79 protein-coding genes and 1 riboswitch (1 of these 80 running past the window's edge) are annotated in these 115,343 nt (G+C 41.4%); of the genes, 65 read left to right on the top strand and 14 right to left on the bottom strand.

Annotated features, from left to right (window positions below; all coding sequences use genetic code 11):
• The 10 genes from GHD25_RS04775 to GHD25_RS04730 form a co-directional block, all read left to right on the top strand.
• Positions 1–472, top strand: partial view of a MarR family winged helix-turn-helix transcriptional regulator gene (locus GHD25_RS04775; RefSeq protein WP_164215235.1) — the 3' portion only. 5 nt of this gene lie to the left of the window's left edge; only the last 472 of its 477 coding nucleotides appear in the window; its start codon lies beyond the left edge, outside the window; the stop codon is at positions 470–472.
• Between the two features lie 14 nt (positions 473–486).
• Positions 487–2,031 (top strand): ABC transporter substrate-binding protein, encoded by a 1,545-nt coding sequence (locus GHD25_RS04770; protein WP_164215234.1) that lies wholly within the window; start codon positions 487–489, stop codon positions 2,029–2,031.
• 72 nt (positions 2,032–2,103) lie between these two features.
• Positions 2,104–3,021: an ABC transporter permease gene (locus GHD25_RS04765; RefSeq protein ID WP_164215233.1), complete on the top strand. Its 918-nt coding sequence runs from the start codon at positions 2,104–2,106 to the stop codon at positions 3,019–3,021.
• Between the two features lie 13 nt (positions 3,022–3,034).
• Positions 3,035–3,922 carry an ABC transporter permease gene (locus tag GHD25_RS04760; protein ID WP_205601324.1) on the top strand — a complete coding sequence of 296 codons (888 nt, stop codon included), beginning with the start codon at positions 3,035–3,037 and terminating at the stop codon, positions 3,920–3,922.
• Positions 3,923–3,935: 13 nt separating this feature from the next.
• The gene (locus tag GHD25_RS04755; protein WP_164215232.1) at positions 3,936–4,913 is read left to right on the top strand and encodes an ABC transporter ATP-binding protein; all 978 of its coding nucleotides are present in this window, start codon (positions 3,936–3,938) and stop codon (positions 4,911–4,913) included.
• Positions 4,914–4,918: 5 nt separating this feature from the next.
• Positions 4,919–5,926, top strand: coding sequence for an ABC transporter ATP-binding protein (locus GHD25_RS04750; protein WP_164215231.1), 1,008 nt, complete (start codon positions 4,919–4,921; stop codon positions 5,924–5,926).
• The gene (locus tag GHD25_RS04745) at positions 5,907–7,088 is read left to right on the top strand and encodes a M24 family metallopeptidase (RefSeq protein ID WP_164215230.1); all 1,182 of its coding nucleotides are present in this window, start codon (positions 5,907–5,909) and stop codon (positions 7,086–7,088) included. Before GHD25_RS04750 ends, GHD25_RS04745 begins: the two co-directional genes overlap by 20 nt.
• Before the next feature lie 85 nt (positions 7,089–7,173).
• Positions 7,174–8,022 (top strand): M55 family metallopeptidase, encoded by an 849-nt coding sequence (locus GHD25_RS04740; protein ID WP_164215229.1) that lies wholly within the window; start codon positions 7,174–7,176, stop codon positions 8,020–8,022.
• Between the two features lie 78 nt (positions 8,023–8,100).
• A complete protein-coding gene (locus tag GHD25_RS04735) occupies positions 8,101–9,393 on the top strand; it encodes a M20 family metallo-hydrolase (protein ID WP_164215228.1) in 1,293 nt (430 codons plus the stop codon).
• Positions 9,394–9,538: 145 nt separating this feature from the next.
• Positions 9,539–10,681 (top strand): M20 family metallopeptidase, encoded by a 1,143-nt coding sequence (locus tag GHD25_RS04730; RefSeq protein WP_164215227.1) that lies wholly within the window; start codon positions 9,539–9,541, stop codon positions 10,679–10,681.
• A gap of 389 nt (positions 10,682–11,070) precedes the next feature.
• Here GHD25_RS04730 and GHD25_RS04725 read toward each other — a convergent pair whose 3' ends face one another.
• Positions 11,071–13,827, bottom strand: a complete 2,757-nt coding sequence (locus tag GHD25_RS04725) for a S9 family peptidase (protein ID WP_164215226.1) — start codon at positions 13,825–13,827, stop codon at positions 11,071–11,073.
• A 695-nt stretch (positions 13,828–14,522) separates the two neighbouring features.
• On the opposite strand from GHD25_RS04725, the gene GHD25_RS04720 reads away from it, so the two are divergent.
• The 11 genes from GHD25_RS04720 to GHD25_RS04670 all read left to right on the top strand — a co-directional run bounded on the left by GHD25_RS04720 (position 14,523) and on the right by GHD25_RS04670 (position 29,195).
• Entirely contained in the window at positions 14,523–15,839 is a 1,317-nt protein-coding gene (locus tag GHD25_RS04720; RefSeq protein WP_164215225.1) for a YdcF family protein, read from the top strand.
• A gap of 792 nt (positions 15,840–16,631) precedes the next feature.
• Positions 16,632–17,831, top strand: coding sequence for a metal-dependent hydrolase family protein (locus GHD25_RS04715; RefSeq protein WP_164215224.1), 1,200 nt, complete (start codon positions 16,632–16,634; stop codon positions 17,829–17,831).
• A 19-nt stretch (positions 17,832–17,850) separates the two neighbouring features.
• Positions 17,851–18,873 (top strand): TAXI family TRAP transporter solute-binding subunit, encoded by a 1,023-nt coding sequence (locus GHD25_RS04710; protein WP_164215223.1) that lies wholly within the window; start codon positions 17,851–17,853, stop codon positions 18,871–18,873.
• Between the two features lie 46 nt (positions 18,874–18,919).
• On the top strand, positions 18,920–20,830 hold the full coding sequence (locus GHD25_RS04705) for a TRAP transporter permease (protein WP_164215222.1): 1,911 nt from the start codon (positions 18,920–18,922) through the stop codon (positions 20,828–20,830).
• 753 nt (positions 20,831–21,583) lie between these two features.
• Positions 21,584–22,339, top strand: coding sequence for an aspartate/glutamate racemase family protein (locus GHD25_RS04700; RefSeq protein ID WP_164215221.1), 756 nt, complete (start codon positions 21,584–21,586; stop codon positions 22,337–22,339).
• A 14-nt stretch (positions 22,340–22,353) separates the two neighbouring features.
• The gene (locus GHD25_RS04695; RefSeq protein WP_164215220.1) at positions 22,354–23,085 is read left to right on the top strand and encodes a hypothetical protein; all 732 of its coding nucleotides are present in this window, start codon (positions 22,354–22,356) and stop codon (positions 23,083–23,085) included.
• A 106-nt stretch (positions 23,086–23,191) separates the two neighbouring features.
• On the top strand, positions 23,192–24,628 hold the full coding sequence (locus GHD25_RS04690) for a sodium/proline symporter (protein WP_164215219.1): 1,437 nt from the start codon (positions 23,192–23,194) through the stop codon (positions 24,626–24,628).
• Between the two features lie 20 nt (positions 24,629–24,648).
• A complete protein-coding gene (locus GHD25_RS04685) occupies positions 24,649–25,818 on the top strand; it encodes a metal-dependent hydrolase family protein (protein WP_164215218.1) in 1,170 nt (389 codons plus the stop codon).
• Between the two features lie 143 nt (positions 25,819–25,961).
• The gene (locus GHD25_RS04680; RefSeq protein ID WP_164215217.1) at positions 25,962–27,041 is read left to right on the top strand and encodes a zinc-binding dehydrogenase; all 1,080 of its coding nucleotides are present in this window, start codon (positions 25,962–25,964) and stop codon (positions 27,039–27,041) included.
• Between the two features lie 25 nt (positions 27,042–27,066).
• Positions 27,067–28,266, top strand: a complete 1,200-nt coding sequence (locus GHD25_RS04675) for a dipeptidase (RefSeq protein ID WP_164215216.1) — start codon at positions 27,067–27,069, stop codon at positions 28,264–28,266.
• 185 nt (positions 28,267–28,451) lie between these two features.
• The gene (locus GHD25_RS04670) at positions 28,452–29,195 is read left to right on the top strand and encodes an IclR family transcriptional regulator (protein WP_164215215.1); all 744 of its coding nucleotides are present in this window, start codon (positions 28,452–28,454) and stop codon (positions 29,193–29,195) included.
• A gap of 256 nt (positions 29,196–29,451) precedes the next feature.
• On the opposite strand, the gene GHD25_RS04665 is transcribed toward GHD25_RS04670, so the two are convergent.
• Positions 29,452–30,174, bottom strand: coding sequence for an Ltp family lipoprotein (locus tag GHD25_RS04665; RefSeq protein ID WP_240452218.1), 723 nt, complete (start codon positions 30,172–30,174; stop codon positions 29,452–29,454).
• A gap of 249 nt (positions 30,175–30,423) precedes the next feature.
• The gene (locus GHD25_RS04660; RefSeq protein ID WP_164215213.1) at positions 30,424–31,350 is read right to left on the bottom strand and encodes an alpha/beta hydrolase; all 927 of its coding nucleotides are present in this window, start codon (positions 31,348–31,350) and stop codon (positions 30,424–30,426) included.
• 213 nt (positions 31,351–31,563) lie between these two features.
• On the opposite strand from GHD25_RS04660, the gene GHD25_RS04655 reads away from it, so the two are divergent.
• A complete protein-coding gene (locus GHD25_RS04655; RefSeq protein WP_164215212.1) occupies positions 31,564–32,829 on the top strand; it encodes an alcohol acetyltransferase in 1,266 nt (421 codons plus the stop codon).
• Positions 32,830–32,831: 2 nt separating this feature from the next.
• Positions 32,832–33,551 carry a DUF6320 domain-containing protein gene (locus tag GHD25_RS04650; RefSeq protein WP_164215211.1) on the top strand — a complete coding sequence of 240 codons (720 nt, stop codon included), beginning with the start codon at positions 32,832–32,834 and terminating at the stop codon, positions 33,549–33,551.
• A gap of 184 nt (positions 33,552–33,735) precedes the next feature.
• Here the strand turns inward: GHD25_RS04650 and GHD25_RS04645 are convergent, their stop codons facing one another.
• The 4 genes from GHD25_RS04645 to GHD25_RS04630 form a co-directional block, all read right to left on the bottom strand.
• Positions 33,736–34,350 (bottom strand): sce7726 family protein, encoded by a 615-nt coding sequence (locus tag GHD25_RS04645; RefSeq protein ID WP_164215210.1) that lies wholly within the window; start codon positions 34,348–34,350, stop codon positions 33,736–33,738.
• 383 nt (positions 34,351–34,733) lie between these two features.
• Entirely contained in the window at positions 34,734–35,618 is an 885-nt protein-coding gene (gene hag / locus GHD25_RS04640) for a flagellin Hag (protein WP_164215209.1), read from the bottom strand.
• 81 nt (positions 35,619–35,699) lie between these two features.
• Positions 35,700–35,885 carry a carbon storage regulator gene (locus GHD25_RS04635; RefSeq protein ID WP_164215208.1) on the bottom strand — a complete coding sequence of 62 codons (186 nt, stop codon included), beginning with the start codon at positions 35,883–35,885 and terminating at the stop codon, positions 35,700–35,702.
• A 241-nt stretch (positions 35,886–36,126) separates the two neighbouring features.
• Positions 36,127–36,834, bottom strand: coding sequence for a sunset domain-containing protein (locus GHD25_RS04630; protein ID WP_164215207.1), 708 nt, complete (start codon positions 36,832–36,834; stop codon positions 36,127–36,129).
• A 663-nt stretch (positions 36,835–37,497) separates the two neighbouring features.
• Between GHD25_RS04630 and sftI the strand changes: the two genes are divergently transcribed.
• The 12 genes from sftI to GHD25_RS04570 all read left to right on the top strand — a co-directional run bounded on the left by sftI (position 37,498) and on the right by GHD25_RS04570 (position 51,619).
• The gene (gene sftI, locus GHD25_RS04625) at positions 37,498–38,841 is read left to right on the top strand and encodes a sulfoquinovose isomerase (protein WP_164215206.1); all 1,344 of its coding nucleotides are present in this window, start codon (positions 37,498–37,500) and stop codon (positions 38,839–38,841) included.
• A 107-nt stretch (positions 38,842–38,948) separates the two neighbouring features.
• On the top strand, positions 38,949–40,127 hold the full coding sequence (locus GHD25_RS04620) for a diphosphate--fructose-6-phosphate 1-phosphotransferase (RefSeq protein WP_164215205.1): 1,179 nt from the start codon (positions 38,949–38,951) through the stop codon (positions 40,125–40,127).
• A gap of 53 nt (positions 40,128–40,180) precedes the next feature.
• On the top strand, positions 40,181–41,062 hold the full coding sequence (locus tag GHD25_RS04615; RefSeq protein ID WP_164215204.1) for a class II fructose-bisphosphate aldolase: 882 nt from the start codon (positions 40,181–40,183) through the stop codon (positions 41,060–41,062).
• A gap of 261 nt (positions 41,063–41,323) precedes the next feature.
• The gene (locus tag GHD25_RS04610; RefSeq protein WP_346426771.1) at positions 41,324–42,676 is read left to right on the top strand and encodes an ABC transporter substrate-binding protein; all 1,353 of its coding nucleotides are present in this window, start codon (positions 41,324–41,326) and stop codon (positions 42,674–42,676) included.
• A 221-nt stretch (positions 42,677–42,897) separates the two neighbouring features.
• A complete protein-coding gene (locus GHD25_RS04605; protein WP_164215203.1) occupies positions 42,898–43,773 on the top strand; it encodes a carbohydrate ABC transporter permease in 876 nt (291 codons plus the stop codon).
• Positions 43,774–43,805: 32 nt separating this feature from the next.
• On the top strand, positions 43,806–44,621 hold the full coding sequence (locus GHD25_RS04600) for a carbohydrate ABC transporter permease (RefSeq protein WP_164215202.1): 816 nt from the start codon (positions 43,806–43,808) through the stop codon (positions 44,619–44,621).
• Between the two features lie 173 nt (positions 44,622–44,794).
• Positions 44,795–46,018, top strand: a complete 1,224-nt coding sequence (locus GHD25_RS04595) for a Gfo/Idh/MocA family protein (RefSeq protein WP_164215201.1) — start codon at positions 44,795–44,797, stop codon at positions 46,016–46,018.
• 28 nt (positions 46,019–46,046) lie between these two features.
• Positions 46,047–46,781, top strand: coding sequence for a GntR family transcriptional regulator (locus tag GHD25_RS04590; protein WP_164215200.1), 735 nt, complete (start codon positions 46,047–46,049; stop codon positions 46,779–46,781).
• Positions 46,782–46,996: 215 nt separating this feature from the next.
• Positions 46,997–48,223 carry a threonine synthase gene (locus tag GHD25_RS04585; RefSeq protein ID WP_164215199.1) on the top strand — a complete coding sequence of 409 codons (1,227 nt, stop codon included), beginning with the start codon at positions 46,997–46,999 and terminating at the stop codon, positions 48,221–48,223.
• Positions 48,224–48,773: 550 nt separating this feature from the next.
• Positions 48,774–49,610, top strand: coding sequence for a hypothetical protein (locus tag GHD25_RS04580; protein ID WP_164215198.1), 837 nt, complete (start codon positions 48,774–48,776; stop codon positions 49,608–49,610).
• A gap of 130 nt (positions 49,611–49,740) precedes the next feature.
• On the top strand, positions 49,741–49,929 hold the full coding sequence (locus GHD25_RS04575; RefSeq protein WP_164215197.1) for a hypothetical protein: 189 nt from the start codon (positions 49,741–49,743) through the stop codon (positions 49,927–49,929).
• Positions 49,930–50,011: 82 nt separating this feature from the next.
• Positions 50,012–51,619 (top strand): glutathione ABC transporter substrate-binding protein, encoded by a 1,608-nt coding sequence (locus GHD25_RS04570; protein WP_164215196.1) that lies wholly within the window; start codon positions 50,012–50,014, stop codon positions 51,617–51,619.
• A gap of 46 nt (positions 51,620–51,665) precedes the next feature.
• Here the strand turns inward: GHD25_RS04570 and GHD25_RS04565 are convergent, their stop codons facing one another.
• The gene (locus tag GHD25_RS04565) at positions 51,666–52,580 is read right to left on the bottom strand and encodes a response regulator (RefSeq protein WP_164215195.1); all 915 of its coding nucleotides are present in this window, start codon (positions 52,578–52,580) and stop codon (positions 51,666–51,668) included.
• 4 nt (positions 52,581–52,584) lie between these two features.
• On the bottom strand, positions 52,585–53,724 hold the full coding sequence (locus tag GHD25_RS04560) for a sensor histidine kinase (RefSeq protein ID WP_164215194.1): 1,140 nt from the start codon (positions 53,722–53,724) through the stop codon (positions 52,585–52,587).
• A gap of 395 nt (positions 53,725–54,119) precedes the next feature.
• Here GHD25_RS04560 and GHD25_RS04555 point away from each other — a divergent pair, with 395 nt between their 5' ends.
• The 3 genes from GHD25_RS04555 to GHD25_RS04545 all read left to right on the top strand — a co-directional run bounded on the left by GHD25_RS04555 (position 54,120) and on the right by GHD25_RS04545 (position 60,565).
• A complete protein-coding gene (locus GHD25_RS04555) occupies positions 54,120–55,370 on the top strand; it encodes a dicarboxylate/amino acid:cation symporter (RefSeq protein ID WP_164215193.1) in 1,251 nt (416 codons plus the stop codon).
• A gap of 196 nt (positions 55,371–55,566) precedes the next feature.
• Positions 55,567–57,021 (top strand): M14 family zinc carboxypeptidase, encoded by a 1,455-nt coding sequence (locus tag GHD25_RS04550; protein ID WP_164215192.1) that lies wholly within the window; start codon positions 55,567–55,569, stop codon positions 57,019–57,021.
• 565 nt (positions 57,022–57,586) lie between these two features.
• The gene (locus GHD25_RS04545; RefSeq protein WP_164215191.1) at positions 57,587–60,565 is read left to right on the top strand and encodes a M14 family metallopeptidase; all 2,979 of its coding nucleotides are present in this window, start codon (positions 57,587–57,589) and stop codon (positions 60,563–60,565) included.
• 293 nt (positions 60,566–60,858) lie between these two features.
• Here GHD25_RS04545 and GHD25_RS04540 read toward each other — a convergent pair whose 3' ends face one another.
• Positions 60,859–61,338 carry a DinB family protein gene (locus GHD25_RS04540; RefSeq protein ID WP_164215190.1) on the bottom strand — a complete coding sequence of 160 codons (480 nt, stop codon included), beginning with the start codon at positions 61,336–61,338 and terminating at the stop codon, positions 60,859–60,861.
• 274 nt (positions 61,339–61,612) lie between these two features.
• Here GHD25_RS04540 and GHD25_RS04535 point away from each other — a divergent pair, with 274 nt between their 5' ends.
• The 3 genes from GHD25_RS04535 (at position 61,613) to GHD25_RS04525 (ending at position 66,101) form a co-directional block, all read left to right on the top strand.
• A complete protein-coding gene (locus tag GHD25_RS04535) occupies positions 61,613–62,413 on the top strand; it encodes an HAD family hydrolase (protein WP_164215189.1) in 801 nt (266 codons plus the stop codon).
• Between the two features lie 887 nt (positions 62,414–63,300).
• On the top strand, positions 63,301–65,313 hold the full coding sequence (locus GHD25_RS04530; protein ID WP_164215188.1) for an amidase family protein: 2,013 nt from the start codon (positions 63,301–63,303) through the stop codon (positions 65,311–65,313).
• Positions 65,314–65,570: 257 nt separating this feature from the next.
• A complete protein-coding gene (locus GHD25_RS04525; protein ID WP_164215187.1) occupies positions 65,571–66,101 on the top strand; it encodes a hypothetical protein in 531 nt (176 codons plus the stop codon).
• Positions 66,102–66,357: 256 nt separating this feature from the next.
• Here the strand turns inward: GHD25_RS04525 and GHD25_RS04520 are convergent, their stop codons facing one another.
• Both GHD25_RS04520 and fdhF read right to left on the bottom strand, forming a co-directional pair.
• Positions 66,358–66,960, bottom strand: a complete 603-nt coding sequence (locus GHD25_RS04520) for a helical membrane plugin domain-containing protein (protein WP_164215186.1) — start codon at positions 66,958–66,960, stop codon at positions 66,358–66,360.
• Entirely contained in the window at positions 66,953–69,982 is a 3,030-nt protein-coding gene (gene fdhF / locus GHD25_RS04515) for a formate dehydrogenase subunit alpha (RefSeq protein ID WP_164215185.1), read from the bottom strand. The genes GHD25_RS04520 and fdhF overlap by 8 nt, the downstream gene beginning before the upstream one ends.
• A 558-nt stretch (positions 69,983–70,540) precedes the next feature.
• On the opposite strand from fdhF, the gene rraA reads away from it, so the two are divergent.
• The 8 genes from rraA to GHD25_RS04475 all read left to right on the top strand — a co-directional run bounded on the left by rraA (position 70,541) and on the right by GHD25_RS04475 (position 78,507).
• On the top strand, positions 70,541–71,023 hold the full coding sequence (gene rraA, locus GHD25_RS04510; protein WP_164215184.1) for a ribonuclease E activity regulator RraA: 483 nt from the start codon (positions 70,541–70,543) through the stop codon (positions 71,021–71,023).
• A 531-nt stretch (positions 71,024–71,554) separates the two neighbouring features.
• Positions 71,555–71,647, top strand: a riboswitch (cyclic di-GMP riboswitch).
• Positions 71,648–71,891: 244 nt separating this feature from the next.
• Complete coding sequence (gene motA, locus GHD25_RS04505; protein WP_164215183.1) at positions 71,892–72,692, top strand: flagellar motor stator protein MotA; 801 nt, start codon at positions 71,892–71,894, stop codon at positions 72,690–72,692.
• Entirely contained in the window at positions 72,670–73,440 is a 771-nt protein-coding gene (locus tag GHD25_RS04500) for a flagellar motor protein MotB (protein ID WP_164215182.1), read from the top strand. The genes motA and GHD25_RS04500 overlap by 23 nt, the downstream gene beginning before the upstream one ends.
• Positions 73,440–73,901, top strand: a complete 462-nt coding sequence (locus GHD25_RS04495; protein WP_164215181.1) for a chemotaxis protein CheX — start codon at positions 73,440–73,442, stop codon at positions 73,899–73,901. The genes GHD25_RS04500 and GHD25_RS04495 overlap by 1 nt, the downstream gene beginning before the upstream one ends.
• 22 nt (positions 73,902–73,923) lie before the next feature.
• On the top strand, positions 73,924–75,921 hold the full coding sequence (locus GHD25_RS04490) for a chemotaxis protein CheA (protein WP_164215180.1): 1,998 nt from the start codon (positions 73,924–73,926) through the stop codon (positions 75,919–75,921).
• A 16-nt stretch (positions 75,922–75,937) separates the two neighbouring features.
• Positions 75,938–76,387 (top strand): chemotaxis protein CheW, encoded by a 450-nt coding sequence (locus tag GHD25_RS04485; RefSeq protein WP_164215179.1) that lies wholly within the window; start codon positions 75,938–75,940, stop codon positions 76,385–76,387.
• A 21-nt stretch (positions 76,388–76,408) separates the two neighbouring features.
• Positions 76,409–76,765, top strand: coding sequence for a response regulator (locus tag GHD25_RS04480; protein WP_164215178.1), 357 nt, complete (start codon positions 76,409–76,411; stop codon positions 76,763–76,765).
• Between the two features lie 47 nt (positions 76,766–76,812).
• Complete coding sequence (locus GHD25_RS04475) at positions 76,813–78,507, top strand: methyl-accepting chemotaxis protein (RefSeq protein WP_164215177.1); 1,695 nt, start codon at positions 76,813–76,815, stop codon at positions 78,505–78,507.
• A gap of 447 nt (positions 78,508–78,954) precedes the next feature.
• Here GHD25_RS04475 and GHD25_RS04470 read toward each other — a convergent pair whose 3' ends face one another.
• Positions 78,955–79,695, bottom strand: coding sequence for an SDR family NAD(P)-dependent oxidoreductase (locus GHD25_RS04470; protein WP_164215176.1), 741 nt, complete (start codon positions 79,693–79,695; stop codon positions 78,955–78,957).
• Positions 79,696–80,057: 362 nt separating this feature from the next.
• Here GHD25_RS04470 and GHD25_RS04465 point away from each other — a divergent pair, with 362 nt between their 5' ends.
• From GHD25_RS04465 to GHD25_RS04445, 5 genes are all read left to right on the top strand, one after another.
• Complete coding sequence (locus tag GHD25_RS04465; RefSeq protein ID WP_164215175.1) at positions 80,058–81,707, top strand: M20/M25/M40 family metallo-hydrolase; 1,650 nt, start codon at positions 80,058–80,060, stop codon at positions 81,705–81,707.
• A 69-nt stretch (positions 81,708–81,776) separates the two neighbouring features.
• Positions 81,777–82,358, top strand: a complete 582-nt coding sequence (locus GHD25_RS04460) for a hypothetical protein (RefSeq protein ID WP_164215174.1) — start codon at positions 81,777–81,779, stop codon at positions 82,356–82,358.
• A 63-nt stretch (positions 82,359–82,421) separates the two neighbouring features.
• Entirely contained in the window at positions 82,422–83,357 is a 936-nt protein-coding gene (locus GHD25_RS04455; protein WP_164215173.1) for an alpha/beta fold hydrolase, read from the top strand.
• Positions 83,358–83,762: 405 nt separating this feature from the next.
• Positions 83,763–84,668, top strand: coding sequence for a serine hydrolase (locus GHD25_RS04450; RefSeq protein ID WP_164215172.1), 906 nt, complete (start codon positions 83,763–83,765; stop codon positions 84,666–84,668).
• An 85-nt stretch (positions 84,669–84,753) separates the two neighbouring features.
• The gene (locus GHD25_RS04445) at positions 84,754–86,736 is read left to right on the top strand and encodes an FIMAH domain-containing protein (RefSeq protein ID WP_164215171.1); all 1,983 of its coding nucleotides are present in this window, start codon (positions 84,754–84,756) and stop codon (positions 86,734–86,736) included.
• 324 nt (positions 86,737–87,060) lie between these two features.
• On the opposite strand, the gene GHD25_RS04440 is transcribed toward GHD25_RS04445, so the two are convergent.
• Complete coding sequence (locus GHD25_RS04440) at positions 87,061–88,647, bottom strand: ABC transporter substrate-binding protein (protein ID WP_164215170.1); 1,587 nt, start codon at positions 88,645–88,647, stop codon at positions 87,061–87,063.
• A 680-nt stretch (positions 88,648–89,327) separates the two neighbouring features.
• Between GHD25_RS04440 and GHD25_RS04435 the strand changes: the two genes are divergently transcribed.
• From GHD25_RS04435 to GHD25_RS04385, 11 genes are all read left to right on the top strand, one after another.
• On the top strand, positions 89,328–90,914 hold the full coding sequence (locus GHD25_RS04435) for an ABC transporter substrate-binding protein (RefSeq protein WP_164215169.1): 1,587 nt from the start codon (positions 89,328–89,330) through the stop codon (positions 90,912–90,914).
• Between the two features lie 83 nt (positions 90,915–90,997).
• A complete protein-coding gene (locus GHD25_RS04430) occupies positions 90,998–91,948 on the top strand; it encodes an ABC transporter permease (RefSeq protein WP_164215168.1) in 951 nt (316 codons plus the stop codon).
• A 12-nt stretch (positions 91,949–91,960) separates the two neighbouring features.
• Positions 91,961–92,890: an ABC transporter permease gene (locus tag GHD25_RS04425; RefSeq protein WP_164215167.1), complete on the top strand. Its 930-nt coding sequence runs from the start codon at positions 91,961–91,963 to the stop codon at positions 92,888–92,890.
• The gene (locus GHD25_RS04420; RefSeq protein ID WP_164215166.1) at positions 92,880–93,902 is read left to right on the top strand and encodes an ABC transporter ATP-binding protein; all 1,023 of its coding nucleotides are present in this window, start codon (positions 92,880–92,882) and stop codon (positions 93,900–93,902) included. The genes GHD25_RS04425 and GHD25_RS04420 overlap by 11 nt, the downstream gene beginning before the upstream one ends.
• On the top strand, positions 93,886–94,878 hold the full coding sequence (locus tag GHD25_RS04415; protein WP_164215165.1) for an ABC transporter ATP-binding protein: 993 nt from the start codon (positions 93,886–93,888) through the stop codon (positions 94,876–94,878). The genes GHD25_RS04420 and GHD25_RS04415 overlap by 17 nt, the downstream gene beginning before the upstream one ends.
• Positions 94,879–94,903: 25 nt before the next feature.
• Positions 94,904–95,725: a M55 family metallopeptidase gene (locus GHD25_RS04410; RefSeq protein ID WP_164215164.1), complete on the top strand. Its 822-nt coding sequence runs from the start codon at positions 94,904–94,906 to the stop codon at positions 95,723–95,725.
• Positions 95,726–95,999: 274 nt separating this feature from the next.
• Positions 96,000–100,889, top strand: a complete 4,890-nt coding sequence (locus GHD25_RS04405) for an FIMAH domain-containing protein (RefSeq protein ID WP_164215163.1) — start codon at positions 96,000–96,002, stop codon at positions 100,887–100,889.
• Between the two features lie 310 nt (positions 100,890–101,199).
• A complete protein-coding gene (locus tag GHD25_RS04400; RefSeq protein ID WP_164215162.1) occupies positions 101,200–105,270 on the top strand; it encodes a M14 family zinc carboxypeptidase in 4,071 nt (1,356 codons plus the stop codon).
• Positions 105,271–105,598: 328 nt separating this feature from the next.
• Positions 105,599–108,871, top strand: a complete 3,273-nt coding sequence (locus GHD25_RS04395) for an FIMAH domain-containing protein (protein ID WP_164215161.1) — start codon at positions 105,599–105,601, stop codon at positions 108,869–108,871.
• A 385-nt stretch (positions 108,872–109,256) separates the two neighbouring features.
• Entirely contained in the window at positions 109,257–111,641 is a 2,385-nt protein-coding gene (locus tag GHD25_RS04390) for an FIVAR domain-containing protein (protein ID WP_164215160.1), read from the top strand.
• An 860-nt stretch (positions 111,642–112,501) separates the two neighbouring features.
• Entirely contained in the window at positions 112,502–114,886 is a 2,385-nt protein-coding gene (locus tag GHD25_RS04385; protein WP_164215159.1) for an FIMAH domain-containing protein, read from the top strand.
• Positions 114,887–115,343: the final 457 nt, after the last annotated feature.

Raw genomic sequence — 115,343 nt, 5'->3', positions numbered from 1 at the left:
CGAGTCGATCGTATCTAACTTAAAAATGGCAGGAACTGGGTCTTCTAATCATGTGGAAAAAATTAAGAAGTTCAACCGATTCTATACAAACATGATAGGTATATATACTCAATATACTGATGGAAGTCCTTACTCGATGTCAGAAGCAATGATCATGTTTGAAATTGATCAAATGGACAAATGTACTGCGACTCATTTGTCAGAATATTTTTCATTTGATAAAGGGTATGTGAGCAGAATAATTAACAAGCTTATTAAGGAAAAGGTGATTGAAAGAGTATCAGCAGACTTTGATAGGAGAATTAAATACTTGCATATCACAGAGCGTGGCAAAAAGGAGTTGAAAATATTAGCGGATAGAGCAAGTGAGAATGTAAGGAGGATGATTGAGGACATTGACAATACAGAGATGGAGACGCTCATTCAATCCATGGAAAAAATAGAGGAAATATTATCAAAAAATCATTCATAAGGAGATGACCAATCTTGTTTAAAAAGAACATAGCAGCAGTTTTCTTGTTATCTTTTTTATTTTTGGCAGCATGTACAGATGGAACAAATGTAGACAGCCAGGATGGAGGCACGGAATCATCTGAAAATGGTGGGCAACAGGACTCTATTGTAATTGGATTTGAAGGTGATGCCGCCACCATGATGGCCAACCATGATGTAAACTATACAACCGATACGTTAATCCGCAACATTTATGACCCGCTTATTGACCGGGACGGACAGACTGGTGAATTCAGACCTGTGCTGGCGGAGGAATGGGAAAACATTGATGAAACAACCTGGTACTTTAAGCTTAAAGAAGGTGTAGAATTTCATAATGGTGCAGAATTTAACGCGGAATCCGTGAAATACAGCATTGATTATATTCTGGATGAAAGCAATGGATCCTATTATCGTTCAAGATGGACTGATGTTGAAGAAGTAGTGGTAGTTTCCGACTATGAAGTGGAAATACATACCTCACGTCCTTTCCCAAGCATGATAGAACGTATTACGGAAGATCTGCTTATTATGGAGCCAGGCTATGTGGAAGAAGTTGGTGTAGATCAGGCTTCCAATGAACCGGTAGGAACCGGTGCTTATAAGTTTGTGGAGTGGTCCAGGGATAACCATTTAAAACTGGAGGCATTTGATAATTACTGGCGGGGAGAGCCTTCTATTAAACAGGCAGAATTCAGAATCATCCCAGAGTTCAGTGCAAGGATGTCAGCTTTCATGAGTGGTGAAATTCATTTGTTCAAAAATATCCCGGTGGACTCTGTAGAAGAAATAGGGACAGATCAAGTAGGAGAAGTTCCTTCTTCCAGAATTAATTATTTAGCACTTTCCAACTTAGTTGACGGACCATTACAAGATGAAAAGGTAAGAAAAGCGATTAATCACGCCATTGATGCAGACGAACTTTTAGAAGCTGTATTAAACGGTTATGGCACAAGAATTACCGGGCCGCTTTCCCAGCTTAACTCCAATTACGTGGAGACAGAAGATTATCCTTACGATCCTGATTTAGCTATTGAATTAATTGAAGAAGCAGGTTATAGTCCTGAAGATTTAACATTAACTCTTGATACGCCAAGTGGACGTTATCCGATGGATTCGCATATTGCCCAGGCAATTGCTTCTCAATTGCAAAATATTGGGATTGAGGTAGAGGTGCAAGTGAATGAATGGGGCAATCACTTGGAAAAGGTTCAGAATAGAGAAACAGGAGATATGTTTATCTTAGGATGGGGACCGGCATTTGAACCTCAATCCACCATTGAAAACCTGTTTACGCAAGAGGCACCATACAGCAGTTTCTATGATGAAGAATTGGAAGAAAAGATTTTTGAGACCAATGCACTGTTTGATGAAGAAGCGCGATTTGATGGCTATGCAGAATTGCAGCACGAACTAGTAGAAAAAGCAGCATGGGTACCGTTATGGCAGCAGGCCGACCTTTATGCCATTGATGAATCTCTGGATTTCACACCACGTGTGGATGAAAAGATAAATGTGTTTGAAATGACCTGGGAATAAAACTAATTTTACTTAAAGTAAGTGTTTTATTTTTACCCATTAAATTAAGAAGAGATATAAGGGAGGGATCGCATGCTGGATTTTATAGTAAAGAGATTGTTACAAGTTATTATCGTCGTATTCTTGGCCCTTACAGTTGTATTCTTTTTAATTCGTCTTTCTGGCGATCCGACGACACTTTTTCTGCCACCTGATGCACCAAGGGAACAAATTGAAGAATACCGCGAGCAACTTGGATTTAATCGGCCGTTATATGTGCAATATGGTGAATTCATGATCAATGCAGTACAGGGTGATTTTGGCCAGTCTTTAAGAAGCGGGGAGGATGCGCTTGGCCTTGTAATGCAAAGGATGCCTGCAACATTTCAGTTAGCATTTGCAGCATTAATTGTTTCAATGTTAATTGCAATTCCTTTAGGTGTTCTTTCGGCGTATAAGCGAAATACGCTATTTGACAGAGTCGGCGTTGGTCTGTCTGTTGTGGGACAGGCCATCCCCAACTTCTGGTTTGGGCTGATCCTGATTTTTATATTTGCAGCACAGCTTCAGATCCTGCCATCAAGCGGTGGTGGTTCCATCAGTCACATGATTTTGCCTGTAATCACTTTAGCATTGTACAGTATATCAAGGTTTGTAAGGTTTACAAGGTCAGCCATGCTTGATGTGCTTAATCAGGATTACATCCGTACATCCAAAGCAGCAGGAGCGACCACCTCCAGTTTAATCATGAAATATGCCCTGAAAAATTCACTCATTCCCATTATTACGCTGGTAGCACTTGATCTTGGCGTGTTATTGGGTGGAGCGGTTGTCACGGAAGTTGTTTTCTCCTGGCCGGGTGTAGGCAGGCTTTTGCACCAGTCTTTATTAAACAGGGATTTTCCGATTGTACTGGCAGGCGTGTTTATTATAGCCATTATCTATGCGGTAATTAACTTTATCGCGGATGTTTTATATGCATATGTAAATCCTCAAATTAGAGTGAAGTAGGTGAAGTCGCGATATGAATGCAACTGAGGTAATGGACGATCAGATAAATAAAAAAACTTCGAAGGTAAAAAACTTCTTCCGAAAGTTATCACGAAGCTGGACGGGGATGCTTGGATTCGGCATCATTGTTTTATTACTGTTTCTCAGTATATTCGGGGAATGGATTGCACCGTATGACCCGATGGATGCCCCCTTATCAAAAGGTTTGCTGCCGCCGATGACAGATGGACATATTTTGGGGACAGACCAGCTGGGCAGGGATATATTATCGAGGATTATTGTTGGTGCCAGGGTTTCCGTCATAATTGGAGTTGCAACGGCAGTACTGGCTGGCTTAATAGGAACAATTGTCGGCGTCATTGCGGGCTACTTTAGAGGCTGGGTTGACGTAGTGCTGATGAGAATTGTTGATGTGACGCTTAGTTTTCCTTTTATTCTATTGGTACTTGTCATTAACGCTATCATCGGAACCGGGCTTACAAATATTATTATTTCCTTGGCCGTTGCAGGCTGGGTAATTTTTGCAAGAGTGATCCGCAGTGAGGTATTGGCTTTACGGGAAAAAGAATTTATTACTGCAGCGATTGCTACAGGTGTCTCGAAATTCGAGATTTTAGTGCGGCACATTTTGCCAAATATATTTACACCGATTATCATTTTGGCTTCATTGCAAATTGGCACGTATATCATTGCGGAGGCATCAGTAAGTTTCCTTGGTTTTGGCGTGCAGCCTCCGGAACCGGCTTGGGGAAACATGCTTAATGAGGGGAAAGATTATATTTTCAGTTCATGGTGGCTGATTACCTTCCCTGGTATAGCTATTATCATCACAGCGCTTGGCGTGAATTTTTTCGGGGACTGGTTACGGGATACACTTGACCCTGATCTTAAAGGGGAATGATAGGAGAGATAACATGACTGATGTACTTCTTGAAATCAAAAATCTAGGAATTGAGTTTAAAACAGGAGAAGGAACCGTCCAACCAATACGTGGTGTTGATTTCTTTTTGAAAAAAGGCGAAACATTGGGTGTTGTAGGGGAATCCGGAAGTGGAAAAAGTGTTACGTCCTTAACAGTATTGGGCCTTCTCCCAGAGAAAACAAGTAAAATAGTTTCCGGCAGTATTCATTTTGAAGATGAAGAAATTACCCACTATAGTGACCGGCAGTACAGAAAACTGCGCGGAAATGATATATCGATGATCTTTCAGGAACCCATGACTTCTCTTAACCCTGTTTTTACAATTGGTGAGCAATTAAGCGAGCCATTAAAACGGCATAAAAAAATGTCTAAGAAACAAAGGGAGAAGGCAATTGTTGATGTTTTAAAACAGGTTGGAATCCCAAGAGCGGAACAGATTATTGATGAATACCCGCATCAACTGTCCGGTGGGATGAGGCAGCGAGTGATGATTTCCTTGGCCCTCTTATGTGAGCCTAAATTGCTCATTTGTGACGAGCCAACCACTGCATTGGATGTAACGATACAAGCCCAAATACTAAAACTGATGAAACAGGTCAAGCAGGATAAAGACATGAGCATGCTTTTTATCACTCATGATTTAGGTGTCGTTGCGGAAATGTGTGATCGGGTGGTTGTCATGTATGCTGGGGAAATTGTCGAGGTAGCCGAAATAAATGAACTTTTCGATAACCCGCTTCATCCTTATACGAAAGGTCTGCTTGCTTCATTGCCAACAAATAATGACAGGAAAAGCAAGCTTTATTCCATTAAAGGCCAAGTGCCCCGTCCTAATGAAATAGGGGAAGGCTGCGCCTTTGCCAATCGCTGCCCTTTCGCATTTGATAAATGTTATGCAAAAACACCGCCGGCTTTTTCAGAAGGGGATCACTTAAGCAAATGCTGGCTGCAGCAGCCAGAAGGGAGGTAATTGCCATGGAGGATAACAATCTGGTTGAAATTAAAAATTTAAAAAAATACTATGAGATATCCCGGGGTCTTTTTAAGTCCAAGCTGATCGTAAAAGCAGTGGATGACATCAGTTTTTCCATCAGGACAGGGGAGACATTTGCTTTAGTAGGCGAGTCTGGTTGCGGAAAATCTACTACGGGAAAAACGCTGCTGCGTTTAACGGACGCAACAGCGGGTGAAGTGAAATATAAAGGAGAAAACATTTTATCATTGCCTTACGATAAGGTGCGTTCGTTAAGAAGTGAACTGCAAATGGTTTTTCAGGATCCGTATGCTTCACTTAATCCTAAGATGACTATCAAGCAAATCCTCATGGAGCCATTGCGCGTGCATAATAAATTTACTCCAGAGGAACGGATGCAGAAGATTGTGGATATTCTGGAAATTGTTGGTCTTTCCAAAGCACATTTAAACAGATACCCCAGTGAATTTTCCGGTGGACAGCGGCAACGGATAGGGATTGCCCGGGCAGTTATTTTAAACCCGGACTTTATTGTGGCTGATGAACCAGTATCCGCACTTGATGTATCCGTTCAATCACAGGTTATCAATCTATTATTACGGCTGCAAAAGGAATTTGGGCTGACATATCTATTTATCTCCCACGATTTGAGCGTGGTGGAACATATGACAGATCGGGTGGCGGTAATGTATCTCGGAAAGATTGTAGAAACGGCTGCGACAGAAGAATTATTTGCTGATCCAAAGCATCCTTATACGCAAGCACTAATTTCAGCCGTGCCTGTTTCCCATCCAAGTGAGGAGAGGGAACGCATCGTGTTGACTGGAGATGTGCCGAACCCGGCCAATCCTCCATCAGGATGCTCCTTTCATACAAGATGTCCATTTGCAATGGATATATGTAAAACAATTGAACCAAAATTAAAACAAGTTGGAAACGACCATATTGCAAGTTGTCATTTATATACAGAACACAAGGAGGAAAAAGAAGATGCTATTATCCATTCCTAAGCATGAATTTAAAGAAAGGCAGCAGAAATTTATAAGCACATATAAAGAAAAAGGTTGTGAGGCTGCGGTTCTTTTCTCTGTAACTGATATCTTTTATTTAACTGGGTTCCACTTTCATTCTACAGAGAGACCGATCGGAATTATGATTGATCCCGCTGATAAAGTTCACTTATTTGTTCCGGAATTGGAGCATGAACACGCAGAAGAATACAGTGTGATCGACTACGTTCATTCCTATCCTGAATATCCGGGAATTAAGCATCCGATGGAATATTTTAAAGAAGTGCTGGTGAAGTATAGCTTTGAAAATAAGGTGATAGGTTATGATTCATTGGGTTATGGTTCTCCGATGGGCTATAGAGGGGCATCGATAGACAAGTTGATTCATGTAAAGAAATTCATTTCTCTCTATGGTGTGGTGGAAGAAATGCGATTTATTAAAAGCCCTAACGAAATTGAATTAATCAAAGAATCCTGCAGATGGGGTAATTTGGCACATCGCTTGATGCAGAAATATACAAAAGTGGGATTCAGTGAAATTGAGATTACCAGCAAAGCCTCAATGGAAGCTACGAAGGCAATGATCGATACGTTAGGACCGGATTATAAGCCTCATGGTCAAACAGCATACGCGATTTTCCGCGGTCAGGTTGGGCCTGAATCAGCATTTCCTCATGCAGTGACACAAAACATTGTCATGCAAATGGGATATACATTAGTTACTGCAGCAGCATCCAGCGTGTTTGGCTATACAAGTGAACTGGAGCGTGTGATGTTTGTAGAGGAAGCTTCAAAGGAGCAGGAGAAATATTTTAACTATATGTATGAAGCACAGGAAGTGGCGTTTCAGTCAATCAGACCGGGAAGAAAGTATTCGGATGTAGAAAAAGATGTGCAAAATTATTTTAAGGAAAATAATATAACAGAACTTACGAAACACCATACTGGTCATAACATTGGTTTATTGGGTCATGAGGCACCATTTTTCGACTTAGGCGATCATACAACCATTGAGCCGGGCATGGTTGTTACTGTGGAACCGGGAATCTATGTAGAAGGACTGGGAGGGTTCAGGCATTCAGATACCGTGCTTGTCACTGAAGACGGAATTGAAATGTTGACCTACTATCCTAGAGATTTGGAATCGCTCATTTGTTATTAATCTATCTAATTTTAAATTCAGGCACTTGATGATCATGATCAAGTGCCTGAATTTACACTTATCTTATTATATGAGGTGAAAATTTATGAAACTATTTATTTCTGCAGATATGGAAGGAATTGCTGGTGTAAGTACAATTCGGCAAATGATAAAAGAAGGGGAGTATCAGCGTTTTAGAAAGTTAATGACCGAAGAGGTCAATGCTGGAATTCGTGGTGCTTTCAATGCAGGGGCTAAGGAAGTAGTTGTTGCTGATGGACATGGGAATATATCAAATATAATTATTGAGGATCTTGATCCCCGTGCCCGTCTGGTGTCCGGAAACAACCGAGTAATGTGTCAACTGGAAGGGTTGGATGAAACCTTTGATGGTATCATTTTTATTGGCCATCACGGTCGGGAAGGCGGATCAAAAGCTGTCATTTCTCATACCCTTGCCGGCGTCTGTGTTAACGAAATGAAGATTAACGGAAAAGTTGTTGGTGAAACCGAGATGAATGCCATGGTGGCGGGAGCCTTTGAAGTACCGGCCATTTTTATTAGTGGAGATAACCTATATGTCTCAGAAGTAAAAGAGACATTGCCAAGGGCAGAAAGTGTGATAACCAAGTATGCCAAAGACCGTTTATCTGCTGAATTACTCCATCCGGAGATCGTAAATGAAATGGTGGAAGAAGGGGTAGCAAAAGCAGTAAGGAATATTACCAGCTTTAAAGCCCTGGATACCAAAGATATGGAAACCACATTTGAAATTCAATTCAAAGGACCGCAACAGGCCCAAATGACTACAACCATTCCATCCGTGGAAATGATGTCACCGACAAGCATTAAGTTCACATGCAGTGACATCGTGACAGCGTATAAACATATGTGGGCATGTGTGATTATTGCGACAGCGGCAACCGATGGTATAGGGGGAAGTGCCAATAAATAAAGGATATTGGCAAAGGCTGTGACAAGGATCTATTAACCCGTAAATCATATATTTTTAAGAAAGTCAGGTGAATACATAATGCATAATGACGGACCTATTTTTCAACGATTGATGGATGATTATAATGTTACATACGATGGTAACGGAATAAATGGAGAGAGACTGGCTCATCGTCTTGATGAACTCGCAAAAATCGGTTTGACAGAAGAAAACGGAAGTAACCGTCCGGGATTCTCCAAAGAAGAATCAGCGGCAAAAAGCCTAGTTGCAGCATGGATGGAAGAAGCCGGGCTTAAGGTTCACCATGACGGTGCAGGAAATGTGATTGGCAGATTGGAAGGAAACGACCCCAATGTTCCCGGGATTATGTCGGGCTCCCATGTGGATAGTGTTCCTAATGGCGGTCATTTTGATGGTCCGCTGGGCGTTCTATTGGCATTGGAAGTAGCAGAGGCATGGAAAGCTACCGGATATCGGCCCCAGAAAAATTATGAAGTCGTTATTTTTACCGATGAGGAAGGGGCGACTTTTAATGGCGGTCTGCATGGCAGCCAGGCGCTGACAGGAAATTATCATATTGAGGACTTGAAAAAACTTGTTTCCGTGGATGGGGATTCGTTTAAGGAAGTCTTAAATCGAGTAGACTTATCACTTGAGAGTTATCAGAAAGCTGTAAGAGATTTTTCAGAGGTGGAGTTGTTTGTAGAAGTTCACATTGAACAGGGTAAACGGTTGGAGAAATCAGGACTTCCCTGTGGAATTGTCAGTGGTATCGCCGGACCCTGCTGGCTGGAGTTTACTTTCTCGGGGGAAGCGGGACATGCTGGAAACACGCCAATGGATGACCGGAACGATGCCCTGGTTGCGGCAAGTTCATTTGTCACAAAGGTAGCCGAGCTGCCGAGAAAAGTCAATGACACTTGTGTTGCCACCGTTGGAAAAATGCATATTTCTCCGAATGGCGTAAACGTCATTCCAGGCGAAGTAAAATTGTATGTGGATATTAGAGATATTTATGAAAATACCCGAAACACCCTCGTAGATGAGGTGATCCGTGAGGCAAAAAATATTGCTGAAAATCATGGTATTTCGCTTTCTTTTGAAAAGAAAATGGAAACGCCGCCTGTTCCAATTAAGGAAGAAAATCAGAAAACACTTGAAAATATATTGAGAGAGCAGTCTATTGAACCAATACGGATACCAAGCGGTGCTGGCCATGACGCCATGATTATCGGTGAAAAAACGGATATTGCCATGTTATTTGTAAAAAGCATTGAAGGCATCAGCCATAATCCTCTGGAATGGTCAAACTTAAATGATTGTGTCCAGGCTGCACATGTGCTTAAGGCGTTTATCGAAAAGCGGAATTAATGTTTGGAGGATAAGGAATGGAGTTTCAAACCAATGGCTGAAGCTTATGTATTGATGTAATAACGAATCGTTTACCAAAATTATCTCATAGAAATGAAGACTAATTGGCTGAAAACCTTAAATAATGTTAGTAAAGGAAGATAACATGAGGAATATTTATCCATATCTGGAAAAGCAAAAAGAGGACATGTATGCGTATCTGGAAGAAATCGTAACAAAGGAATCCCCTTCTCATGATAAAGAATTGGTGGATGAACTGGGAAAATGGCTTGCAAAGACATTTGAAAAACTTACCGGCGGCACGACGACAACGATTCCGGAAGCCACTTACGGAGATCATATTAGGGGAGAATGGGGCAGCGGTGAAAGTCAGATTCTCATATTAGGTCACTTTGATACTGTCTGGCCTAAAGGCACGATAAAAACTATGCCTTTTAAAATGGAAAACGGCAAAGCTGCCGGACCGGGGGCTTTTGATATGAAAGGCGGCATCATACAAGGGTTATTTGCCTTAAAAGCCCTCAAAGAATTGGATATCCCAATGAATAAGAAGGTCGTATTTTTCTTTGATTCAGATGAAGAGATAGGCAATCCCTCTTCCAGGGAGTTGATTGAAAAGGAAGCGGAAAAAAGTGATGTTGTTTTTGTACTTGAACCCGGGATGAGTGAGAAGGGAAGCCTGAAAACGTCAAGAAAAGGTGTGGGGATTTTTAATGTGGAAGCAACCGGTGTTCCCGCGCATGCCGGGATCGATCCGGATAAAGGCGTAAGTGCTATTCAAGAACTTGCACTGCAAACATTGGATATAGAAGCCATGAATGATTTTGATACAGGAACTACCTTTAATGTCGGCAAAGTTACCGGCGGAACCGGAAGCAATGTGATACCGGAAAAAGCATCCGCCGAGGTGGACTTAAGGGCCAAGACGCAGGCAGCGTTTGACAGGGCAATTGAAACAATGCTGGGTTTGAAGCCAAAGTTGGAAGGAGCAGCGTTACATGTGACAGGGGGAGCCAACCGGGCACCGCTGGAACGCACGGATCAAGTCGTAAGTTTATTTACAACGGCAAAACAATTGGCCAAAACCTATATCGGTATGGAATTAACCGAACAGGAAACAGGGGGAGGAAGTGATGGCAATCTTACCGCCCCGCTTGCACCAACGCTTGACGGCCTGGGTGCTGTAGGTGACGGCGCGCATGCCAATCATGAACATTTAATTTTAAGTGAAATGCCAAAGAGAAGTGCGCTGCTGGCGATGTTATTGGCTATGTATGGGGGAGAGTAGCAGGGAGTTGTAGTGAAATTTAAGGGTAAGATAATAACTGGGTTATTCACATTATTTCATAAAATAACCGATAAAAGCCGTTGAAAAGAATATCAACGAATTCTTAAGATAGCAAGTTGTTTATCAATGGCCCTTTGGTTCTATAGACATTCAATTTACTAGAATATACCTTAACACTTAACATAGGTGTAGCTGCTTGGACTGGAATGACTATTTATGGTGGATAAAAATGAACAGTTTGGGCGGTATTGGAATTGGTTTTTCCCATTAGAAAACATTTCTGGTACTTTGTTTATACTCCTAATAATAAACTAAACTGCGTAAGAAAGAGTTGTACACCCTAACTTACGCAGTCTGGTTTATTTTACTTTGACCAACAATTTAATCTCCTACTCCCACTCCTCTAATAAATCATCACTAAATTCTACTAGAATATCATACACCTTCTCTGAAACAGAATTGTCAGCCAGTTGATGATCCAGTAAATCCTGAAATCCGTGCATATGTCTGACAGCTTTGTTCATTTGATCAGTGTCCTGGTAGTGTCCCACTGCTGTCAAATGTGTCGATAATAATCGGGGCGCTGCATTATTAGCAAATTCTCCTTCATCTTTAAAATATTCAATTAACGTCTTCATATTTGAAACACTTGGGGCTGCAGCAAGATGGTCAAGAAGGAACTCACTGCCTCCCCCATAAACATCAACCAAATGTTCAAATCTTAGTTCCATTTCGTGTGCTTCATCCGGGAAGACATGCTCTTTCATTTCCACGTTTCTGGCTTTTAAAGCTTCGTTTAGAAATACCGACTGACTGAAAGTAACGGCACGATCTCTGTCACCATGCGCGACATATACAGGAGATGTCCAATCATTAATATTTGCCATTGGTGAATATGGACGTTGTTCACCAAAGAATTCATGCACCCCGGCCAAGTCGAATCCTACCTTAAAGATATCGGAATCACGGGCGAGCGCAAGTGCTGTAATGTATCCTCCCCATGAGAGACCGTGAATTCCAATACGATCCGGATCAACTGTTTCGTGATTTTGCAGAAATTCCGCAGCACCAAGAATATCCTTATACTCACTGGCCCCCCGTCTGCCTGCATTTTCAGCGTTTCGGAAATCATAACCGAACATGACTCCGCTCCGGTATTCTACGGAAAGTACGGTACATCCCTGACTTGCCAGGTATTGGTTCAGTCCATAGAGATTAGAATACGTTTCAATATAGTGATACCCCTGTAACATGGACCTTCTGGGACCGCCATGCGCAAAGATGATGCCGCAGCCTTTTGCGTCTTCCATAGAGGGAACAAATAGTTGTCCATAGGCGGTTTGACCGTCAGTGCCAGGAAATTCCACAAATTCCGGATTCACCATTTCCTCTTCCGGAAAGGCTTCAGGCACTTCCGGCAGACTTGCCTGCATTGTATCGCCTGATTCATTCATTACTTTTACAGAAGTTGGGTCGGCCCATCCTCCTTCAATATAAGCAAGCTTTCCATCAGCGATAGGGGTGGGTGCCCATTGGCTGGCCGTCCCACTGGTTATAGATGCTGGTTCTTTTCCGCTGAAGTCCACTTCCCAAAGATGTCGTCTTCCGGGATCATCCATGTTGGCAGAATAAATTAATTTGGTATGATCATGTGAAACTGCAGCGTTTTCCACTTCTCCTTCACCAGGGGTTAATAAAGTTGCGTTTTCTGCTCCCGAGGAAGGAACGGAATAAAGATGACGCCAGCCATCTCCTTCCCAAACAAACGCGATGTGATCATCGTCAGACCAGAAAAGCTGCTCATCCTGGTGGGCAAGTCCAAAAAAGCTCGAGCCTTTTCCTTCTGAAGCCTGCCAGACTTCTCTTGTTTCCAGAGTGGATACATCTGCCAATCCTATTCCCCAAGGCTCGCCTGAAGCAGTTTGCCTAAAGGCAATCTGATCACCATCAGGAGACCAGGATAAATCACTTAGTCTCACATCCGGTATGCTGATTCTTGATATGTTTTTGGTTTCAAAGTCGTATAAGTCGATCCCTGAAGCACGATGATAAGCAATTTGCTCTCCATCGGGAGAGAAACGAAGCGTCTGTATGGAACCTTCAAAGGTGAAAAGTTCTTCAGCTTCTCCAATCTGCAAATCACCATCCTGCCAGGAGAGCGGTGCACTCATGAAACGCTGATCATCTGTCCAGACGATACGTTCATTATCAGGGGAAAAATACGGATTGCTCCCTGTTCCGAGCAAATGCAGATCCCCGTCCGGCAAATCCTTCACCCATACTTCCTGCTCCGGCGGGGTCGGAAGGCTTTCCGGATTGTATCCATCCCCGCGCACGTAAGCAAGCGCATCACCATGCTGTGAAAGAGAGATTTGTGAGAGTGCCTGACCGTCATCATCAGAATAATGGACGACAAGTTCAGCATCTTCTCTATCAGGCATAAAATAGATGTTGCGTTCTGTCCCTTCGCGCGCAGTATAAGCGATGGACTTGCCATCACCAGCGCTTGTCAGCTCCGATACATGCGGTACATCGAGCATCGATTCAAGCAGACTCGGAGGATTGTCATCTACGGATTCTGATATGGGGACTGTTTTGTATTCATCCGGCATTCCGTTTACCTGTCTGATGAAAGATATGTGCTCTCCATCTTCAGACCATTCTGGTTCAATGTCGATACCAAAAGAGGGATCCGGAAAAGTAATTTCATCATTTTCCAGACTATAAATGGCAATGAAACCATGATCTGCATAACCCTGTAAGGAGGAACCAGAACTGCGGTGATTCTCAAAGGCAATGTTTTTGCTATCAGGCGAAAAAACCAGATTTTTTACTGTACCGTGAATCGTTAAGAGACGTTCGGGTGAACCCCATTCCGGTGCATCATCAGGTTCTGTAATCCGTTGTGCGCTCCATACGCTCTGTTCATCCTCGGATATCCAGGCAATCCGTTCCCCATCCGGGGACACCACACCATCCTCCGGCACATCATTTTCATCGGCAGAGACTAAAACGGCCGGGGTAATCACCAGCAAAATAGCTAAAAATACGTACAAACCATACCAGTGCCATCGATAAGTCCCTTTGCCGTCAGCTGCAGATAGAGCTGACTGATGAGGCGTTTCCTTTAGTGCATGTCTTCTCATACTACTGTCATCCTCCTTAAAATATATTTGTAGATTCATAGAGTGGAACACTCTGTTGAAACCGCTGTAAAGGGTATTCATTAACTGTACTGGCCGCCGCCAAAGCGATAGTTCCTGCTGCAGAAATGTTGTTCGTGGTTTCGCTTACACTAATAGATTCACTTTTTGGTCACGATCACCAACAAGAGTTCATTACGACAGAAATGGAGGGTAATTGCAGTTATTTTAAGATAATTTAAAACTTATTAATAGACTATCAAGTCACACGGACACAGTCTATATAACTTTAGTTTTGATTTTAAAAATCTACTATTATTATCCAGTCGAATTGCCTAGTTCTTTTTTCGTTTTTTTCCATTAATGTCGCTTTCCATTTAACGATACAGCTGGAGGGTTTTTGGCCAGTCGCTGTAAAGAAAACGAATGCGGTATGAACATAAAAGTAGATTCGTTTTTGTAAATCTCATTCGGCTAATTGCAAATTTTGTCGAAGGGTAGTGGTCTATAAGCGTCTAAGATTATGATAGAATACATATTGACAAAATATTAGCTGGATATTTTGTTTTCCAACTTTTTTCTATATGAGGAGGGAGGGAATAATATTAAACCCGGAGAGAAAGTGAAGGAATAAGAAAGACGAAGAAAACTGATGACGCGGTATTTACGAAATATAATATAGAAGGAGCATGATAAAATTGAAAAAAACCTGCAAAATTTTTATCAGTATACTGTTGATTATGAGTCTGTTGCCTTTCACTCATGTCTCGGCAGCAACTCCCGACACTGTAAAAGATGCAGATACATTGGTAAGCGAATTAATATATTACTATGGAGAAGAGGCCCGGACGGATATACTTAGAACGCTGGAATTAATGGAAGAGGAATATCCGGAAGATTATGAGTTATGGAATGCAGTTATTGATCAATGGGATTTTATTGAAAATGACATGGTGGAAAATTTACAAGTGGCACCTGATGGTCTGCCGGATGATGACACCCATGCGTTTATTGTGTTGGGTTTTGCTTTAAAAGAGGACGGTACCATGGAAGACGAATTAATCAACAGGTTGGAAGTTGCACTGAATAGTGCAGAAAAATACCCCGACTCTTATGTCCTGGTAACCGGCGGCGTAGAGAAAAACGGGTGGACTGAAGGCGATCGGATGCGTGACTGGTTAGTGGATCAAGGACTTTCCGAAGATAGAATTATCGTGGAAAATCAAAGTTCAAATACCGTCGAAAATGCATCCTTCAGTTTTGATTATCTATACAATGATTATGATATAGATACGGTTTCTATTATAACGAGCCAATATCATTTAAAAAGAGCAAGTATTTTTTACTACACGATGTCCTTATTAAAAGCCCAGGAATATGGAGTTGCGCCAATTGAATTTTTGGCAGAAGGGAATGCCGGCTGGCTTCGCGAGGATTTAACGGAAGAACCGATGGATTTAAAGGTAAGGGGAATGTATTCCATAGCCGGGGTGGAAGCATCCGAGGATTTGCCGATTTCCCAGCTGGAAGAATTGGTGATTATAGGTGATCTGGAATATGACTTATATGAAAGGCTGAATGTCAAGGTGTATGCAAGATACGACAGCGATTTCATGCGTGACATCACCGGACTGGCCGATATGACGGAATTTGATGCAAGCGAACCCGGCGATCAGGAAATTGCTGTACGATATGAAGAAAATGGCATCAGATTAAATCAAAATATTACAGTACATGTGCATGATGAAGAAATAAGTGCAAATCTCATGAACCGGGCAGTATCCTATTTGGCAGAAAACGGGGAATTTGCGAGTGAGGAGGCAGTTCGTGCTTTAGGGATGCATTTGACTGCAGTTGGCCAATTTGAAGATCAGGAGGAAGCAGCAAAAGTTATCAGACATATGGAGGCTTTTCAAGGTTTACTGAACTATCAATTTAATCATGATTTAATCTCTGAAACGGCATATAATACACTCCTGAATCAATCTGATGCATTAATAGAGAAGTGGGGATAGATTTAAGAAACCCTCTGTGACAGTATGGCACAGAGGGTTTAGTATTTTTAAACCCAAGAAAGTTATCTTAAAAATTATCATGATTCTTCCTTTCGAAATTTCCTCTCCGATTCTTTTCGATCTAATCTTCTTAGTAAAAAACACAAATTAACTTCTTTTACAGCCACTCATCCTCATATCGCCAGACCACATACATGAAAACCCAGGTACAAAATCCTCCGGAATGCTAGTTGAAACCAGTCTGCCTGCTCCAGCCCAAACAAATCCCGATTCCATGAAAGATTAAAAAAATAACTGCTGCCACTTTATAACTTAATGTCAGAAAGTATCGTAAGTTATTGGAAAGGTGCTCTAGAAATGTGTTTGCCAAAGCAGAGCATGCTCCAGGTTAAAGGAGCTGCCACACGTACCAGTATGGTTTGGGAGATAAGAGAAATGTTTAGCAAGAGCATGCTCGGAAGCCAGTTTTGCCCCAATAATGCGGACGATGAAACCATAGCATGTTGGTGTCTTTAGGATAGAGGGTTTCATCAAAAGTATAGTTTCAATAGAATGAAAAGATAGTTTTTGGAAAAGTACACCAATAATTAAGGAGAATTCTTTCAATTCCTTATATGTGAAAGAATAATCAATAATTATTTACATTTTGTAATGTTTAGTATTGACATCAAGGAGTTAATTTGCTAAGTTATAAAAAAGCTTCGAAACTTTTCAAAATGGCAGGTGAAATAAAAATTATATTTAAATATGAAAGCGATTTAATCAAATTATAGTACAGGAGGTTTAACAGAAGTGATAAAAGCTTTTTATAATGCAAATATTATTACTGGAGAGAATAAAGAGGTAATAAATTCTGGAAAAGGCTATATTCTGTTTAACAATGATAATGGAAAAATCATTGATATAGGTGAGAATTTTGAAGAGAAAGCCAGCAGTCTGGTATACGATGAAACTTTTAATTTAAAAGGAAATTGGATTTTGCCGGGTTTAATAAATGGTCACGTTCATATTATGCGGAATGGGAGTGCCCATCCTGATGCTCTAATAAAAAATGAAAGCATGGAAATGATTACGCTGCACGCACTAAAAAATGCCAAAGAACATTTAGATATAGGTGTAACTTCAGTTAGAGACCTTGGCTCTACAGGTCTCACAACATTGGCAGTAAGGGATGCGGTTAAAACAGGTTTATTTGATGCTCCAAGTATTTCCAGCTGCGGCACACCGCTTATTATGACTGGCGGACACTTTAGGACGGGCAAGGAAGTTGACGGGGAAGATGAAGTTCGAAAAGGAACACGTCAATTATTAAAACAAGGTGTAGATGTGGTGAAACTATTTGCTACAGGCGGAATTTACTCTGAAGGTGAAGAACCCGGCTCTCCTCAATTAACGAAGGAAGAGATTCAAGTAGCGGTAGAAGAAGCGCATAAGAAAAATATTCCGGTTGCTTGCCACGCACAGGGGTTGACTGGAATTTATAATTGTTTGCATGCCGGAGTAGACACTATTGAGCATGCTATCTATGCAGATGAAAAGGCATTAGAGCTGTTTGTAACGCAGGGCACTTTTATGGTCCCTACTATGGTAGCAATGGTGCGTATAGCAGAAGGTAAAGAATATGGAATACCGGAGTATGCAGTAGAAAAGGCAAAAGTGGTCGTGGAAACCCACTTTAGCATGCTGGAAAAAGCGGTGGAATATGGAGTTAAAATTGCGACTGGAACGGATGCGGGATCTCCGTGCAATCCGCCTGAAGACTTATTTAAAGAATTGGAAATAATGAAACAGGCCGGAATGTCCGAGCTGGATGTGATAGAAGCTTCCACTTCCGTAGCAGCAGAGGCTATAAATTTTAAAGATCGCGGTGTACTAAGAAAAGGTGCCTATGCTGATATGTTAGTTGTTAACTCAAATCCACTGGATGACATTAAACATTTAAAGGAACAAAACATGGTGATAAAAAATGGAGAAATTATTAAAAATAACTAATTTAAAAGGGAGAATCAAAATGAGAATTTCAAAGTTCAGTATACTTTTTCTTGTCCTAATTATGTTGTTGGGTGCGTGCAACCAGGAAACAAATGGTGGTGGGGAAGAAAGCAGCGGCGGAGGAAATGACACCCTAACATGGGGATCGGCATCATTGGGTTCACAGGGTTATGTCATTATTGAAGCTTTGGCGTCTACTGCAAATAACTATGTCGATGATTTTAGAAATTCAACTATTTCTACTGCAGGGGGAGCAGAGAATATCGTATTGCTTGATCAGGGAGAAATTCAAATGGGACAGGCTACGAGTGATGTATTATATGCGGCCACAAACGGAATAGAACCTTTTCAGCAGGAAACGGAATTCAGCCAGGTTTTTGCCTATGGCTATTGGTCGCTGCCAATATTAGTGCCTATGGATTCAGATATTCAAACGATTGAGGACCTTAAAGGAAAGAGATTAAATGTAGGTACAACCGGCGGCTCCTCATCTATTATCGCCAATGCGGTACTGGGTGAAGAAGGATACGATATTATCGATGAGATAACGTTGGAACACTTAAACTATCAGGAAGCTGCAGATGCTTTAAATGCTGGACAAATTGACGCTTCTGTTTTGTTCCATATGGCCGGGAATTTAGTTGCAGCACCTTTTCAGGAATTAGCGCAGTCCATGGAGCTTAGACCATTGGAGTTTGATCAGGACATTTTGGAAACAGTGACCGAGAATAACCAGGGATTAAGTATTGAAACTGCTTTAGCCGATACGTTTGATTTTTATACAGAGGATGTGCAGGCGCCAGGTATGACAGGTATGCTTGTCACAAGGCCGGACACGGATGAAGATATTGTTTATGAACTGGTAAAAGTATTATATGAAAATGAGGAAGAAGTTCGCAACATCAGTCCTGAATTAAATATATTTGAATTGGATTATGCGGTGGAAGGTTTAGTTAAAGACTATCCTGTTCATCCCGGGGCAGCAAAATATTTCCAGGAACAGGGCATATGGGAAGACGACATGATCATTAGTGGGCAGTAAAGAACAAGGAGGAGATCTCCTCCTTGTTTTAGAAAGGAGAATTTAGGTGCGTAAATATAAATTCAACTTAGGATTAATTATCACCATCATTGCTGTTTTTGCCAGTTTGTACCATATGATTTCCACTCAATGGCTTGTTCTTTCACTTGATGAGCATAAGGTGCTCCACATTACTTTTGGGTTAGTGATTGTCTACCTGCTCTCGCTGCAAAAGGTTGAAGGAAAAGCCATTTTATTCAAAAAAATTTTAAGAGCGGTATTATTGGTGGCCGCCATAGCAGCTTCTGCTTTTATCCTTATAAACTATGAGTCTATATCTACTAATATCGGTCTTCCAAGTACCTCGGACACGATCGTAGGTTTCATACTTGTCGTCATAGTTTTAGAAGCAACACGCAGAGCATGGGGTTTCATTATTCCTTCTATTGTATTGGTCGCTATGTTATACGGGTATTTCGGTCAATATATGCCTGGCATACTTTATCATTCCGGTCTTTCATTTGAACGTTTAATAGCATATGCGAGTACAAATTTCCAAGGTATATATGGATCATTTACAGGGATCGGGGCAAGGGAAGTCTTTATGTTTGTTTTATTGGGAACTACGCTGCAGGCAGCAGGAGCCACTAATTTCTTTATGAAAATAGCCCAAGGTGTTGGTGGACGTTTCCGTTCAGGCCCTGCACAAGCTGCCGTGATTTCCAGTGCATTTATGGGATCGGTTTCCGGAAATATTTCTACCAATGTGGCTACAACCGGATCGATTACCATTCCGATGATGCATAAGAAAGGATTGAGCAGGGAATATGCAGGTGCAGTGGAAGCAGTAGCATCGACAGGTGGTCAAATCATGCCTCCTGTTATGGGAGCGGCGGCTTTTCTGATGGCCACTAATTTGGGTGTTTCCTATGCCGAAATTCTGATTGCAGCATTACTGCCGGCTCTAACGTATTACCTATATCTGGCGGTAAGTATACAAATCAGGGCAGTGAAGGTAAACCTTTCCATGAAAACGGATGAGAAGGTCAATACCCTGCAGGCATTAAAAGAAGATGGATATTTAATGATATCTTTAATTGTTTTGATACTAGCATTGTATGTAAGAGTGCCAGTAACCTTAGCGGCGTTATATGCAATCTTATCTTTGTTTATCTTAGTAGGAATTAAAAAATTTATTGTTCATAAAAACGTAAAAGTATTTTTGAAAGAAATGGGAGCATTCCTGGTGGAATCTTTAAAATCAGGTGCGATAAATGGGACAAAACTGGGCCTGATGATGGCCAGTCTTGGAATAATGATCGAGTTATTTGTGGTCACAGGTTTTGCTCAGCGAATGTCTTTCCAAATGATTGACTTAGCAGGAGGGTATCTGCCTCTGTTGCTGATTTTAGTGGCAATTACCTGTTTAATATTCGGTTTGGGAATGCCTACTACCGGAGCCTATCTCACGGTTGCATTATTAGCTGCACCAGCCATGATAAACTTTGGTGTTCCGGCAATGGTTGCCCATTTTTATGTATTTTACTTTGCGTTGATGGCTGCTGTAACTCCTCCAGTCGGAATCGGAGCTATCGTTGCTACAGGTATCTCCGGAGGTAACTATTTAAAAACAGCATTACATGCTACAAAGCTGGCACTGCCAGGCTTTTTGTTACCGATCTTTTTTGTCTATAGGCCTGACTTATTATTTGTTGACGCAAATTTATTTGAAGCCGTTTTTGCATTTGTTTCCACTTTAACCGGCTTAATAGCAATTAGTGCCTTGATTGAATGGTATTTTGTCGATAAATTAAAGATTTGGCAGGCATTACTCCTGCTGATTTCCTCCGCATTACTATTAATGCCGGAAGTAATCACATCTGTTGCTGGTTTAGTACTGTTTGGAGCAGTGATATTCATTCAGTATAAACTTAAACAGAGCAGTGTCGGTTTAAGTACAATTAACCAGAGTGGCTGATAAGACAAGTAGATTAAGGCAGCCCCCAAGAGGTGTGATGCTTTAGGGGGGAGCCTTTTTCTGGAAAATGGATGAGAGAGGCTGGACTTGAAGTGCAACAGATCGTTGGTAGATTTGTTTGTTGAAGTTCCCATTGAACAGGGAAAGCAACTGGAATAAACCAGGATTTACCCGTGGAAAGTGAGTGGTATTGCCGGACTTGCTGGCTGGAGTTTACTTTCCGGGGAGAAACTGGACATGCAGGAAATACACCATTGGATGACTGGAACGATACCTTAGTTGCATGCGTGTATTTTACTGGTAAAAAACAGAGGTTGCCGTGTTACCTGTAAAAAGAAAGAATCACCACAATCCGCTGGATTGGTCGGAAATTAGTGGTTGTGTACAAGCAGCGAACATTCTGAAGAAGTTTGTGATAAAACAAATGGAGTTTCAATTTCTTTAAAGAATAGGATAATTAACAGATTAATTTAATTACTGTTTTATTTAAATTTTTACTATACAAACAATAAAAACTATAGTAATATGTTGCATAATACCTAAAAACCCGAGAAATCGAATAACTTTTACTACTACTATTTTAGAGATGTTGTTGCATCTTCATTTTTTTACCTAAATTAAGAAACGGTGGTTCTAATATAGATACAAAAAGCTCGGGATTATTACGAAAGAGGTGATGTTAGTTAAATTGGCTGGAAGTATATTGATATTTTTGTGAGTTAAAATTCCGAAAATTGAAAAGGAGAATGTGATATGAAATTGCAATACATTATCCCCGGACCAATGCATAAAACCTCGGTGGGAATGGAAGAAGTGAACAGAAGACTGGCAAAATTGCAGGGATGGGCAAGTGCAGAAACAGAAGTTACTATCTCTACTGTTTCATCGGGGCCAGCGTCTATTGAATCCATGTATGAGGAATATTTAAGTGTCCCTGGGACAGCAAAGAATATAATAAAGGCTGAATCTGAAGGCCATGACGCTACGATCGTAGGGTGTTTCGGAGATCCGGGACTGGATGGGTTAAGAGAAGTATCCGATAAATTGGTCGTTGGGCCTGCTGGGGCATCAATGGGGACGGCTGTTACACTTGGCCAGAAATTTTCTGTTGTTACTGTTACTGACAGTATAATTAATGGTTTGGAAAAATTAGCCTGGGAAACTGGCGTATACCAAAAGCTCCAGTCTGTGCGCGCAATAAATTTACCGGTCATGGAAATCAATAAGAATCATGATCTGGCAGTGGAGCTGCTTATAAAAGAAGGGAAAAAGGCTATTGATAAAGATAAAGCTGAAGTTTTGATACTGGGTTGTATGAGTATGGGCTTTCTTGATGTTGCTGACAAAATGATGGAAGAGTTAGGTGTTCCGGTAATTAACCCTTCTAAAGTAAGCCTTAAGTTTGCAGAGGCACTTGTTTCGTCAAATTTGGAACATAGTAAGAAAGGCTATATGAAACCACCAAAAATGGAAAATAACAAGCGTATTGAAGACTTGTTTATTAAATGAGTGGGGTGAATTCAATGAAAGCTAAATTGACTGTTCTTATTCCGATGGGATTTGTTATGGGGTTATTTATGACTATAACGGCTTTTGCCGATAGCTATCCTGCCAAAGCGGAATTGGAATCGGAAATAATTGACGATACAGCGGCACTCGTAAAAATGGATTACTCGTTCAATGTTGATGAAGAAACAGAAAGTCTCCCATTTGAAGCAATTCTTTTTTTCAACAGTGGTATTGAGGATATTAGTGTCACAGTTAATGGCGAGCCGGGTAATTTCAGTTTTGAGGAACAAGATGAGAATTTAATAAGCGGGGAAATCATTTTGGACACAGAGTTATCTGATTCTTCAGAGGTTGATGTTCAAATAGATTACCGTGTAACAAATGCTGTCATGAATGATGGGAATAATTTTGAAGTGAATATACCGGTTATTGCAAGTACATTATTACCGTTAGAAGCGGCACCTGGTTTCTTTGAATTTAATGTGGACATTCCGGAAGGATCAACTGTCACAGGTGGCTTTCCATCTGCATATACAGCGGACGGCTCCAATGGCGTATCTTCTGATTTGCAGGTAATGTCTTCTCTGCTTTCGTTTGATGGAAGTATAAATGAGGTACCATTCTTTACTTTTAATAGAATTGTAGATTTTTCAGTTGTATTATTACTGATTGCTGCTATTGCAGCTGCCTGGATGTTAAATCGAAAAAAACCTACTAAGTTAGAGGGGGAGAAAGAATGGGGTTAGGTTTTATATATTGGGGTGTGTTTGTTGTCTACGGTGTAATCACTTTAGGATATATCATTTGGATGTATCTGGCTAATAAATCTGAATCGGAAAGGAGTGAATAACATTGGATATCCAAATCATTGTTTTTGTTGGTTATTTTATACTTCTGCTTGTCATTGGAATTGTTTCTTATAAAAATACGGAAAATGCCCAGGACTATTGGATTGCAGGTGGTAATTTAGGCTGGGCGGTCGGTGGCGCCAGTATTGCATCAACCCAAATGAGTTCAGGGCTTTTTATCGGGACAATAGGAACAATGTACGCAGTCGGATGGTCTTTTGGCTGGATTGTATTGGTTTTTCCTTTTGCTTATTGGTTTATGGTTGCTTTTATTGCTCCACGGTTTACAAGAGTAAAAAGAAATTCTTTGCCCGATTTTATTGAAACACGTTATTACAGTAAAAACGCCAGAATAATAGCGGCTATCATCATCCTTGTTACGATGGTTGTTTATATTCAGGCACAAATAGTTGCAGGCGGACTCATTGCCAATATCATTTTCGGCATTCCAACCGAGCAAGGAATGCTTTTGTTTACTGCTATCTTAATCATTTACTCTGTTATTGGCGGGATGATGGCAGTTATGTATACAGATTTTGTTCAAATGATGGTAATGGTTTTGGGTGCGATTATCTCTGTGCCACTGGCTATCCGCCATATGGGAGGAACGGATAATTTATTATCTTATGTTCAGTCGGTAAGTCCTATTACGTTTACCTGGGAAGGAATGCCGCCGGCAGTACTGTTCACCATGGGCTTGGCATTTCTATTGGGAGCTGTTGCAAGACCTGAGCAATTGGTTCGCTTTTACGCAATGAAAGATATGAAGACAATTCGTAAAGGGATTTTATTTACTATTATTCTCGTAGGGGTTGCTCATTTCTTTGTCTACTATTTAGCTCTGTCCAGTACAGTTCTATTTCCTGCATTGCCTACAGGAGACCTGGCCATGCCTATGATTGCAACTAGTGTATTGCCACCATTAATTGGCGGAATTTTGCTGGCTGCAGTTACATCTGCCATGATGTCTACCGTTGATTCACTATTAATTGTAGCCGGCTCAGCATTATCAAATGATATTTATCAGCCGATATTCGATCCAAAAGCCTCAGAGAAACGTAAAATATGGGTTGGCCGGATCGGTGTTGTTATAGCAGGGACAGTACCTGTTGTATTATTACTGTTTGGTATCGGTCAAGGGGAATTAGTTCAAATTATGGTTGCTTTGTTTAGTGCGCTTATGGCTTCCAGCTTTCTCATGCCTGTAGTTTTAGGTGTTTTATGGAAGAGAACGACAAAAGAAGGAGCTATCAGTGCCATGATTGGTGGATTATTAGCTTGCTTTGGCTGGCGTTTGCTTGGCTTCCATAGTTTTCTGGATCCAGTGGTTGCCGGATTTATTGTCTCCACTATCTTGATCGTTGTCGTTAGCTTAATGACGCCGGCACCGCCTAAGTACGCAACAGATCCATTTTTTAAAGGTGAGAAGAAAGTTGCTTAAACGTAAAAGGAGGTATGTACGTGTATCAGTTAATCAAGTCAAAAGCTATTTTGGATGGAACAGGCAGTGCACCTATTCCTGAAGGTTGCTTGCTTATTCAAAACGATAGAATTGCTGGTATAGGAAAAGAGGAGGAGTTTGCAGGATTAGATGGCATAGTGGAGATGGTGGACTGCACTTCTCATTATATCCTTCCGGGACTGATCGATAGTCATAATCATTTGTCTATCGTTCCTGCGTTGGGAGATCAACTCGGCCAAATGGCTTTACCTCCGGGCCGGAATATACTGAGAAGCCTGCCGAATATTCAAAAAAGCTTACAATCGGGTGTTACCACCATGCGGATTGTCGGAGAAGAGAATTTTATTGATATTGACATAAAAAAAGCAATTGAAGAAGAGTTGATTCCGGGTCCCAGGCTGCTTGTTAGCGGCCGGGGGCTAGTGGCAAGCAATGGGCATGGCGCAGCTTTAACGGTTTCGGATGGGGAAGAGGAAATTCGCAGGCATGCTAGAGAAAATTTTGCCAAAGGTGCTGATTTAATCAAATTGTTTGTAACCGGAGGGATTAGCAGCAGCAAAACAGGCATTGATTTTTGCAGCTACAGCAGCAAGGAAGTCAGAATGGCAGTAGAGGAAGCGGATAGGTACGGTTCCTATGTGGCTGCACATGCACATGGGGGACCAGGACTGGATTTATGTATAGAGGAAGGTGTCCGGACTATCGAGCACGCTGCCCTGATAAATGAATCTCAACTTGAAGGTGTTGTGAATAAAGACCTGTGGATCATCGGGACGTTTTCCATCCTTTTTCATGAGACAGGTATAGAACAAACTGACTTCAATGATCCAGTTATAAAGGATAAAGTATTGCGGACCAGGGAAATTGTTTCCGAGAATTTTCACCGTGTCATCCATTCAGGTGCGAACCTGGCACTAGGCACAGACAGTATGCACGGATTGCTTGCGTATGAAATGGAATGTTTAGTCCGGTTTGGCGCTACGAATATACAGGCGATTTCAGCTGTAACTAAGCATGCTGCAGAGGCTCTGCGGATTGAAGACCGGCTTGGCACACTTGAAAAAGGAAAGATTGCAGATTTTATAGGATTGCCAGCTAATCCACTGGATGATATTAAAAACATGTCACAGGTTGAATTTGTTTATAAGAATGGAAAACAGATTACTTGATTTGGTGAAGGTGCAGCGTATGGCCCAGAAGAATAGAAACCATTAATAAAAGTTTTTTATATTTTTTCAAATGAAACTAGACTCGAATTGGAGCATGATTATTTGATGTTAAAGCACAATTAATGGAAGGAGGATTAAATTTAGTGAATAATTTTCCAAAAGAAATGAAAGCTGCGGTTATACGGGAACATGGCGGGCCTGAAGTAATACGTATGGAAACAGTTCCGGTTCCCCAACTTCAGCCAAACGAAGCGTTAATTAAGGTGAAATATACAGCTTTAAATCATTTGGATATATTTGCAAGAGAGGGGTTGAAGGGGCCGGGTGTCCCTAAGATTACGTTGCCGCATGTTTCCGGAGTAGACATTGTAGGTGAGGTTATCGCCTACGGATCTGCGAAAGGGGGTGGAAGAGAAGATCTGCCGGAACTAAATACCCGTGTTCTGGTAAATTCTGCTTTCGGCTGTGGAACCTGCCGGTATTGTCGTAACGCGGAACCCAGTATGTGTAAAAATTATAAAATAGTAGGAGAGCATTTGTGGGGAGGTTTGGCGGAATATGTTAAAGTACCCGCTCAAAATATTATAGAAATACCGGAGCATGTCAGTTCTGTTAAAGCTGCTGCAGTGCCTGCTGTATACACCACTGCCTGGAGGGGTGCCGTAACTGTTGGTCGGATTAAGCCGTCCGACACAGTATTGGTTGTAGGTGCTTCAGGTGGTTTAGGTTCAGCTCAGATGCAAATTGCCGTCTTAATGGGTGCCGAGGTCATCGCTATTGTAGGAAATGAAGAAAAACGACAAAAAGCGCTGGCTATGGGTGCATCCGAAGCTTTCTATTCACATGAAAATTGGCTGGAGAAAGTGATGGATTGGACTAACGGTTATGGTGTTCAATTAGCGTTGGATTGCGTGGGTGTCAAAACGATCAGGAATAGCCTGAATGCCCTTGATCAAGGTGGAAAGTTAATCTTATCCGGCGCAACATCAGGTGACTTTCCTGATATAAGTATTCGTGAGATTTATCAGCACCATCGAAAAATACTCGGAGCACCAATGGGCAACTGGGAAGACTTTTTGCAGGTAACCTCTTTGGTTTTCCGGGGAAAATTGGATCCTGTTATTCATAAAGTCTATCCATTAAATGAACTTGGTGACGCACAGGAAGCCTTAGCAAAACGAAGTCATTTCGGGAAAATTGTGATAGAAATAGACCCATCTTAGTATATACAGAAAGGTGAGAAATTAAATGAAGAAAAAGAATTATAATGGATATAAATCTTATCAGTATTTGGAACCGGGAGTTGATTACAAGGAATTTAAGTTAGCAAAAGAAATCGACCGTGTTCCCGAGTATAAAGTACCTGTAACAGAGCAAGAAGAGAAACGTGTTCAAAAGTTATTTGAGGAAAATATTACAATCTCGCTGCATGATCATATGTTTATTACTCCTGAAAATTTGGATGAATTTATGGAGTTTCGAAGGTGGGGAAGAGATTTTACCGGCTACGAGGGATTAAGTAAATCCGGTTTAGATGCTTTTTTTGATAATATGATGGATGGAACTGCGATGATAACCTCCCGTGCAGGCTGGAAATGGGAAGATGTCATTTTTGACTTAGGCATGCGGTTAAGTGATATCGCTCATCAGGATATGGTAATCGTAGGGAAAACGGTAGATGACATCGTTCAAGCAAAAGAAAACGGTCAAATTGCATTTATACCTTCTCTTGAAGCCTCCACCATGATTGAAAATGAATTGGATCGTTTAGACGTTTTATATGGCCTCGGTGTCAGGTCAATTGGAATTGCTTATAGTGAGGGAAATAGTTTAGGTGCAGGACTAAAGGAACCGGGTGATGGAGGATTAACGGAGTTTGGTCGCCTGGCAGTAAAACGCATGAATAAATTAGGGTTGGCAATAGATATTTCGCACTCGGGAGACAAAACTTCCATGGACACTATAGAAGTAAGTGATAAACCTATTTTTATCACTCACTCCGGTGCCCGTGCCTTGTGGGACAGTAAAAGATTGAAGCCGGATGATATTATTAAAGCCTGTGCAGAAAAGGGTGGAGTAATCGGGATTGAAGCTGCTCCCCATACTACGATAACCAGGGATCAAAGAGTCCATACAATCGATTCATTTATGGAGCATTTCGAGTATTGTGCAAACCTGGTAGGTATTGAACATGTTGCATTTGGGCCTGATGTGCTTTTTGGTGACCATGTAGGGCTGCATAACGCACTAGCAGGGGCTCTGTCAATTTCAGCAGCACATGGAAAAAATGAATTTGAAAAAGTGGAATATGTTAAGGGGATAGAAAACCCGGTAGAAGCATTTCCGAATATCGTTCGCTGGTTAGTGAAGCATGGTTACTCGGATGAAGATATTTCAAAGGTTATTGGCGGAAATATTTTACGTGTACTTGATGAAGTATGGTACTAATCTATTATTGAGAGAGCGAAGTATCTAAAATAATAGTGATAGCTGAATAAGGAGAATTTTAGTTTGACTTGGGGTATGATGGTTAATGTCATGCCCCTTTTCACGGAGAAGTAATGACAGGCTCCAATAGATTTGTCATAATAGATTGTAATGTACATATTTAGTATGAATGAAGGGGTAATGATATGGCAAAGTTAAAAACATTGGAAAATGCACTCAAAACATTAAATTGTTTCACGTATAAAAATCCGTCATGGGGAGTTCGCGAGTTAGGCAGGGAAACAGGCTTGAACCATTCGGTGGTGTATCGTATTCTATCAACATTTGAGGAATTCGGGTATTTAAGAAAAAGCAGATTTAATGATAAATATGAATTAGGATTCAAACATTTGGAGTTTGCCGGGTTATTACAAGATAACTTAAATATACCCGAAGTCATGCAGCCTAAAATGAAGGAATTAACCGATCAAATAGGGGAGTCGACAGTGTTAACCTGGTTGGATGGTGATGAAGGTGTATATATCAATATAATTGAAAGCGCTCAAAAGGTAAAATTTCATGAATCTCTCGGAGCAAGAGCGCCCCTTGTATACGGCGCATCTCACAAAATTATTCTTGCATATCTTTCAGAAGCAGACCAGGATAGAATAATCAGTTTCCATTTAGGTGAGGAAGAAAAGGCTCAGAACCTAAAAGAAGAGCTTGATGCCTTACAAACTCAAGGGTGGGCATATTCCAGCGGAGAATATTTGGATGGAGTGACAGCGATTGCAGTCCCCTTATATAATCGTAACGAAGATATTATTGGTTCTCTATCAATCGCAGGTCCAAGTTTCAGAATTCCGTATGAAAAAAGCATGGAATACTTAGTTTTATTACAAAAAACGCAAGAAGACTTACAGCATTCATTAAATAGAATACTTTTTTGAAAAATAATAAATATATACCATCCTAGAAGCTTCAATATAGTGCACAGAAGGCCTTTTGTTTTGCGGTCGCCATAAATCTCCTGGCATCAGCAGCTAATCTAATATATCATGGGTTCCTTAAGTTCGGCCTGCAGGCTCTGCTGATCATCTATCCAGACGGATCATTCATTCCAATCTGCTTTCTCCTGCCAAAAAGCCAAACCACCGGTTCACACCTGAGGTTTGGCTTATTATAATTGGTAAATAATTCCGAAATTTAAAGTCCTATTTCATTTACAGCATGTGTTGCATCTTCATTGCTAAATCCTTCATATTCAAGCTGTTCAATTAAGCCGCTTCTGGAGAAACTCGTATAGTCTAAGTAATTTTCAGCCATTTTGACAGCCTGCTCTTTCCAACTTACACTTAATTGATCTACTGCATAAGCAGCGTCTGCATCATTGAATCCTTCATATTTTAATTGTTCTATCAATCCGCTTTTTGAGAAAGCCGTATAATCCAAATAACTTTTAGCCATATTCACTGCATTTTTTTGTGAGGGTGTTTCATCCTCGGACTTTTCTTTCGTTCCCGAAGCTGAATCCTCTGCTTCCTTCTCTGGCGATTCTTTAGTGTCTTTTTCCGATTCGGCTTCTGCTGCTGTGGCGACTTCATCTTCTGTTTTACTGATTTCATCTTGAAGTGATGCTAAAGTGTCCTCTGCATCTTCTACTTCTTTTATAATATCATCTTTATTATTGGCTAGTTCTTCTAAACCCTCATATTTTTCCTTGTTTTCTTCAAGTTCACTTTCAACATCGGTTAATTCGTCTTGCTTTTCTGCCAATTCCTCATTAACGGATGCTAATTCGTCTTCAGCTTCTTCAATTTCCGCCTGCAGTTCTTCGTAATTGAGCGCTTCCCCTGCTATATCTACAGTTTCTTCGGAACAAGCTGCCAACAATAAAACAGAAAACAGCAGCACTAGGTATTTCCTCACCTTATCCATCCCCTCCCGCCCTTTAATGTAGTTCAATTATCCTACAATGGGTAGTTTTTCGCAATAACGAATGATTGGAGACAGACAGGTGAGGGGATTTGCTGGCTTGGCAAGCTCCCGGGGGAGCAGCCTGCCCTGAAACACAGTGGTGGGATGTCTTCCATAAACTCACTAGAATCGATGCGGCTATTGTATCGGCCGGATTCAGTAATAGGGGGGACGCTTTCCATGGACCTGCTGCATCACACCCTACCCTTTAACCCTCTCCACAATCTCCCTCAAGGCAATCCTCGACTCAGGAAAATTGTAAATCGGATAAATATGGACCATTTTAGGAGCTTCCATATAATTCACTGAAACACCCTGTTCTTTTGCGGCAGCCACAAACCTCCTGGCATCAGCAGCCAATATATCATGGGTTCCCATAAATATGGTGATAGCTGCCAGTCCATGAAAATTCCCATATAGCGGGCTTACTTTTGGATGTTTTGTGTCCGTTGTGCCGGCATACATTTTACCTGCTTCCATTAATCCCTGCCTGACAAGAAAGGGATCATTTTTTTCTATTGCGGCAATTTCAGGGTTTGTTAAAGATAGATCCAGCCAGGGAGAGATGAGAATAATCTGTTCCGGCTGTTCCAGTTGTTTTTCCTTTAATAATTGTGCCAGTACGAGGGCAAGTCCGCCGCCTGCTGAATCCCCCATAATAATCAAGTTTTCCGGATTTTTCATTGAATTTATTTTTTCCAAATACAAATCATGGATAAACGTAAGCGTCTCCTGATAGGTGTGCTCCGGGGCAAGCGGATACAGTGGAAGGATAATGGTACAATTTAATTCATCGACCAGTTTGGCCAGGAAATTCCAGTGAAGTCTTGATATCCGGTATACATATGCGCCGCCGTGCACATAGAAAATAGATTTATCGCTGGCATGTGCCTGTCTCGGCTGCAACTCATAATAAACATTGCCGTTCATTTCTCCCTTTTTAATCTTTATTTTTTTATACAATTTTTTAGGCGGTTCGTCACTCAGCATTCTTCTCTTGTTAATGGCTTTGATCAAATCTTCGCCGGACTTCTCCCAGAACTTCCTGCTTCTGCTCAATTTCAGCAGCAGTTTGAATCCCCTGCTTTTTACACTTTCCTTTGTATATGTTTCCCCTGTGTCCATCATTTTTTCTCCCGCCCGTTTTTATTAAAATCCATATTCTCATTTTACCACTAATATCACTGGATAACGAGTTCTCTTGCTTTAAGCGAAAAGGCTGGCGTAACTTTTCTTTTTCGGCTTTTTTCGTGAAAATCTCCGGCCGTTCTGCTGTTTCTGTCTTTGCTCTCTTCCATGTGGTACAATAACCTGGAACTCACTTGAAGGGACTGAAAATGGATGGGGGACAATACGTGGTATCGATTGGATAATGCCGGAAAATTATATTCATCTATTATATCTTCACGTGCGACCACCTTGTTTCGACTTTCTGCGACACTCACTTCTCCTGTTCATCCGGAATATTTGCAGCGTGCCCTGGAAGCCACATTGGAGCGCTTCCCCTTTTTCAAGGTGCAATTAAAACAAGGGTTCTTCTGGCATTATTTTGAAAAAACAGACCGAACGCCTGAAGTGGAAAAGGAAAAATATCATCCGTGTATCAGTTTATCAATTAAAAAACGCGGTTCTTTTCCGTACCGGGTGTATTATTATAATAACCGGATTGCACTGGAGCTTTCCCATAGTTTAACCGATGGAACGGGGGGACTTCGGTTTTTAAGTGAGCTTGTCCGTCAATACTTGTATTTGAAGGAATCCATCCCGGTCAAACAGGAAACGGTAAGTGAGGAACAGCTATTATCAGAAACAGAGAATGCTTTCCGAAAGTACTATAATAAGGATATTCCCGCACCAAGAACGCGTCTGGGAAAATCATTTAAATTGCCGCTTCCATTGGATGAAAAGGGATATTATCATATTGTTACAGGGATTATTGATGTCAGAAAGCTAAAGGAAAAGGCCAGTGCCTATCAAGCCTCCATCAACCTCTTCCTTACAGCCGTTTATATTGAAAGTCTGTTAAAAATACAGGAAAAAGTCGCTATTAAAAAACGTCCGATTGTCATAAATGTTCCAGTAAATATGCGCGCCTTCTTTGAAAGTGATACGATGCGTAACTTCTTTGTAAGTATTACCCCATCAATTGATGCAAGACTTGGTGAGTATACATTTGAAGAAATTATCCAGGAGCTGAAAATTGAGTTCAGCCGCCTGCTTACACCAAAAAAGCTAAGTCAATATATCAAGCGCAGTGTAATGGGGGAAAAATTTCTCGCACTGCGATTAATGCCGTCGCCAATAAAAGATATCGTTGCACCTTCGATTTACTCTTTTTTCGGGGAAGGGCAATATACAAGCGGCCTGTCGAACCTCGGTATGATCCGGATGCCGGAAGAAACGGAAGATTATATTGAAAGAGTGGAGTGTTATCCGCCTCCCAGTATTGGTAATAAGGTGAAGGCGATGATTACCAGTTACCGGAACCATATGTATATTTCATTTGGAAATTTATCAAGGGACCGGATGCTGGAGCGGGAGTTTTTCAGGAGAATCCGAAGCCTGGGTGTGGAAGTGACGATCGAAACCAATGATGAGGAGATGTAAGGATGGCTTATTGTCCTAAATGCGGGATACGGGTGGAAGGCGATAATCGGCCATGTCCTCTTTGCAGCTTTCCCATTCCAAAAGTGAATGAAGACGATACGGAAGGCTTGAGGGCCAGAAAGTTTCCCAAAGCAGCAAACCCGTACCCTGATTATACGAGAAGAGTGCTGAACCGGATTTTTATTTTTACCACTTTAGCAGTGTTTGTAGCTGTCAGCCTCATGTTTTATATAGATTATTTCCTGAATGACAGGTTCACCTGGTCCAGATACAGCAACTTAAGTGTTTTTGCCGGCTGGGTTTTGTTGTTCTTTTCATTCGGTTATGTTCAAAGTTATTACAAGGTGATTATTGGAATTGGGCTGAATGCGCTTGTTTTATTATTTGGATTGGACCGCTTTGATGGCACGCTGGACTGGTTTATGCCGCTCGCTTTTCCGATTGTGACCGGGGTTACGGTGATCTGTATCGGATATTGGAGTGTCATCCGGGCGTTATCGGTGCGGGGCTTTAATGTAATCGGCTCCCTTTTCATAGCGCTTGTCATTCTGGCCATGTGGGTGAACTTTTTCATTCAAAGCTATCAGAGTGAAACCAATCTATGGAGCTGGATCATCGTGACAGTGCTGCAGCTTATTCCAGTGCTCTTGATCATGCTCGCTGTAAAATATGTCATGCCTGAGCGAATGAAGCAGAAGATTGCAAGGAAGTTTCATTTGTGAGAGAAAGATCATCTTCATAACGAAGCTGTATTTTTATTGGGAATGCAGCTGTTGTGATGGGCATTTTTTTAATTTTATAGGTTATGGGAAGTTCCGCTGTTTTTTGGCGGGACTTTTTGGTTTATATTGTGACTTGCTTTTGATTTTTGAAGGAGGAGTTTACATACAATGTAATACAAACAAGTTACGATTGCTGCAAATCATCACATAGCTGCGGTAACTGAAGAGCTTTCCAATCATCACGAGTCTTAAGTTTATTCCTCACGAATTCAAATAGATGTTCTTCAGAAACTTTTTTCGTTACCATTCTTCCTAATTGTATACGTGTTTTACTTTTAATCCCTTTAATCACATTACTTTGTTCCAATAACTCTAATAACTCATTTTTCCATAAAAATTGCGTTAAATGAAGCGGTTCAATTTTATTATTAATTGAGGCTTCTCTAATTGTTTCCACTGTTAGAGAGCCTTCTTTTTTTCGTACACATAATACTCCCCACCATTCAGGTATCATTTTCATTGCTCTGGGATAATGGTTTTCTGAAACAACCAGGGTTAATGTATCAAATACTTTATTATATATTTCAATTTGGGCGGGAAGTCTGGCAAGCGTATCTTTTTCGCTCTTTATTTCATACCCGTGAAGTTGCCCGTTTACTACAGCCAAATCAATTCTCGCTGCACCAAAACATACATCTAACTCATTAACAACTACGGTTGAGGTATCCGACATATACGCTTGAATACCAGTAAAGTTTTTAATAAGTATTTTTCTAATATCTTTATCATAAACGTCCACTTATTTCATCCCCCATTTAATATTCATGGTCAATTGATTATATCGGACTGTTATCTAATTTTATTGATAGAAGACAAAATAGATACCTTTAACCGGAAAGTGGTGAATTCAGCTTAATTTAAGCAGGCAGGACTCAATCCTCAATATAGCTTTGGCATCTAGCTAATAGAAGTATTTGTAATTTACAGCTCCTCATTTGTCCCATAGGTGATAGATTAATTCCATTAAGTGGGCTTGGGCGTACAATTTCATTTAGAATAAAAAAACTTTACTATTATGAGCACTAATTTTATCCAACTGTATTATGTGTTTTTTAACATAGTTATAATATATCATAAAAAAAGACTCTACCCATAAGGCAGAGCCCTTTTCATATTCTTCTATTAACGAAGTAACTGAAGTACTCCCTGCGGTTGTTGGTTGGCTTGAGCTAACATTGACTGTGCCGCTTGTGAAAGGATGTTGTTCTTAGTGAACTCCATCATTTCTTTCGCCATGTCGACGTCTCGGATACGTGATTCTGCAGCAGTTAGGTTTTCTGCAGAAGTTCCAAGGTTGTTGATTGTGTGCTCTAAACGGTTTTGATGTGCACCAAGTTTTGAACGTTCAGCTGAAACGTCATCAATTGCGCTTTGAATTGTACCTATTGCTGAATCTGCCGCAGTTTGAGAAGAAATATCGATGCCACCATTAACTACAGCATCTGTTACAGTTGGAGTATCTCCGGATTCGTCTACTGACATAGCGGAACCTGTACCGTCATCTACACCTAAGGAGTTTGCATCCATTGCACCAATTGTAAGGCTAAGAGATTGTCCCTCATTAGCACCAATATGGAATGTTCCATCAAATTCTCCACCAACTAGATTCTGTGTATTAAATTCAGTATTGTTAGAAATCCTTGTTATTTCTTCTGCCAACTGGTCTACTTCTTTTTGTAATTCTGCACGATCAGAATCAGTGTTAGTATCGTTAGCACTTTGTACGGCTAACTCACGCATTCTTTGAAGAATTGAATGTGTTTCATTCAATGCTCCTTCAGCGGTTTGTATTAAAGAAATACCGTCTTGAGCATTTGTAGATGCTTGCTCTAATCCACGAATCTGTCCACGCATTTTCTCAGAAATTGCTAAACCTGCTGCGTCGTCCCCAGCCTTGTTAATTCCAAGACCTGAAGAAAGCTTCTCCAATGAATTCTGTACTGCACCTTGGTTTGCTCCTAATTGCCTATGTGCATTAAGAGCTGAAATGTTGTGATTGATAATCATTTTACCTTACCTCCGTGTTTTTTATTTTACTAGCAAGACCTATCCTTTTGAAATGCTAGTCTATATAATAATCTCCCGTGTTTAGGAGTTATTACCTTCATAAATCTCTCCACGCACAATCCTAAACTCTGGTGGAGCTGTGATTCTGAGTTTGAGCGCACTTTTTGCGCTGGCCTCAGTCTTCACCACTTTAATTTCAATTTCCCTGCCCTGATCATCCAGGACAACTACTTTTTCCCCGGGTTTTCTACCCAACATCAATGCCATGGCTCATCATCCTCCCTGATGACTTATTACTTATATCGGCAGTATTAGGGAATGTTTAATTATTTTATAAAAATATTTTTGCTGCAGAAGTTATTGCATTTGCTTAGGGAACAGTAAACAGTCTATACAAAAAACAAAGTGGATGAAAACGAGGCAGAATTTAAGCTAATCGTAACCCGAAGTCATTCTCTAAACTATAAAGCGGTACCCGCAAATAGGGGCACCGCTGCAATCAATAGTTTTATTCGTTTTTCGGTGCCCGGTAACCGGCATTTTCTGCTTCTTCTGTTGAACAGAACCACTGTACCACATTGGTAGTTCGATCATAGTATGTGCTGCCGGGAACATGATAAATACCACTTTCGCTTCCTTTTATATCACATTCACCACTGGAAGTTGAGGAATTGTCACTTGAAACGGATTCACTGGCAACTTCCTGTTCTGAAGAAGATGAAGTGCCTGAGCTGTTACTGTCATTATTACTGCCGTTTGAAGAAGCAGTACTGCTGGATATGGCCTTTTCTTTTTCCTTTAACTGCTCCTCTAATTCATCAATCTCTGCCTCTAAATCACTTATTTCTTCCGGATATGTTCCGATGTCTTCCGAGAGTGCATCATAGTCCTTCTGTAAATTTTCTTTCTCTTCTTCAATACTGGATAGCTCCTCGGTAAGCGTTTCCATTTCTGTTTCAAGATTGTCCAGTTTTTCTTCAAGATCTGTATTGGATGCAGTGAGTTCCTCATTTTCCTTTGCCAGCACCTGGTTCTTTTCCAATTCCGCTTCCAGACTTGCTGCTTTATCTGATTCCCCTACACCAGCCAGTATAACCGATGCTGCAATAATTGCTGAAACGGAATAGATTATCTTTTTCTTTTGACTGATGTCTTTTGTCCGAAACCATAAAAAACCAAGTCCTGCAAGTAAGAGCAAAATCACGATTCCTTCCATTTATATTCCCTCCCTTCTAATAGGTAGAAACTATTTTATTGCAAATCCAATCAATTGGATTTATGCCAAAGTACAGATTTTGCTTTATTATGTATGTTTTTGTCTTTTGCTGTTACTTATTATTTTAAAGTAACTTCCATGTTTTACTAAGGTAGGAAAGTACTGTTTTTCAGTTTATTTATAAAATTAAATAAACATAAATACCTATTTATACAAATTCAGCAAAACCCTGGCAGTTTTTCTGTAAATAATTGACTTTATTGTGCCAGTTAATAAGTTAACTATTAGATGTCTCAAGTGGAAATAGGGAGGGGGCTCACTATTATTCAAAAAAAGCAGTTTTTTTATTTCAGGGATTTAACGCAGTAAGAAATTTTTCTGTTTTAAATAGTGTAATGAGTGGGCGGCTGTCTTATAAAATTCCATTAACCATAAACAAAAAAATAAAATAATACTTGCAATTCTATATATTTATATTTATAATGCAAATTAAGGTAATGATGTTTAACTTAAAGGTAATTATTACTTACAGTAATAATGTAAACACATTCAATAAGTAAACTTAAAATGTAAGCGATTTCCCGATTGTGGACTGAGCGGATGAGGAGTGATTTCAGCTCTCTGTCCGCCTCATTGACATCACATTAGCAAAGGAGGATCTTTTTGCGAAAGAAAATCTTATACATACCAATTGGAAGAAAAACATTTGATTTGGAGGCAGCAGAAGTTCAGAGGGAAAAATCTTTACGATACCTGCATCAAATTCATAAGGATGTTATTCAGCCGGAAGGAATTATTACTTCACCGGAGGAATTGGAAGCGTTTTTAAGCAAGGTGGATCGTGAAGCTGTGATGGCAACTATATATCAAAGTGTTACTTTTGCTGATGCTGCATTCATACAAAACATCATTAAAAAGGTGAGCGCACCGGTTATTGTCTGGTCTGTGCGTGAACCGAGTATTGGCGGGAGGCTGCGCCTGAATTCTTTAACAGGGGGCAACAGCACATGTCATTTCCTTCGTTCGGAGGGGCATCCATACAGCTTTGTATATGGGAATGCAGATGAATCACAGGTGCAGGAAAAATTACGGAAACAGCTGTCTGTATTAAAGGTCATTCAGCGGCTGCAAAAGCTGAAAATAGGTGTTGTTGGCGAATATCCGCCGGGTTTTTTCTTTTCCGATACAGATGAACAGCTGTTGGAAAAGGAAATTGGGCCTGTCGTAGAAACCTTTGATCTGCATAAAGCTTTTAAGGAAAGCCTGGAAATCCCCAAAAATGAATACGAAAACATGATTAGCCGGGCAGAGAAACAAGTGATTGGTTTAAATAAAAACGAAGAAACCGTGAAACGTTTTGCTCAATTTTCAACGTATGTAGAAAAGGAAATTCAAAAGAAAGCGATTTCTGCACTTGCTATTAGATGCTGGCCGGATTTCTTTAATGAACTGGGAGCTGCTGCATGTTCCACTCTGTCCCAATTTACGGAAGAAGGGGTTGTTTCGGCCTGTGAATCAGACATTCATGGATCAATCTCCATGTTTATTTTACGGGAGCTTGCCAATGGTGAAGCGCCTTACCTTGGTGATATGGTTCATATTAATGAGGCCAGTAATGGGGCGGTATTCTGGCACTGCGGTGCGGGGGCTTATTCGCTGGCTCATCCTGCCCAGGGGGCGCAGGCTGGTGTTCATCCAAACAGAAAATTGGGTTTCGCATTGGATTTTGGCCTGAAACCGGGAACCGTAACATTGATGAGATTAAGCTATACGAAGGCCGATGGATTTCGTATTCTTGTCATGCGCGGGAAAGCTCTTGATACACCACAGCCTTTTCATGGCACTTCTGTCGAGGTGGAGCTGGAGACAAATATAAATGAAACATTGTACAGCTTAATGGATGAGGGTTTTGAACCCCACTATGCCCTGGTTTATGCTGATGTAGTGGATGAACTCATCGAACTGGGGCGTCAGCTGGGTGTGGAAACAAAAGTATATGTCAGATAATCTCCTTACTGTAAAAAGGCAGGTCCATCCTTCATTATTTAATCAAGGTAATAGAATCAGCAGATTAATCGTATACCATATATTTGGTGAAAGGAGGGATACTTAAAATGAAAAAAGTGGCTATTGGGCAGGCTGGTGGTCCTACATCGGTTATTAATGCAACGCTGGTTGGCCTGGTTAAGGAATTAATGCATGATGTCCAATTATCTTTTATATGCAATGGATATGATGGGCTGGTTCATGAAAACATGAGAAAAGGCAATAATCCATTTTTAAACTGGATATTTCAGCAGGAAAACAAGCCGGGTGCCTGTCTGGGGTCAGGAAGATACCCTATGTCACATGAAGAAGTAGTTCATGCAGTAGAATTCCTGAAAAATGAAAAAGTAAACACCCTTATTTTTATAGGCGGAAATGGAACAATGGAAGCCTTGCATCGTATTGATCTTGAGGCCATGAAGCAGGGATATGAATTGCAGGTGATCGGGATTCCCAAAACAGTGGATAATGATATTAATTACACAGACCATGCACCCGGGTTTGGGAGTGCGGCAAACTATGTGGCACATGCAACAAGGAATTTGAGCTATGATCTGCAATCGATGAAAAATTTTGAGCAAGTAAGAATCATAGAAACGATGGGCAGGAATGCAGGCTGGCTTGCTGCTGCTTCCGGTTATTTTAAAAAATCTGAAGAAGAAGGTCCGCACATTATAGCATTGCCTGAACGCAGGATGCGTAAAGAAAGCCTGATGAGTGCGATAGAATCTGCAGTCAGCCGTTATGGGTATGCCGTAATGGTAGTAAGTGAAGGTGTCGTGTGGGAAGAAGGAAACCAAATTGAAAAAGACATTATCCATGATCGCATTGTTTTAGGGGGGATATCCAATGAAATTGAAAATAGTATAACTGAACAGCTGCATGTAAAAGTGCGATCTGAAATATTGGGTATGAATCAAAGATCTTTTTCCCCCCTCGTTTCACCAGTAGATAAAGAGGAAGCATATCTGGCAGGGATTACCGGCGGATATTGGGTGAAACAGGATTTATCCAGTGTTATGGTGTCCATTCGCCGTTTACAGGAGGAAAGATATGAAATTCAAATGAAGCCCGTATCTTTAAAGGATGTAGCCCATTCTGGAGAAAGGCTTTTGCCTGATCATTTTATTGATAATCCAAAGCGGTATTATGATTGGCTGCGGCCATTTATGGAAGATTCGGGAGTCAATCAGCCTATATTAGCATCCTGTAATAAGCTGAAACAAACAAATCTCAACAATCATTAGTTTCATAGAAGCAACAAGGAGCAGGAACACACACACAAGAAAGGAGGAAGTGAATGCCGTTTATTCATGGAAAATTATTGCTGGAACATGCGCGAAGAAATGGATATGGCGTTGGGGCTTTCAGTGTGCATGATGCGGAAACGATACAGGCAGTGCTGGATGCAGCGGAAGAAGAACAATCGCCAATCATGATGCAGGTCGGTCAAAAGGTCATTCAACATATTGGGCTCGAGCCTATGAAAGTATTGATTGACGCATTGGCGGAGGGTTATACCATTCCGATTGCCATCCATTTGGATCACAGTAGAGAGTACGCACAGTCAATGGAAGCCATTCAATTGGGATTTCAATCTGTAATGTTTGACGGATCATCCCTCTCCTTTGAAGAAAATGTAGCGATAACGAAACAGGTAGCGGCGGCTGCGGGCGCACTTGGTATAGGGAGTGAGGGTGAAATCGGGAAAATCGGCGGCACAGAAGATGATATCACGATTGATCATGAAGATGCTTTGATTACAACAACCTCAGAAGCCATTTCCTTTGCAGAAAAAACAAATGTTGACTATTTAGCAGTGTCCATTGGTACGGCACATGGCATATATAAAGAGGAACCCAATCTGAGGCTGGAGAGATTAAAAGAAATTTCCGAAGCTGTTGACAGACCCATTGTTCTCCACGGGGGTTCGGGAGTACCGGATGAGCAGGTAAAGCGGGCAATCTCACTGGGTGTTTCCAAGATCAATGTGGATACAGAATTACGACAGGCATTTACGAGAGGTGTGCAGGATGCATTTAACAATAACCCCAATAATTACGTGCTTGCGGATACATTAGGTTCAGGAAAGAAGTATATGAAATTAAAGGTGAAGGAAAAAATGAAGGTATTTAATAGTTCTGGCAAAGCGAAAGCATTACTGCAACTTATTCGGGTTTAATATACGTAATGAAGCGAAACAGGACTGGTGAATAGATAAGGTTCGTTAAATCAGACAGCAGCCGTAACATTCTGCAGTGCACTGAAAGCGCTATCTTAGGTACTATTTTTAATAAAGATAATGATGTTATTATAAAAGATTCTATTATCATGATGAAAAGAAAAGAGGTAGATAAAAAGGGAGGATATGGGACTTTCATGAACTGTCTGAGGCCCCATTCTTTCAGAAAATACTTTGAACAAGTGCTGTTTTAACCGGGTTATGGAAGAAATGTTTCAACATGCAGGTACAACAAAAAGAATTGCAGGTAAGGAAGGACGATATTTCATTTATAAAAAAACGGTAATGGAGGAGATTCTTTTGATAAAAAGGTATAGTTTAACCGTTCTGTTCATCCTGCTGCTCAGTGCAGTCCTTGCTGCTTGCGGCGATGGGGCAGAAGATGCAAGCAGTGAAACGGATGGGGAAAAAACAATCAGCTTTATTCACTGGCGCGGGGAGGATACAGATTCTTTTAATAAGATTATTGATAAATTTGAAGAGGAATATCCGGATATCAAGGTGAATATGGATGCTTTTCCAAGTAATCAGTATGAGTCCACATTACAAACAAAATTAAAGGGTGGCGCGTCCGGTGATGTGTTTGCCATGCTTCCGGGTGTTCAATTTGATACCATCATTAATGCTGGACTGGCTGCAGATATTTCGGACGAAGACTTTGTCTCAAGATTTAATTCCCAATATACGACAGTAGGTGAAAGTGACGGAAAACAGTATGGATTACCATTACAATTAGTTTTTAATATTCCTGTTTATAACAAAACGATGTTTGATGAATACGGACTGGAGCCCCCGAGTGACTGGGAAGGTTTTCTTGAAGTAAATGAAACATTGGCAGAAAACGGTGTAGAATATCCCATCGTATTTCCTGCAGCAGATAATGGACCCGGTCAGTTTATGAACCCGATGATGATGAACAACGAACCGGAAGAAGGAATTTGGATTAAGGTGCAGGAAGGCGAGAGAAAAGTGACAGAAGACTGGTGGGTGAAGACCCTGACACAAATTAAGGAATTAAACGATAAAGGTTATTTTGGCAATGATGCGTTAGGAATAACCCAGGATAATTCCGGTACGATATTTGCCCAGGAAAAAGCAGGAATGCTTGCAATGGGATCTTATATGATGGCACAGGTGCATAATCAAAATCCGGATATGGAGATGGGATTGCTTGCCCCGATTACAACTTCTGAAGAAGACATGGTTTGGGAAGGGATCCACACGACGACATTTATGCTGTCCGTCAATGAGGAATCTGAGTACAAAGAGGAAGCAAAGAAGTTCATCGAATTTTTAACCCGGCCGGAAAACGCTTCCATTTATGCAAATGATACAGGCCAGATGCTTACGCTGGAAGAGGTTAATTATGAAAGTGAAGTGTTAAAGGCACAGGAACCGTGGACAGAAAAGAATACCATTTTTCAGCCAAGATATACGATTACAAATGGACAGGTGCAGGATGCTGTTTTAGGTTCTATTGATTCCGTTTTAACCGGGGTAGAACCGGAGGAAGCAGCGGAGCAGGCGCAGCAAATCATTGATCAATCGTTATAAGACGCACCTTGGATTTATAATTAAATTACCTGGGTAAAATCAGGAAGGTTCCTCATCCCCTGATTTTATCCAGGCTAACATTATTACTTCACGCTGCCTTTATAGGTTTTTCCGCAGCTGGCATGAATCTGAAGTTGATGGAATGATGACTGTTTCATAGAGGAATATCAAAGGAATTTACTCCGTTCTTATAAAGTCTTTCTTTTACAAGGGGGGATATTGTGCAATTTAGTAAACGAATCTATCTTTTTCTGATCCCGGGAGCGCTGCTTTATTTTACCTTTTTTATTTTACCGACACTTGGCGCGTTTTTCTATTCCATAACAGACTGGGATGGCGCAAACACAGACTTCAATTTTGTTGGACTGGCAAACTACATGGACTTGTTTACGAATGATATTGTTTTCATGAAATCGTTGGGAAATAATTTAAAGTTCTTATTGGCAGTTGTTATATTTCAAACTATATTCTCGTTAATATTCGCATTGATTCTTTTGAAGAATACAAAAACAAATATATTTTTCCGGGCACTGTTTTTCTTCCCTACGATTCTATCATCGGTTTCCGTTGCTTTTATTTGGTCGTTTATTTATGCGCCTTCTATTGGTCTCATGAATCCTTTTTTAGAAAGTATTGGTTTGGGAAATTTAACGCAAAATTGGCTTGGAAATCCGGAAATCGCTATTTTCTCTTTGGCATTTGTGCAAATTTGGTTCCATACCGGACAAGTGATGATTATTTTTATAGCCGGACTGCAAAATGTACCGAAAGAGCTTTATGAAGCAGCCATTGTCGACGGGGCAAGCAGGTGGCAGCGGTTCGCAAAAATTACATGGCCGCTCATTGCACCTGCCACGACCATGGTTGTGGGGTATACGATCATCCAATCATTTAAAGCCTTTGATTTAGTATTTGCCATGACCGGCGGAGGTCCTGCATTTTCCACAGAGATTTTGGTGACCTTTATTTATAATTCGGCATTCAGTCATTACCAGTTTGGTTATGCATCTGCAGCATCTGTTATATTGATGATCATTGTCGCCGGGATTACATTGATACAGTTCCGCTTAATTGGCAGAAATAAGGTGGAACATTAATACTAAGGCCTTGAAATAAAGGAGGTATGCTGATGATTCGTTCTCTATTCAAAAAAATACTTGTTCTTTTATTCGCTTTATTGATCATTATCCCCGTTTTTATGGTCGTTATCACCACATTGAAAACAAGTGATTATTTCTATTTAGATCCAACGGGGCTGCCTGATCCGGTCACATTTCAAAACTTTATTGCTATCGTTACTGAAAATAATTTACACATACATTTTTTAAATAGTCTCATTGTTTCTGTATCAACCATACTGTTATGCTTATTTGTAGCAAGTCTGGTTTCATACGTCATTATGCGTTTAAAAGGCTGGAAAAGTGCATTGCTTTTTGGTTTGTTCATTCTGGGAATGATGCTTCCTGCACAGGTAAATATGATTCCGTTATATGGGGTGCTTGATACGCTTGGGCTGTTAAATAGTTTAATTGGTTTGGTTTTAGTTTCGACTACTACTTTTATGCCGGTTGTCGTATTTATCGTGGCAGGATTTATGAAAACGATTCCGGGAAGTATGATAGAAGCCAGTACAATGGATGGAGCATCCGAATGGCAAATTTACTGGAAAGTAGCCTTGCCATTGTCGGCCCCGGCTATGGCAACAGCGGCAATTTTTGTTGGAGTCATGGTTTGGAATGATTTATTATATCCATTATTATTCGTCGCATCCCCGGAAAAGAAAACCCTGCCACTATCTTTATTGGATTTCCAGGGAGAATATTTTACAAACTATCCGATGATTTTCTCGGGTGTATTGATAGCATCTATACCTATGATCATTCTGTATATTTTCCTGCAGCGTTATTTTATGGAAGGAATAACTGCAGGGGCAAATAAAGGGTAGGCATGCTTGGAATGTGAAGAGTCAACAGATAAGGCAGGAACAACACCAGGGTTATAGGATAAGCCTGATATTTCCAACTGATTGACTTAATGGAAAGATAATACAAAGCATATGAGAAATGAACAATTTGACCAATCTTACTGAATTCCCGATGATGGAGGAGGAGATAATTCATGTTAAAATCCAAAAACAATATAAAAGGCTTTTATTCAGCAGCAAAACATTTAGGTGACTATCTGCCTGAGAAAGACAGGTACCTGTCAAAAAATGAAAAGCCCAAATATAGATTTAATATTATTGGAGCCGGAAATATAGGAAACGAACATATAAAGGTAACGATGATGGAAGGAAGAGGGGTGGTAAACGGCATATATGATACAAGTGAAAAAAGTGCTGCACATACAAAAGAAATGTTTCATAAAAATTACCCCGGATATGAGCTGACAGTCTATACCACGCTGGATGAAGCATGTAATGATCCTGAGGCAGATGGCTTAATCATCTGTACTCCAAACTTTACGCATATGGATATTTTGAAGGATGCAATGAAGTCAGGGAAACATATACTGCTTGAAAAACCAATGGCAACAACAGTAAGTGATGCTTATATGATGAAGGAATGGGCGGAATCCTATGAAAGTGTGCTACAAATCGGCCTGCAGTACCGATATAAAGCCATCTATGTGGAGGCCATTCATGAAGCTTTACAAAGGAGATCAATTGGTGATCTGAAAACGATAAGTATATTGGAACATAGAATTCCATTCCTGGATAAAGTGGACCAATGGAATAAATTCTCGAATTACTCCGGCGGCACATTTATAGAAAAATGCTGTCATTATTTCGATTTATTTAATCTGTTTGCCCAGTCCAAACCGGTGAAGGTGTATAGTACAGGGGGAGCAGCAGTGAATTTCACAGATTTTGAATATGAGGGCAATCAAAGTGATATCATTGATCATGCATTTGTAAATATTGTATATGAAAACGGTGTCCGGGCAAATTTTAATCTTTGTATGTTTTCGCCAATGTTTTATGAAGAACTCATTTTGTGCGGAGATGAAGGGCGGTTAAAGGCTTCTGAAAGTGAACAATTTAATTCCCTGCATGCGAAGCGGAATCATCTTGAAGTAATGCGGGTGGATGGCGCCCCTTCCAAAGTGATGACACCGGGTTATTCATCAATAATCGAAGAAAGTGGACATGGGGGATCCAGCTATTATGAACAAGTTCATTTCATAAATAGTATTGAAGGCACAGAGGAGCAGCAAGTTACCGTTGAGGAAGGGTTTTGGTCCATTGTTGTCGGTTCGGCAGCAGAAGAATCATTAAAAACGGGAAAAGCAGTAAATATTGAAGAGCATTTAGCTCATAACAATATAAAACAGGTATACTAGTTTATTTGTTTGAGGAAGGAACATAAATATGAAAAATACTAAATTAAAAAATGGAAGCCATGCTCCCCTTTACCATCAAGTAAAGGAAATACTTGCTGCAAGAATTGCGGACAGTATCTGGAAGCCCGGCGACTTAATACCTACGGAAACGGAGTTAATAAGAGAGTTTGACGTCAGTCGCACAACGATCAGACAAGCGATTAATGTACTGGTTCAGGAAGGTTTACTGGAAAAACAGCAGGGAAAAGGGACCACGGTAAAATCACTGAAATTAACAGGTTCCCTGGGGAGACTTACCGGTTTTGCCGAAGAAATCATGGAAAGAGGCTATGTCCCGAAATCTAAATTAATCAGGGCAGAGTTCAGAGATAATCTTTTCCTTGAAAAAAAGAAACTGCAAATTGCAGATGACGAAGAAATATTATGCATCCGCCGGATCAGATTTGCCAATGATGAGCCGATAGCACTGGAGAAAACAAGCTGGCCTAAATATATTGGTGAGATTTTAATGAAACATGATCTGGACAGCGCAAAGTTTTATCAGATATTGGAGGAGAATCATATTTTTCTGAAAAGAGCCGATGAAACAATTTCCGCTATCAATGCGACATCATATGAAGCTGATTTGCTGGGAGTCAGTACAGGGACGGCTTTGCTGCAAATGGACAGATTAAGTTACGGGGTGGAAGATAAACCGATTGAGTATACGCAGACAAAATTCCGGTCTGATCTTTATCAGTATAAAGTGGATTTGCACAGATAATGTTATGGAAGTCTTGCCAATGATGTTTTTTTAATAGAATGTCTTAAAAGGCGTGATGAAAAAAAGATTATCTATCAAATCTTGCTTTATCCCTGCCGAAAAAATGAGGGGAAAAAGATATTAACCAACAACATGGATGATTAATTTATGCTGTTTTCCTTCCAATGCTATCGCCGTCTAGCTTTCTAACCCATAATTTTATAAGGAGGAGTAAAATGAAGTTTAGTTACATATCTCATCTATATTGTCCAAAGTGTTCGGAGAAATATGAACGTGATAAAGTGCAGCAATTATGTAAATGCGGTGCACCGCTGCTCGTTAAATATGATTTACATTCATTGGCTGCTCAATGGAAGCCGGATGATTTAGCCGGACGCAGAAATGACCTGTGGCGGTACCATGAATTATTACCTGTGGCAGATGAATCAAATATTGTATCGATGGGCGAGGGAATGACACCCTTAATTGAAATGTTATCGATCAGTACCAATATCGGAATAAACCATTTGTACATGAAGGATGAAGGCATTATTCCGACTGGAACATTTAAAGCCCGGGGCGCTGCAGTTGGTGTTTCCAAAGCAAAAGAACTGGGTGTAAAAGAGTTTGCCATGCCGACAAATGGCAATGCCGGCGCAGCGTGGGCGCTTTATGCCGCAAGATCGGGAATTTCCTCTACCATCGTGATGCCAGAAGATGCTCCTAAAATTACGAGAAATGAATGTGCCATTTCCGGTGCTAACTTATATTTGGTGAATGGTTTAATCAGTGATGCAGGGAAAATCGTCGGTAAAGCTGTGGAGGAATATAATTTATATGATGTGTCCACATTAAAGGAACCATATCGAATTGAAGGCAAGAAAACGATGGGACTTGAAATAGCTGAGCAATTTGACTGGGAAGTGCCTGATGTAATCCTTTATCCTACCGGAGGCGGCGTTGGATTAATTGGTATTTATAAAGCGTTACGGGAATTACAGGAATTAGGATGGATCAATAAGGAGAAAATGCCAAGGCTGGCAGCAGTTCAATCAGAAGGCTGTGCGCCGATTGTAAAAGCCTGGCAGGAAGGTAAAAAGGAATCAGCATTTTGGGACAACTCGGAAACCTTGGCATTCGGAATAAATGTACCTAAGGCATTGGGAGACTTTTTAGTTCTGCAGGCTATTTATGAAACAGCAGGCTGTGCCGTATCGGTAAGTGATCAGGCTTTATTGGAGGAGCAAAAACTGATTTCCCAACAAGAAGGGCTTTTTATTTGTCCGGAAGGGGCTGCAGCATTTCATGCGGCACGTAAATTGCGCAATGAAGGCTGGATTAAAAAGGAAGAAAAGGTAGTTGTGCTTAATACAGGAGCTGGGATTAAATATCCGAATACAGTAAGTGTGGATGTTCCGATATTAGAACCGAATGAATCTATAAAGCCGGTAACGATCATGTGAAACACAATGTAATAATGCCCGGAGGATGTATGTCCAGCGGACTCGCTTTATCATTTTAGGAATTAATAGAAAGAGAGGGTTAGTTTTGGATTGTTCTCATTTCCGGCAATATCTTTCATGATATTTCAACCCCAGATACATGATTCAAGTTGTATCTGGGGTGTTTTGTGTTTTTTTGCCGAAGAAAAGCGGAAAGATACGTGGAATTTTATAGTACAAATAGTACAATAGAATTGTAATGATGGATCTGCCTATTAAAATAAGAAGGTTTACACATACATGTTCAAAGAGACTTAGTCCAAGCGGCAGGTATATCATCTTATTCTATTATCAGGATTTCGCTCTCCGCTATGTATGGGGCTGATGGTACAACCGTTAATTTAAAAATACTTAAACGGGAAGATATTATATGGAATTTATAAATCTAATAAAAGAATTAACAGGCAAAAAAATTTTTAAAGGAATTTTGTTATTGATAGCCTTCTCCTTAATAGTTTATCATTTTAACCTGATTAAAAATGGGATGATATTCATAGTCGGGGGATATCCTTTGTCAATCCTGGGGGCAGTTCTTATTGCAGCTCTTATTTTATTGATGAAATATAGTGATAACCAATCAAATAGGCTTGTAAAAGAAAGCCTGGACAGACACTATAAACCTTTTAAAATAAGTACAAATGCTGTAAATAACGTTTATTTTACATTGGTTGATAATGATAAAATTGAAAACAATTATTATATAACTGTTCAGATTGTGAACAACAATGAATTATCAGCAATAAACAAAATAACCGGCACCATTTCTGTTTACTCACGCGACCCTGAAGTTAGCGCAAAAAGAGTGTTATATAAAAGTTTTAGTGTGCAAAACTTAAAAAGCAGAACATCTTACCGGATTGATGCTTTTCCTGTTTCCCGGGACTTGTTCAATTGGTCTTATTTTGAAATAGAAATAATCGACCTTTCCTTTAAGGATGAAACTTCTTTTAAAGATATAAAATTACAGAGCAAAAGAATAATCAAAAATACTGCCTGGATTCTTAATCATTTAAGTTTATACGACTATAAGCTGGGGTTCATACCTACTAAATATAATCTGAAATGGCTGAAAGATAAAATAAGATCAATAAAAAATTTCATTTATTTTCTTTGCTCCCGAAATGTCTATTACTTCAGTTACCCTGATGATCCGCAGCAGCAAAAAAGCATAATACAAAGTCTGAGAAAGGACTTCATCCGAAAATGGTTTTTCAGATTACTTTTTGGGACAATGATCATTATTTCCTGCTTCATCATCGGCATTTCCATTATTCAATTATTAAATCTGATTATCGTTTTTTTGCAGAAACTTGGTGAATTCATAAGCATCCATATAATGAAGGTTTAACGAAAATCACATTTTGCCCTCAGACAGTGTTGGCAGATCGAGATGAACTGTTTGAAAAGCTGCTTCATCCTTATACCTATGTCGAACGGGAAACGAAGCGTTTTCCAAAAGAAAGTAAATAAAAACACCCTTGGCTGGAAAAATGGCCAAGGGCACCTCGTATTCTTTAACTCTTGCCGCTCTTCTTTATCTTTCTCTCCCAGTCTACTCCGATGCTCGCAGTCTGAAATTGAAACGCATCTGCGGCATTACTGCTGCCCTTTGTTGTAATGGTTTGATTTTCATCAATTATAATGATGAAAATGCGAAAATTATTTAAATTTGTTGAAATCTTTATTATTTTAGTATAAACTTCAAATAATTAATAGTTACATATATTCAACAGGGGAAGGATGACAGAAATGTATTTGCTAAAACGCTTTGGAATGACAGCATTTATACTATCCATTGTTTTCTTGCTAGCTGCATGTGCAAGTGAGCCTGAGGATACCGGCAGTGAAGAAACCACAGATAATGGGGAAGAGGCAGTAACGGAAGGTGAAGGCGGAGACTTGATCATCGCAAAAGGAACGGATGTCGTATCACTGGATCCGAATGGTTCCAACGACATATCCTCCTATGACGTACAAAGAAATATTTTTGAGACACTGGTAAAGCAGAATGAAAATTTGGAGCTTGTTCCTGGGCTTGCAAAGGAATGGGAAGCAATAGAAGATAATGTGTGGGAATTTAAACTGCAGGAGGGGGTAACTTTTCACGATGGATCCCCGTTTAACGCGGAAGTAGCGAAAGCGAATATTGAGCGTATCATTGATCCGGAAGTAGGTTCATCCCAGGCTTCCTTATATGAGATGATTAACGACATTGAAGTAGTGGATGATTATACAATCAGGCTGACAACGGATTATCCATTTGCACCACTGCCTGCTCATCTTGCGCATCCTGTAAGCGGTATCGTATCGCTGGAAGTAATAGAAGAAGACTATGCAGCGATGGAAGATGGCGCAGAACCGGGAACCATTATTAATGAAAATCCGATTGGCACCGGTTATTTTAAATTTGATGAATGGGTGACAGGTGAATATGTGGACTTGTCCAAAAATGAAGATTATTGGGATGGTACAGCATTGCTTGATACCGTCAGATTTAAAGTGGTAAATGAGGATTTAACCCGTATTGCCGAACTGAGCACAGGGGACAGCCATGTGTCGAGTCCGCTGAGTACGTCGGATGTAGGGCAGATTGAACAGATGGATGGAGTATCAGTGCATCAGCAAAGTATTGTAAGATATTCCTATGTCGGTTTTAATATGGATAAAGAGCCATTTGACAACCAGCTTGTACGACAGGCGATATCAATGGCTGTCGATAAAGAATTGATCATTGATGGTATTTTCGAGGGTTATGGTATACCTGCGAATACGCCGATCCCTCGTGACATTGAGGGGCATGATGAAACCGTGGAAGACTATGAGTATGATGTAGAAGGTGCGAAGGAATTGTTGGCGGAAGCCGGCTATGAGGATGGTTTTTCCACTACCATCTGGACAGATGATGAGCGCGAACAAATGGATACCGCTGTCAATGTGCAGTCCCAATTGGCCGAGATTGGCATTGATGCAGAAGTAGAAGTGCTTGAATGGGGTGCATATCTGGAACAAACCGCCAACGGGGAGCATGATATGTTTGTCATTGGGTGGACGAGTGGAACAGGGGACCCTGATTACTCTGTTTATTCTTTATTCCACTCGAACAGTGTGGGTGCTCCCGGTAATCGGACCTTTACCGAAAATGAGGAATTGGATGCCCTGTTGGATGAAGCACGTCAAACAACAGACGTGGATGATCGCATGGCACTCTACAGTGAAATACAGGAGCTGCTCGTGGATATCGCACCTGCCATTAATATCAGTTACCCGGAATATTTGATGGGTGTGGATGATAGTGTTAAAGGGCTGTCCCAGCTGCCGACACAGTATCTGGAATTAAAGGATGTCTATATCGAATAGTACAGCTGCCTGTCAGCGTGCTGCATAACCGCGCTGACAGGCATCACTATGCCAGTAACTGCTTTGCTTCAAAATAAAGCACAAGGATGAATTTTTTCGTATTTACCCGGATTGGCGGGGTGGATGGACGGTTATTTTTAATCTCCTCCATCCTTTTTTGTACAATGTCAAAATCAAAAAATTTGGGTGCATATTTTTCAAATGTCGGATTCATAAAATCTTCTAACCCGAGGGAAGCAAAATGTGTCAATGAATGGTATATGGCCCTGCGGATTCGCTGTTCAGCAGCTTTGATTTCCCGGTTTAATACCTGCTGTGAAGAAAGCTCTTTTTTATCCTGTATCACTTTTAAATAAATATCTTTTAATGGAGGCAGACCGTCATTAAACGTTTCTTCCCTTTCATATTTAAATAGAAAGTTTAAGATATCCAATAAATCCTGGTGTCCTTTTTCACCGGTAATTCCTGCTTCGGACAAGAGAAACTCGGCACTTGCTGTTAAATCGCTGCTTGAGTTGCCGCTTTGTTCCTCAGCGGGGTTATCGGGAAGCAGGTTTTCTGTTAATTTATATATATTATGAATGGACTTTTCCAACTGGATATTCTCTATCACATTTTTAATCACGGACAGGACTTCTATTTTATTTATTGGTTTCGTAATGAAATAGGTGACTCCCTGGGAATACGCCTTTTCAATTAATTCTTTTGATTCTATTTGGGAAATCATAATCGTTTTCCCCTGAAAAACAGGTTTGAGGTCCTGGATGGTTTCGATGCCATCTTTTACAGGCATTAATAAATCAATGAGTAAAATATCTATTTTTTTTAAGAGAGAGTATTGTTTGTCCAGTTTGGAACCATTCTCCGCTTCGGCTACTACGACTCCCAAGTCACCATCTTCTATGATTTCAGCCAGCATGGCACGTGTGCTTTCATCATCATCCACGATATAAAATAACATCATATCACTCTTTCATCGCTATATTTTTCATTGGCAATTGTATTTTATAAGACGTTCCGCTTATTTTCCCAACCTTGCTTTGCAGGGATATTTCCCCTTCCAGGCTTTCAACCATCCCTTTTACATAGGTTAACCCTATTCCAGTGAATGAGCTGCCGGCATGATCATATTTATTCGTAAACCCGGGTTTGAAAACTACATGCATTTGATTGTTTGGAATTCCCGGACCATTATCTGTAATTTGAAATTCAGCCATATCATCTGCCCTTCTTACACTGATATATATTTTTCCTTCATGTTCAATTGCTTCTATTGCGTTTGCAATCAGGTTATTGATCATGGAAAGGATTTGGTATACATGATAACGGGGATGTTCTCCCTGTGTATGGGAAATAATTTTAATATCTTTTTTTAATGAACGGGCATACTTATTATTGGAAGTTACCGCAAGATCCACTATTTTGTTTATTTCCATATGCTCCGAGAAACTTTTATCCGTGATAAGTCTGGAGAGTCCTGAAAGAATTCTTTGGTTATCCTTCTTGATCTCATGAGTTTCTCCAGCAATTTTCAGCGCCATTTGGGTTAATTCCGGATTATTTTCCACGTTTAATAGTTTTGTATATAAATGATAGGCGTCTTTGGTAATAGATTCACTGTTCACCAGCGTCTTCTGTAAATGAATTGATTCCTCGTACAAACTGGAAATGACTAACGTAAGCTGATCATTTTGTTTTTGTATTTCTGCCTGTTTTAATTGTGTTCTATAAAGAATTAGCAGATTTAATAAACCTACGGTGGAAAAACTTCTGAAGATCGCTATTATACTCACTTTTTGAATGTCTTCAAAGGTGATCATGGAGTGAAAAGCGATATATTGAAACGTCAGTTCCCCCAAACTTGCTAAAATATCAAAGGATGTTCCCAAAAGACTGATTAAAATTGATCGCTTTATAAAGCGTTTTGCTCTTGTTACATAAAACAGACAACCGAAAGTGAAGTAGTAAAAAAAAGTCGGGTAATGCTGGATAAAAGCGCTGAATAGGTCATCATGAAACAAATCCAGTGAAATCCGAAAAGTGACAACGGCTGTCCCTGCTAAAATTCCCGATAGAACAGCAGGAACTTTTTTGTGTGTTATCAATAAAAAAAAGAAAAAAGTTGGCATCCCAAAGCTGACACGAAAAGAATCATTAAAAGGATAAAAATTCAATTCCCCGGCTAAGGGAATGAGAATCATTACATAAAAAAAGATATATTTATTGTTTCTTAACAAAGGGACCAATTTTCAATTGCCTCCCTGCAGCCATAAAAAGTTCAAATAAAATGTACTTTTTGTAGTTTTTAGTTAATTATCGTAGTTTATATTTTATAATAGCAGGGAGAACCAGTTATTGTAAATGTATTTAAAATATTTTGTAATATTTAGATTGTCGGAAAAGTAAGCGATTACAATTATTTGTAAGGGGGTGATAGGAATAAAGGTGTATAGATACAAATATAGGAAGTGTCGTTAAAATCTATAAAGGAGGGAAATTTATGAGATTGCTTAGAGCAAACCTATTGACGCAAATTTTAATCGCATTTGTTATTGCTATCACGCTTGGCATTATATTCGGCGAATCAATTGAAATAATAGCGCCATTGGGCGATTTATTTTTAAGGCTGATTAATTTCATTATTGCACCATTAGTGCTGGCTACGCTTGTTATTGGGGTAGCAAGTATTGGTGACATAAGGTCACTGGGAAGAGTCGGTTCCAAAACGGTCGGTTTTTATCTTATCACCACAGCGATAGCTATTATAATTGGCCTGGGCCTGGCATTTCTAATTTCACCTGGTGAGGGTTTGTCGCTGGACACGGCAGTAACAGAGGAAGTGGAAGTAAATGAATCTGAAGGAGTTATCCAGACATTACTTAATATTGTGCCTGAGAACCCATTCACCGCTTTAACACAGGGTGAAATGCTGCAGATTATTTTCTTTGCTATTTTTATTGGACTGGCCATTACGGTGGTTGGCAAAAAAGCAGATCCTGTTCACCGCTTTTTTGATGGGTTTGCTGAAATCATGTTTTGGATTACCGGTGTGATTATGCGGTTTGCACCCATTGGAATTTTAGGGCTTGTCGCTCCGATCATTGGAGAGTATGGCGCCTCCGTATTGCTGCCGCTTTTAAAAGTGATTTTGGCAGTCGCCATTGCTTGTCTGTTACATGCCATCATAGTGTATTCTTCATCAATAAAAGTATTTTCGGGAATGAATCCTTTTACATTTTTTAAAGGAATTACACCTGCTGCTGTAGTGGCCTTCAGTACAGCCAGCAGTGCGGGAACATTGCCGGTAACGATGAAAAATACACAGGAAAATTTAGGTGTATCAAATAAGATAAGCAGTTTTGTTCTGCCGCTGGGAGCGACCATAAATATGGATGGGACAGCTATTTATCAAGGTGTTGCAGTCATGTTTATTGCCCAGTTCTATGGACTGGAACTATCCCTGATGCAGATTCTTACCGTTGTGCTTATGACAGTGCTTGCTTCGATTGGAACTGCAGGAGTACCGGGTGCGGGAATGATCATGCTCGCCATGGTTCTGGCTTCCATTGGTCTGCCGCTTGAGGGAATTGCTTTAATCGCCGGTATCGACCGGATCCTTGATATGTTCCGGACTACAGTGAACATTGTGGGGGATGCCTCCGCTTCTGTAGTTGTAGCAGGAACTGAAGGAGAATTTAAAGAGCGGTCTGCTGTGATAGATTCGGAAAATGAAGCAAAAAGGAAGATTTAAAATAAATTACAGGTTATGGAGTTTGCTGTGTAATTGTAAGATTCATAATCTGAGATTAATTAAAACACCATAGGAAGTTAACATACAGGAAAATTTTTATTGAGGGAGGCTGATTTAAATGTATTACGATAATACCTCATAACAACCATGAATCTATGAAACCAGGTCCGATTAAAAAAATTTTAAGGAGGATATTATGAATACAATGTTAAGGGACAACGCATGGAAAAAAATAGTTTTTTCTGCAGTGGTTTTATTAATCATGTTCATTCCGGTCAGTGGAATTTCAGCTGAAGCCGAGGAAGATTGGATGACCAATGAAGAGATGATAGAAAGGCTGAACGACATTGAGGAAGCCAGCGACGGAAAAGTGGAACTTGGAACTTTGGGACAATCCTCTCAAGGAACGGACATCCCTATGGCACGTGTTGGAACAGGTGACCAGGTGGCCATCATCAATGGTCAAATTCATGGGAATGAGTTTAGTGGTCCTGAGGCAATTATCAGCATGCTGGAAAAGCTTGCGGATGACAGCTCTTTTTCCCAGCATATCCGGGATGAGGTGACCATCGTTTTCATTCCTCGTTTTAACATGGATGGTGCCGTATTGACACAAAGACAAAATGTCTTTCCATGGGAACAAGTAGTGGAAACTTACCCGCATTTGGAAGGGGCCGACTCAGCTTGGTACTATAATTCAAGAGCTGAAGGTTTTGATATAAACCGTGATTTTAATGCGGATTTGGACTATGAAGTACAAGCAGAGGATTTACCGGGGAATACACTGTTGCCAGGATTTTTCCTTACAAGTGAGTCCCAGGCGCTTAGAGATCTTTATATCGAATTGCGTGATGAGTTTGGACATGTAGAGCTGTTTGTTGATGTACATCATATGGGGACTCCGGATATGAATAAAACAGGTGAACCTGTCACCATTGCTATCGACTTTCCGCCGCTTGGTCCTGAAGACAGTGGTAAATACGATGATTGGCCATTATTGGACCAGGACAAGTCTAAGCGTTACTCGCTGGCCGCTGCACTTGGTGTAAAAGAATTATCTGACGAAGAGGAGTCAGGTGTGGCTCAGTATATACACTTCCAGGAGCGGGACTATCCTGGACAGGCAAGATCTGCCCTTGCGCTTAACGGTACTGCGACCGTTCTGTTCGAAATGCCTGGACAGCAGCCTGCATATGGCTATGATCAGGAATTGATAGATCGTGTGGAAAACGGCTTATGGGGTATGATTACACGGGCTGCAGATGGTACCATCGATGATTTGAACGGGGATGATTTCCTTACTGAAATTCCAAGGTACTGGACGGACAACATAACAGATATGCGGGATGTTGTTACGGGACGCTTTACGGAAGAAGGACAGTTTGAAAATGCAAGAGATGCACGTTTATTGGATAACCACTTGGCTGCACTGGAAATTTATGAACAAGAAGAAGATGCAGAAAAGATGGTTAAGCACTTAAATGGATTTAAAGATTTGATTGATCATCAGCGGGAAAACGGATCCATCGAAAGAGCAGCCTATAGCAGGCTTAACAGTGATACAAATCTATTGCTTGAAAGATGGGAAAACAAACTTTACAGCAATGTGAGCTTTTCAGTGGAAAGATGGCAAAATAATTTAATAGATTAATGGCAAGAGCAGTTCAGGGAATGAACGAACGAAAAGCTTTTGAAACTGGGAACCTTGTGTTCCCTTTTTTTTGCAGCATAAATTTTGTTACTGCAATTATTTGACAACTTGTACTAGTCCAATAGATCTATAAATCTATGATTACCTCCTTTTTTATTGGGCTAATGACATGCTCATTTTTGCAGTCCCGATTGATGATGCGGGAAAGTAGTGTAATAGACCCGATTTTGACATTTTCTTCTCCATAAAACCTCACTTTATACATATGCCATTGTCGGAAAACGTCTAAAAATCCCTGCTTTTATACTATATACAGTTATATTAATAGTATGGTATTTTGAATAATAATCTGTTTATTTTGAGTATCAAATCTATTTTTCAGGAGGGAACCAGCTTTTCTCCTGGAACTGCTGACCCTGAGAAAATAATCGGGCAAAGTTCGAGCTTTTTCAGGATTGGCTTTTTTACGATGGGACGAGCTTTTATCGCAGTCCCAAGTTTTATACGGCAGGACGCGCATTCAGCGCAGTCTTTGGGACCGAAAATAATGGGAGGGGGAGAATGAATGAAGAACTTATTTAGAGGCTGGCTGGCAATTTTATTGGCTCTTGCGCTCGTATTTCCTGTTTCGATGCCTGTTGATACAATTAGCGCAGCCGAAACAAGTGAGACAACGGAGCTGGATGTAAGCAGAGATATTTTTTCTCTTACGGAAATACGCACAGTAGAGGTTCAGGCCGACTTTGGTGAAGAGGTGGACCTTGATGAACTGGAGTTTGAGTTTGGAGGAAAAAGCCTTTCCGAGTGGAAAAAATGGAGCGGGGGCAATAACTATAATGGGGAGCCATTTATTAACGTCATAGATGGACCTTCATATGTTGATGGCACAACCGAGGTAACAGCTACAATCGAGTTTGGCCTGCCCTATAACACTGCTAATTTATCAAACCGGACGATTCGCACGCAGTACCAGCAGTTTATCGGCGAATACGAATTGGCGATGATCAACCCGGAAAACGGGGAAAAGGCAGCGGCAGATGTCAAACTGAATGTATATGACGAATTTTTATTTTACGATGAAATAAAGCCGGCTATAGATCAAGTGTTTGAAGAAGCAGAGGATGCAAATGACCGTTATCTGGAATATCAGAATCTCGGCCAGTCAGCAGAGGGGCGTGACCTGCATTTTGTGATTCTGGCAAGGGATGAGGAAGCGGTGGATACTTATTTGGAAGAAACACTGCCTCAAGCATTGGAAGACCCTGAAAGTTTAATAGAGGAAATAGAAAACGATACAATAGGTGACTATCAAATTCCAATTTGGTTTAATAACATTCACCCGGATGAAGTGGAAGGGGTGGATGCCCAGGTTGAACTATTCAAGAAATTTGCACTGGAGGATGAAATCACTTTTGATATCACAGAAGAAGAGGAAGAAAGAACTGAAACGCTGGAGATGGATGAAGTTCTTGATGATGTGATTTTCTTATACATGTTTACAAATAATCCGGATGGCAGGGCTGCAAATACACGGGCCAATGCACTTGGCTTTGATTTGAACCGCGACAATCACTATCAGACTCAGATAGAAACGCAGCAGGTGACACAGGTAATTGCAGACTGGACACCACTGTCGTTTATTGATTTGCACGGCTACGTAAACGGATTTTTAATCGAGCCAACGACGCCTCCGCATAATCCGAATTACGAGTATGACCTGCTTTATGACAATATGATTGACCAGGCCCATGCAATGGGACAAGCCGGCGTCGGCAACTCGGATTTGGATTCCTATTTTATTCCGGCACTTGACTGGGCAGACGGCTGGGATGATATGACTCCCGCCTATACAGCCACATTTGCCATGCTGCATGGATCGATGGGCCATACCGTGGAAGTGCCGACATTAAGTCAGGATAGTCTCCACGCGGCGGTCGGGACAGGTTTGGGTTCTACTTTATACGTCACTGAAAATAAGGATGAACTGTATAAGGACCAGCTTGAAATATTTAAACGCGGCGTAGATGGGGAAGATAACCGTGCAGTGGATGAATATTTTATAAATGCAGCCGGGGAATCGATCGGCAGACAAAGAGGGGATAACGAAAATTTCTTCCCTGATTACTATGTGATTCCAACTGACGGAGAAAATCAAAAAAATAACTTGCAGGCACATAAAATGGTGGATTATTTGCTCCGCAATGGAGTAAAGGTGGAACAAACGACCAGTGATACGCAGGTGAATGGCAATACGTATCCTGAAGGAACGTTTGTCGTGCCAATGAATCAGGCAAAACGCGGGCTGGCAAATGCCATGCTATACGAAGGGGAAAATGTATCCGACTGGAACGCGATGTATGACCCGATTGTCGTGAATTTCCCGGCGCTGCGCGGTTTTGATATAGAAGAAGTCCGTGAGCCGGGTGTTTTTGAAAATACTTCTGAAATGGAAAGTGTCACACTGCCGACAGGTGAAGCAGATGGAGATGCCTCCAAACAAGTGTTGAAAAATACGAACAATGATACAGTCAAACTGGTAAATGAGCTTTTGGGAAATGGAGTATTGGTGGAAAGAGCGGTCGAAACTAATGATGACGTGAATAAGGGCGATTTTATCGTCAGCACAGCAGACTTATTGCGATATGGCAATGACTATTATTTTGAAGCATCGGCTTTGGATAGTTCCACCCGGTTAAAAACAGAGGTACTAATACAGCCGAAAGCAGCGATAAATGGATCAGGGCAATTGGCATTTTCCCTGAGGGATCTTGGTTTTGACCTGGTCGACCAGGCTGAAGCAGATGTTGTGGTAAGTGATTCAAGAAACTTTAATCTCGATAGTTTATCCGGAAAGTCGTTTGTAGGGATTGGTGTCAGCGCACTAAATGCCGTGAATAACAGCGGCGCACTCCCGGGGTTCAGCTTCGGCAGCACCAGAAACGGTCATGAAGGATTGGTTAAAGCGACCGTCCATGATCATATGCTGACTTCCGGTTACCAGGAGAATGAGCTTTTGTATACTACTTCCGGAGCATGGATTAGTTCTGTTCCTGAAGATGCGGAAGTATTGGCATCCTTCAGCGGCGATGATGATTTCTATGTTGCAGGGTGGTGGCCTGGCAACGACAGAGCACAAGGTCAGACGCTTGCCTTTACACAGGAGCTGGAAGACACCGAAATTACGCTTTTTGCCAATGATCTGGCATTCAGAGCGCACACAGAATACAGCTATCGTCTTTTGGCAAACAGCATCTTTTCGTCTGCCTCAGAGGATACAGCTGGCAGTGTAGCAGATATGATTACACTTGTTGACAGCTATAAGGAGTCCGGAGAATTCGCGGATGATCAAACTGCCCGTGCCTTGAGTGTCCATCTGACTGCCGTGAATGCTTATGAAGAACAGGGAATGGATGAAAAAGTGGTAAGACACCTGGAGAGCTTCAAGCTGCTGCTGGATCATCAGCAACAGAATGATCTTATTTCAGACAGGGCATATAACGTGCTGATGGTTAGTGCTGATTATTTGATCAGAGAGCGGGAGTAGACCTGGCCCCCCCGTAGAATGCGGTAAAATTCAGCGGGAATGTTTAATCCATTTCATCTGACTTAATCACGTATAAACCATAAAAGACTGCACTTCAATTTTATCTTTGGGGTGCAGTCTTTTAATTGATGATGCAATATGATAGTGATCCTGAATACACAGGCACCTTTCGAATTTTTTGATAGCTGCCAAAGTTATTATGTGTTCCTATCCCGTATCTGTAAGATACTGAAATACAGGTGTACCTCAAAAAATGAAGTCAAGGTGGAGCACTTTATCCATTCATCACGTGGTTAGTTATTGTCCTGATTGATGGCAAGGTTAATTCTTTTAATTGATTCCATATGTAATGCTTCGTGATAAAACGTAAATAATAAACACTCGCCGATCGTATAGAAGGTTAGTCCTATTCCATTTGTAAATGGTGTTTCCAGTTTTTCGTCGAGCCGCCCTGTAAGAAAATCTCTGATTCTTGATTTTTGATTGGTTAATTCCTGCGAGAGTTCTTCTAAAGATGGTGCTGGGAACTGCCAATTAGCCGGCTTTGTGCCGGGAGCAAACAGCAATTTATAAATTTTCGGGACTCCCATTTCTTCTCCAAGCAGTTTAAGGGTCACCCGATCCTGGATAAAAGCAATGTGACCAAAATTCCAGCGTATATTGTTATTAAAGCCCGGCGGAATCACATCCGCTTTTTCTTCCGTCATTTCATTTATTGTGTTTACCGTATGGTCACGAATCGTATCCATATATCTAAAAATCATTTCCTCCATAATACCACTCCTTATCTCTGCTTCTTTAAGTATACTTGATTACATGCATTTCTTGCCAGCGGCCGCAAATTATATAAGTATTTTTTGAGGAGACATTAAAACAACTGATGGATCGTCCCTTGAATTTTGTTGAATTATGTAACATAGAGGCTTCCTTAAATAGGATTTACTGGCTTATCTCATTCCATCATTTACAAAATCAATACATTTCATTAACCTATGCTTAACATTGAAATGATAGACTTGATGTGAAAAGGAAGGAGGGATGAAAAATATGCGTATACGTGCATTGTTTATTGATATGGACGGGACATTGCTAAAGTCGTCCAATAAGATTTCCCGGCGAAATGCGGAGGCAATAACCAAGTTGATGAATCATGGTGTAAAAGTTTTCCTGGCGACAGGACGCCAGTATGAAATAACGGCACCTTACCATAGCCATCTTGATTTGAAAACGCCGATGATTTGTCTGAATGGTGCTTCCATTTACGACGGATTTACGGGGAGAATTGCACATATGAATCCGGTCATCCTGGATGAGGAGCAGTTTTACCGTGTTACAAACGAGAACTCGTGCAATGTTATGGTTCACACTGCTGATGGGCTCTATTGCAACAGGAAGAGCAGGGAGGTAGAGGAGTGGACAGAGGAAAGCCGCATTGTGCCAAAATATATTGGCGATCTGCAGAATGCGGATTACAGGGATGTGCTGAAATACAGTGTCAGAACTGGAAATCATGGTTCACAATTGTCTTATATGTTTTGTAGTGGAGTGGAGGTAATTGATTGGCAGGACGGTTTTGAGATTGTGGCGGAAGGTGTCTCTAAATGGGCCGGGATTCAAGAACTGATTGCAAAGTTTGGGATTCATCCTGATGAAACAGCGGCCATAGGCGACGGTCCCAATGATATGCAAATGCTAAAAAATGCCGGAATCAGTGCTGCAATGGCAAATGCCGGCGAGGAAATAAAAGCAGCCGCAGATGTTGTAACCGGTCATCATGAAAAGGATGGCTTAGCTGATTTTATCGAGCGTTACCTTTTAAAGGAGCCAGCTGCTCCGCGGGTTTTGTAAATAACAGTTTTTATTAACCTGTAAAACTATCCATTAAAATGGAACTGCTTCATCCTCTCCATTTTTTAACCACCGATATATTCCCACCTCTCGGCTGAAGATCTGCCGTGTTATAAGGAAGTAAGTGCTGATTTTTTCCTGACGAAGATTGGTTTATCAAGTGACAGCTAGTATCCCGTTCGAATTATGGCTGTTTCCAAAAGATAATAGCTTGTTTTTGTAAGTCAGCTGCGTTGCAGACCGGCTTTATTTCACGTTGTTAATTATGCCATCATATTTATTGCACTTTTCCATAGTTAATATCCTTTACAAGTTATCATATTCCCTAGCAGGTTATTCATTCTTAATTTCTGCATGTTCCTGCAAATTTCGCATGTCAAAATACCCTGCATTGATTTTCTTCTCTTCCAAGTTTTTCGTCTGCCAAATCATTTTTATCCCTGATATAAAAACGGATATAGTAAATATTTTTCTGAAAATATAATGGGCCATTTGAGCTAACCGGCATTGTCCGGGTCTGTTATTTTTGTATAAAAATGAGTCAAATTGCAGGGCTTCCAAACACGCTTCAGCAGTAAAATTAGTGTAATAGCCCTGTCCTGCATTAATTTTATATTAACTCTACGAAATTATGCAGCTATAAGTATGTCGAATAATGTCTAAACTTCCATTCCTTTATACCATATACAGATTAAGTATAGGAATGGTATTTTTTGATTAACAGCAAGCAGCTGCCAGTTTTATATATTTTCCAGGGAAGGAGTGTTGGAAAAGCAGATTGTGAGCACATAGTTTTTTGTAAAAAGAAAAGTGGCGAAGATTCTATGCGAAAAAACTTGTTATTTAAGCTAATTACTTGTCTATTTTAGACAAAGGGAGAGGATAAAATGAGGTTAAAACACCGTTTACTCTTATTATTGACGTTTATATTCATAGCTGTTCCCGGCCTCAACGGCGCGATTGCGGCTTCACCTGCAGCAGGCCTGGAGTCTTTTGAACTGGAAGAAGCAACCATTGCGTCAATCCAGGAACAAATGGAGGAAGGTGATCTCACAGCAGAAGAACTTGTGCATTACTATCTGGACCGGATTGATGCATATGATCAGCAGGGACCAAGCATTAATTCTATCATTACACTGAATGAGGATGCAGTGGAAGAAGCAATCGCATTGGATGAAGAAAGGGAAATCAGCGGTCCGAGAAGTCCGCTGCACGGGATTCCGATCATTGTAAAGGATAATTTTGATATGGAAGGAATGGCGACTTCAGCAGGCTGTCTTTGTTTAAGAGATTCGATAGCTGCAGATGATGCTTTTCAAGTAAAAAAACTTAAAGAAGCAGGGGCGATTATTCTGGCAAAATCCAATTTGCATGAGTTTGCATTTGGGATTACAACGGAGAGCTCATTGGGCGGGCAAACGTTGAATCCGTATAATTTGGCTCATAATCCGGGTGGTTCGAGCGGTGGAACGGCAGCAAGTGTTGCCTCCAACTTTGCTGTTGCCGGGCTGGGGACGGACACAGGCGGGTCTATCCGGCTGCCTTCAGCGTTTAATAGTTTAGTAGGAATCCGGACGACGATGGGGCTTGCCAGCCGGGATGGAATTATACCTCTTGCTTTGACACAGGATATTGGCGGTCCGATGACAAGAACAGTGGAAGATACAGCGCTTTTATTGGATGCCACAGTAGGATATGATCCGAATGATATTGAAACGGCAAAAAGCATCAATAATTATCCGGAAACCTATACGGCATATTTGAATCCGGACGGGTTGGAAGGTGCAAAGATTGGTGTGATCAGACAGCTTTTTCAGCGGGGTGACGCAGAGGTAAACAGTTTAGTTGACCAGGCTATTCAGGATATGGAAGCGGCCGGTGCAGAAGTATTGGATGTTGAGATTGATAAGTTGAGTGAAATAACCGCTTATCCGAGTTTAAGCAGCTGGGAATTCAAATTCCAGCTCAATGATTATTTGGAAGCAATGGGGGATGCCGCGCCATACAGCTCATTAACGGAGATTATTGAGTCGGGTGAATATTTGGATTCTGTCGAACGGTCTTTAATTCAAAGAAATGAAAGGGAAACATTGGATACGGAGGAGTATAAGGATATTTTACTGTTCCGGACGCAGCAGTCGCAAAATGGCTTGCTGAAGGCAATGGCAGATCATGGGCTCGATGCCCTGGTATATCCGACTTCCACCAATCCTCCTGCAGAAATTGGCAGAGGTCAGCGTTCTGGAAGCAATAATAGATTAAGTGCTTTTAGCGGTTTTCCGGCGATTACCGTGCCGGCAGGATTTACAGAGAATGGACTTCCTGTAGGGGTGGAGTTTTTATCGAGACCATTTGAAGAAGCAACTTTAATTGAGCTGGCTTATGCCTATGAACAGCATACAGAGCATCGCGAGCCGCCGCAGCTGGTTAATAAAGAAGCACTGACAGAAATATTGGAGGAGATCCGCGGATTAAATGAAAATGTTTACACCACGGAAAGCTGGGAAAGCCTGCAGGATGCCGTGGCGGAAGCGAATCAAGTGCTGGAAGATGAGGAGGCAACACAGCAGGAAGTGGATCACGCACTGGAAAACGTGGAACAGGCCCGTGATGCGTTGGTGGTCATAGGCTTAAGCGATTTAAAGGTACTGGCAGAAGCATTGAATGAAGAAGGGGAAATTCAGGATGAAACATTCCGCACGCTCATGATGCACCTTTCCGCAGTGGAAATTTTTGCCGGACAGGGACAGACGGATAAAGTCATCAGGCATGTAAGCAATCTGCAAAGCTATCTCATCGATCAGTATGATAAAGCATTTATTTCTGAAGAAGCATTTAAAGCAGTGGATTTTGTCATAGAAAATATTTTGGAGGAATATGAAGCGGGGGACAGTCAGTGAGCTGGGAGAAGCGGCTTAGTTTTTTCGGGGAGTGCTTGGGACTGCGTAACATACGGAGGCTCATCAACAAAATATGTCACTCCCAGGAATATTCCGGTTGAATAGTGTCTGATGAATGCCTGTATTTCCATTTTTGACAGTAAAATAAAAGGAATAATCATCCCTCGAAAACATGCAGCAAGTTGCCCAAACAGGGCTGTTGTGATATGTTGAATGTTGGATTTTATAAGAAAAATGAATACGAGGGAGATAGTTAAATGAAAAAGCCGGTATTATTTATTTTTAGTGCATTATTTATCATGGCAGTACTTTCAGGGTGTTCAGCAAGCCCTAAAGAGGAATTGGAGGAGTTCCACACGGACATAAAAGACAATGTGGCTGAACCAATTTTTGAATTAGCGGAAGGTATTGAGGAAAAAGCTGTGGAATTTGAAAGTGGTGCTATTTCAGGGGATGAATTGATTACCTATTTTGAAGAGGACTTGCAATCGGTTATTGATGAAAACAGAGCGTATATTCAAGATTACACAGAACCGGGCACAGAGGAAGCACAGGAATACTATACTGCGCTCACTGATGGAATGAATATGACTTTGGACATTTTGGAAAAAACATCTGAACTAGTTGTTGCAATGACAGATGGCGATTTTGATGCCATGATGACATTGGGAGAAGAAGTGGATCAAATGACTGGTGAGATGGATGAAAAAAGTAATAAAATAGAAGATTTACAGAAACAGTATGAAGAAGAATTTGATGCTGAATTTGAAGAGATTGAGCAGTTATAATAAGTGAAAAATGAAATGGTCCGCATCTTTAAATAGATGGGGACCATTTTTGCTGATGCACTCACATACGTATAAAGACATCCGGCAATTCGTATGGAGCGATCTTCCTGTCAGTCCTTACAGAAAGAGAGTTGTATTTATTTTATAATCGTAACCTTATACAGGCGGGCTGCATCTTTTCGCATACTTCTCTATGGATGTCCGGCTAAACTTTTATGACGGTGCGAGCATTTTAACGCAGCCACGGGCAATGCTGTTACTTTTTCCTGAATAAAAGCGGCAATGCGAGCAGTGATGCTCCTGCTGCAGCTGCGGCCATCCATTTTGTGCCGGAGGCCTTTTCATTTTTATGCTGTCTTACCGGTGCTGACTCCTCAATATCTTTATCCGTATCGGATTTACCCAGCCCTTTCACAAAAGCGAGTCCGGTATTCAATCCTTCTATCACATCTGGGTCTGTCATGGCCTGAAGAAGGGAAGGAATCCCCCCGCCTCCTTTGCTGTTCCTATGTGCGACTTCACTCATTCCGGCGTTCAATTTTTTCACAATAGGTTCCATTTCTTCAACATTAAATTGCCCCAGTACAGTAAACAGCTGCATCGCATTGCTCAGGGAACGGGTAATGTCCGAGCCGTCCATAAACGTGACGATCTGCTCCAGTACTTCCTCCCGCTCCGCAATGATTGCTTTTAACATATTCGGCAGTTCTGTACCATGGATTTGTTTCAACAGCTCAAGGGTTTCGATGACCGCTTCTTTATTTTCCGCGAGGGCGTCTTCAATTTCCTGCAAATCCTGTTGTCGCAGCGTTTCCTCGCTGGGCTGAATGCGGTGGATCACTTTGGTTGCTTTAGCCATTGTCGCGCCCCCTTCTGGCTCTTACCATATCGCCTGGGAAGAAATAGTCTTTTCGCGCCCATTTCTGTTCCACCTTCACCCCGATTTGCGGCTGCGGGTTCCCATTTCTGTGATTGATTCTCGGCAGCGGATTTTCACCGGTTGGCTGCAGTATTTCCATTTTTACATTTGCCTCTTTATATGCCGGTGTGTCCGTATCTTTATCGGCATGGAAGCTGGTCAGGTAGTTAATCCCGCCTGTACCCTGGTCATTCATTGGCAGATAAAGCTCTTTTCCTTTTACGCGGTCAGTAACTACACAAGGGACCTTGACCTTTCCGTATGGAGATGTCAGCCGTACAACGGTGCCATCAGTAATGCCCCGTTCTTCAGCAAGTTCCGGTGATACTTCCAAAAATACGCTTGGCGTGTGTTTGGAAATTCCCTCTGATTTATAGGTCATGTTGCCTTCATGAAAATGTTCCAGGATACGGCCATTATTGATATGGAGATCATATTCTTCCCCAAATGTGATTGGTTCCGTCCATTCGACCGGAAAAAGTCTTGCTTTGCCGTCTGAAAATGGAAACTCATTTTCAAATAATAGCGGTGTGTCTGTTCCGTCTGCTGCCACTGGCCATTGCAGGCTGTCATAGCCTTCCAGCCGGTCGTAGCTGACCCCCGCAAACATCGGGCTCAGGCTCGCAGCTTCTGCCATAATTTCACCGGGATGGGTATAGTTCCAGTTCGCGCCGAGCCGGTTGGCAACTGCCATAATAATTTCCCAGTCCGGCTTGGAATCCCCGAGCGGATCGAATACTTTATACAGACGCTGGATGCGGCGTTCAGTATTGGTAAATGTTCCTTCCTTTTCAAAGCTTGGGCTTGCAGGAAGTACTACGTCCGCAAATTCTGCCGTTTTAGAGAAAAATATATCCTGTACCACAAAGAAATCGAGTTTTTCAAATGCGGCCTGTACATAATTGGCGTTGGAATCGACCAGTGCCATTTCTTCACCTTTAATATATAAGGAGCGCAATTTCCCCTCATGAATGGCTTCCACCATTTCATGATTATTGAGACCGGGTTCTTCAGGCAGCTTGGTATCCCAGCCTTTTTCATAGCGGGCATGGACTTCTTTCTCCGTAACTTTTTCATATCCCGGAAACCGGTCAGGCATACTCCCGAAATCACTCGCTCCCTGCACATTGTTATGCCCGCGCAGTGGGTACGCGCCGGCACCCGGCTTCATGTAATTTCCTGTGATGAGCAATAGATTGGAAATAGCCGTACTTGTATCGCTGCCGCCGCCGTGCTGGGTGATCCCCATTGCCCAGAGAACGGATGTTGTTTTTGCTTCATGAATAGATTCTGCGATTTCCACCAGTTCTTCTTTGGAAAGGCCGGTTGTTTTTTCTGCATATTGCAGTGTATACATGTCAAGGCTCTTCATATATTCATCAACATGATTGACATGTTTTTTCAAAAATTCCTCGTCATGCCAGCCCTGGTCAATGATATATTTTGTCACGGCTGACAGCCAAATTAAATCACTGCCCGGATTTGGATGAATGAACAGGTCAGCTCGATCGGCCATTTCGCCTTTGCGAAGGTCGGCAACAATCACTTTTTGGCCATGCAGCTTTTGTGCGCGTTTAACCCTGGTTGCAATGACCGGATGGGATTCGGCAGTATTGGAGCCGACGATGATGATAAGTTCTGCTTTGGCGATATCTGTAATGGATCCGGAGTCGCCGCCATAGCCTACAGTACGCCATAACCCCATCGTTGCCGGCGACTGGCAGTAGCGGGAGCAGTTGTCAATATTATTTGTACCGACAACAGCGCGGCTAAGCTTCTGCATGAGATAGGATTCCTCATTGGTGCATTTGGAAGAGCTGACAAAAGCAAGCGCATCAGGGCCGTTTTTTTCCATTTGTTTTTTGAAATTGGCCTCAATGACATCAAGAGCTTCTTCCCACTCTGCTTCGCGGAAGGCGTCTCCATCGCGGATCAGCGGTTTGGTCAGACGCTCTTCACTATTGACGAAATCCCAGCCGAATTTTCCTTTTACACAGGTGGAAATGCCATTGGCCGGGGATTCTACCTGCGGATCCACTTTCAATACATGACGGCCTTTTGTCCATACATCAAAGGAGCAGCCGACACCGCAGTAAGTGCAGACTGTCTTGGTTTTTTTAATGCGGTTTTCCCGCATGGATGCTTCGACATCGGATACGGTCATGAGCTGGTCGTAGCCCGTTTCCACTTCTTTGGTAATGTTGATCATCGGGCGTTTGGTGGATTCAAGCAATCCGGTCAGAAAACCGGCTTCCCCTTCCATGCCGACTTCCATCATGGCATTGCATGGACAAACTGTTGCACAATGGCCGCAGTTCACGCAGGATGAATCTTCAATTGGTGTATCTTTGTCCCAGATCACCCGTGGCTGCTGCCTTTCCCAGTCAATGGTTAACGTTTCATTGACCTGCACATCCTGACAGGCTTCCACACAGCGTCCGCAAAGGATACACTGATCCGGGTCATAGCGGTAAAAAGAATTGCGGTCTTTTTCATAGTCTTTGCTTTCAAACGGGGTGTCCTGATGTTTGATCTGCATTTCTTTTACGGTGTTATGTATCTCGCAGTCCCCGTTATTATAATCACAAATCGTACAGTATAATTCATGGTTGCCCAAAATCCGGTCAAGGCCGAGGGTCTGTGCCTCATGGGATTCTTCGTCATTCGTGCTGATTACATCTCCATGCTGAATCGGGGTGGAGCATGCCCTGACGAGTTTGCCGTTTACGTTGATGATGCATGTATCACAGGTTTCGATTGCTCCAAGACTCGGGTGGTAACACAAGCTTGGCACTTCCACATCATTTTCAGTCATAATATCCAAGGCAGTACGGTTTTCCTTCACAAGTAAGCGCTTACCATTTAATGTCACTTCCAAAATGAAGAACTCCTTTCTTTCTATGGAATAGGATTTTTTTGCTATTCTGAATTTATAGTAACATAAGTTGGCATATTGAACCATTATAGAGGGGTGGGGAATCTGCTTTTTGGAATACTGGTGTGCTGAAACTTATATTATCCAGGGAGTTTTAAACCGGGGAGCGTTGGAAAAGCATCGGAAATCTTTATCGATAAACCTCAGTCAGACATTTTTCATAAGCGTGCAGCTTTATTGTTCTCAAGTACATATTTAGTGAAAATCAGTAAATGACGTGGCAAAGGGATATTCTCGGGTATGTCATTGAGAGAAAATGCTGGGATGACGACCTCGAGAAAGCTTCTCAGGTATGTCATCGGGCAAAAAAGCGCAGATGACGACCTCGAGAAAGCCTCTCGGGTATGTCATCGAGAAAAAGTGCGCAGATGACACCCCCCGAGAAAGGTTCTCAGGTATGTCATCGAGAAAAAATGGGCGAATGACGTCCCCGAGAATACCTCGTCATCCAAGGATAATGTATATAACGCCCCCCGTAGTCTAAATCCACTGTAAACATTTCTTATCTCCTTCCTTATTGCATTTCATTATAATTCCTTCATAATAAAAGAGAGAATTAAGAATATTTAGCTGAGGTGAATATATATGACAAATTTTAAGACAGCGGATTTGTGTGATGACCATGCAAGCTCTGTGCAGGTGTGTCATTTGGAATTTCAATCATTCGGAAAAAGGAAGCGGTTCTACGGTAAAATTGAAACAGTGGATGTTTATGAAGATAACGTTCTATTTGAAGAGGCGCTGAATTCTGTGCCGGCTGGGTCTGTTATTGTAGTGAATGGCGGAGGCTCCAGAAATTGTGCATTAATGGGCGACCGTCTTGCCGGAATTGCGGCATCCCGGGAACTTGCAGGAATTATTATTAATGGCTGTGTCCGTGATTCTGCAGATCTTGCGGCAATGGATACGGGAATTTTTGCCCTTGGAACGAATCCCTTGAAAAGTAAAAAGAATGGGATAGGCGAGCGGGATGTAAAACTTTCTTTTGGCAATGTTCATTGGAAACCGGGGGAATACGTTTATGCGGATGAAGACGGAGTGATTGTTTCAGAGGAGCAACTGATTTGAGCAGGTGGCTGCAAGCGTGCAGCTCGTTGAATACTACCATATCCTGGTGCTGCGCTATGGGTGAATCGCTATTATTCCCAATCAATATATGAAAGACTTTCTAAATCGGTAAGTGAATACCTGTCACAATCAAGGTAAGTTTTGCGCTTTGGTTGTGACTTTACGCTTGTCTTTGTTCACTTGGGCCACCCTGCCCCAACCAGGGAAACCGGCTCTTTGAGTAAGAAAGACCGGAACTTGCCCGGCACCTTCATAACAAGCTTTATACTTTCTTCAGGTTCATCTTTTCACCTTATATCCTCTTTTCAGCACCAATCCTTCGCCAAATCTTCCGGATTATTTAAAGTAGCGCAAAGCTTCTGTCAAACGAAGCAGCTGCCAAATAATTAGAAATGATGCAAGGTATGACTGCTATTTTTAATCCGCTTCACCTTTTTTTCACATTTTATTTGTTTACCAATATAAATAATTCTTCCGGTATGCCGATAAAATAATAGATAGGAATAAAGTACCATGGTTATATCGGTTTTCAGTAGAAAAAGGCAAACTATCCGAAAGGGTAGGACGCAAAGTTAAGGGTCTAAGGTGCATTGTATATGGCATTATGATCGCCTGGCTGCCAAAATCATTCATGTATGTTACTTTTGGCTGTTCTAGTTACTGGATAGTCTTTTTTTATTGCCAAATACTGATTGCATGTGTGCGTGATAGGACTTTGGACATAAATGATTTTTCATCATTTGTCAGCTATCCACATACTAAACCCCTTAAATAATCAAGTACTGCTTGAAGAAGAAAGGAAGTTTAAAAATCAAGGTATACATAGTTCAATTTGAAAATCATTATATAAATTTATGGAGGTTACATGATGGATAGAGCATCAATTATCGGATTATTATTTGGTTTTATTGCCGTTGGGGCCGGAATGATACTAAAAGGAGTAAGTCCCATGGCGCTCATTAACCCGGCAGCCATACTGATTATTATTTTAGGTACGGCAGCAGCTGTATTAATCGCTTTTCCAATGAGCACGTTAAAAAAAATTCCAACGCTTTTAAAGATCATATTTACGGAAGAGAGAAACAGCAATGCGGCAGCTTTCGTTACAGAGGTTACAGGCTGGGCAGAATCAACACGGAAAGAAGGCATTTTATGGCTGGAAGCGCAAATGCAAAGGATAGAGGATCCATTTTTGCGTTCCGGTCTGCAGTTAACCATAGATGGGCAGACATCTGATTTTATCCGGGAAGTAATGATGGAAAAAATATATGCGATGGAGGAAAGGCATCAAAAAGGTGTGTCCATTTTTACTCAGGCGGGAACCTATGCGCCAACTCTTGGCGTACTGGGAGCCGTAATTGGATTAATTGCAGCATTGAGTGATCTGAACGATATGGAAATGCTCGGGAGTGCTATTGCAGCTGCGTTTGTAGCAACCCTATTGGGGATTTTCACCGGTTATATTTTATGGCATCCTTTTGCAAATAAATTAAGGGAGAAGTCGGAAAATGAAGTCCGTGTGAAACAAATAATGATTGAAGGCATTTTGTCCATTACTAATGGGGAATCTCCGCAAATCATCAAAGATAAGCTGAGTTCATACTTATCTTCAGAAGAGCTGGCCATGCTAAATCAGGAGGGAACAAATGCGACAAGTGAGGAGGCGTAAAGACAATCATATAAATGAATCGTGGCTGCTGCCGTATTCGGATTTGCTCACACTTTTAGTTGCATTGTTTATCGTACTTTTTGCCATGAGTGAAGTAGATTCCCAAAAATATGAAAGCCTGATGCAGATTTTTGAAAGCGAGTTTAGTGGTGAAATTGGTGTTGTGGAAGATGACCAGGGAGCCCCGGAAGAGCTGCCTGCTGCAGATAGCGAAGAGATGGATGAAAATGAAGAGGAACAGAACGGAATCAGCGAACTGCGTAAATTAAAGGAATTGCAAAAGCAGATTAATCATTATATTGAGGAGAACCATCTGTCGGAAGAGCTGGGAACGAAATTATCCAATGAAGGTTTGTTTGTCACCATATCCAACGATGTCTCCTTTGATACCGGGAGTGCTGAAGTAAAGAAAGAAGGCAGGGAAATTGCGGAGGAAGTCTCGAATTTTCTGTATACTGACCCGCCTAATCAGATTGTGGTAAGCGGGCATACTGACAACCGGCCGATAGACAATCACGATTTTTCATCCAACTGGGAATTGAGTGCGGTAAGGGCGATCAATTTCATGGAGTTATTGCTGGAACATGAAAAGCTAAACCCGGAGCAATTCAGTGCTAAAGGCTTCGGGGAACATCATCCTGTTGTACCTAACTCCAGTAAACAAAATATGGAAATAAACAGAAGGGTAGAAGTACAGATTCTGCCAAACTATGAGATTGATATTAGGGAAGATGAGGAGCAGGAATAATGCAAATGAAGGTAAACGAAAGAAATAAAGTGGTTACCAGCTTGTTAAATAGTACGTTAACATCTCTGGATGGTGTCATTCCGATTAACTATACAAGATCTGCACCAAAGCTGTTGAAGCAAAATTTCAATCTCGAGTTTGGTGTCCTGATTGGTATTGTCGGTGATGTTAATGGGAAGCTGGTTTTATCAGGAGAATTGCCCTTTTTCAGTGAAGTCGGGCAAACGATGTATGGGATGCCTCTTGAAGGAGAAATGCTTTTATCATTTAGCGGAGAGCTCGGGAATATGGTTGCAGGCGGGCTGTCATCAAATATTGCTTCAGAAGGTATCGATATTAATATTACTTCCCCCACTATTATGCAGGGAAATACCACCTTATCAGGTTTTAAACAGGGGATAAGCGTAGCAATTGCCTTTGAAAGTACAGGGGATTTAGCACTTTTTCTACTAATTGATTAATTTTTTGAGAGGAGGAACTGAATTGGAAACAACTGATTACCTTGATGTATTTCTTGAAGAAAGTGATGAACATTTACAGGCCATTAACAACCATTTGCTGGAACTGGAAAAAAACCCGGAAAACCTGGAGATGGTTCATGAAATTTTCCGCTCGGCCCATACATTAAAAGGGATGGCGGGCACGATGCAATTTCAAGATATAGCATCTTTGACCCATCAAATGGAAAATGTATTCGATAAAATGAGAAACAATGAATTGAAAGTGAATGAACATGTGGTCGATATTATTTTTCAGGCAGTCGAAGCATTGGAGCAAATGGTGGAGGCCATTCGCCAAGGTGAAAGCGGCAGTATGGATGTTACTGCACTTGTTTCACATTTAAAAGATATTGAGGGCGGAGATGACCAGACAGAATTGGAGCACAAAGCGGCAAAGGAACAGTTTAATCCTCACATGAATTTGGATGAATACCAGATGACCGTGGTGAAACAAGCGATAGAGCAGGGATTTACCCCTTTTCAGATAACGGTAAATCTGTCTGAGGACTGCTTATTAAAAGCTGCGCGTGTCTATATGGTTTTTGAAGTTTTTGAGGAATTTGGCGAAATTATTAAATCGGTTCCCGCGGTGGAGGAGCTGGAGGCTGAAGAATTTGAGACACAGTTTTCAGTCGTTGTTTTATCAAAGGCGCCGGCAGCTGAAATTGAAGCGCGTGTACATACAATTTCCGAGATAGAATCTGTTACATTAACCGCGTTGGATATGAATGTGAAGAAGGCAATGGATAAAAAAACAGTTCAGGATCATTTGGATAAGACAAAAGAATCACAGTCTACATCCGCGAATAATAATGGCAAGCATACATCTTCCAAAACTATCCGTGTCAGCAGTGAACGGATTGATCAGCTCATGAATCTTTTTGAAGAACTGGTACTGGATCGGGGGCGCCTGGAAGACATTTCCGCAAAGAAAAATGATCTTGAATTGACGGAAACTGTGGAACATATAGCAAAGGTTTCCCAGGACATGCAGGATTTAATTTTAACGATGCGTATGGTGCCTGTGGAACAGGTTTTCAACCGGTTTCCACGCATGGTGAGAGGGCTGGCTAAAGATCTTGGAAAGAACATAGATCTTGAAATTATTGGGGCCGATACGGAACTTGATCGGACAGTGATCGATGAGATTGGGGATCCGCTGGTTCATCTCATCCGCAATTCCATTGACCATGGTATTGAAACTGAGGAAGCACGCAGGAGGGCAGGAAAGCCAAGCAATGGAAAATTAATTCTGCGTGCTTATCACAGCGGCAATCATGTTTTTATTGAGATAGAAGATGACGGGGCAGGAATTAACCGGGAAAAAGTCGTACAAAAAGCGATAGAAAATGGATTGATTACAGGGGATCGTGCGGAGGAGTTAAAGGATGAAGATGTTTATCAGCTGATTCTTGCCTCCGGGTTCAGTACAGCAGATAAAGTTTCGGATATATCGGGACGCGGAGTTGGTTTGGATGCAGTGAGTAATAAAATCGCCGCACTGGGCGGCCATATTTTCATAGAATCGGATCCGGGCCGGGGCAGCAAATTTTCCATTCAGCTGCCGTTAACCTTATCGATCCTTTCCAGTTTATTGGTCCATGTCCAGAAAGAAATTTTCGGAATTCCGCTTTCTTCCGTCGTCGAGACTGTATTGCTGAATGAGCAGGATATCATGTATTCCCACCGGCAACAAGTGATGGATTTCCGCGGGAAAATTATTCCTCTCCTGTCACTGAAGGAAGTGCTTGAAGTTCCGGGTTACGAACAGGATAAGGAACAAAAGCATTTATCCGTAGTAATTGTGAAAAAGGGAGAGAGGATGACGGGGTTAATCGTCGATGCTTTTATTGGCAAAAAGGAAGTCGTGCTGAAATCACTGGGCAATTATTTGAAAGGGATATTTGCGATTTCCGGGGCAACGATTTTGGGCAATGGTCAGGTTTCATTAATTATTGACCCCAATGCGCTGGTAAAGTAAAAAAGGAGGCAGTTAAATGAAAGTAGTTGTTTTTTTAATGGGAGATCAGCAATATGGTATTTCAATAGAAAATGTGCTCGGTATTGAGAAGCTGCATGCAATCACCAATGTTCCCGAGACATCGGATTTTATTAAAGGTGTAATCAATCTGCGCGGGGATATCACTCCCGTTCTTGATTTAAAGCAGCGGTTTAAGCTTGGGGAAACAGCGTACAGGGAACAAACCCGCATTTTAATCGTGACGATGAATGATATGCAGGTGGGCTTGATTGTGGATGCAGCAACAGATGTCATGGATATTGATTCAGCGATTATAGAGGATGCACCGCAAATGATCAACGGCGTGAAGGAATCATTTTTAAATGGTGTTGCCAAACTGGAGGATAAGTTGCTGATTTTGCTGGATTTAGAGTATGTATTAAATTTGGATGAGGTCAATGAGGTAAACGAAATGATGGAGACATAAAGGAAAAGGGAGGAAAGAGAGATGGCAAAAATCCTTATTACAGATGATGCAGCCTTCATGAGGATGCAGTTAAAAGATAATTTGACAAAACTGGGACATGAGGTGATCGGAGAAGCCGAAAATGGCAGGGATGCCATAGAGAAATGCGAACAATTGAACCCCGACCTGATTACTATGGACATCACCATGCCCGAAATGAACGGGGTGGAAGCTGTTGCGGAAATCAAAAAAACACATCCTGATGTGAAAGTGATCATGTGCTCAGCGATGGGGCAGCAAAGTATGGTGCTGGATGCGATAAAAGCCGGTGCAGCAGACTTTATTGTAAAGCCATTTAACGCCGATCGTATTAAAGAGGCACTGGACAAAGTTTTATAATTTTAGCATAGCGGGGTTCCCCGTACAGCAGAGAGAGGATTTTAACAATGAAAAATCGATTTAAATTTAAGCGGATAAGAACGAAGATATTATTTGGATTTGGAATCGTACTTATACTGGCGATATTATTAAGTGCCTATAATATATTTTCTATGAATAAAACAAATAACGACCTTCAAAACCTGATAGATGAGGAAATTGCCCTCATGGTTGCCGATCAAAGGCTTGCCACCAATATGAATGAAAGAACAAGCTTATTGCGGGGCTTTTTATTGTTTGAAGATGAAGCTTATAAAGAGGAATTTGAAGCTGGTATCGAAGAAAGCGTCGAACTTGAAAACAGAGCGGCTGAGCTGAGTGAATCCGAAAAAATGCAGGAGTTCCTCGACATGAAAATTGAGTGGGGCACCCTCACTGATGAAGTCATGGAACTGTATGAAAATGGAAATACGGCCCAGGCACTGCGCATCATGGAAAATGAAGTAATGCCGCTGGGGAATCAGCTGACAGAGGGGTTTGAGCTTTTAGCAGCTGAAAGAGAAGCAGAGGTCAGAGAAATAGGGGACAGGATGATATCTACCAGTGAAATGCTGTTAACGATAGCCGCAATCGTATCCGGTTTGATGATTTTGCTGGCTGTATTTGTTGCGATCATCACTGCCAGAACGATTTCAAATCCAGTCCAGGCTGTGGTGGAGCGAATGAAGCTGATTACCGGTGGGGATCTATCACAGGAAGCACTGAAAACAAATTCCAGAGATGAGATAGGCCAGCTGATAGTTGCTGCAAATGATATGAACAAAGAGGTACGAAATTTATTAAATCAAATTAATGAAGTGTCAGACACGGTTAGTGCCCAAAGCGAGGAATTGACTCAATCCGCCAATGAAGTGAAGGAAGGGTCGGAACAAATTGCAACCACCATGCAGGAGCTGGCCTCCGGATCTGAAACCCAGGCAAACAGCTCAACCGAGTTGTCATCTGCCATGACAGCATTTGCATCGAACGTGCAGGAAGCAAATGCCAGCGGTGAAAAAATCAAAGATCATTCCGGTGCAGTATTGGAGATGACGGAGGAAGGCAGCCAGTTAATGAACAAATCCAATGCTCAGATGGAAAAGATCGATCAGATTGTGCAGGATGCAGTTCAGAAGGTGGAAGGACTGGATACACAATCTCAGGAGATTTCCACTTTGGTGTCTGTTATAAAGGATATTGCCGATCAGACGAATTTGTTAGCTTTAAATGCAGCGATTGAGGCTGCAAGAGCCGGAGAGCATGGAAAAGGTTTTGCCGTAGTTGCTGATGAAGTGAGGAAGCTGGCAGAACAAGTCGGTGATTCGGTTACCGATATCACCGGCATCGTGACAAATATTCAAAGTGAAACAAATGTGGTTACCGGTTCCCTGCAAAATGGATATAAAGAAGTGGAAAGCGGGATGGCACAAATTAAGGCAACCGGGGAGAAATTTGATGGTATCAGCACGGCAATTTCAGATGTCGTGGACAGCATCCAAACAGTTTCAGACAATCTATCTGAAGTGGCAGCAACCAGTCAGCAAATGAACAGTTCCATTCAGGAAATTGCTGCTATATCCGAGGAGTCCGCAGCAGGGGTGGAACAAACATCTGCAGCCTCCCAGCAGACAAGCAGTTCGATGGAAGAAGTGGCAGCAAGTGCGGATGATCTGGCCAGGTTGGCAGAGGATTTGAGCGGTCTCGTCCGGAAATTTAAGTTGTAGTATGGGTCAGCAGGCGGATGTAAGGAGGAAAAAATCTGATTTTGCCGATTATCTTGTTACTTTCCTGCAGATATAGGTGCACTAAGGTTGTCACCTAGAGACTTGATGGCAACCAAGTTCTCTGTTTCCCCGAAAACAGGAAGCATATTTTATTAATGCAGAAAAAATTAAATGTGGCTGGCAGAACAAACGCAGTTTTAATGGCGGTCAGGGATTGTGGTTTGTCTTGTATGTTAGTTAAGTAACTTATAATCTGGAAATGGAAAATTAAAAGGTGTTTTAATACTTACTGGAATAAAAGCAAGAAAAAGTAAATTAACTGAATAAACATGACGGTTAATTCAATGAGTAAATGATTAAAATTTCAAGTTTTCTTATGTAATAGAAGAACGCCAATCAAAATCAGATTGGCGTTCTCTATTTTCAGTTGGGGCTCCTTTAGTAAAATTACTTTGAGCCCCAGCCGCCATCTACTTTAATTACCTGGCCGGTTACAAAGTCCGATTCATCTGAGGAAAGATAGAGCACCATGCTGGCTATTTCTTCCGGTTTACCAAGCCTTCCCGCCGGGGTGGCATCAGTGAATTCTTTTGTTACTTCAGGCGGGTTATTTGCCAGGATTGGTGTTTCGATAATGCCGGGCGATACTACATTGATTTGAATATTTTTCGGGGCGTATTCTACAGCTGCCTGGCGTGACATGGCTATGACGCCGCCCTTGGATGCTGAATAGCTGGGCAGTCCGGTTAAACCTACATGTGCTGCCAGCGAACCGATATTTACAATCTTTCCCGATTCATTTTTCACAAACTCCGGCAGTACTGTTTTCATGCCAAAGAAAGTCCCTTTTAAGTTGATATTAATCATATTGTCGAAGTCGTTCTCTTCCAAGTCCACGATGTCAACTGCCTCGGATATCCCTGCAATATTGCATAATACATCGACCGAACCAAATTCGCTAATCGCCTTTTCCTTCGCTTCTTTCCAGCTGTCCAATTGGGTTACATCCAAATGAACGCCTATCGCTGTACCGCCATCGTCCTGAATGGCCTTTGCACTTTCCTCGGCACCTTTAATGTCGGCACAAATAACTTTTGCCCCGTTTTCAGCAAATTGCTGTGCAACTGTTTTTCCAATGCCGGAACCTGCACCGGTAACAATAACGGATTTATTTTTTACTTTTGACATGAAAACACTCCTTTAAATATAGTTTGAGATTTGTATCTAGAGTGGGATATAACCGTGGTTAATTTGATGTGTGGTACTGCATTTATTGGTTTAGCGCTAAACAGGCATATTTATCCTCTCGTGATGGAGATGAATTTCATCCAGGTTATATATAAATAAGCTTGCGTACCCACACTAAGTCGTATTCCCTTTATTGGAGTTGTATAACATGGATTTTTAAAAAGCAGTTATCCTACTTAGACCACTTTAGCAGCAGTTCGCCATCTATTGAGGAAATTCAACGAAAGTAAAATTGGCTCATCAAACACTTATATTATAAAATGAATAAAGATATACATTTTTCTAAAAAAAGGGGGACGCTTATGCTGCCAAGTCGATATGAGGTGCTGGAACTAACCAAACAGCTTGTTCAAATTGAAAGCATTGTGAATACGAATGGGGAAAAAACGCTGGCTGAATCATTGCATGCCAAAATTCGTGACTTATCCTATTTTAAACAGCATCCAACACAGGTAAAACTTGCCCGGACCATGGATGACGAACGGGAACGATACAATGTAATGGCTTTTGTCAAAGGGACAAAAGGAGAAAGTAAGCGGACAGTAATCCTGATGGGGCATTTGGATACTGTCGGAACGGATGATTTCAGCCATTTAAAGGAATGGGCGACCGCTCCTGATGAATTAATGGCGCGGCTGTCGGATGAAGAACTGCCGGCTGCAGAAAAAGAACATCTCACTTCTGGTGACTGGCTCTTTGGACGGGGTGTGCTTGATATGAAAAGCGGTCTGGCAAGCAATTTGTATCTTTTAACATATTATAGTAAGCACCCGGAAAAGCTGGATGGCAGCCTTGTTTTTCTTGCCGAATGTGATGAGGAGGATGGCTCCCATGGTATTCTGTCTGCATTGGATGTTTTGAGGGAATGGAAAAAGGAACATGGTTTCCGCTATATTGCGGCGATTAATGCCGACTTTGTTTCCCCCGATAATGAAGAGGATCCAAACCGGTATGTCTACAAAGGAACTATCGGCAAACTCCTGCCGACCTTTTTCGTCACAGGTGCAGAAACCCATGTCGGCTCCCCTTTCGAAGGACTGGATCCCAATTACATTATCGCGGAACTGACAAAGCAGATCAGTTATAATCCGGATCTCAGCGATGAAGCTTACGGAGAAGCGACGGTTCCTCCGGTTGCCCTGAAACAGGCGGATATGAAGCCGAATTACACGGTGCAGACAGCTTTATCCGCTTTTGCCTACTTTAATTTCTTTGTGCATGCATGGTCCCCAAAAGAAGTGCTGGGTAAATTAAAAGCACATGCTTTTGCCGCTTTTCAGAATGCATTATATCAACTGGAAAAGCACTATCGGGCCTATGGCGCCCTAAGCGGGAAAAAATACGAAGGTCTTCCCTGGCAGCCGAAAGTGCTTACGTATGAAGAAATGGAAGAACAGCTGATCAAGGAACATGGGGATTCCTATATAAAACATATGGAGGAGTTCAAACGTAATCTTTTGGAAGACACGACACTTGATACAAGGATTTTTGCTGTAAAAGTTGTGGAGGAAGCATGGGAATGGATGACAGATAAAAGTCCTGCCATCATCGTGTTCTACTCTTCTTTGTATTCGCCGAGCGTAGTAACAGAAGGAGAGACAGAGGATAGCAGGGCATTAATTGCAGCACTTGATGAAGCAATCGGGGAAATACAGCCTGGTTATGCGCATCCAATTGTAACGAGACACTTTTTTCCGCACATTTCCGATATGAGTTTTATTGCAATTCATGATGACGATGATGATATTCAGAAGGCAGCCGCCAACAATCCTGCATGGGGAACAAAACATTATGTTGATTATGGCGCTGTACGGGAATTGAATGTACCGGTGATCAACATTGGCCCTTACGGCATTGACGCACATAAACGTTTTGAGCGAACGGAAATGACGTATTCTTTTGAGATTGTGCCTAATTTGACGGGGAAAGTAATTGGGAGATTGTTGGGGTGAGTTGTGTCAGATAATAATAAGTTATAGATTAATCAGCCCTGTTACAAATGTAATAAGGAAGTGTAGAATATGAAACTTTATGAGATGTTTATAAAAAGTAAAGAAGCTGGCAGAAGTCTTAATTTTGAAAACTTGACCAAAGAAGAATTAAAAACATTATTTATAGATGAATCAATATCCGATGCCCGTATTGCATCTCTTTTTGAAGTAAAACCCTCACGAGTTACTTATCTGAGAAGGAAATATGGAATTACTATTAAAAATTCATTAATAGATCAGTTTTTAAGTCCTCAATCAGATATAGCGGAAAAATATAATAAGGAAATGAAAGGGGTTACGCTTACGAAAGAAAATATCAATAAGATATCAAAAGCATTAACCCACTTTGCTTTTAGAAATGGTCCGATAGAAGATATGCATGCAGATCCAGAAAAAAACATTACAGATGATGATATGATGAAATTAAATAAATATATGGTCAATAGAATGGCATATGTTTTCACTTTAATAATTGAAGAGAAATGGGGAGAACTCAATTTTTTAGTAGAGCAAATGGATTTGATGTTTGGTAAAGAGTGGGATAACGCTATACCAGATGATGGTGGGAATAATGAGCAATTTATAAAGTTTATTGAACAATTGACGAATTAATGATTAGTTTTAGTTTGTCTTACAAAAGCAGAGCTTAACATTATAAAGAAGGAGGAATTTTTGATGGCAATACAAGAAATAAGCTTCAAATCTTTTAATGAAAAGGATAATCTGAAAGGATGGATTTACACACCAATCCGCAAGCCCCGAGGCATCGTGCAGCTCGTCCATGGTTTTGGCGAGCATTCGCGCAGGTATTTACATATGATTTTAAAGCTGAATGAGGCAGGGTTTATCGTGGCGGCTGATGATCATGTCGGACACGGTAAGACGGCATATGACTCCGGGAATTGGAGTGACTGGGGCGATAAGGGCTATATGACTATGGCTGAGGATGAGCATACGCTAAGAGATATCGTTCAGAAGAAATACGCTGATTTACCGTATTTTATGTTTGGCCATAGTATGGGATCGATGATTGCAAGGGGTTACGCCGCTAAATACGGTGAAGGAATGGACGGATTGGTTTTATGCGGCACTTCCGGTAAATTTCCCGGAGCGGAAGAACTTAAAGCAGCGCTGAAAAAACTGATTGATGAAGGCAGGGGGGAAGAAGAGGATCCGAAACAATTGGAAAAACTTTTTGGGTGGATGACCCGGCGCATTAAAAATTCTGAGACGGGCAATGACTGGATCAGCGGTGACCCCGATATTGTAGCGGACCATGCAAATGATCCGTTCAATAACTTTACCTCAGTGCCTAACACACGCTCACTGTACTATTTCACGATGATGATGGAAGAGATTGTCGGTACTGCATGGGCGGAAAAGGTTCCTGCATCCATTCCCGTATACAATATTGCCGGGGACCAGGACCCAGTTGGTCAGTACGGTGAAGGTGTTTATGCTGTATCAAACTGGCTGGCAGAAACAGGGAATCAGGTGAAAACGAAAGTATACCCGGGTTATAGGCATGAGATCCATAACTACCGGGACATCAGGGACGAAGTGGTGGACGGAATTATTGCATTTTTGGATGGGGTTATACAGGGTAAGTGAACAAATAAATAGGTGAAATTGCTTTGGGGTAATGAAGCGGCATGGAGACAGTAGTTTGGTTTCTGTGCCGTTTTTTGTCTTACCGTAAAGATATTAAGTATGTTAATAAGTTTTCTGGTTGGTTATTAATAGGGGAGTAAATTATAAATTTTGATTAAAATATCTCTGAAATTACGTAAATAGGCTATATACATAGGACGTAGTTCGTATCAGAATTAAGTAGTTTGGGGAAAATTGCCTTTTACAAAATATTAATAATAGTAATTATTCATCATTTTTATAAAATTTTAACAATTAAAAACCCTATTCTGCTATACTTGTCCATAAACAATTTTTAACTTTGAAATATGGAGGTGAACTTTTTATACAGTAAAAATAGTTTTTCTATAAAAAAGGAGGTTTAGCATGATGAAATTTATTCGGCGGTTTGGTTTGGTAGCTTTTACTTTTGTAATGGTGGCGGGTTTGTTTACGTTTACCTCAATGGAAAATGGACAGGCAGACACAGACTCTTTTTCCGGATTGAAAAAGGAAGTACAAAGAATTGTGGAGGAAGCTGATACAGATGGGACTATCGGTGTATTTATTGATACCGGTGAAGGGATTATTAATATGAATGAAAAGGAGGTCATGTCTTCGGCCAGTGTGATCAAGGTTCCTATTTTGGCTGAAGCTATCAGACAGGCTGAAAGAGGAGACCTGATCTGGGAGGATGAAGTGCTTGTCCAGGAGTCGGATGCTGTTGGCGGCAGTGGAGTGATACGAGATATGGATCTGCCGGTGCATATGACTGTCCGTGAGTTGGCGGAGCTAATGATGACTGTTTCCGACAATACTGCTACAAATATGATTGCTGAAAGGGTGGGATTTGACCAAGTCAATTGGACTTGTATTGAGCTTGGGTGTGAAGACACAGTCATGCAGAATTCTATCTATACATCCATGCCGCAGGACAGAGGACCGCATAATTATACCAATGCGAAAGATATGGCGACAGTGGTTTCAGGGGTCATAAATGAAGATATTTTTTCTTCGGAAGGTAAAGAAGAATTTTTAAGAATTATGAGGGAAGTCCCGGATGGCAGGCTTACTGGCTATAAAGATCCAGAAATTCACGGAGATATTCAGACTGGCCGCAAGGGAGGATCAACAGCAAGTCCACGAGTACTTCATGATGTGGCTGTTTTTACACTTGGGGATAAAGAGATTTACGCTGCTGTCCTTACGCATAATGTAGTTCCTAATACCGCAACTCCCACAATTTCTGAGATCGGCAAAGAGATCATGGATTATATGGTAGAGAACTATTGATCAGAGGTACTGGGTCTAAAAGCCGATAGATATTTACTGAATCAATTAATCTAGCATTGAAATAATTATGGGAGGGCTGGTTAAAATGTCTAAATTGATGAATAGGATAACAATTATATCAATTGCTATTTTGCTGTTGTCAGGTATGTTTTTACAAATGCCTGCTGAACAAATTCAAGCAAATAATCAGGAAGTTGAAACTGAGCTGATTGATTTCGTTCCTTCTTGGGTGAAGGAAGGCGGCAGATCCGAAATGTTAAAGAGGATGGTCGATCCTGAACTGCGGCTGCAGATTAGGGAAGAAATTGATGAAATCGTAAATGAAAGGGTGGAGAGTCCATCGGATATTCGTTTTCCGGAATTAGGGGATACTTTGGAAGACTGGATGGGAGATTTCGACCGGGAGACAAATTTTGAATATGATATCGAACAAGGACAGGCTCTCTGGAGTTTTGTTAATTTAGATTACAATAACGGCAATACGGTCCATGTGGATGAGTTTACCGTGGAGGATTTGGATGAAGAAACAATTGCTTTCTCCTATGACTTTACAGGCGAAGATGGGGATTCATGGGACCCGGAAGCCTTTGGTGATGATCTATTTGTATACCCAAGGAATCCGGATGCCGTCAGATACAGTATCGAAAACAATACCGGTAAGATGGAAGTAGAAGAGAGAAGGAATGGAACAGCCAGCAGTTATGGGAAATTAACTCCAATTATGGAGGATTTAGACAACAGTGAGGTTCGGATGCGTTTTCGGGTAGATGAATTAGGAAGTACGCAATGGTTAAGGGTATGGGTGCAATCCGATCAATTTGGTTCCGGCAGTTCATTTGCCCGGAATGGTTATGGTATTGCATTACATTTAGGAAATGACGAATTGGCTCTGCAAAGAAGAGAAGACAGCAGTACTACCAAGCTGGAAGGCGTTCCGGCTAATATGACCACGGATTGGCATTGGTTGAAATTACGTGCTTCAGAAGGTAAAGTGGCGGTTAGTCTATGGAATGATAACGAAGAAGAACCTGAGGAATGGGACATTGAATATGATATTCCTGAAGTTCAGAAAAAATCAATGTTAAGTTTTGCTAATCTTGATGCAGATGAGGAAAGTGTATTCTATATTGATGATATTAGCATAGAGTCGCCAGAGAACGAATCTATCTTTGAATATGACTTTAGTGGTGATGATGGGGCTGATTGGGATATGGATGCATTTGATCAACTTTACTCATTTCCAGCATCCGACAATCCAGACGGTGTAAAGTACAGTATACAGGATAATACCGGAAAGGTTGAGTTGGGAAAACAGCAAAACGATTTAAGTGCCTCTTACGGTAAAGTAATACCGATGATGAAAAATCCGATGGATAGCAGTATGCTAATGCGCTTCCGCACTGACGGAGCTGAAAATAATCAATGGATGAGAGCCTTTATTCGTGCTGATGAATTCTTGGATGGAAATTCATCACCGAAAAACGGCTATGGTATGGAGTTGAATTTTAATACAAACCAATTAAAATTATTTGGAATGGAAAATAAAAATACTTTCCATTTAGACAGTATTAATGTCAACATGACTACGGATTGGCATTGGTTAAGACTGCACATTAATGAAGATGAATTAGCTGTCCGTCTCTGGGAAGATGGTAAAAATGAACCTGGAGAATGGGATTTGGTTCAGGAAATTAGTGAAAATGTATCAGCTGGTGAATCCATTATACGGCTACTGCACTTGAGAGGTAATTTAGATACGATTTATACCCCGAGTGACGATCCGGATGATCCAGATCCAATTGAATATACTATCGATTTAATGAAGACACAGGTTGAAGAATTTTTGGATGTAGGAGAGATTAATAGTGATGAGGCTGCCAGGCATTTACTCACTCATTTAACCGCGATAGAACAATACGAAGGAATAGGTTCCATGGATAAGGCTGTCAAACATATGGAAAGCTTTAAATCCTTGTTGGAACATCAGAAAGAAAATGAGCTGATTTCTCCGACTGTTTATGATGAACTAAAAGCTGGTGCTGATGACTTAATTGAACAATGGGAATAAAGATTTATGCTATCGTTCCCAGAGGTTAGACTTTGTGTGATAGAACATCATGAAGACAATTTGATAAAACTGAATAAAAAACATATGTGGCACTTGATATTTACCCAGGATTAGTCATAAATACTTGGATGAAGTCAAGTCAATTACCATCACCCTGTAACAAGGTACGCACAGGGTGATGGTTTTCTATTTAGTTTGTAATCCAATGGAAGAGCCGCATTGAGAAGTACTAATAAAATGTCGGATATTCTTTAACTGTACAGCAGTCCTGCATATTGGAAAAGAAAGCTCCATCATAATTGTTTTAACTTAAAGAAAATTTTACTATTCATTCACCCTGGTATTCCAAAGCATTGCCCCCATTTGTCCGACAGTAAATCCTTCTACATTTTCCGAAATAGCGTATATACTGGAGAATGTACCTAATTTTGTGATCGGTAAAAACTCTGTCCAGGCATACTCCTGCAATTCATCCCAGTAAACTTTTGCTTCTTCCTGGGATGGAGAGGTGCGTATTTTGCCAAGTAATTCTCTAACTGTGGGGTCCTCAACACCGCCAGCAAAATCCGGGTTTATCTGCAGCAGCTGAGTAGGATCGGATTTAAATGGAAAGGCATTGACGAATAAATCCCATGCTTCCGGATCTTCACGCCGGTCCACGATGGTTGGCCAGTCATAAACTTCCAAACTGGTATTTATCCCAATCTGTTCCAGTTGCTCACTGATAACTACAGATGCATTATAATAATGCTCATAATCCCGAGTCGTCATGATAATTATTTCCTCTCCATCATAACCTGCTTCATCAAAAAGTTGTTTGGCCGTTTCCGGATCATTCTGATTATACATTTCACTTCCTGCGTCACTTGCCCAGTGTCTGATATCTTTACTCATATAACCGGAGTCAGATAAGTATAGTTCTTCATCAGAAAAGGATGCTTGTAAAATATCATCAATATTGATGGCTGCATTAACTGCTTCTCTCATTTTAACATCTTCCATAAGACCTCCCCGTTTATTGTAAATTAAATCCATATTGGATGTATATACGGGTTCAAGATTTATATTTGGATTCTCGGCTAATTGGTCATAATTTTCAAAAGCAATGGCAAAGGCAATATCATACTCTCCTGACTGAATCCCCGCTACTCTCGTGGAGGCGTCTGTTACAATATCAAAATAAATATCTTTAACAAGTGCTTCTTTTTTTCCGCCCAGCCCATCTGCAGGTTCATCTACAGGCTGGTAATCATCAAATTTTGTAAAATGGACATAGCTGTCCTGCGCCCATTCCACAAATTCATATGGTCCGGTTCCAATAAGTTCTTTTACCCCTTCAGGATCTGCTTCATCAATAATTTCTTTCGGCATAATGGCGGCAAATTGTTCTTTTGAGGCAAGGACATCCAATGCAATTGAGGATGATTCCTCCAACTCTAAAACAACGGTGTATTCATCAATTTCTTCAAACGCGGCATCGCCAAATGCTTCATTTGCTACAGCGGAAAGTTCGAGCCAGCGGTTCATGGAAGCAACCACATCTTCGGCTGTCATTTCTTCTCCATTATGAAAAGTAACCCCTTCTCTTAAATGAAAAGTAAATATTTTGTTTTCATCACTTTGTTCTACAGATTCCGCAAGCATGGGTATGGGCTGATAATCAAAGTCTACAGTTAAAAGTGTTTCGAAAGCTATTCTGCTCATATCACTTGTTACTCCTGCTGTCGTCATATGCGGATCAAGCGTTGGCGGTTGCGCGTTATGAGCCACTCTTAAATCCCCGCTTACAGTATTGTCTCCACTTCCGGCCTCCCCTTCTGCCGGCTCTGAATCTGAGTTACACCCGGATATAATCAGTAAAGAAATGCTTATAATTACAATTGCCCACCATTGTATTCTTCTACGCTTCAATGATAATTCCCCCTTCTTTTGGTGTTGACCATAATTTGCAAAAAATTTTGAAAACAAGTTTCGAACAACTGCCTTTATCAAGAATACTAGTCAAACTGAACTTGGTTAATGTGATTTATATTGTAATAGTCACTTATAAAAATGTGCAAAAGAATTTACACTTGGATAGCTGGTTATATGATCACCTCCCTAGCGTTTTTTACCGGCAAAATAAAAAAATATATTAAAAACTTATATTGGCCGCATTTTTATTGTCGGTAAATTTACAATTATTTCCCCCAATTTAAAAATATTTGATATCTAATATATAGCATTGTTTTTTATAAATCAATCAATATTTAATAAATTTAGAATAAAGTCAGCAGGTAAGTTTTACGGGGGTTGGAATATGGATACTGATACCAATGCCTTTTATATGATTTTTTCTTTCCAAATGATAAGGAAAAGAACCGCATTTCCAGTAAAAATTATTTCAAATATTTCTTCTTGTAAAGTGAATTTTGTGTGTTATAATATTTCTAACAGTTTTCGCCCTTTCCAATATTAAGATTAAAGATGTATTAGTACTTAGGTTAATCCTGAAATTTTTATAAATTATACCAATGAAAATGTAAGGGTTTTCCAAGGGAAAAGGAGGTTTATTTGAATACTTATCAAAAAATAAATAAGGGGGATTTTTAGTGAAATTAAAAAGAAGTTTTCTTGCTTTATTTCTTTTTGCTGCATTAGCATTTCTGTTTGCTGCCTGTGATGGCGGAGAAGAAACTGATGCCGATGGATCCGGTGAATCAGAAGGGACAGAAGGGTCCCAAACTGGCGGTACATTAAACATTGCGCTTAATGCACAGCCGCCGACACTTGATCCTGTGGTTACTACATCAACAGCTTCAAGAGATACAGCACGTATGATGTTTGAAAGTTTGCTTGTATTAAACTCAGAATATGAGCCGACGCCGCTTCTGGCAGAAGAGGTAGAGAATGATAATAATCAGAATTTTACCTTCCATTTAAGAGAAGGAATTATGTTTCACAATGGAGAAGAAATGACGGCGGAAGATGTAGTGGCTTCCATGAATCGATGGAAAGAAAATGAAAATCAGGCAAGTGAAATCATTGGGGATAACGAATTTGAAGAGGTGGATGAGTATACTGTTTCCCTGGAACTGGATGAACCTTCCTCGCTGATTATGGGGATCATGGCAATTGCCGGTCAATTCGGGGCTATTATGCCAAAAGATATTGCCGAGAATGCAGGTCCGGACGGTGTTACAGAATATGTAGGTACAGGTCCGTACGAATTTGTTGAATGGGCACAGGATAACTACATTCATTTTCAAAGATTTGAGGATTATCAGCCGCTTGACGAAGAACCGGATGGTTTGGCAGGTGCAAGAACAGCCCCTGTAGATGAAATTTACTTTTATATTGCTCCGGATTCTTCCACAAGACTGGCAGGTATACAGTCCGGAGAATATGATTTAGCTTATCAGCTGCCATTTGACAGTTATCAGCAATTGATGGAAACAGATTTAAAGGTTGAACCGTCGTTAGCAGGTGATATGATTCTGCAATACAATTCTGCTGATGGATTATTTTCAGATCCTAAGATGAGGCAAGCTGTAAATGCTGCTTTGAATATTGATGAAATACTGCAGGCATCACTGGTAGATCCGGAGATATATACCATGGGTGCCAACCTGATGGAAGATGAGAATGTGCAGTGGGCAACGGATGCTGGAGAAGAATATTACAACCAGAACGATGAAGAGCTGGCAAGGCAATTGCTGGATGAAGCGGGTTATGACGGAGAGGAAGTAAAAATAGTTACAACACGGGATTATCAGCATTATTATGATTCGTCTGTAGTGATCCAGGAACAATTGGAAAATTTGGGGATGAATGTATCCCTGGAAGTATACGACTGGCCATCCCTTACTGATTTAGTTCAGGATGAATCTGCCTGGCATATGCGGGTAAATGGATATACTTTCAGACCGAACCCTACGCAAGTGCTGTATCTTCAGCCAACAACTGCAGGGGTAGGTCAGGATGATCGTGCTGATGAATTAATGGATAGCATTGCAGAAGCCGATACGGAGGAAGAAGCGAGAGCAAGCTGGGAAGAAATGCAGGAATATGTATGGTCAGAGTACCTGCCCGGAACGAAATTGGGAAGATATAGCCACTTATACGTAATGGCTGATTATGTTGATGGATTTGTATATTCAAATGGCGGGATTTTCTGGAATATCTCAGTAAATAAGTAAGCATGATTACTCTCCTGAGCAACCCTCTTAGGAGAGTAATCTATTATTAGTTCATTATTTATATAGTCAACGGAGGTTAGCACATGCTTAGTTACATTATGAAAAGAATTCTTTCAGCCATACCGGTATTATTGGTTGTTTCTATCGTCATTTTTTTAATTATACATATAACACCCGGCAATCCTGCTTCCGTAATATTGGGGGAAGAGGCTACTCCGGAACAAATTGCTGAACTTGAAGAAAGTTTAGGACTTAATTTGCCGATCCATCAGCAATATTTCAGCTGGATTGCCGGGGTTTTCCAGGGAGATCTGGGCACCTCTTATTTTATGAAAGCCCCGGTTACGGAGTCAATTGCCAATAGTATAGTCCCTACAATCTCACTGGCAATTTTTGCTCAAATCATTGCCCTCCTGATTGCTATTCCCATTGGTGTTCTTGCTGCCAATAAAAGAGGTTCATTTGCAGATTCATCCATGATGGTTTTTGCTTTACTGGGCATGTCCATACCAAGTTTTCTGCTGGCATTATTGTTGGTGCTGTTATTTGGCGTGCAGCTGGGCTGGCTGCCGGTGGCGGGTTTCAGACCGCTGTCGGAAGGTTTGCTGATCCATTTACAATACCTTATTTTACCTGCCATATCCCTTGGGGCTATTCAGGCTGCACTTATTGCAAGAATGACCCGCTCATCGATCCTCGAAGTATTAAATATGAACTATATCAAATCTGCACGTGCCAAAGGTGTGAAAAACTTCAGTTTAATACTCAAGCATGCGTTTAGAAATGCGCTTCTGCCGATTTTAACAGTAGTCGGTCAAACTTTTGGAACGCTAATTACAGGTGCGGTAGTTGTTGAAACTGTATTTAATATCCCCGGGATTGGACAGTTAGTTATTAATTCCATTGAGCGGAGGGACTTTGCAGTTATTCAAGGTGTGGTTTTGTTTATTACAGTCCTGTATATTTTCCTGAATTTAATAATCGACATATTGTATGGAATGATTGACCCCAGAGTTCGTCTGGATCGCAAATAGAGGGGGATTAGAATGCAGACATTGAAAACGGACACTAATGTTGATCTATCAGAAATAAAAAGTACACTTAAATCGGAACAGCGAAAAATATTAACAAAAAAAATCATGAAAAATAAATTAATGGTTGCAGGCGGGATTATATTCATTCTGCTTTGCCTTCTGGCTTTGTTTGGACCGATGCTGGTAAAGTATGACCCGCACGAGATGACAGTGAGTGACCGTCTTACTGCACCCAGTGGGGATCATTTATTGGGTACGGATAACTTCGGCCGCGATCTGCTTTCCCGAATAGTCTACGGGTCCCGGGCCACATTGGGTGTCGGCTTCTCCGTTGCTATTCTGTCATCCTTATTTGGTCTGATTATAGGGTTATATTCAAGCTATTATAAAACGTTAGACCATATCCTAATGAGAATAAGTGACGGACTGATGGCTATACCGGGGGTTTTATTGGCTATCGCATTAATGGCAGCATTAGGACCTTCTACCAGAAACGTAATTATTGCGTTAAGTATCGTTTTTACACCATATATTGCCAGAGTAGTACGTTCGGTTGCTTTATCGGTTCGGGAACAGACATATATTGAAGCGATGCGGGCGCAAGGAGCAAGTTCATTCAGAATAATTTGGCTGCACATTATGCCTAATACCATTTCTCCTTTAATTGTTCAGGCTACATTTATATTTTCCGATGCCATGATCACTGAGGCAGCATTGAGCTTCTTAGGAGTAGGGGTTCCCGCACCGGATCCAAGTTGGGGAAACATTTTATATGATGGGAAGCTGGTCATTTTTAATGCCTGGTGGATGACGGTTTTTCCCGGAATAATGATCATTTTAGCTGTAATGAGCCTGAATCTGTTTGGAGATGGACTGAGAGATTTAATTGATCCGCGTGTAAAGTCAGGCAAAAAAATAAAGGGGGATAAGCATGCAAAATGAGACTTTGCTGGAAGTATCTAATTTAAAAACCCATTTTGGTTCAGATACAGGTTTTGTTACTGCGGTTGACGGTATATCATTCCACGTTGAAGAAGGAGAAATTTTGGGAGTGGTAGGTGAATCGGGGTGCGGAAAAAGTGTAACAGCAGAATCGATCCTGCGCCTGCATGATGAGAAATTTAATACGATGTATGAAGGTGAGATTAAATACAAGGGAGAAAACTTATTAAAACTCCCATTGTCAAAAATGGAGAACATCCGGGGGAATGAAATATCCATGATATTTCAGGACCCAATGAGTTCTTTAAACCCCGTGTATACGATTGGAAACCAAATCACTGAAGCACTTTTGCTTCACCAGGATATATCCAAAAAGGAAGCACATAACAAAGCAATTGAACTTTTAGAGTTAGTGGGAATACCTTCTCCCGAAAAAAGAATTACGGAATATCCGCATGAATTATCCGGGGGGATGCAGCAAAGAGTGATGATTGCCATCGGACTAGCCTGCCAGCCGTCCCTGTTAATTGCGGATGAGCCAACGACAGCGCTGGACGTAACGATTCAGGCGCAAATTCTTGATATCATGCTTCGCTTAAATAAGGAACTAAAAATGGGAGTCATCTTTATTACACATGATTTGGGTGTTGTGGCTGAAATCTGTGACCGTGTTGCTGTCATGTATCTTGGACAAATCGTGGAAGAAGCAAGAACCATAGATTTATTTGAACAGCCGCTCCATCCTTATACTTCCGGTTTATTGGAGTCCATACCTAAAATGGATGGGGACCGGTCAAAAAAATTAAATGTAGTAAAGGGAAGTGTACCATCCCTGGATAGTATTCCCCAAGGATGCCGCTTTGCTTCAAGATGTCCATTTGCTGATGAATTATGCTTAAAAGAAATGCCTGAGCTTAGGCCCTTTAAGGATGAGGAAGGCTCTAAAGTCAGATGCTGGCATGCTGAAAAAATCCTGAATGAAAGGAAGAAAGAACATGTCTCAACAGATTGAGGAAAGATCACCGCTTCTTCATATAGAAGGATTAAAAAAGTATTTTCCGGTAAGAGGTGTATTTGGAGGATTGGGCGGCGTAAAAGGATATGTGAAAGCTGTTAATGATATATCTATTGATTTGTATGAAGGGGAAACGTATGGATTGGTGGGGGAGTCCGGCTGCGGAAAAAGTACTGCCGGAAGGTCCATATTACGCTTAACCGAGCCTACAGAAGGGAGTATTACATATAACGGCCAGGATATACTTCAACTATCCGGGAAAGATCTGCAGGAACTCCGCAGAGATTTGCAAATGGTTTTTCAGGATCCTTATTCATCTTTAAACCCGCGAAAACGCATTGGGAAAATACTTGAGGAACCGCTGATCATTCAATCCATAGGAGATAAAAAAGAGCGGATAGACAGAGTGATGGAGATTATGGAAAAGGTTGGAATGCGGCCGGACCATTATTACAGATTTCCTCACGAGTTTTCCGGCGGACAAAGACAGCGTTTCGGTCTGGCAAGAGCATTGGTTGTAAACCCGAAAGTTATCATATGTGATGAACCGGTATCGGCTTTAGATGTATCTATACAATCGCAAATTATTAATCTGCTGCAGTCTTTACAGGAGGAATTAAATTTATCTTATCTTTTTATTGCCCATGATATTAGTGTCGTACGGCATATTTCTGACCGGATTGGTGTAATGTATTTGGGTAAAATTGTGGAAGAGGCGCCTACGGACAGTTTGTTTAAAGAGCAGCTGCATCCATATACCCAGGCATTATTTTCAGCAGTGCCGCTTCCCGATCCGAAACAGAAAAAGGAAAGGATCATATTAAAAGGAGATTTGCCGTCTCCATTAAATCCGCCAAGCGGCTGTGTGTTCCATACAAGATGCCCATTTGCAATGGATATATGTTCACAGGCAGAACCGGAGAAAAAAGAAATGGGAAAGGATCATTTTGTCGCCTGCCATTTATATAACTAGACTAATAGATTAAGAAGGTGAGATAATGCGTGTCTATATTTCTGCCGACATGGAAGGCATAGCTGGAGTAGTTCACAGGGACCACACGGGAAGAGATGGAAAAGACTATGAACAGGCCAGAGTCCTGATGACCAATGAAACGAATGCGGCAATCCAGGGAGCAATCGAGGCCGGTGCCGAAGAAATCATTGTAAATGATTCACACGGCACCATGCGGAACATTTACGTTGAATTACTGTCAAATAAAGCAAAGCTAATATCGGGAACTCCAAAGAAGATGGCAATGATGGAAGGAATAGACAGTGATTTTGATGCCGCTGTTTTTATAGGGTATCATACGAAAAACGGCTCCCAGGGAATATTAAATCACACTTATAACAGCAGAGTCGGCACCCGCATTAAAATTAACGGAAAAGAATATGGGGAGTTTGGCATGAATGCGCTAGTTGCCGGAGAGCTCGGTGTTCCTGCAGTTTTCGTGTCAGGGTGCAATCTCCTTGTTGAAGAGGCAAAAGCGCTTATCGGGAATATTGGTACTGCCCAGGTGAAACGTACCATTAATCAGGTAACAAGTGAAAATCTGCATCCGGATATCTCCTGCGGCCTTATTGAAAAGGGTGTGACTGACTCACTATTAAACTGCAAATCCATTCGGCCTTACAAATTGGATAGTAATGACTATCAGTTTGAGATACAATTTTCAAGCACCATATTCGCGGATATCGCGGATACATTGCCAATTGTAAAAAAGAATGGCCCATTAAGTGTGCAATATAATACGGATCATATTATTGATGGCTATTTAATTATGCGGAGTCTTATTATGATGGCAAATAATTATGCATGATATGGATGATAGAGGCTATTTCACTAATAATTGTTAAAGACTGAACAAAAATACCTATAAAGAGGCTATATAAATGTAGTAATTTTTCATCATTCTTTGAAAGATTATGAATTTATATAGTTTTTCTTTGGTTTTTTTGCTATTCTCGTATCAATAGTTACCCAGAAATATATTATATTTCGAGACTAAATAACTATAAAAGAGGCAGGTGATTTAAAGTTTTATAAAATCGTAAAAAAGAAAGCGCTGACAAAATGAGACAGGGGGTATCAATATGGGGAAAAAACATGGAATCATATCTTTAATAATTGGTTTGCTGGCGTTAGTTTTGCTGCCAATGCACGGTTTAGCTGTGACAGAACCGGGTGCTGCAGCTGCGGATAAAAGGGAAACGATAGAGGATGAAGACATTCCGCAGACAGGTTTGGAGATTCGTAATGATGGCAGCTGGACTACACATGAAGAGGAATTGGATTTTCTGGAGGAAGTCTCACAAAAATCCGATCGAATGGAATACACGGTACATGGGTATTCGGCGGAGGGACGTCCTTTGCATCTGGTAAGGGTTTCGAATCCGGGGCCCGGAACAGATGAGGAAATTGCAGATGGCAGAAATATACTAATCGTTGGAACGTTTCATGGAAATGAACCTTCCGGACGGGAAATGTCCCTAAAATTACTCAGGGACTTATCATTTACTGATGATCCGGATTTGCTGGAATTAATGGAAAACTCCACCATTCTGTTTATTCCTACGATGAACCCGGATGGCAGGGAAGCAAATGTAAGAAGGAATGTAGATGATTTTGATTTAAACCGCGACCATTTAGCTTTGAAAACACCTGAAGTGCAAACTTTAGCATCTGTACAACAAGAGTTTAAACCCGATATTATTCTGGACGCACATGAAAGAATATCCGGACCCAATATATCACTGTTGGGTAACCTCAACCTCAATGTGGATTCAGAATTACGGGAACTAAACGATGAATTATTTGAAGACTTCATGTTTCCTGACCTGGAAGATGCAGGATTTACTGTAGACTATTATCCACCGGGGGCAAGGCCGACAAATACCCGGAGTATGTCAGGGTTAAGACATAGTATCGGAATACTCACAGAAGGTTCGTGGACCGATGAACCATTGGTGAGAGTAGCAGGACAAATGGAATCAGCTTACTCCATTTTGCGTTTTTATCACGAAAAATTTGATCGTGTTGGCGAGGTGGTGTCTGCCTCCCGCGAAAATAAAATGCGTGAAGGAGAAGAACGGAATAAACCATTTTATTTAAGCGGAATGGTTGGTGATTTACCGGAAGACGAATCAGACATTTTGGACCCTCCGCCTTGCGGATACTTAATTAATGAAATGCAAAAGGAATATCTTGAGACGCAAATAGATTTGTTCGGACTGGAAATAGAAGAAGTAGAGAATGGTTACTTTGTGTCCATGGCTCAGCCGATGATGACAGTCATTCCTTTCATGCTTGATGAAAATTCCGAAATTAAACTGGCAAACGGCTTAGCTGTAGATCATTGCGAGGATATCGGAAAGCTCGATCCCCCGAGCATGCCTGAAGCTGAAGTGTTTGAAACTGATTTTGCCAATGACGAAGCTGGACAAGCTCCTGCCGGATTTGAAAATATATGGGGCGACAGCAGCTGGACAATCCAGGAGGATCCAAAACGTCTGGAGCATTTCGTAACGGATGGCGGAGATCGCCGCTTGCTTGTTTGGGACGAAATTGGAGAAGTACATGGTGATGTGGAAGCAGCTGCTTTAGTCCGGGCCAATAATGAAGGTGAATTATTTGAACTTCATCTCCATGGTTCAGGCAGTGCAGGCAATGAGACCAGCTACTACCTGGATGTAACAAAACAACATGATGAGAACAGTATTCGGCTCAGCCGCCTGATGGGTGGCAGGAATACAACCTTGGCAACAGAAGATTTAGATTTTGAATTGGAAGTAGACCAATGGTATCAAGTAGTATTTCAGCGGGATGGCAATGCATTAAAGGGAAAAGTATGGCCGTATGAAGAACCGGAACCTGAGGAATGGGTAATCACTTTTGAAGACGATATGTATATTGATTTAGGCAGGGTTGGCGTAGGTCATTCCACAACAGGTATGATTAATGACTGGAAATACTTGAGTGTCGGCACATATGGCGAAAGTGCAGAGAGAGCCCCTGATGATTTAATAGAAGGGGTGGATAAGTCAGTATTGGAAAGAAGGATTAACGAAATTGCGGATGAAGATTTAAATGAAGAAGATTTCTTGCCTGACAGCTGGGATAATTTACAGCAGGCAATAAATGCTGCAGTAAATGTTTTGCATGATGAGGAAGCAACACAATCTGAAGTAAATCATGCAGTTGACACATTATATAACGCATACGCTTCCCTGGCGGCCCAGTACAGCACCAACTTTTCCGAATATGAAGCTGGACAGGCGCCATCAGATTGGTCAACATTATGGCGGGAAAGCGGATGGACAGTGAAGGATGACCCAAGCCGGCTGGAGCACTTTGTAACAGAAGGTGGCGGCCGCCGTGTATTAACCTGGGATAAAGCCGGTGATATTACAGGTGATGTGGAATTATCCGCATTGGTAAAAGCAAATCCGGGGAATACGATGTTTCAAATTCACCTGCAGGGATCGGGAAATGCAGGTGGCGAAAATAGTTACTATTTAGATTTGCGCAGCTCAGGAAATGTACGGATTAACCGGAATATGAATGGAGGATTTACGGTTCTGCAGAGCAGTTCCATTCCGTTCACTCCTGAAGGCAACCAGTGGTATCAGGTGGTGTTTCAGCGTGATGGTACAACATTAAAAGGAAAAGTTTGGCCTTATGGGGAAGAAGAACCGGAGGACTGGCAGGTAGAAGTGAACGACAGCAATTTTATTCAAGGTAAAGTAGGAGTCGGCCATGTCAGCAGCGGTGTAACAAATGAATGGGCATATTTTGCGGTAGGTACGAATGAAGCCGAGGCTGTCCGTGCACCGGACAATTTGATTATCGATAAAAGTCCTTTAGAGGATAAAATAATTGAAATAGAATCAAAAAATTTAAGTGAAGAAAATTTCACTGATGACACCTGGAGCAACCTGCAAAATGCGATAAGCAGCGCTGAAGAGTTATTGGAAGAATCTGACCTCACACAGGAGCAAATACTGGAAGAGATTCAGAAGCTGGACGATGCTTTTGGTCAATTGCAAACCATTTCCAAACAACTTGCGAATGACTTTAGTGACTATGAAACAGGTGAGGTTCCTTCAGACTGGTCTATGTTATGGCGGGAGAGCGGCTGGACAGTGAAAGATAATCCTAGTCGTTTGGAGCATTTTGTAACATCTGGCGGAGGACGCCGTGTATTAACCTGGGATGAAGCAGATACAGTTTATGGAGATGTGGAAATCTCAGGATTGGTAAGAAATACTACTGACAATGGCGTGTTATTCCAGCTTCATCTGCTGGGTTCAGGTGATGCGGGAAGTGAAAGCAGTTACTATCTTGATGTCACGAGGTCAGGAAATGTAAGAATTAACCGTAATAGAGAAGCTTATTTTGACGTGCTTCAATCGGAAAGTTTTCCTTATGAAGTACGCACGAATAGCTGGTATCAGGCAGTACTTAAAAAAGAAGGAACGACCCTGAAAGGAAAGGTATGGCCATATGGTGAAGAAGAGCCAGCGGATTGGCAGGTAGAAGTGGATGATGCTAGCTTCCAAAACGGAAAAGTCGGAGTTGGGCATGTAACATCCGGTGCAAATAATGAATGGGCATATTTTGCGGTAGGAACGAATGATGCTGAAGCACCACGCGCAGAAGAAGGTCTGGTTGCTGATAAATCACCTTTAGCTGATAAATTGGATGAAATGAAGTCAAAGGATTTACATGAAGGAGACTTTACTGGAAACAGCTGGGGTATGCTGCAAAATGCAATCAATAATGCTGAGGATGTACTGGAAGCATCTGAAGTAACGCAATCAGAAATACTGGAAGCGATGCAGCAGTTGGAAAATGCGTATGAAGCTTTACAAACCGTTTCCAAACAAGTGGCTACAGACTTTAGCGGATATGTGACGGGAGAAGCACCATCCGATTGGTCCATGTTATGGCGGGAAAGCGGCTGGACAGTGAAAGATGACCCGAGCCGGCTGGAACATTATGTAACTGAAGGCGGAGGCCGCCGTGTACTCACGTGGGATGAAGCGGAAACTGTTTATGGTGATGTGGAAGTCGCTGCTGTTGTCAGAGCAAGAGATTATGCTGCTTCTATGTTCCAGCTTCATCTTCAAGGATCAGGATCTGCCGGCAGTGAGAATAGCTACTATATCGATTTACGAAATGACAGGGTGAGAATAAACCGCAATATGGATGCGTATTTTGATTCTTTGGGTGCAGTGGAGTTCCCATATACAGCAGAAGCCAATGACTGGCTGCAAGTGGTATTGAAAAAAGAAGGGTCCATGTTAAAAGGAAAGATTTGGCCGTACGGGGAAGAAGAACCGGCCGGATGGCAAATAGAAGTCGAGGATAACAATTTTAATAAAGGTAAAGTAGGAGTAGGGCATGTTACGAGCGGTGCAACAAATGATTGGGCATACTTCGCCGTAGGTACAAATGATGCAGCAGCCCCGCGTCCTCCGGCTGATCTATTTGACCCGGAAGTTGATAAAACAGCACTGCAGGATCGCGTCGATGAAATTCAAGCTGAAGGTTTGAATGAAGAAGACTACACCGAAGAAAGCTGGCAAGCATTACAGGCGGCATTAACCGCAGCGGAAGAAGTATTAAACGACACGGATGCCACACAGGAAGAAGTGGATATTGCACTGACCGAGCTGAATGAAGCCCGTGACGGACTGGAAGAAGCAGTAACAGAACCGATCAGTGCAGCCGGCATGATCACCAGTATTGAAGCGTTTGATGAGGCAGGAGCTTTTGAGAATGATCAGGCTGTGAGGTCATTAACCACTCATTTAACTGCAGTGGATCAGTATGAATCCCAGGAAGAAGGAGAAAAAGTAGTAAAACATATGGACAGCTTTATATTACTGCTTGAGCATATGAAAGAAGAGGAACAGATTTCCGAAGAAGCGTACGAGTCTCTCTGCGCTGATGCAGAATCACTCATTGCGAAGTGGGAATAACTGATGGACTTTGTCTCTGCGGCAGTGATTTCACTGCCGCAGGGCATATTATTATCTTCTCATCCTGTAATCGTCAGCGTCCCCTTTTTGTTGTATTAAATAGGAACTGAGTGACCGATAACAAAACCCGATGTTAAAAGATAAATTGTTTCATGATTATCAAGCCAGTCCGGAATGAGTAATAGTCTTGCTTATATTATCTTAATCAAAATGTAAACGTAACCATCATGATCCGGAAGAGAAAGGGCGATGATTTAATAGTTTAGTAATTTGATCACTGTTACAAAAAAATAATAGGGGGAAAAAGCACATGAAAAATAGGGGGATTAACAAAGTTTTTTCTGTTTTTATGATTGTCCTTTTAGTGATGACGATGACTCCTGTTCACGGATTTGCTGAAAATCCGGATGATTGGCCAACGACCGGTTTTGAAGATCGTAATGCGGAAAGTTGGACAACCTTTGAAGAAGAACAGTTATTTTTACAGCAAGTGGATGAAATGTCAGAAAGGGTAAACATAACACAAGCCGGAACTTCCTACGAAGGAAGACCTATACATTTAGTGCGGGTTGGCTATCCGGCAGCCCCTTCCGATGAGGAAATTGCGGATGGGCGCAATATGATTATTGTTGGTACGCAACATGGCAGGGAGCCTTCCGGACGTGAAATGTCTTTACAATTATTAAGAGATTTGGCATTTACGGAAGACGAGCAGCTATTGGATTTGATGCGTAAAACAACTATACTATTTATTCCAACTGCAAACCCGGATGGGCGGGTAAGTAATACACGGGGAAATGCGCAAGGAATAAATATGAATCGGGATCATCTGAATATGAAGACTCCTGAGGTGCAAGTAATTGCAGATGTATTAAATCGATTTGATCCCGATATCATCGTTGATGCACATGAACGCGGCGGTACAAATCCTCATCTTGAGATGCTGTGGCCGCAAAATTTAAATATGGATGAGGAATTAAGAGATTTATCCATAGAAATGATTGAAGATAAGGTTGCAGCGGATGTGGAAGACGAAGGTTATACTACCGGTCCTTATCCTCTTGGAGGCGGAGACGAGCGTTTTCTCGGCAATATGGCAGGTTTGCGGCATAGTATAGGCATACTGACCGAACCCGGGATGGGCAACTCGTATGCTGCCAGAACGGATATGCAAATGATTGCCGCAAATTCGGTACTGGATTTTTACTATGAAAATTTCGATAGAATTAAAGAAGTGAGAGACGGTTCCAAAGAACGTCAGGCTGAAGCAGGAGCCGATATGACTGAACCCATTTACTTTGATGGATCTGATGAACTGGAACCGACAAAAGTAGAGGAGAACCCTGCATGCGGTTATATGCTTCATGCTTCTCAAGCCGAAAAGATTCAATATTATCTTGATATATTTTCTATAGAAACTGAGCAGGTCGGGGAAGACGGCGTATTTGTTCCTATGGGACAGCCAATGAGAACGGTCATCCCATTATTATTGGATGAAAGGGCAGGGTACAGTGTGGCGGGAGGAATGCCAGTTCATGATTGTTCCAATAAGGAAGATTTGGAAGTGCCGCCAGAATTGGATCCGCAGCAATATTCCACTACTTTCGCCGATGAGGAGGCAGGCTCCATCCCTGAAGACTGGTCCATGATGTGGAAAGAGGGCAGCTGGAGTGTAAGGGAACAGCCAAGCCGATTGGAGAACTACGTAGACCCAAGTGGAGACAGAAGGTTACTTTCATGGGATAACGTTGGAAGACAATTTGGTGATGTCGAAGTTTCCGGGTTAGTTCGTTCCAATGGTGCCGGGTCGACACTATTTCAGCTTCATTTACATGCATCGGGTGATACTGCCAGAGAATATGCCCTGGCAACGGAAAATAGCTATTACATTGATTTAAGAAGCTCGGGTACGGTAAGAATCAATCGATTATTTGATAGCAGCTTTAGTAATCTGGCTTCTAGCAGTGTGCCATTTGATGCGGAAGGCGGCCAATGGTATCAGGCAGTGCTTCAGCGGGAAGGAACAACGCTTCGTGCCAAGGTCTGGCCTTATGGCGAAGAGGAGCCTAATGAATGGCAAGTAACAGCCGAAGACAATTTTTTGGTTGGCGGTCATGTTGGCCCGGGCCATTTTGATGCAGGAACTCTAAACGAGTGGGCACATATTGGTGTAGGAACAGATGGAGAATCAGCACCCCGTGCACCAGATCATCTTATTCCTGAAATTGACAGAACAATTCTGCAAAATAGAATTAATGAAATAATGCGCGAAGGTTTAAATGAGCAGAATTACACTGGGGATAGCTGGACAAGACTTCAGGATGCCATAGATGAAGCAAATGCATTGCTGGAAGAGGAAGATGTTACAGAGGCACAACTTGATGAGGCCCTGGCCTTGTTAAATGATGCTTATTCTAAATTGCAGTTTAGACAAGTTCAATATCAAACTGACTTTTCCGAAGACCAGGTTGGGGAAATGCCTGAAGGATGGTCAACTTTATGGCGGGATAGTGACTGGAAGGTTCAGGAGGATCCAAGAAGATTGGAACATACTGTAACGCCCAATGATGGCCGCAGAAATCTGGTCATGGATGAACCGGGAATGGCTGCCGGTGATGTGGAAGTATCCAGCTTAGTGCGTACATCATTTATTGAACCGATTAGTTCCAGCTCAACCTTATTCCATTTACATCTGCATGCTTTTGGAGAGGCGAATAATGAAAACAGTTATTTACTGGATGTGCGATCAAATGGATATGTCCGTTTGAACCGTAATGCAGGCGGATCATTCAGTACGCTGACCACACAAAGGCTTCCTTTTGATATTGAGGAAGATGTTTGGTATAACGCGGTATTGAAGCGTGACGGCAATATGCTGCGGGGCAAAGTATGGCCGTATGGGGAAGATGAACCTGACCATTGGCAGGTCGAATATGAAGACGATACTTTTGACAGCGGTTATGTCGGATTAGGTCAATCAACCGGAAATACTGTAAATGATCATGCATTTTTCGGTGTCGGGGTTGGTGGAGAAGATGCACCCAGACCACCTAAGGACTTAAGCGGAGTTACCAACTTTACGTTTTTGGAAGAAAGAGTAGCTGTAATTGAAGCAGAAAATCTAGTGGAGGAAGATTATTCGAAAGCAAGCTGGGAAACTTTGCAGCAAGCGCTTGAACATGCAAGAGCTGTTTTGGCCAATGAAAATGTATCACAGTCTCAAATAGAAGAAGTTTTGGAAGCTTTGAACGAAGCCAGGGCTAATTTAACAGCAAAAGATGCGGCACAGTACCAGACAGATTTTTCAGAAGATATAACTGGTCAGCCGCCTGCTGGATGGTCAACCTTGTGGGCTGATAGTGATTGGAAGGTAGAAGAAAATCCAAGCAGATTGGTACACACCGTAATACCCGGTGAAGGACGCAGGGCCTTGGTCATGGATGAACCGGGATATGTGGAAGGGGATGTGGAAGTATCCTCCTTGGTGCGTACTTCAGGTACTGGAACAACCTTATTCCAGCTGCAGCTACATGCATCCGGAGATGTAGATTCTGAAAATAGTTATTACATGGATTTGCGGACGACAGGCTATATTCGAATAAACCGTAACATTGATGGTGCATTCAGCAGTCGTACGAATGCCCGGCTTCGGTTCGAGGTCGTACCTGATGAATGGTATCATGCTGTGTTCCAGCGTGAGGGAAATATATTACGCGCGAAAGCCTGGCCGCTAGGAGAGGAAGAGCCGGATTGGCAGGTTGAATATGTTGATGACAATTTAAGTGGCGGCTATGTGGGCTTAGGTCATTCACCCGGTAATGTAATAAATGAACATGCCTTCTTTGGTGTTGGCGTTGGGGGAGAACAAGCCCCTCGCGCACCAGAAGACCTGTTTGATCCGGAAGTTGACAAAACGGAATTGCAGGATCTTGTTGATGAGATCCATGCTGAAAACCTGAATGAAGCCGATTATACAGAGGAAAGCTGGCAAGCATTGCAGGAAGCATTAACCGCAGCTGAAGAAGTACTGCATGATCCGGATGCCGCACAGGAGGAAGTGGATTCTGCGCTGACCGGGCTGAATGAAGCCCGTGACAGATTGGAAGAACGAGAAACAGAACCGATCAGCGCAGCCGGCATGATCACAAGTATTGAACAATTTGATGAAGAAGGGGCTTTTGAGAATGATCAGGTTGTAAGATCACTAACCCTTCAATTAATTGCAGTGGATCAGTATGAATCACAGGAAGAGGCAGAAAAAGCAGTGAGACATATGGAAAGCTTCTTGTTGCTGCTTGATCATATGGATGAGCAGATGTCCGGGGAAGCGTATGAATCTCTTTACACTGACGCTGTATCACTTATTGCAAAGTGGGAATAACAGATAAAATTCGTCTCTGCGGCAGTGACTGTACTGTCGCAGGGGATATTACTATCATTTCCTCTAGTTGATTTACAATTAATTACTAGAGTTATAGGGATCTTCCAGAATCTAAATAAAGGTTAATCATTGATTATTAAGGGGGCTGAGTCCCCCTTGATGATATTATATTGAAAGTTTAATCACAGAGGGGGTGAACTGGTATTGGTTCGGTAGATTAGTTGTAAACCTGCATTGGTACTAATTTATTTTAAACCAAATTAAAACGCATCCAAGAAACGGCATAAAGAGAAATAACTATTACTTTGGAGGAGGACATTAAATTACGATGGGGAGTCAAATACGCAATAGAATAGTATTTATGGCAATTTTGCTGGTCTTTACTCTTTTTCCGGCAACGGCTTTTGCAGCATTGGATGATAATGGACAAGACTTGCCAACGACCGGTTTTGAAGATCGGAACAGTGGCGAGTGGACAACATTGGAAGAAGAAATAGATTTTATTAATGAAGTAGCAGAACTATCAGACAGAGTCTGGTATGAAGAAGTTGGGCGATCAGTGGAAGGAAAACCTATATATATGGTCTATGTTGGAGAATCCGAACGCTCCAAAGAAGAGATCCAGGATGGCCGAACTGTGTTTATTATGGGTACTCCCCACGGAAACGAGCCGGCCGGCCGAGAGGGAGCTTTTAAGATCCTGCGTGATTTAGCTTTTACAGATGAGCCGGATATGCTTGATATCCTGGAAAAGTCAACTGTTTTAATCATGCCTACACCAAATCCGGATGGCCGTGAGGCAAATGTTCGCAGAAATTCCTGGGGAATAGACAATAATCGGGACAATCTCAGTCTGGTAACACCCGAAAACCAAACAATTGCAAAAGTACTAAGAGATTTCAGCCCGGATATAACCATCGATGCCCATGAACGTCCAAGCGGCAGCAACCCGGATATTGAGTACTTGTGGCCGCGGAACCTTAACGTGGATCGTGGAATTTATGACCTGAATGTCGAGCTGGTACAAGACTACATGATGCCGGATGCGATAGAAGATGGGTGGTCAACCGGATTGTACGGAAGGCCTGGCGGAAGTGGAAGAGAAGACGAACGTATTCTACGGAATATGGGAGGTCTCAGACATGGTATAAGTGTACTGACGGAATCCGCCGGAAGAGCATCGAACGAAGACCGTGTTGATATGCAGTTAAGTTCATACAACTCCGTTCTGCGTTTTTATCAGGAAAGATTTGATGAAATTGCAGCTGCTGTAGATGGTGCGCCAGCCCGCAAACAGGCGGACGGCAGAAATAAAGCACCTTTTTATTTGGACGGTGCAGATGACGAACCATACAATGAAGAAATTATAGATCCGCCGGTATGCGGATATTTGCTTCATACAAAACAAGCAGAGGCAATTGAGCGCCATATTGATCTATTTGGACTGGAAACGGAACAGGTAAGTGATGATGGTGTATTTATAACCATGGATCAGCCGATGATGACCGTTATCCCATATTTGGTTGATGATCGGGCGCTTTATAATGAGGTAGAAGGACTGCCGTTGGAAGATTGTACAGATCCGGGATCAATGGATCCTCCGGAGCCGCCGGAAGAGACAGCGCCTGCTCAATATCAAACTGATTTTTCGGATACCGAATCGGGTGTTCCGGCTGATTGGACTATGCAATGGAGAGACAGTAACTGGGAAATCAAGGATGAGCCGCATAGATTGGAACACTTTGTAGATAGTGCAGGCGGCCGCAGATTATTGACTTGGGATACAGTTGGTGAAGTTCACGGGGATGTTGAAGTAGCAGCTCTTGTACGTCCAAGAGGAAGTGGTTCAACCCTGTTCCAGCTGCAGCTGCATGCCAGTGGAGAAGCGGGGTCGGAAAATAGTTACTATCTGGATGTTCGAACAAGCAATTCTGTACGTATAAATCGGAACCTGGATGGTTCTTTCAGTACGCGTGCAACGTCAAGTCTGCCGTTTATCGTGAATGAAAATACATGGTTAAATGTTGTATTAAAACGCGAAGGATCCATGTTAAAAGGAAAGGTTTGGCCATATGGTGCTGATGAACCAGAAGATTGGTCCATTACCGTAGAAGACCCGCTTACAAACAGCGGCAAAATCGGACTCGGACATGTTACCAGCAACAGATACAATGACTGGGCATTTGTAGGAGTCGGTACTGGCGGTGAAGAAGCGCCGCGGGCACCGGAAGGTATGCCTGGATATATTAGTACTATAGGTCTGGAGGAGCTTGTGGATTCCATTGAAGGCGAAAACCTTGTGGAAGAAGATTATACACAAGAAACATGGGAGGCATTAGAAAACGCACTTGAAAACGCAAGAGAGGTATTGCAAAACGCAGAAAATAATCCGAATGAAGCAGTACAATCTGTTATTAACGATGCATTGGTAAAACTGGAAAATGCGCGTGCCGGATTATTAGATAAGAATGCCGCACAATATGAAACAGATTTCTCGGAATATGAGCTGGGTCAGTCTCCATCAGATTGGTCAACTTTATGGAGAAATAGCAACTGGAAAATTACCGATAATCCCCGCAGACTCGAGCATTCACTGGATAGTGGAGGACGTCGGGCGCTGACATGGGATGCCATAGGTGAACATGAAGGAGATACCGAGGTTTCGGCAGTTGTCCGTGCAGGTAATGTAGGGGATACGATGTTCCAAGTAGGGTTCCACATGTCCGGGGAAGCAGGCAGTGAAAATGCTTATTACATTGATATGAGAAGCCCGGACGCCAGTTCACGGGCCAACCAGTTACGGATTGGCAAATATGTAAATGGAAGTTACACGCTAATTGGAGGCAGCGGAGCTTTACCATTTGAAGTGGGCGAAGATATTTGGTATGAAGTGTTATTAAAAATCGAAGGTGACAGGCTGTATGCCAAAGCCTGGCCATTTGGTGAAGAAGAACCGGATGAGTTCCAGGTAATAGGACAAGACAGTTCATTTACCAGTGGAAAACTGGGACTTGCAGCATTTACAAATGGAACAATTAATGATTGGGCATTCGTGGGAGTTGGCACAGGTGGATTAGAAGCCCCGCGCGCACCAGGGGATCTGTTTGATCCGGAAGAACCGGAAGTTGATAAAACAGTACTGCAGGAGCGTGTTGATGAAATCCATGCAGAAAATCTGAACGAGGCAGATTATACAGAGGAAAGCTGGCAAACATTGCAGGAAGCCTTAACCGCAGCTGAAAATGTTCTGAGTGATCCGGATGCCACACAGGAAGCAGTGGATTCTATGCTGACCGAACTGAATGAAGCCCGTGACGGTTTGGAAGAACGGAAAACAGAACCGATCAGTGCAGCCGGCATGATCACAAGCATCGAACAGTTTGATGAAGCGGAAGCTTTTGAAAATGATCAGGTTGTCAGGTCATTAACGCTTCATTTAACTGCAGTGGATCAGTATGAATCACAGGAAGAAGCGGAAAAAGTCGTGAGGCATATGGAGAGCTTTAAATTATTGCTTGAACATATGGAAGGCCAGATGTCCGAGGAAGCGTATGATTCGCTTTATGCTGATGCTGAATCTTTAATTACCAAGTGGGAATAACACAGGAAAATACGCCTCTGCGGGAGTCATTGGACTTCCGCGGGGGATATATTCATTATCTTTTAATCTTGAAAACACCGAGTAGTTATTGATCACTAGAGTTATAGAGATCTATTAGCAAAAACAGTTAATACTTGTTGTTTATTAAGGGCGATAAGTGACCTTTGATATAAGGTTTAAAATTCAATGAAGAAAAGGTGTACTGAAAGTTGTTTAGGAAATGAATATGTAAAACTAGATGAATTCAGTCAGAATGTACTAAATTAGCTTAAATAAATTGTAAGCGCATCCAAGAATCCAACATAAAGAGAGGTAACCATTACTTTATTTGGGGAGAGGACATTAATAAACTATGGGGAGACAAATAAGCAATAGAATAGTTTTTATGACTATTCTATTAATATTCACTCTTTTGCCTGCAAGTAGTTTTGCAGCATTAAATGATGATGAACAAGACTTGCCGACAACTGGTTTTGAAGACCGAAACAGTGGCGAGTGGACAACAGAGCGCGCAGCTGCTGACCTATTTGATCGTCAAGGAGATGTACAGTATGCAACTGACTTTTCCGAATATGAGGTTGGATCTATTCCTAATGGCTGGAGTGAAAGTTGGAATCCAAGTAATTGGGAGATTGCTAATGGAACAGACAATCAATTAATCCAAACAACTGGAGGTAGTACTGGAAGATGGGCACTAACATGGGATGAAATTGGTCAAATCGAAGGTGATGTAGAAGTATTTGGACTCGTAAGTGCTGATTCTAATGATTCTTTATTCAGTCTGCCAATCCATGTCTCAGGTGAATCTGGTACGGAAACAGCATATTATTTAAATGCCAATATTGATATAGGTGCAGTACGTATTGCTCGTTATAATGAAGGTGCTTTCACTGAGTTAATAAGAACCGATTATGGTATGAAACGAGACACATATTATCGAGTTCTTTTCCAGCGAGAAGGAACTACGTTAAGAGGTAAAGTTTGGGAGAACGGTACACCGGAACCAGAAGAGTGGGATGTTGTTATTAATGACAGTACATTGTCAGGTGGTTACGTAGGTGTAAGTGGTGCTTCTCAGAATACGACAACAAGGTGGGCCTATATCGGCGTTGGCGTAGGTGAAGAATCTGCACCTAGAGCAGAAGAAGACTATTACCCTACTATTCCCATTAATAAAAGTTCACTACAAAAACGGGTTGCCGATATTGAAAATGAAGGTTTAACAGAAGGAGACTTTATAGAAGAGGATTGGGAGATTTTTAAAACAGCATTGGATACAGCAAAAGAAATATTAAATGATCCTAATGCAACCCAAGCAGAAGTGGATGAAGCTCTAAATAACCTAAATGATGCCAGAATGAACACAATGAATAAATATATAATTAGAGAAATCGGTGACCGTCTTTTACCGGATCCATTTCTATCTGTAAAAGGTGAGGAAATATCAACAACAGAAGATTGGGAGAATATTAGAAGACCAGAAATCCTTGAATTATTTAAAGAATATATTTACGGAGTAGCTCCTGTCGATCGTCCGGATAATCTCACCTTTGAAGTGAAAGATGTGAATGAAGATATGATGGGCGGGCAAGCAACTCGTCAGCAGGTTACAATTTCCTATAGTGGTCCTGGTGGTACCGATTCGTTTGATTTACTAGTTTTCATACCAAACAACGCAGATGGTCCTGTACCAACATTCTTGTTCATGAATAATAGAGGGTACGAAAATATGGACCCGGACCGGGAAATTATAATGCCTTTCTGGCCAGCGGAAGAAATTATCGAGAGAGGTTATGCAACCGCGGTATTCCAAACATCTGAAGTTTCTGAAGATGATAGTTCCGCTGCTTTTAATAGTGGAGTACATGAAGTTTTTGATCCAGAGGGTGAAAGAGCATATGATGCATGGGGAACGATTGCAGCTTGGGCATGGGGAGCAAGTCTTGCACTCGATTATTTAGAAACTGAATCAGCTATTGATTCTAATAAAGTAGCTGTTGCTGGTCACTCAAGAGGAGGTAAAGCAGCTCTTTGGGCAGGGGCAACAGATGAACGTTTCGACTTAACGATTAGTAATAACTCTGGTAGTACCGGTGCAGCAATAGCAAGAGGTAAAGGTGGAGAAACCATTGAAAATATTAATGAAGGTTTTCCACATTGGTTCAATAGAAACTATAAATATTTTAATGGATTGGAATATGAATTGCCTATTGACCAACATCTATTGGTTTCGTTAATGGCACCTCGACTAGTTTATGTTTCCAGTGCATCCAGTGACAGTTGGGCCGATCCACAATCCGAATTTTTATCAGCCGTACATGCAAGTCCAGTTTATGAATTATACGGAGATGGATTGGAAACAGATGAATTTCCAAGTGTGAACACGCCACTACATGCTGGAAAAATTGGTTATCATGTACGTCAAGGAGGTCATGACTTGACGTCATATGATTGGCAACGTTTCATGGATTTTTGGGAATTACATTCCGAAGAAGAAACAGAACCGATCAGCGCAGCCGGCATGATTACAAGTATCGAACAGTTTGATGAAGCGGGAGCTTTTGAAAATGATCAGGTTGCAAGGTCATTAATTCTTCATCTAACTGCAGTGGATCAGTATGAATCACAGGAAGAGGCAGAAAAAGTCGTGAGACATATGGAAAGCTTTATATTGTTGCTTGACCATATGGAAGAAAAGGAACAAATTTCCGGGGAAGCGTATGACTCTCTATACGCTGATACCGAATCATTAATTGAGAAATGGAAATAACACAGAAGAATACGTCCCTGCGGCAGTTGTTTTACTGCCGCAGGGGTATATTCACCATCTTTTAATTCTCTACCCCGATTCTTGGGAATGATAGAGATCCAGTTGAAGATAAAGATAAAGAACAGGTTGTGTTTCAGGTAGAACAGCAACAGATAAAGCTGGAATAAAAGGTGTAATCAAAAAGTTGGTGAAAAACTGCTTAACACTGCAATACCTTATTAACTGATTGTTCATCAGTTTCATATTCATTGTTTTTGTTGAGTAATATGGCAGATTAATAGAAAAAAACAGTAACAGTAATATAGTAGATTCAGATCAAAGGGATTCATCATTTTTCAATAAAAGTTAACAAACTATGAAATATTATCCTTATAGAAGTTGTTCAAAAAGTCCGGTAAAAATGATACGTCGAATTTCTTCGTTGGCTTGTTTTTGCGCTACTCATGTATCTAAATGCATACATTCCGTTCCTTTGGAAAAGAAAAAACACTTTTCCTGCGTGCGATGTATAATCACAGAAGCTTTTCTAGTGCTCAAAACTATGCCGTGATCTGAACTTCCCGGTCTTTTTTATCCTCCATTTTGAACACGTAATTATAAAGTAAATAGAATAAAGATTTAAAATTCTGTATATAAAGGCAATAAATTGCCTTTAATATAATATTAAAAATTCAATGGTGAATAGGAGGTGTACTGGGAGTTTGTTTAGAAAATTAGTATGTGAACCTACACGAGGACTAATTTATCTTAAACAAATAGTTAACGCTGCCAAGAATTCATGCTAAAGAGAAATAACCAATACTTTTGGAGGTGGACATTAAATAACTATGGGGAGACAAATGCGTAATAGAATAGTTTTCATGACAATTTTATTAATCTTCACTATTATCCCGGCAAGTAGTTTTGCAGCATTAAATGATGAACAAGACTTGCCGACGACCGGTTTTGAAGACCGAAACAGTGGCGAGTGGACCACATTGGAAGAAGAGATAGATTTTATTGATGAAGTGGCAGAACTATCAGACAGGGTTTGGTATGAAGAAGTTGGAGAATCCGTTGATGGAAAACCTATATATATGGTCTATGTTGGAGAAACTGAACGCTCCAAAGAAGAGATTCAAAATGGTCGTACAGTATTTATTATGGGTACGCCACACGGAAACGAGCCAGCAGGTCGAGAGGGAGCATTTAAGATTCTGCGTGATTTAGCTTTTACGGATGATCCTGCTATGTTAGAAGTCCTTGAAAAGTCAACTGTTTTAATCATGCCTACACCGAACCCGGATGGCCGTGAGGCAAACACTCGCAGAAATTCTTGGGGAATTGACAATAATCGGGACAATCTTAACCTAGCGACTCCAGAGAACCAAACAATTGCAAAAGTATTAAGAGATTTCAGCCCGGATATAACCATCGATGCCCATGAACGTCCAAGTGGCAGCAATCCGGATATTGAGTATTTGTGGCCGCGTAATCTTAACGTGGATCGTGAAATTTATGATCTGAATGTCGAGTTGATACAAGATTACATGATGCCAGAGGCGATAGAAGATGGGTGGTCAACAGGATTGTACGGAAGGCCTGGCGGAAGTGGAAGAGAAGATGAACGTATTCTTCGGAATATGGGCGGGTTGCGTCATGGTTTAACTGTTCTTACGGAATCAGCAGGCCGAGCAACTAATGAAGATCGTGTGAGTATGCAGTTAAGCTCCTATAATTCTGTTTTAAGTTTTTACCAGGAAAGATTTGATGAAATTGCAACTGCTGTAGATGGGGCACCAGTTCGTAAGCAGGAAGATGGAGAGAATAAAGCAGATTATTATTTAGCTGGTGCAGATGATGAACCAGAAAAAGAAGAAGTTATAGATCCGCCGGTATGCGGATATTTGCTTCATACAACGCAAGCGGAGGTCATCGAGCGTCACATTGACTTATTTGAACTGGAAACAGAGCAGGTAAGTGATGATGCTGTGTTTCTAACAATGAGTCAACCGATGATGACAGTTGTCCCGTTATTAGTTGATGATCGGGCTCTTTATAATGAAGTGAAAGGGTTGCCATTAGAGGATTGTACAGACTTGGAATCAATTGATCCTCCAGAGCCGTTAGAAGAGACAGGGCCTGCTCAATATGAGACTGATTTCAAGGAATATGAGATTGGAACAGCACCGGATGATTGGTCTCCGTTATGGAGAGAAAGTAACTGGACAGTACTGGATGAGCCCTACCGGCTGGAGCATCAGTCGATTGGAGATCAGCTTACACGCCGGGCATTAACATGGGATGATGTTGGTGAGGTTCGTGGAGACGTAGAGATGGCTGCAGTTGTGCGCGCACGTAACACTGGACTATCAAAGTTTCAGCTTGGGTTCCACATGTCAGGTACTATGGATGCAACCAGCAGCAGGAATGCCTATTATATTGATATCTATGAAAATGGCAGCAGGCTTGAAGTAAGGATTAATCAGTTCTTGGGCGGAAGTTTCTCGGTAATCAGCCGTTCGGATTTGCCGTTCACCTTTACTGAAGACAGCTGGTATCAAGTGGCCGTTCAGCGTGAGGGAAATCTGATCCATGCAAAGGTATGGCCATTTGGGGAAGAAGAGCCTGAGGAGTGGCAGGTTACTGCATATAATGGATCACTGGATGAAGGAAAAGTCGGATTAATGCACCTTACCGATGGTGTCATCAATGACTGGGCGTATGTCGGCATCGGCACCGGTGGAGAGAATGCACCTCGTGCACCGGGAGATCTATTCGACCCGGAAGTTGACAAAACGGCATTGCAGGATCGTGTCGACGAGATCAATGCTGAAAACTTGAACGAAGCTGATTATACGGAAGAAAGCTGGCAAGCATTGAAAGATGCGTTATCTGCAGCTGAGCATGTTCTTAGTGATTCAGAGGCAACACAAGAAGAAGTGGATACTGCGCTGACCGTGCTGAATGACGCACGTGACGGACTGGAAGAAGCAGAAACAGAACCGATCAGTGCAGCCGGCATGATAACCAGTATTGAACAGTTTGATGAAGAAGGAGCTTTTGAGAATGATCAGGTTGTCAGGTCATTAACGCTTCATTTAACTGCAGTGGATCAGTATGAATCCCAGGGTGAGGCAGAAAAAGTAGTGAGACATATGGAAAGCTTTATATTATTGCTTGACCATATGGATGAGCAGATCTTTGAGGAAGCATATAACTCGCTCCGGTCTGATGCTGGATCTTTGATTGATAAATGGCAATAAATTATTAAACTTGAAGTATGTAAGGACAGATCCTCTGTGGAAAGTAAAAGACTCATCGCCACAGAGGACTTAACTCATTAATAGGTATGGATTGATGAGCTTCTAATAACATTCATGGGAGGAATTAGCCCTTACTGTAACAATTTACCTTTTCGATAAAAATGTTCTTTCACTGGTAGATGTAATTAAATATATGTCAGAGCCCGAAGCTGCAACTTAACGAGCATAAAATTTTCTGGTTTATCTCTATTTCGATCTAAGCTGCTAGTAATACCTTATCTGAAAGAGCTATTCGTTTTATGATGATAACCGGATAATAAATACTTTTTACTTTTTAAGATACAAGGAGGGACATGATGAAAAAATGTTATTGGAAAAGCTCTTTATTCTGAACTGCCCCCTGTCAAGTAGACAGTGGAAATAATAAAAACGATTTATGCGGCCATAGCTCTATATT

The organism is Virgibacillus aidingensis, from assembly GCF_010994035.1.
Classification (GTDB): domain Bacteria; phylum Bacillota; class Bacilli; order Bacillales; family Amphibacillaceae; genus Virgibacillus_N.
This window is presented reverse-complemented; position numbering and strand designations above follow the sequence as displayed.

Bases quoted from the DNA above. Each gene is read 5' to 3' on its own strand.
- GHD25_RS04765 (WP_164215233.1), top strand. From the start codon at position 2,104: ATGCTGGATTTTATAGTAAAGAGATTGTTACAAGTTATTATCGTCGTA.
- GHD25_RS04760 (WP_205601324.1), top strand. From the start codon at position 3,035: ATGAATGCAACTGAGGTAATGGACGATCAGATAAATAAAAAAACTTCG.
- GHD25_RS04755 (WP_164215232.1), top strand. From the start codon at position 3,936: ATGACTGATGTACTTCTTGAAATCAAAAATCTAGGAATTGAGTTTAAA.
- GHD25_RS04750 (WP_164215231.1), top strand. From the start codon at position 4,919: ATGGAGGATAACAATCTGGTTGAAATTAAAAATTTAAAAAAATACTAT.
- GHD25_RS04745 (WP_164215230.1), top strand. From the start codon at position 5,907: ATGCTATTATCCATTCCTAAGCATGAATTTAAAGAAAGGCAGCAGAAA.
- GHD25_RS04740 (WP_164215229.1), top strand. From the start codon at position 7,174: ATGAAACTATTTATTTCTGCAGATATGGAAGGAATTGCTGGTGTAAGT.
- GHD25_RS04735 (WP_164215228.1), top strand. From the start codon at position 8,101: ATGCATAATGACGGACCTATTTTTCAACGATTGATGGATGATTATAAT.
- GHD25_RS04730 (WP_164215227.1), top strand. From the start codon at position 9,539: ATGAGGAATATTTATCCATATCTGGAAAAGCAAAAAGAGGACATGTAT.
- GHD25_RS04725 (WP_164215226.1), bottom strand. From the start codon at position 13,827: ATGAGAAGACATGCACTAAAGGAAACGCCTCATCAGTCAGCTCTATCT.
- GHD25_RS04710 (WP_164215223.1), top strand. From the start codon at position 17,851: ATGAGAATTTCAAAGTTCAGTATACTTTTTCTTGTCCTAATTATGTTG.
- GHD25_RS04700 (WP_164215221.1), top strand. From the start codon at position 21,584: ATGAAATTGCAATACATTATCCCCGGACCAATGCATAAAACCTCGGTG.
- GHD25_RS04695 (WP_164215220.1), top strand. From the start codon at position 22,354: ATGAAAGCTAAATTGACTGTTCTTATTCCGATGGGATTTGTTATGGGG.
- GHD25_RS04675 (WP_164215216.1), top strand. From the start codon at position 27,067: ATGAAGAAAAAGAATTATAATGGATATAAATCTTATCAGTATTTGGAA.
- GHD25_RS04670 (WP_164215215.1), top strand. From the start codon at position 28,452: ATGGCAAAGTTAAAAACATTGGAAAATGCACTCAAAACATTAAATTGT.
- GHD25_RS04660 (WP_164215213.1), bottom strand. From the start codon at position 31,350: ATGATGGACACAGGGGAAACATATACAAAGGAAAGTGTAAAAAGCAGG.
- GHD25_RS04655 (WP_164215212.1), top strand. From the start codon at position 31,564: ATGGGGGACAATACGTGGTATCGATTGGATAATGCCGGAAAATTATAT.
- GHD25_RS04650 (WP_164215211.1), top strand. From the start codon at position 32,832: ATGGCTTATTGTCCTAAATGCGGGATACGGGTGGAAGGCGATAATCGG.
- hag (WP_164215209.1), bottom strand. From the start codon at position 35,618: ATGATTATCAATCACAACATTTCAGCTCTTAATGCACATAGGCAATTA.
- GHD25_RS04635 (WP_164215208.1), bottom strand. From the start codon at position 35,885: ATGGCATTGATGTTGGGTAGAAAACCCGGGGAAAAAGTAGTTGTCCTG.
- GHD25_RS04630 (WP_164215207.1), bottom strand. From the start codon at position 36,834: ATGGAAGGAATCGTGATTTTGCTCTTACTTGCAGGACTTGGTTTTTTA.
- GHD25_RS04620 (WP_164215205.1), top strand. From the start codon at position 38,949: ATGAAAAAAGTGGCTATTGGGCAGGCTGGTGGTCCTACATCGGTTATT.
- GHD25_RS04615 (WP_164215204.1), top strand. From the start codon at position 40,181: ATGCCGTTTATTCATGGAAAATTATTGCTGGAACATGCGCGAAGAAAT.
- GHD25_RS04610 (WP_346426771.1), top strand. From the start codon at position 41,324: ATGGAAGAAATGTTTCAACATGCAGGTACAACAAAAAGAATTGCAGGT.
- GHD25_RS04600 (WP_164215202.1), top strand. From the start codon at position 43,806: ATGATTCGTTCTCTATTCAAAAAAATACTTGTTCTTTTATTCGCTTTA.
- GHD25_RS04595 (WP_164215201.1), top strand. From the start codon at position 44,795: ATGTTAAAATCCAAAAACAATATAAAAGGCTTTTATTCAGCAGCAAAA.
- GHD25_RS04590 (WP_164215200.1), top strand. From the start codon at position 46,047: ATGAAAAATACTAAATTAAAAAATGGAAGCCATGCTCCCCTTTACCAT.
- GHD25_RS04585 (WP_164215199.1), top strand. From the start codon at position 46,997: ATGAAGTTTAGTTACATATCTCATCTATATTGTCCAAAGTGTTCGGAG.
- GHD25_RS04570 (WP_164215196.1), top strand. From the start codon at position 50,012: ATGTATTTGCTAAAACGCTTTGGAATGACAGCATTTATACTATCCATT.
- GHD25_RS04565 (WP_164215195.1), bottom strand. From the start codon at position 52,580: ATGTTATTTTATATCGTGGATGATGATGAAAGCACACGTGCCATGCTG.
- GHD25_RS04555 (WP_164215193.1), top strand. From the start codon at position 54,120: ATGAGATTGCTTAGAGCAAACCTATTGACGCAAATTTTAATCGCATTT.
- GHD25_RS04550 (WP_164215192.1), top strand. From the start codon at position 55,567: ATGAATACAATGTTAAGGGACAACGCATGGAAAAAAATAGTTTTTTCT.
- GHD25_RS04545 (WP_164215191.1), top strand. From the start codon at position 57,587: ATGAAGAACTTATTTAGAGGCTGGCTGGCAATTTTATTGGCTCTTGCG.
- GHD25_RS04540 (WP_164215190.1), bottom strand. From the start codon at position 61,338: ATGGAGGAAATGATTTTTAGATATATGGATACGATTCGTGACCATACG.
- GHD25_RS04535 (WP_164215189.1), top strand. From the start codon at position 61,613: ATGCGTATACGTGCATTGTTTATTGATATGGACGGGACATTGCTAAAG.
- GHD25_RS04530 (WP_164215188.1), top strand. From the start codon at position 63,301: ATGAGGTTAAAACACCGTTTACTCTTATTATTGACGTTTATATTCATA.
- GHD25_RS04525 (WP_164215187.1), top strand. From the start codon at position 65,571: ATGAAAAAGCCGGTATTATTTATTTTTAGTGCATTATTTATCATGGCA.
- GHD25_RS04520 (WP_164215186.1), bottom strand. From the start codon at position 66,960: ATGGCTAAAGCAACCAAAGTGATCCACCGCATTCAGCCCAGCGAGGAA.
- fdhF (WP_164215185.1), bottom strand. From the start codon at position 69,982: ATGGTTCAATATGCCAACTTATGTTACTATAAATTCAGAATAGCAAAA.
- rraA (WP_164215184.1), top strand. From the start codon at position 70,541: ATGACAAATTTTAAGACAGCGGATTTGTGTGATGACCATGCAAGCTCT.
- motA (WP_164215183.1), top strand. From the start codon at position 71,892: ATGGATAGAGCATCAATTATCGGATTATTATTTGGTTTTATTGCCGTT.
- GHD25_RS04500 (WP_164215182.1), top strand. From the start codon at position 72,670: ATGCGACAAGTGAGGAGGCGTAAAGACAATCATATAAATGAATCGTGG.
- GHD25_RS04495 (WP_164215181.1), top strand. From the start codon at position 73,440: ATGCAAATGAAGGTAAACGAAAGAAATAAAGTGGTTACCAGCTTGTTA.
- GHD25_RS04485 (WP_164215179.1), top strand. From the start codon at position 75,938: ATGAAAGTAGTTGTTTTTTTAATGGGAGATCAGCAATATGGTATTTCA.
- GHD25_RS04480 (WP_164215178.1), top strand. From the start codon at position 76,409: ATGGCAAAAATCCTTATTACAGATGATGCAGCCTTCATGAGGATGCAG.
- GHD25_RS04475 (WP_164215177.1), top strand. From the start codon at position 76,813: ATGAAAAATCGATTTAAATTTAAGCGGATAAGAACGAAGATATTATTT.
- GHD25_RS04470 (WP_164215176.1), bottom strand. From the start codon at position 79,695: ATGTCAAAAGTAAAAAATAAATCCGTTATTGTTACCGGTGCAGGTTCC.
- GHD25_RS04465 (WP_164215175.1), top strand. From the start codon at position 80,058: ATGCTGCCAAGTCGATATGAGGTGCTGGAACTAACCAAACAGCTTGTT.
- GHD25_RS04460 (WP_164215174.1), top strand. From the start codon at position 81,777: ATGAAACTTTATGAGATGTTTATAAAAAGTAAAGAAGCTGGCAGAAGT.
- GHD25_RS04455 (WP_164215173.1), top strand. From the start codon at position 82,422: ATGGCAATACAAGAAATAAGCTTCAAATCTTTTAATGAAAAGGATAAT.
- GHD25_RS04450 (WP_164215172.1), top strand. From the start codon at position 83,763: ATGATGAAATTTATTCGGCGGTTTGGTTTGGTAGCTTTTACTTTTGTA.
- GHD25_RS04445 (WP_164215171.1), top strand. From the start codon at position 84,754: ATGTCTAAATTGATGAATAGGATAACAATTATATCAATTGCTATTTTG.
- GHD25_RS04430 (WP_164215168.1), top strand. From the start codon at position 90,998: ATGCTTAGTTACATTATGAAAAGAATTCTTTCAGCCATACCGGTATTA.
- GHD25_RS04425 (WP_164215167.1), top strand. From the start codon at position 91,961: ATGCAGACATTGAAAACGGACACTAATGTTGATCTATCAGAAATAAAA.
- GHD25_RS04420 (WP_164215166.1), top strand. From the start codon at position 92,880: ATGCAAAATGAGACTTTGCTGGAAGTATCTAATTTAAAAACCCATTTT.
- GHD25_RS04415 (WP_164215165.1), top strand. From the start codon at position 93,886: ATGTCTCAACAGATTGAGGAAAGATCACCGCTTCTTCATATAGAAGGA.
- GHD25_RS04410 (WP_164215164.1), top strand. From the start codon at position 94,904: ATGCGTGTCTATATTTCTGCCGACATGGAAGGCATAGCTGGAGTAGTT.
- GHD25_RS04405 (WP_164215163.1), top strand. From the start codon at position 96,000: ATGGGGAAAAAACATGGAATCATATCTTTAATAATTGGTTTGCTGGCG.
- GHD25_RS04400 (WP_164215162.1), top strand. From the start codon at position 101,200: ATGAAAAATAGGGGGATTAACAAAGTTTTTTCTGTTTTTATGATTGTC.
- GHD25_RS04395 (WP_164215161.1), top strand. From the start codon at position 105,599: ATGGGGAGTCAAATACGCAATAGAATAGTATTTATGGCAATTTTGCTG.
- GHD25_RS04390 (WP_164215160.1), top strand. From the start codon at position 109,257: ATGACTATTCTATTAATATTCACTCTTTTGCCTGCAAGTAGTTTTGCA.
- GHD25_RS04385 (WP_164215159.1), top strand. From the start codon at position 112,502: ATGACAATTTTATTAATCTTCACTATTATCCCGGCAAGTAGTTTTGCA.